The organism is Kistimonas asteriae, from assembly GCF_018263925.1.
GTDB lineage: Bacteria > Pseudomonadota > Gammaproteobacteria > Pseudomonadales > Endozoicomonadaceae > Kistimonas > Kistimonas asteriae.
This window is the reverse complement of sequence record NZ_JAEVHF010000006.1, coordinates 115,343-230,685: the sequence shown is the minus strand read 5'-3', so window position 1 is coordinate 230,685 and position 115,343 is coordinate 115,343. Positions and strand designations below refer to the sequence as shown.

The 115,343-nt window shown below is 51.4% G+C and carries 112 protein-coding genes (2 of these 112 running past the window's edge); 72 read left to right on the top strand and 40 right to left on the bottom strand.

Features of this window, described 5'->3' with window-relative positions:
* Positions 1–646, bottom strand: partial view of an alanine racemase gene (gene alr / locus KHS78_RS09325; protein WP_211827610.1) — the 5' portion only. 479 nt of this gene lie to the left of the window's left edge; 646 of the gene's 1,125 nt are visible here — the first part of the coding sequence; its start codon is at positions 644–646; the stop codon falls past the left edge of the window.
* Positions 647–1,025: 379 nt separating this feature from the next.
* Here alr and lrp point away from each other — a divergent pair, with 379 nt between their 5' ends.
* Positions 1,026–1,514 carry a leucine-responsive transcriptional regulator Lrp gene (gene lrp, locus KHS78_RS09320; RefSeq protein WP_211827608.1) on the top strand — a complete coding sequence of 163 codons (489 nt, stop codon included), beginning with the start codon at positions 1,026–1,028 and terminating at the stop codon, positions 1,512–1,514.
* A gap of 60 nt (positions 1,515–1,574) precedes the next feature.
* Here the strand turns inward: lrp and KHS78_RS09315 are convergent, their stop codons facing one another.
* Positions 1,575–2,057, bottom strand: a complete 483-nt coding sequence (locus tag KHS78_RS09315) for an ester cyclase (protein WP_211827606.1) — start codon at positions 2,055–2,057, stop codon at positions 1,575–1,577.
* Positions 2,058–2,135: 78 nt separating this feature from the next.
* Positions 2,136–2,480 (bottom strand): PilZ domain-containing protein, encoded by a 345-nt coding sequence (locus tag KHS78_RS09310; protein ID WP_211827604.1) that lies wholly within the window; start codon positions 2,478–2,480, stop codon positions 2,136–2,138.
* 346 nt (positions 2,481–2,826) lie between these two features.
* Here KHS78_RS09310 and KHS78_RS09305 point away from each other — a divergent pair, with 346 nt between their 5' ends.
* The 17 genes from KHS78_RS09305 (at position 2,827) to KHS78_RS09225 (ending at position 23,961) form a co-directional block, all read left to right on the top strand.
* Positions 2,827–3,873 carry a Leu/Phe/Val dehydrogenase gene (locus KHS78_RS09305; RefSeq protein WP_211827597.1) on the top strand — a complete coding sequence of 349 codons (1,047 nt, stop codon included), beginning with the start codon at positions 2,827–2,829 and terminating at the stop codon, positions 3,871–3,873.
* 29 nt (positions 3,874–3,902) lie between these two features.
* Positions 3,903–4,979: a pyruvate dehydrogenase (acetyl-transferring) E1 component subunit alpha gene (gene pdhA / locus KHS78_RS09300; protein WP_211827595.1), complete on the top strand. Its 1,077-nt coding sequence runs from the start codon at positions 3,903–3,905 to the stop codon at positions 4,977–4,979.
* A complete protein-coding gene (locus KHS78_RS09295) occupies positions 4,972–5,952 on the top strand; it encodes an alpha-ketoacid dehydrogenase subunit beta (RefSeq protein WP_211827593.1) in 981 nt (326 codons plus the stop codon). Before pdhA ends, KHS78_RS09295 begins: the two co-directional genes overlap by 8 nt.
* A gap of 75 nt (positions 5,953–6,027) precedes the next feature.
* Positions 6,028–7,140 carry a dihydrolipoamide acetyltransferase family protein gene (locus KHS78_RS09290; protein WP_211827591.1) on the top strand — a complete coding sequence of 371 codons (1,113 nt, stop codon included), beginning with the start codon at positions 6,028–6,030 and terminating at the stop codon, positions 7,138–7,140.
* 236 nt (positions 7,141–7,376) lie between these two features.
* Positions 7,377–9,299: a PrkA family serine protein kinase gene (locus KHS78_RS09285; RefSeq protein ID WP_211827589.1), complete on the top strand. Its 1,923-nt coding sequence runs from the start codon at positions 7,377–7,379 to the stop codon at positions 9,297–9,299.
* Between the two features lie 132 nt (positions 9,300–9,431).
* Positions 9,432–10,706, top strand: a complete 1,275-nt coding sequence (locus tag KHS78_RS09280) for a YeaH/YhbH family protein (RefSeq protein WP_211827587.1) — start codon at positions 9,432–9,434, stop codon at positions 10,704–10,706.
* Positions 10,706–12,244 (top strand): SpoVR family protein, encoded by a 1,539-nt coding sequence (locus KHS78_RS09275; protein ID WP_211827585.1) that lies wholly within the window; start codon positions 10,706–10,708, stop codon positions 12,242–12,244. The genes KHS78_RS09280 and KHS78_RS09275 overlap by 1 nt, the downstream gene beginning before the upstream one ends.
* Positions 12,245–12,439: 195 nt before the next feature.
* A complete protein-coding gene (locus tag KHS78_RS09270) occupies positions 12,440–13,633 on the top strand; it encodes a DesA family fatty acid desaturase (protein WP_211827583.1) in 1,194 nt (397 codons plus the stop codon).
* Positions 13,634–13,813: 180 nt separating this feature from the next.
* On the top strand, positions 13,814–14,332 hold the full coding sequence (locus KHS78_RS09265; RefSeq protein WP_211827580.1) for a sigma-70 family RNA polymerase sigma factor: 519 nt from the start codon (positions 13,814–13,816) through the stop codon (positions 14,330–14,332).
* An 82-nt stretch (positions 14,333–14,414) separates the two neighbouring features.
* Positions 14,415–15,398: a permease gene (locus KHS78_RS09260; RefSeq protein WP_211827578.1), complete on the top strand. Its 984-nt coding sequence runs from the start codon at positions 14,415–14,417 to the stop codon at positions 15,396–15,398.
* Between the two features lie 38 nt (positions 15,399–15,436).
* The gene (locus KHS78_RS09255; protein ID WP_211827576.1) at positions 15,437–15,673 is read left to right on the top strand and encodes a thioredoxin family protein; all 237 of its coding nucleotides are present in this window, start codon (positions 15,437–15,439) and stop codon (positions 15,671–15,673) included.
* 110 nt (positions 15,674–15,783) lie between these two features.
* Complete coding sequence (locus KHS78_RS09250; protein ID WP_211827574.1) at positions 15,784–17,247, top strand: aminoacyl-histidine dipeptidase; 1,464 nt, start codon at positions 15,784–15,786, stop codon at positions 17,245–17,247.
* Positions 17,248–17,413: 166 nt separating this feature from the next.
* Positions 17,414–18,484 carry an extracellular solute-binding protein gene (locus tag KHS78_RS09245; protein ID WP_211827572.1) on the top strand — a complete coding sequence of 357 codons (1,071 nt, stop codon included), beginning with the start codon at positions 17,414–17,416 and terminating at the stop codon, positions 18,482–18,484.
* 80 nt (positions 18,485–18,564) lie between these two features.
* Positions 18,565–19,722 (top strand): ABC transporter ATP-binding protein, encoded by a 1,158-nt coding sequence (locus KHS78_RS09240; RefSeq protein ID WP_211827570.1) that lies wholly within the window; start codon positions 18,565–18,567, stop codon positions 19,720–19,722.
* A complete protein-coding gene (locus KHS78_RS09235; protein ID WP_211827568.1) occupies positions 19,719–20,585 on the top strand; it encodes an ABC transporter permease in 867 nt (288 codons plus the stop codon). Before KHS78_RS09240 ends, KHS78_RS09235 begins: the two co-directional genes overlap by 4 nt.
* A gap of 10 nt (positions 20,586–20,595) precedes the next feature.
* The gene (locus KHS78_RS09230; protein ID WP_211827566.1) at positions 20,596–21,456 is read left to right on the top strand and encodes an ABC transporter permease; all 861 of its coding nucleotides are present in this window, start codon (positions 20,596–20,598) and stop codon (positions 21,454–21,456) included.
* A gap of 270 nt (positions 21,457–21,726) precedes the next feature.
* The gene (locus tag KHS78_RS09225; protein WP_211827564.1) at positions 21,727–23,961 is read left to right on the top strand and encodes an autotransporter outer membrane beta-barrel domain-containing protein; all 2,235 of its coding nucleotides are present in this window, start codon (positions 21,727–21,729) and stop codon (positions 23,959–23,961) included.
* 33 nt (positions 23,962–23,994) lie between these two features.
* Here KHS78_RS09225 and KHS78_RS09220 read toward each other — a convergent pair whose 3' ends face one another.
* Both KHS78_RS09220 and KHS78_RS09215 read right to left on the bottom strand, forming a co-directional pair.
* Entirely contained in the window at positions 23,995–24,228 is a 234-nt protein-coding gene (locus tag KHS78_RS09220; protein ID WP_211827562.1) for a hypothetical protein, read from the bottom strand.
* Positions 24,229–24,302: 74 nt separating this feature from the next.
* Positions 24,303–24,521 (bottom strand): hypothetical protein, encoded by a 219-nt coding sequence (locus tag KHS78_RS09215; protein WP_211827560.1) that lies wholly within the window; start codon positions 24,519–24,521, stop codon positions 24,303–24,305.
* Positions 24,522–24,822: 301 nt separating this feature from the next.
* Here KHS78_RS09215 and KHS78_RS09210 point away from each other — a divergent pair, with 301 nt between their 5' ends.
* The 10 genes from KHS78_RS09210 to KHS78_RS09165 all read left to right on the top strand — a co-directional run bounded on the left by KHS78_RS09210 (position 24,823) and on the right by KHS78_RS09165 (position 35,798).
* Positions 24,823–26,745, top strand: coding sequence for a PrkA family serine protein kinase (locus tag KHS78_RS09210; protein ID WP_211827558.1), 1,923 nt, complete (start codon positions 24,823–24,825; stop codon positions 26,743–26,745).
* 81 nt (positions 26,746–26,826) lie between these two features.
* Positions 26,827–28,110 carry a YeaH/YhbH family protein gene (locus KHS78_RS09205; protein ID WP_211827556.1) on the top strand — a complete coding sequence of 428 codons (1,284 nt, stop codon included), beginning with the start codon at positions 26,827–26,829 and terminating at the stop codon, positions 28,108–28,110.
* The gene (locus KHS78_RS09200) at positions 28,107–29,621 is read left to right on the top strand and encodes a SpoVR family protein (protein ID WP_211827554.1); all 1,515 of its coding nucleotides are present in this window, start codon (positions 28,107–28,109) and stop codon (positions 29,619–29,621) included. Before KHS78_RS09205 ends, KHS78_RS09200 begins: the two co-directional genes overlap by 4 nt.
* 140 nt (positions 29,622–29,761) lie before the next feature.
* Entirely contained in the window at positions 29,762–30,355 is a 594-nt protein-coding gene (locus KHS78_RS09195; RefSeq protein ID WP_211827552.1) for a glutamine amidotransferase-related protein, read from the top strand.
* Between the two features lie 52 nt (positions 30,356–30,407).
* Positions 30,408–31,166 (top strand): hypothetical protein, encoded by a 759-nt coding sequence (locus tag KHS78_RS09190; protein WP_211827549.1) that lies wholly within the window; start codon positions 30,408–30,410, stop codon positions 31,164–31,166.
* A 188-nt stretch (positions 31,167–31,354) separates the two neighbouring features.
* Positions 31,355–32,281, top strand: coding sequence for a hypothetical protein (locus KHS78_RS09185; RefSeq protein ID WP_211827547.1), 927 nt, complete (start codon positions 31,355–31,357; stop codon positions 32,279–32,281).
* Between the two features lie 176 nt (positions 32,282–32,457).
* The gene (locus KHS78_RS09180; protein WP_211827545.1) at positions 32,458–33,138 is read left to right on the top strand and encodes an outer membrane beta-barrel protein; all 681 of its coding nucleotides are present in this window, start codon (positions 32,458–32,460) and stop codon (positions 33,136–33,138) included.
* A 176-nt stretch (positions 33,139–33,314) separates the two neighbouring features.
* Complete coding sequence (locus KHS78_RS09175) at positions 33,315–33,692, top strand: hypothetical protein (RefSeq protein WP_211827543.1); 378 nt, start codon at positions 33,315–33,317, stop codon at positions 33,690–33,692.
* Between the two features lie 52 nt (positions 33,693–33,744).
* Positions 33,745–34,422: a response regulator transcription factor gene (locus KHS78_RS09170; protein ID WP_211827541.1), complete on the top strand. Its 678-nt coding sequence runs from the start codon at positions 33,745–33,747 to the stop codon at positions 34,420–34,422.
* Positions 34,413–35,798: an ATP-binding protein gene (locus KHS78_RS09165; protein ID WP_211827539.1), complete on the top strand. Its 1,386-nt coding sequence runs from the start codon at positions 34,413–34,415 to the stop codon at positions 35,796–35,798. The genes KHS78_RS09170 and KHS78_RS09165 overlap by 10 nt, the downstream gene beginning before the upstream one ends.
* Before the next feature lie 52 nt (positions 35,799–35,850).
* Here KHS78_RS09165 and KHS78_RS09160 read toward each other — a convergent pair whose 3' ends face one another.
* Positions 35,851–36,375 (bottom strand): general stress protein, encoded by a 525-nt coding sequence (locus tag KHS78_RS09160; protein WP_211827537.1) that lies wholly within the window; start codon positions 36,373–36,375, stop codon positions 35,851–35,853.
* Between the two features lie 169 nt (positions 36,376–36,544).
* Positions 36,545–37,258: a hypothetical protein gene (locus KHS78_RS22580; RefSeq protein ID WP_211827535.1), complete on the bottom strand. Its 714-nt coding sequence runs from the start codon at positions 37,256–37,258 to the stop codon at positions 36,545–36,547.
* A 554-nt stretch (positions 37,259–37,812) separates the two neighbouring features.
* On the opposite strand from KHS78_RS22580, the gene KHS78_RS09150 reads away from it, so the two are divergent.
* The 3 genes from KHS78_RS09150 to KHS78_RS09140 all read left to right on the top strand — a co-directional run bounded on the left by KHS78_RS09150 (position 37,813) and on the right by KHS78_RS09140 (position 42,585).
* A complete protein-coding gene (locus tag KHS78_RS09150) occupies positions 37,813–38,712 on the top strand; it encodes a hypothetical protein (RefSeq protein WP_211827533.1) in 900 nt (299 codons plus the stop codon).
* Positions 38,713–39,038: 326 nt separating this feature from the next.
* Positions 39,039–41,453, top strand: coding sequence for a DNA topoisomerase (locus tag KHS78_RS09145; RefSeq protein ID WP_211827531.1), 2,415 nt, complete (start codon positions 39,039–39,041; stop codon positions 41,451–41,453).
* Positions 41,454–41,457: 4 nt separating this feature from the next.
* Positions 41,458–42,585, top strand: coding sequence for an FAD-dependent oxidoreductase (locus tag KHS78_RS09140; protein ID WP_211827529.1), 1,128 nt, complete (start codon positions 41,458–41,460; stop codon positions 42,583–42,585).
* A gap of 1 nt (position 42,586) precedes the next feature.
* Here the strand turns inward: KHS78_RS09140 and KHS78_RS09135 are convergent, their stop codons facing one another.
* The gene (locus KHS78_RS09135; RefSeq protein ID WP_211827527.1) at positions 42,587–43,534 is read right to left on the bottom strand and encodes a universal stress protein; all 948 of its coding nucleotides are present in this window, start codon (positions 43,532–43,534) and stop codon (positions 42,587–42,589) included.
* Positions 43,535–43,707: 173 nt separating this feature from the next.
* On the opposite strand from KHS78_RS09135, the gene KHS78_RS09130 reads away from it, so the two are divergent.
* The 6 genes from KHS78_RS09130 (at position 43,708) to KHS78_RS09105 (ending at position 48,755) form a co-directional block, all read left to right on the top strand.
* Positions 43,708–44,001, top strand: coding sequence for a DUF167 family protein (locus tag KHS78_RS09130; RefSeq protein ID WP_211827524.1), 294 nt, complete (start codon positions 43,708–43,710; stop codon positions 43,999–44,001).
* A 90-nt stretch (positions 44,002–44,091) separates the two neighbouring features.
* Positions 44,092–44,793, top strand: coding sequence for a DUF2726 domain-containing protein (locus KHS78_RS09125; RefSeq protein ID WP_211827522.1), 702 nt, complete (start codon positions 44,092–44,094; stop codon positions 44,791–44,793).
* Between the two features lie 211 nt (positions 44,794–45,004).
* Positions 45,005–45,367: a hypothetical protein gene (locus KHS78_RS09120; protein WP_211827520.1), complete on the top strand. Its 363-nt coding sequence runs from the start codon at positions 45,005–45,007 to the stop codon at positions 45,365–45,367.
* A gap of 76 nt (positions 45,368–45,443) precedes the next feature.
* Positions 45,444–47,540, top strand: a complete 2,097-nt coding sequence (locus KHS78_RS09115) for a protein-disulfide reductase DsbD family protein (protein WP_211827518.1) — start codon at positions 45,444–45,446, stop codon at positions 47,538–47,540.
* Positions 47,537–48,277 (top strand): DsbA family protein, encoded by a 741-nt coding sequence (locus tag KHS78_RS09110; RefSeq protein WP_211827516.1) that lies wholly within the window; start codon positions 47,537–47,539, stop codon positions 48,275–48,277. Before KHS78_RS09115 ends, KHS78_RS09110 begins: the two co-directional genes overlap by 4 nt.
* Positions 48,258–48,755: a protein disulfide oxidoreductase gene (locus KHS78_RS09105; protein WP_211827514.1), complete on the top strand. Its 498-nt coding sequence runs from the start codon at positions 48,258–48,260 to the stop codon at positions 48,753–48,755. Before KHS78_RS09110 ends, KHS78_RS09105 begins: the two co-directional genes overlap by 20 nt.
* Positions 48,756–48,853: 98 nt before the next feature.
* On the opposite strand, the gene KHS78_RS09100 is transcribed toward KHS78_RS09105, so the two are convergent.
* Complete coding sequence (locus tag KHS78_RS09100; protein WP_211827512.1) at positions 48,854–49,588, bottom strand: endonuclease; 735 nt, start codon at positions 49,586–49,588, stop codon at positions 48,854–48,856.
* A 286-nt stretch (positions 49,589–49,874) separates the two neighbouring features.
* Between KHS78_RS09100 and KHS78_RS09095 the strand changes: the two genes are divergently transcribed.
* The 4 genes from KHS78_RS09095 to KHS78_RS09080 all read left to right on the top strand — a co-directional run bounded on the left by KHS78_RS09095 (position 49,875) and on the right by KHS78_RS09080 (position 54,606).
* Positions 49,875–50,441, top strand: a complete 567-nt coding sequence (locus KHS78_RS09095; protein ID WP_211827511.1) for a DUF6515 family protein — start codon at positions 49,875–49,877, stop codon at positions 50,439–50,441.
* 179 nt (positions 50,442–50,620) lie between these two features.
* The gene (locus KHS78_RS09090; protein ID WP_211827509.1) at positions 50,621–51,304 is read left to right on the top strand and encodes an OmpA family protein; all 684 of its coding nucleotides are present in this window, start codon (positions 50,621–50,623) and stop codon (positions 51,302–51,304) included.
* Between the two features lie 201 nt (positions 51,305–51,505).
* Positions 51,506–53,755 (top strand): hypothetical protein, encoded by a 2,250-nt coding sequence (locus KHS78_RS09085; RefSeq protein ID WP_211827507.1) that lies wholly within the window; start codon positions 51,506–51,508, stop codon positions 53,753–53,755.
* Positions 53,756–53,886: 131 nt separating this feature from the next.
* Complete coding sequence (locus KHS78_RS09080) at positions 53,887–54,606, top strand: VOC family protein (protein ID WP_211827505.1); 720 nt, start codon at positions 53,887–53,889, stop codon at positions 54,604–54,606.
* Between the two features lie 94 nt (positions 54,607–54,700).
* Here KHS78_RS09080 and KHS78_RS09075 read toward each other — a convergent pair whose 3' ends face one another.
* The gene (locus KHS78_RS09075; RefSeq protein WP_211827503.1) at positions 54,701–55,294 is read right to left on the bottom strand and encodes a phosphatase PAP2 family protein; all 594 of its coding nucleotides are present in this window, start codon (positions 55,292–55,294) and stop codon (positions 54,701–54,703) included.
* On the bottom strand, positions 55,291–55,626 hold the full coding sequence (locus tag KHS78_RS09070; protein WP_211827501.1) for a hypothetical protein: 336 nt from the start codon (positions 55,624–55,626) through the stop codon (positions 55,291–55,293). Before KHS78_RS09070 ends, KHS78_RS09075 begins: the two co-directional genes overlap by 4 nt.
* Positions 55,627–56,016: 390 nt before the next feature.
* On the opposite strand from KHS78_RS09070, the gene ovoA reads away from it, so the two are divergent.
* The 5 genes from ovoA (at position 56,017) to KHS78_RS22575 (ending at position 64,002) form a co-directional block, all read left to right on the top strand.
* Positions 56,017–58,164, top strand: coding sequence for a 5-histidylcysteine sulfoxide synthase (gene ovoA, locus KHS78_RS09065; RefSeq protein WP_211827499.1), 2,148 nt, complete (start codon positions 56,017–56,019; stop codon positions 58,162–58,164).
* Positions 58,165–58,379: 215 nt separating this feature from the next.
* Positions 58,380–59,294, top strand: a complete 915-nt coding sequence (locus KHS78_RS09060; RefSeq protein ID WP_211827496.1) for a DMT family transporter — start codon at positions 58,380–58,382, stop codon at positions 59,292–59,294.
* Positions 59,295–59,602: 308 nt separating this feature from the next.
* On the top strand, positions 59,603–60,808 hold the full coding sequence (locus KHS78_RS09055; protein WP_211827495.1) for an ankyrin repeat domain-containing protein: 1,206 nt from the start codon (positions 59,603–59,605) through the stop codon (positions 60,806–60,808).
* A gap of 347 nt (positions 60,809–61,155) precedes the next feature.
* A complete protein-coding gene (pdsR, locus tag KHS78_RS09050; protein ID WP_211827492.1) occupies positions 61,156–61,848 on the top strand; it encodes a proteobacterial dedicated sortase system response regulator in 693 nt (230 codons plus the stop codon).
* 33 nt (positions 61,849–61,881) lie between these two features.
* The gene (locus tag KHS78_RS22575) at positions 61,882–64,002 is read left to right on the top strand and encodes an ATP-binding protein (RefSeq protein WP_211827491.1); all 2,121 of its coding nucleotides are present in this window, start codon (positions 61,882–61,884) and stop codon (positions 64,000–64,002) included.
* Here the strand turns inward: KHS78_RS22575 and KHS78_RS09040 are convergent.
* Both KHS78_RS09040 and KHS78_RS09035 read right to left on the bottom strand, forming a co-directional pair.
* Positions 63,999–65,960 (bottom strand): ankyrin repeat domain-containing protein, encoded by a 1,962-nt coding sequence (locus KHS78_RS09040; RefSeq protein ID WP_211827489.1) that lies wholly within the window; start codon positions 65,958–65,960, stop codon positions 63,999–64,001. The genes KHS78_RS22575 and KHS78_RS09040 overlap by 4 nt on opposite strands.
* 185 nt (positions 65,961–66,145) lie before the next feature.
* Positions 66,146–66,529 (bottom strand): DUF2628 domain-containing protein, encoded by a 384-nt coding sequence (locus KHS78_RS09035; RefSeq protein ID WP_211827487.1) that lies wholly within the window; start codon positions 66,527–66,529, stop codon positions 66,146–66,148.
* A 158-nt stretch (positions 66,530–66,687) separates the two neighbouring features.
* On the opposite strand from KHS78_RS09035, the gene KHS78_RS09030 reads away from it, so the two are divergent.
* Positions 66,688–66,978 carry a GIY-YIG nuclease family protein gene (locus tag KHS78_RS09030; protein WP_211827485.1) on the top strand — a complete coding sequence of 97 codons (291 nt, stop codon included), beginning with the start codon at positions 66,688–66,690 and terminating at the stop codon, positions 66,976–66,978.
* 206 nt (positions 66,979–67,184) lie between these two features.
* The gene (locus KHS78_RS09025) at positions 67,185–68,015 is read left to right on the top strand and encodes a S1 family peptidase (protein WP_343216895.1); all 831 of its coding nucleotides are present in this window, start codon (positions 67,185–67,187) and stop codon (positions 68,013–68,015) included.
* 17 nt (positions 68,016–68,032) lie between these two features.
* Here the strand turns inward: KHS78_RS09025 and KHS78_RS09020 are convergent, their stop codons facing one another.
* The 4 genes from KHS78_RS09020 to KHS78_RS09005 all read right to left on the bottom strand — a co-directional run bounded on the left by KHS78_RS09020 (position 68,033) and on the right by KHS78_RS09005 (position 72,976).
* On the bottom strand, positions 68,033–69,163 hold the full coding sequence (locus KHS78_RS09020; RefSeq protein ID WP_211827481.1) for an ankyrin repeat domain-containing protein: 1,131 nt from the start codon (positions 69,161–69,163) through the stop codon (positions 68,033–68,035).
* A gap of 153 nt (positions 69,164–69,316) precedes the next feature.
* Positions 69,317–70,591, bottom strand: coding sequence for an L-methionine/branched-chain amino acid transporter (gene yjeH / locus KHS78_RS09015; RefSeq protein WP_211827479.1), 1,275 nt, complete (start codon positions 70,589–70,591; stop codon positions 69,317–69,319).
* A 107-nt stretch (positions 70,592–70,698) separates the two neighbouring features.
* Entirely contained in the window at positions 70,699–71,604 is a 906-nt protein-coding gene (locus tag KHS78_RS09010) for a patatin-like phospholipase family protein (RefSeq protein WP_211827477.1), read from the bottom strand.
* Positions 71,605–72,148: 544 nt separating this feature from the next.
* Positions 72,149–72,976: a S1 family peptidase gene (locus tag KHS78_RS09005; RefSeq protein WP_211827475.1), complete on the bottom strand. Its 828-nt coding sequence runs from the start codon at positions 72,974–72,976 to the stop codon at positions 72,149–72,151.
* Between the two features lie 220 nt (positions 72,977–73,196).
* Here KHS78_RS09005 and KHS78_RS09000 point away from each other — a divergent pair, with 220 nt between their 5' ends.
* The 11 genes from KHS78_RS09000 to arsB all read left to right on the top strand — a co-directional run bounded on the left by KHS78_RS09000 (position 73,197) and on the right by arsB (position 80,988).
* Positions 73,197–73,727, top strand: a complete 531-nt coding sequence (locus KHS78_RS09000) for a chorismate--pyruvate lyase family protein (RefSeq protein ID WP_211827472.1) — start codon at positions 73,197–73,199, stop codon at positions 73,725–73,727.
* A 66-nt stretch (positions 73,728–73,793) separates the two neighbouring features.
* Positions 73,794–74,675, top strand: coding sequence for a 4-hydroxybenzoate octaprenyltransferase (gene ubiA / locus KHS78_RS08995; RefSeq protein WP_211827470.1), 882 nt, complete (start codon positions 73,794–73,796; stop codon positions 74,673–74,675).
* A 127-nt stretch (positions 74,676–74,802) separates the two neighbouring features.
* A complete protein-coding gene (gene phoB, locus KHS78_RS08990) occupies positions 74,803–75,489 on the top strand; it encodes a phosphate regulon transcriptional regulator PhoB (protein ID WP_211827468.1) in 687 nt (228 codons plus the stop codon).
* Positions 75,490–75,570: 81 nt separating this feature from the next.
* Positions 75,571–76,884 carry a phosphate regulon sensor histidine kinase PhoR gene (gene phoR, locus KHS78_RS08985; RefSeq protein ID WP_211827466.1) on the top strand — a complete coding sequence of 438 codons (1,314 nt, stop codon included), beginning with the start codon at positions 75,571–75,573 and terminating at the stop codon, positions 76,882–76,884.
* Between the two features lie 186 nt (positions 76,885–77,070).
* Positions 77,071–77,646 carry a YbhB/YbcL family Raf kinase inhibitor-like protein gene (locus KHS78_RS08980; RefSeq protein WP_211827464.1) on the top strand — a complete coding sequence of 192 codons (576 nt, stop codon included), beginning with the start codon at positions 77,071–77,073 and terminating at the stop codon, positions 77,644–77,646.
* A 21-nt stretch (positions 77,647–77,667) separates the two neighbouring features.
* Positions 77,668–77,877, top strand: coding sequence for a rubredoxin (locus KHS78_RS08975; RefSeq protein ID WP_211827462.1), 210 nt, complete (start codon positions 77,668–77,670; stop codon positions 77,875–77,877).
* Between the two features lie 158 nt (positions 77,878–78,035).
* The gene (locus KHS78_RS08970) at positions 78,036–78,422 is read left to right on the top strand and encodes an HU family DNA-binding protein (RefSeq protein ID WP_281417030.1); all 387 of its coding nucleotides are present in this window, start codon (positions 78,036–78,038) and stop codon (positions 78,420–78,422) included.
* Positions 78,423–78,577: 155 nt separating this feature from the next.
* The gene (locus KHS78_RS08965) at positions 78,578–78,982 is read left to right on the top strand and encodes an SCP2 sterol-binding domain-containing protein (RefSeq protein WP_211827458.1); all 405 of its coding nucleotides are present in this window, start codon (positions 78,578–78,580) and stop codon (positions 78,980–78,982) included.
* Between the two features lie 92 nt (positions 78,983–79,074).
* A complete protein-coding gene (locus KHS78_RS08960; RefSeq protein WP_211827456.1) occupies positions 79,075–79,389 on the top strand; it encodes an ArsR/SmtB family transcription factor in 315 nt (104 codons plus the stop codon).
* A gap of 95 nt (positions 79,390–79,484) precedes the next feature.
* Positions 79,485–79,961, top strand: coding sequence for an arsenate reductase ArsC (locus KHS78_RS08955; RefSeq protein ID WP_211827455.1), 477 nt, complete (start codon positions 79,485–79,487; stop codon positions 79,959–79,961).
* Between the two features lie 10 nt (positions 79,962–79,971).
* A complete protein-coding gene (gene arsB, locus KHS78_RS08950) occupies positions 79,972–80,988 on the top strand; it encodes an ACR3 family arsenite efflux transporter (protein ID WP_211827453.1) in 1,017 nt (338 codons plus the stop codon).
* Positions 80,989–81,054: 66 nt separating this feature from the next.
* Here arsB and KHS78_RS08945 read toward each other — a convergent pair whose 3' ends face one another.
* The 3 genes from KHS78_RS08945 to KHS78_RS08935 form a co-directional block, all read right to left on the bottom strand.
* Entirely contained in the window at positions 81,055–82,533 is a 1,479-nt protein-coding gene (locus KHS78_RS08945; RefSeq protein ID WP_211827452.1) for a calpain family cysteine peptidase, read from the bottom strand.
* 70 nt (positions 82,534–82,603) lie between these two features.
* The gene (recG, locus tag KHS78_RS08940) at positions 82,604–84,682 is read right to left on the bottom strand and encodes an ATP-dependent DNA helicase RecG (RefSeq protein ID WP_211827450.1); all 2,079 of its coding nucleotides are present in this window, start codon (positions 84,680–84,682) and stop codon (positions 82,604–82,606) included.
* Between the two features lie 8 nt (positions 84,683–84,690).
* Positions 84,691–85,632 (bottom strand): hydrogen peroxide-inducible genes activator, encoded by a 942-nt coding sequence (locus KHS78_RS08935; protein ID WP_211827448.1) that lies wholly within the window; start codon positions 85,630–85,632, stop codon positions 84,691–84,693.
* Positions 85,633–85,743: 111 nt separating this feature from the next.
* Here KHS78_RS08935 and KHS78_RS08930 point away from each other — a divergent pair, with 111 nt between their 5' ends.
* Positions 85,744–86,601, top strand: a complete 858-nt coding sequence (locus KHS78_RS08930) for an NAD-dependent epimerase/dehydratase family protein (protein ID WP_211827446.1) — start codon at positions 85,744–85,746, stop codon at positions 86,599–86,601.
* Here KHS78_RS08930 and KHS78_RS08925 read toward each other — a convergent pair.
* Positions 86,594–86,980: a RidA family protein gene (locus KHS78_RS08925; RefSeq protein WP_211827444.1), complete on the bottom strand. Its 387-nt coding sequence runs from the start codon at positions 86,978–86,980 to the stop codon at positions 86,594–86,596. The genes KHS78_RS08930 and KHS78_RS08925 overlap by 8 nt on opposite strands.
* A 210-nt stretch (positions 86,981–87,190) precedes the next feature.
* On the opposite strand from KHS78_RS08925, the gene KHS78_RS08920 reads away from it, so the two are divergent.
* Entirely contained in the window at positions 87,191–88,192 is a 1,002-nt protein-coding gene (locus KHS78_RS08920; protein WP_211827437.1) for a type II secretion system protein, read from the top strand.
* 126 nt (positions 88,193–88,318) lie between these two features.
* Here KHS78_RS08920 and KHS78_RS08915 read toward each other — a convergent pair whose 3' ends face one another.
* The 6 genes from KHS78_RS08915 to KHS78_RS08890 all read right to left on the bottom strand — a co-directional run bounded on the left by KHS78_RS08915 (position 88,319) and on the right by KHS78_RS08890 (position 93,520).
* Positions 88,319–88,678: a NirD/YgiW/YdeI family stress tolerance protein gene (locus KHS78_RS08915; RefSeq protein ID WP_211827435.1), complete on the bottom strand. Its 360-nt coding sequence runs from the start codon at positions 88,676–88,678 to the stop codon at positions 88,319–88,321.
* Positions 88,679–88,801: 123 nt separating this feature from the next.
* Entirely contained in the window at positions 88,802–89,020 is a 219-nt protein-coding gene (locus tag KHS78_RS08910) for a hypothetical protein (protein ID WP_211827430.1), read from the bottom strand.
* Between the two features lie 103 nt (positions 89,021–89,123).
* The gene (spoT, locus tag KHS78_RS08905) at positions 89,124–91,247 is read right to left on the bottom strand and encodes a bifunctional GTP diphosphokinase/guanosine-3',5'-bis pyrophosphate 3'-pyrophosphohydrolase (RefSeq protein WP_211827426.1); all 2,124 of its coding nucleotides are present in this window, start codon (positions 91,245–91,247) and stop codon (positions 89,124–89,126) included.
* Between the two features lie 239 nt (positions 91,248–91,486).
* Positions 91,487–91,732: a DNA-directed RNA polymerase subunit omega gene (rpoZ, locus tag KHS78_RS08900; protein ID WP_211827424.1), complete on the bottom strand. Its 246-nt coding sequence runs from the start codon at positions 91,730–91,732 to the stop codon at positions 91,487–91,489.
* 82 nt (positions 91,733–91,814) lie between these two features.
* Complete coding sequence (gene gmk / locus KHS78_RS08895; protein WP_211827422.1) at positions 91,815–92,429, bottom strand: guanylate kinase; 615 nt, start codon at positions 92,427–92,429, stop codon at positions 91,815–91,817.
* 224 nt (positions 92,430–92,653) lie between these two features.
* On the bottom strand, positions 92,654–93,520 hold the full coding sequence (locus KHS78_RS08890; protein ID WP_211827420.1) for a YicC/YloC family endoribonuclease: 867 nt from the start codon (positions 93,518–93,520) through the stop codon (positions 92,654–92,656).
* A gap of 261 nt (positions 93,521–93,781) precedes the next feature.
* Here KHS78_RS08890 and rph point away from each other — a divergent pair, with 261 nt between their 5' ends.
* A complete protein-coding gene (gene rph, locus KHS78_RS08885; protein WP_211827419.1) occupies positions 93,782–94,501 on the top strand; it encodes a ribonuclease PH in 720 nt (239 codons plus the stop codon).
* Positions 94,502–94,559: 58 nt separating this feature from the next.
* Here rph and KHS78_RS08880 read toward each other — a convergent pair whose 3' ends face one another.
* Positions 94,560–95,342, bottom strand: a complete 783-nt coding sequence (locus tag KHS78_RS08880) for an exodeoxyribonuclease III (RefSeq protein ID WP_211827418.1) — start codon at positions 95,340–95,342, stop codon at positions 94,560–94,562.
* Positions 95,343–95,510: 168 nt separating this feature from the next.
* Positions 95,511–97,031 (bottom strand): hypothetical protein, encoded by a 1,521-nt coding sequence (locus KHS78_RS08875; RefSeq protein WP_211827416.1) that lies wholly within the window; start codon positions 97,029–97,031, stop codon positions 95,511–95,513.
* A 278-nt stretch (positions 97,032–97,309) separates the two neighbouring features.
* On the opposite strand from KHS78_RS08875, the gene pyrE reads away from it, so the two are divergent.
* Together pyrE and KHS78_RS08865 are read left to right on the top strand one after the other, a co-directional pair.
* Entirely contained in the window at positions 97,310–97,957 is a 648-nt protein-coding gene (gene pyrE / locus KHS78_RS08870; protein ID WP_211827414.1) for an orotate phosphoribosyltransferase, read from the top strand.
* 110 nt (positions 97,958–98,067) lie between these two features.
* Positions 98,068–98,997, top strand: coding sequence for a hypothetical protein (locus KHS78_RS08865; protein WP_211827412.1), 930 nt, complete (start codon positions 98,068–98,070; stop codon positions 98,995–98,997).
* A gap of 61 nt (positions 98,998–99,058) precedes the next feature.
* On the opposite strand, the gene slmA is transcribed toward KHS78_RS08865, so the two are convergent.
* From slmA to KHS78_RS08820, 9 genes are all read right to left on the bottom strand, one after another.
* A complete protein-coding gene (gene slmA / locus KHS78_RS08860; protein WP_211827410.1) occupies positions 99,059–99,673 on the bottom strand; it encodes a nucleoid occlusion factor SlmA in 615 nt (204 codons plus the stop codon).
* Between the two features lie 20 nt (positions 99,674–99,693).
* Entirely contained in the window at positions 99,694–100,647 is a 954-nt protein-coding gene (gene argB / locus KHS78_RS08855) for an acetylglutamate kinase (RefSeq protein ID WP_211827407.1), read from the bottom strand.
* A gap of 193 nt (positions 100,648–100,840) precedes the next feature.
* Positions 100,841–103,570 carry a phosphomannomutase/phosphoglucomutase gene (locus KHS78_RS22475; RefSeq protein WP_343216893.1) on the bottom strand — a complete coding sequence of 910 codons (2,730 nt, stop codon included), beginning with the start codon at positions 103,568–103,570 and terminating at the stop codon, positions 100,841–100,843.
* A gap of 75 nt (positions 103,571–103,645) precedes the next feature.
* A complete protein-coding gene (dut, locus tag KHS78_RS08845) occupies positions 103,646–104,101 on the bottom strand; it encodes a dUTP diphosphatase (protein ID WP_211827405.1) in 456 nt (151 codons plus the stop codon).
* The gene (coaBC, locus tag KHS78_RS08840) at positions 104,073–105,338 is read right to left on the bottom strand and encodes a bifunctional phosphopantothenoylcysteine decarboxylase/phosphopantothenate--cysteine ligase CoaBC (RefSeq protein WP_211827403.1); all 1,266 of its coding nucleotides are present in this window, start codon (positions 105,336–105,338) and stop codon (positions 104,073–104,075) included. The genes dut and coaBC overlap by 29 nt, the downstream gene beginning before the upstream one ends.
* 157 nt (positions 105,339–105,495) lie before the next feature.
* Positions 105,496–105,816, bottom strand: a complete 321-nt coding sequence (locus KHS78_RS08835; protein WP_211827401.1) for a GYD domain-containing protein — start codon at positions 105,814–105,816, stop codon at positions 105,496–105,498.
* Between the two features lie 366 nt (positions 105,817–106,182).
* On the bottom strand, positions 106,183–106,308 hold the full coding sequence (locus KHS78_RS08830) for a type IV pilus modification PilV family protein (protein ID WP_211827399.1): 126 nt from the start codon (positions 106,306–106,308) through the stop codon (positions 106,183–106,185).
* Positions 106,309–106,328: 20 nt separating this feature from the next.
* Positions 106,329–106,754: a GspH/FimT family pseudopilin gene (locus tag KHS78_RS08825; protein ID WP_211827397.1), complete on the bottom strand. Its 426-nt coding sequence runs from the start codon at positions 106,752–106,754 to the stop codon at positions 106,329–106,331.
* A 392-nt stretch (positions 106,755–107,146) separates the two neighbouring features.
* Entirely contained in the window at positions 107,147–107,524 is a 378-nt protein-coding gene (locus KHS78_RS08820; RefSeq protein WP_211827395.1) for a hypothetical protein, read from the bottom strand.
* Positions 107,525–108,028: 504 nt separating this feature from the next.
* Here KHS78_RS08820 and rpmB point away from each other — a divergent pair.
* From rpmB to trhP, 3 genes are all read left to right on the top strand, one after another.
* Complete coding sequence (gene rpmB / locus KHS78_RS08815; RefSeq protein ID WP_211827392.1) at positions 108,029–108,265, top strand: 50S ribosomal protein L28; 237 nt, start codon at positions 108,029–108,031, stop codon at positions 108,263–108,265.
* A 25-nt stretch (positions 108,266–108,290) separates the two neighbouring features.
* A complete protein-coding gene (rpmG, locus tag KHS78_RS08810) occupies positions 108,291–108,458 on the top strand; it encodes a 50S ribosomal protein L33 (RefSeq protein WP_211827389.1) in 168 nt (55 codons plus the stop codon).
* Between the two features lie 151 nt (positions 108,459–108,609).
* Entirely contained in the window at positions 108,610–109,959 is a 1,350-nt protein-coding gene (trhP, locus tag KHS78_RS08805; protein ID WP_211827387.1) for a prephenate-dependent tRNA uridine(34) hydroxylase TrhP, read from the top strand.
* Between the two features lie 111 nt (positions 109,960–110,070).
* Here the strand turns inward: trhP and KHS78_RS08800 are convergent, their stop codons facing one another.
* Positions 110,071–110,490 (bottom strand): H-NS histone family protein, encoded by a 420-nt coding sequence (locus tag KHS78_RS08800; RefSeq protein ID WP_211827385.1) that lies wholly within the window; start codon positions 110,488–110,490, stop codon positions 110,071–110,073.
* 381 nt (positions 110,491–110,871) lie between these two features.
* Positions 110,872–111,063, bottom strand: a complete 192-nt coding sequence (locus tag KHS78_RS08795; protein WP_211827383.1) for a hypothetical protein — start codon at positions 111,061–111,063, stop codon at positions 110,872–110,874.
* 745 nt (positions 111,064–111,808) lie between these two features.
* On the opposite strand from KHS78_RS08795, the gene KHS78_RS08790 reads away from it, so the two are divergent.
* The 5 genes in view from KHS78_RS08790 to KHS78_RS08770 are tightly spaced (at most 33 nt apart) and all read left to right on the top strand, a layout consistent with a single transcriptional unit that may run on beyond the window.
* Positions 111,809–112,408 carry a DedA family protein gene (locus KHS78_RS08790; RefSeq protein WP_211827381.1) on the top strand — a complete coding sequence of 200 codons (600 nt, stop codon included), beginning with the start codon at positions 111,809–111,811 and terminating at the stop codon, positions 112,406–112,408.
* Positions 112,386–113,531 carry an ATP-grasp domain-containing protein gene (locus tag KHS78_RS08785; protein ID WP_211827379.1) on the top strand — a complete coding sequence of 382 codons (1,146 nt, stop codon included), beginning with the start codon at positions 112,386–112,388 and terminating at the stop codon, positions 113,529–113,531. Before KHS78_RS08790 ends, KHS78_RS08785 begins: the two co-directional genes overlap by 23 nt.
* Positions 113,532–113,558: 27 nt before the next feature.
* Positions 113,559–114,014 carry a YHS domain-containing (seleno)protein gene (locus tag KHS78_RS08780; protein ID WP_211827377.1) on the top strand — a complete coding sequence of 152 codons (456 nt, stop codon included), beginning with the start codon at positions 113,559–113,561 and terminating at the stop codon, positions 114,012–114,014.
* A gap of 16 nt (positions 114,015–114,030) precedes the next feature.
* The gene (locus tag KHS78_RS08775) at positions 114,031–114,507 is read left to right on the top strand and encodes a DoxX family protein (protein WP_211827375.1); all 477 of its coding nucleotides are present in this window, start codon (positions 114,031–114,033) and stop codon (positions 114,505–114,507) included.
* 33 nt (positions 114,508–114,540) lie between these two features.
* On the top strand, positions 114,541–115,343 hold the 5' end (the start) of the coding sequence (locus KHS78_RS08770) for a bifunctional lysophospholipid acyltransferase family protein/GNAT family N-acetyltransferase (RefSeq protein ID WP_211827373.1). 970 nt of this gene lie beyond the right edge of the window; the window shows 803 of its 1,773 coding nt (coding positions 1–803); the start codon lies at positions 114,541–114,543; the stop codon falls past the right edge of the window.

Sequence of the window (115,343 nt, the reverse complement as noted above, 5' to 3'; positions counted from 1 at the left end):
AAAGCATCAGGCCAGGACGAATCCAGTGGCCATGCGCCTCTGGCCAGCCGAGTACACCGGGGGAGTTACACAGGCTGGTCTCACCCTCCAGTCCTGCCGTGATTCGCCGGAACGTAGAAAGTTGTCGACGGGTGTAGTCACTGTCCAGATCATCGGCGCAGGAAAAATGGGTCATGAAGACAATATCCCGAACCTTGCCGCTTTGGGTCAGTGCCTGGTAGGCCTGTGGGAAATCCTGTGGCAGAAAGCCAATGCGATGCATGCCGGAATCCAGTTTCAGCCAGATATTCAGCGGTTGTTTGACAGGATACGCCAGCAGCATGTCGATTTGATCCTGCTGTTGGATAACCGTCGTCAGTTGGTACGCTTCAATCAGCGGTAACTCATCCGCGGAGTAGAATCCTTCGAGCAGCAGGATAGGCGACTGTATGCCGTTATGTCGCAGTTCAAGGGCTTCCTCAATACAGGCAACGGCGAGGCAGTCTATTTGCTCTGATTCCAGTACCCGGGCGATCGTCAGGGCACCATGTCCGTAAGCGTTGGCTTTGATGACGCCAACCACTTTGCTGCCGCTGAGTTGGCGGGCAAACGCAAGGTTATCTCTCAGTGCCTGGAGGTTGATGGTGGCCTGGGCTGGACGGCTCATCGAAAAGCAGGGCTCCGTTCCATAGTGGCTGCGTACAGCATGAATACGTTGACGACAGCAGGGAATAACTGATCTATCGGGCGGACAGGGCATAAAATCATGGCCTGAGTCATTGTTTTACCATGATATTCACCGGAAATGGAATCACTTCTCTGCAGACGTGATAGTATTCACCCTACGATAGGCTCGCTGTTCCGACGGATGATGGGAGAGCTTCGCAAGTTGGAATCCCTGTGTCGTGGACAGATCCGTACAGAGCCTAGTATCTCCTGCAGGTTCGGTGTCATTGTTCAGTTAACGTATTCACACTATGCCTTATTAACCAGGGCGACGCTTTCTGTCGATGACTTCTCAGTGCTCCAGAGTATCGATTCGTATCATGAGAAACAGGAAAGAAATTACACGACAGCTAGACAGGATTGACCGGAATATCTTGAGGGTTCTGCAAGAAAACGGCCGTATATCCTATGTGGACCTGGCTGACAAGGTGGGGCTTAGTACAACGCCCTGCATGGAACGTGTGAAGCGACTGGAAAGGGAAAATGTTATTCAGGGGTACAGCGCACGTCTGAATCCGAATTTTTTGGAAGCTGGACTACTGGTGTTTGTAGAGATCAGCCTGTATTCCAAGTCGGCTGATATCTTTGATGAGTTTCGGCAGGCAGTGGGCAGCCTGCCGAATGTGCAGGAGTGCCATCTGGTGTCGGGTAACTTTGACTACCTGATCAAGGCTCGGATCTCGGAGATGGCGTCATACCGCAAGCTGCTCGGTGATATCCTGCTGAAACTGCCGGGCGTCAGAGAATCAAAGAGTTATATCGTCATGGAAGAAGTGAAGGAGACTCTGAGCCTGCCGATCGAATGCTGATCCATGGCATACAGTGAAGGAGCAACGGGCGGTTTTTGCCCTTGTTGCTCCAGCCTGTGTTCAGGAAACAGCTGACAGTACGGGGGCTAATTGACTTTTCAATGTGGTGAGTCCGGTCTGTTCCAGTAATTCTTCCATGTTAAAGAGTGTTGTCAGACTGCGTATTCTGCCTGATTGCAGATACCACACCGAGATAGCGGAGAGTGTAATCACCCGGTCTGAGGGTTCTACTCCGGGCAGCGGTTTTTTCAGGGTGCCGTAAAAGGTGGAGGTTGTCGCCAGTTTGTTGTGGTCAACAATGATGTCGTCGGTCAGGACTTCCAGGTCTGGCATGTAGTGCCTGACCAGTTGAATCGTCTGACTGAAGCCCTGGAAATCAGTTTTCCGTCCTATCAATGAATTGAAGTAAAAAAAATCCCGGGTATGGCAATGAGCCAAGAGTCTCTCTTTACCGCGGTTCCATGACCATTCAATGTGACGGCGGACCAGTTGCTCGCCGGTTAAGCGCTCCTGTTCGACAGAGACAAACGGTTTTGGATTCATGTTTCCATCCGTGGTGCGTGACATGATTGCTGGTTTCGGGGCACTGACCGTACCGTGCGCGAACTGTCGGGAGCTGGCTTAAAAGTCCCGGATAAAATACTGTAGCGCGACGTTATCCTGTTCTGAAATGGTCTTGACCCGGAAGCCTGCGCCAAAGTCCTCACTAAAACTGGAGGGCTGGCACCAGACACATTCCGCTGACAGTTCGATGTTATGTTGGCCAGAGATGGTGTTGGGTAATTCCATGGTGAGATTCAACTGTTGTTGTGCAGACAGTTCCCGTGTCGTGAGCAACATGAACCCTTCCTTTGAAATGTCGAACAGACGGCCCAGCTTTTCACCCGTGATGGTGTCGAAGACAAACGCTGTACAATCAAGCCGTTTGCGAACATGTCTGCGTTGTTCAGTAAATGTTTCGTTCATGCAGTGACAAATATTATTTCTATTATTCGGCCATCCAGAATACCTGTTCTCTCATATGATCACAAAATTTCTGTAACAAGTAGAATGGGCTTTTGACTGTCAGGGCTTGACTGAAAGTGTTGTAGGAAAATGATCACAAGCGGTGACCGTCATTCACTATTTAAAAGACATTGGTCTTACATTTTTGTCATGGCTCTGAAATCCTGTACTAAGCTGAATGCAATAATATCGAACTAACAGCCATAAGCAGGATCAATGCGATTTTCGTCCTTTCTGAATGTGACGAAACGTATAGTCGGAGCAAGTGATTGCGTAGCGCTTGTGGCACGAAGGGAGGGATTCCGCTGTGTTCAGGACGATCACCGATACCAGGCTCAATGATCTTCATTTCAAGCATGATGAATCATCTGGTCTGAAGGCCATTATTGCCATACACGATACCTCTCGGGGGCCTGCGCTCGGCGGGTGCCGTTTTATTTCCTACCAAACCACTGATGAAGCCATTCAGGATGCCGTGCGCCTGGCGAAAGCCATGAGCTATAAAGCGGCATTGGCGGGGCTGGCTCAGGGCGGCGGTAAATCCGTCATTATGGCGCCTGAAGGTGACTTTGACCGGGAAGCGCTGTTTAAGGCTTTTGGACGCTTTGTCGATGAGTTGGGCGGGCGGTATATCACTGCGATGGATTGCGGCACATTCACGGAGGATATGGATACCATCGCGACAGAAACTCCGCATGTTACCTGCACGACAGCGATGGGTGATCCGGCACCTTACACCGCACAGGGCGTGTTTGGCAGCATCAAGGCCTGTGTTGCGGCTTGTAAGGAGCTGCCGGACTCACTGGATGGCGTCACGGTGGCGGTTCAGGGCTTGGGGCATGTGGGTTACGCATTATGTCAGCTGCTGCATCAATCCAAGGCTCGTCTCATCGTGGCAGACATTGCCCAGGACAAGGTCGACCAATGCTGTAAAGCCTTCAATGCCGAAGCGGTGTCACCCGAGGATATCCACAAGGTTAACTGTGATGTGTTCAGCCCCTGCGGACTGGGTGGCATTCTGGACCATAAAACGATCCAGGCGCTGAAATGCCGTGTTGTAGCCGGTTCGGCAAATAATCAATTCGCAAATCCGGACTCCGGTCTATCTTTACACCGTCAGGCAATCCTGTATGCACCGGATTACCTGGTCAATGCAGGTGGGCTGATCTTTGCGTCGCTGCGTCATTTGGGCGAATCCGACAAGGTGATCAGGAAACGGATTGACGGCATTGGTGAGACGCTGGCACGACTGTTCAAGCGGCAGGTGCAAAGTGGTGAGCCCATATCGCTGATTGCAGACCGAATGGCCGAAACAATGCTTTATGGAAATGATCAGGGACGTATGACAGCCTGAAACAGTAACCGGATAAGACTGGGGGGTATATGACGAAAGCTCATGAGACCATTCCCTGGGTTCAGTACCTGGATGAAAACGCCGAACTGACACAGCCATTGCCGGGCTGGGCAGAACAATCTGAAACCTTGATCGATTATTACGAAGCCATGGTGTTTGCCCGGCAGGCAGACCAGAAAGCGATTGCTCTACAACGGACCGGCAAGATGGGAACTTATCCCTCCTGCCAGGGGCAGGAAGCCCAGGGAGTTGTTTATGGGAAACTGCTTGAAAGCAGCGATGTACTGGTTCCCTATTACCGCGACCATCCGGCGATGGTGGCCCGCGGTGTTCGTTATGCCGACATTTACCGCTATTGGGGGGGGGATGAAATCGGCAGCGCATCCGTAGATGGATATGGTCAGGATTTTCCCAATTGCGTACCGATTGCAACCCAGGCGCCTCATGCCGCAGGGATTGCCAGCGCGTTCAAGCTGCGGGGGGAGGACCGGGTTGTCCTGACGACCTGCGGTGATGGTGCGACCTCCAAGGGTGACTTTCTGGAAGCCTTGAACCTTGCCGGTGCCTGGCAGTTACCAGTGGTCTTTTTCATCAACAATAATCAGTGGGCGATCTCCGTACCGCGTTCCATTCAGTGTGGTGCCCCGACATTGGCTCAGAAAGGGGTTGGTGCTGGTTTGCACTGTGTGCAGGTCGACGGCAATGATGTTATTGCCTTGCATGAGGTCGTCAGTGCTGCGCTGGATCGCGCCCGTCACAAGCGTGGGGCAACGGTCATTGAGGCGATCAGCTATCGGTTGTCTGACCACACCACGGCCGATGATGCGGGTCGCTACCGCCCTTCTGAAGAACTCCGGGAAGCCTGGGATAAAGAACCGGTCAAACGCCTTCGGGACTATTTGCATGCCAGAGGACTCTGGGGTCCCGAGAAGGAAACGGCATTGCAGGAACGTGTGGCCCAGCAGATTCAGGAAGAAGTCGACGCTTACCTGTCCACTCCCTTGCCAACCATCGATGACCTCTTTGATTACCACTACGCCAATACACCCAAGGGATTGGCCGAGCAGAAAGAGGAAATGAAGTTGGGAGGTCTCGGTCATGACTAAGGTCACGATGGTAGAAGCGGTCAACAAGGCGTTGGACGACGCGATGGCTGCGGATGAAGAGGTTGTGGTGCTGGGAGAAGATGTCGGCACCAACGGCGGGGTTTTCAGGGCAACGATTGGTCTCAAGGAAAAATATGGCTTCAAGCGGGTCATGGATACACCGCTGGCAGAAGCACTGATTACCGGTGTCACCATCGGGATGGCGACCCAGGGCCTCAAGCCGGTGGCGGAAATCCAGTTCATGGGATTTATTTTCCCCTGTATGGAGCAGCTTTGCTGCCATGCCGCACGCATGCGTAACCGAACCCGGGGCCGGTTGACGTGTCCGATGGTCTTACGCGCTCCGTATGGTGGTGGCATTCATGCCCCCGAACATCATTCCGAAAGTACCGAAGCCCTGTTTGCTCACATTCCAGGGCTGCGAGTGGTGATCCCTTCTTCACCGGTGCGGGCCTATAGCCTGCTCCTGGCTGCCATTGCTGATCCTGACCCGGTGATCTTTCTGGAACCCAAGCGTATTTATCGCTTACAGAAGCAAGAGTTGCCCGAAGCTGGAACGACCTTGCCGCTGGATACCTGTTTTACCCTGCGTGAAGGGCAGGATATCACCCTGGTCAGTTGGGGCGCTTCCATCAAAGAAAGCCTGGAAGCGGCTAAAGCGCTGGGTGAAGACGGTATCAGCGTGGAAGTTATTGATGTGGCAACCATCAAACCACTGGATATGGACACGATTCTGGCGTCTGTACGCAAGACGGGGCGCTGTGTGATTGTTCATGAAGCAGCCAGAAGTTTCGGCGTTGGTGCTGAAATCGCCGCGCAGGTATCAGCCGAGGCCATCTTTGAACTTCAGGCACCCGTTAAGCGCGTGACCGGGTACGACATCACCATGCCTTACTACCGCATGGAAGATCATTATTTGCCGGATACGGAACGTATCGTTCGGGCGATCAAGGAAACCGTGATGTTTCAATAGCCTGCGGCGACAGAGAGACCTGGGACCGTAGCGGAATAGTCAGATTTTGCTGTCACCTTTCAAAGGGGGTGTGCAATGCGTTTTTTCAAGTTACCTGATCTGGGAGAGGGCATTCCCGAAGCGGATATCGTCAAGTGGCATGTCAAACCTGGTGACCACGTTGAGGAAGACCAGCTGCTGGTATCTGTGGAAACCGCCAAGGCGGTAGTGGATGTGCCTTCTCCACAAACTGGCGTGATTGGAAAATTGTTTGGCGAGCCAGGGGATACACTGCATACCGGTGAGCCGCTGGTGGAATTTGCCGGCGTTGAAGAAGAGGATACCGGAACCGTTGTCGGCAAGCTGGAGGAAGCACCGGAATCGGCAGATGATGAGCAGTTTTTTGTTGGCGTTTCACCCTCAACCGCAGAAAGCCAGCGAGTAAGGGCAACACCGGCAGTAAGGGCGTTAGCGCAGAGGCTGGGTGTTGATATCAATACAGTGCAGGCATCGTTACCGACAGGAAATATTACCACTGAAGACGTAGAAAAAGCGGCCTATACTAGTCCGCTGGGTGATGAAACAGAAACCCTGCGCGGCGTACGTAAACATATGGCCAGAAATATGGCGGCTTCCGGTGAGTCCGTCGTACCGGTCACACTGTTTGATGATGCCGATATTGGACACTGGGAAAAGGGCACGGACATCACAGTCAGGGTTATGCTGGCCATTGCTGAGGCTTGCAGGGCAGAACCGTCGTTAAATGCCTGGTTTGATGGCCGAACGTTCAGCCGCCGCCTGTTTGATCAGGTGCACCTTGGCGTGGCTGTCGATTCTGAGCAGGGATTGTTTGTGCCGGTGATGCAGGATATCGGTAACCGGTCAGCACAGCATATTCGTAAAGGATTGGATGCGATGTGCCGGGATGTGGAAAACCGTTCAGTCCCGCAGGATGAACTGAAAGGTGCCACCATCACCTTGAGCAATTTTGGCACCATGGCAGGACGCTATGCGACGCCAATTGTGGTGCCGCCAATGGTCTGCATTTTAGGAACCGGCGTGATCAGGAAGGAAGCTGTCGTTGTCGATGACAAGGTTGAAGTGCACCGGATTATGCCGCTTTCTCTCAGCTTTGATCACCGCGCTGTTACTGGCGGAGAAGCCGCACGATTCCTCGCAACGGTGATCAAGCAGTTGCAGAGTGCATAAATTCGTTTTAAAACCTAAAGAAGGCTAGATTAAAAAAGAGAGATATAAAATCAAGCTGGCAAGGTAGTAACCGATAGATACCGGGAGCGGCTGTGTCGTTCCCGCTTATAACAAAAGTTCAGCTTGGATAAGGAACCGGAACGACCGGGCAAATCGCAGGGCATTGATGCCTGTTGTTGCATCAGCAGTGGTACTGGCGGTTGCAATATTATTCAGACAGGGCAGGTGAGCGAGAAATGGAAATTTTCAATAAGTACCAGGCGCGTTATCAGTCAACCAAGCAGGAAGAGATGTCTCTGCAGGAATACCTGGCGCTCTGTAAGGACGACCCGATAACCTATGCCAATGCCTCAGAGCGGATGCTGATGGCCATCGGTGAACCGGAAGTGATTGATACCTCCAGAGATCCGATTCTCAGCCGCATATTTTCCAATAAGTTGATCAAGCGCTATAAAGCGTTTGAGGAATTCTATGGCATGGAAGATGCCATTCAGCAGATTGTCTCCTATTTCCGGCACGCTGCGCAGGGACTGGAAGAAAAGAAACAGATCATTTATCTCCTGGGACCCGTCGGGGGCGGTAAGTCTTCACTGGCAGAACGCCTGAAGGCGCTGATCCAGGATGTGCCCTTTTATGCCATCAAGGGGTCTCCCGTGTTCGAATCGCCGTTGGGACTCTTTAATCCACAGGAAGATGGCAAGATTCTGGAAGAAGAGTACGGCATCCCCCAGCGTTACCTGCGGGGTATTATTTCTCCCTGGGCGGTAAAACGCCTGCATGAGTATGGCGGTGACATCACCAAGTTCAAGGTGGTCAAGTTGTATCCCAGTATTCTTGACCAGATTGCGGTCGCCAAGACTGAACCCGGTGATGAGAATAACCAGGATATCTCCAGCCTCGTCGGTAAGGTGGATATCCGTCAGTTGGAAGAATATTCACAGAACGATCCCGATGCGTACAGTTTCTCCGGTGCCCTGTGCCGCGCCAACCAGGGGATGATGGAATTTGTTGAAATGTTCAAGGCGCCTATCAAGGTGCTGCATCCACTGCTGACCGCGACCCAGGAAGGAAACTACAACAGTACCGAGGGCATGAGTGCGATTCCGTTTGACGGCATCATTCTGGCACACTCGAATGAATCCGAGTGGCAGAGCTTCAGAAACAACAAAACCAATGAAGCGTTCATTGACCGGGTCAATATTGTCAAGGTGCCTTACTGCACCCGTGTTTCGGAAGAGATCAAGATTTACGAGAAACTGTTGATCAACAGCTCGCTGCGTGAAGCACCCTGTGCACCGGATACGCTGCGGATGCTGGCCCAGTTCACGACGCTGTCTCGTATCAAGGAACCTGATAACTCCAACGTATTCTCAAAGATGCGGGTGTACGATGGCGAAAACCTGAAGGATACCGATCCACAGGCGAAGCCGCTGCAGGAATACAAGGATGCCGCCGGTGTTGATGAAGGTATGGACGGCCTTTCAACCCGTTTTGCCTTCAAGATCCTGTCCAAGGTTTTCAATTTCGATCCGTCGGAAGTGGCGGCCAACCCGGTGCATCTGCTTTATGTGCTGGAGCGTGAAATTGAGCAGCAACAGTTCCCTCAGGAAATCCAGGAGCGCTACCTCCGCTACCTGAAGGAATTCCTGGCGCCGAAGTACATTGAGTTCCTGGGTAAAGAGATTCAGACCGCTTACCTGGAATCCTACTCAGAATACGGCCAGAACATCTTCGACCGTTACATCACGTATGCGGATTTCTGGATTCAGGATCAGGAATACCGTGATCCGGAAACCGGCGATATTCTTGATCGTTCTGCTATCAACGATGAACTGGAAAAGATCGAGAAAGCTGCCAGTATCGCCAATCCGAAGGATTTCCGGAACGAAGTGGTGAACTTCGTACTGCGTGCCCGGGCTGGTAATAACGGCAAAAATCCCAGCTGGCTCAGCTACGAGAAGATGCGCTCGGTTATTGAGAAGAAGATGTTCTCCAATACCGAAGACCTGTTGCCGGTTATCTCCTTCAATGCGAAGGGCAGCAATGATGAGCAACGCAAGCACAACGAGTTTGTGAAGCGCTTGGTTGAACGGGGTTATACCGAGAAGCAGGTCAGGTTGCTGGCCGAATGGTATATCCGCGTCCGGAAGTCACAGTAGTGTAGTCACCGCCATGCCAATGCCGGCGCCCAATGGAAACCGCAGGGACTGCGGTTTCGGCGTCGGAGCATGGCAGAGGGCTACGCTGTTTCCTCGTATCAACGAGTCTCTGCTTGCCACACGGAGTGTGTAATGAGCATCATTATTGACCGCCGCCTCAACGGCAAGAACAAGAGCACGGTAAACCGTCAGCGGTTTATGCGGCGGTATAAAAAGCATATCAAGAAAGCGGTGTCGGATGCGGTGAACAAGCGCAGCATTACCGACGTCGAAAGCGGCAGCGACATCTCCATTTCCCAGAAGGATCTGTCGGAACCCATCTTTCATCATGGTCAGGGCGGCATGCACCGCGGTATTCACCCTGGCAACAAGGATTTCATCAAAGGCGACCGGATCAAGCGCCCCAATGGCGGTAGCGGCCGTGGCGGTGGCGCGGGTCAGGCCAGCAATCAGGGCGATGGTATGGATGAGTTCACCTTCCATATCAACCATGATGAATTCCTGGAATTCATGTTTGATGACCTGGAACTGCCTAATCTGTCTGAAAAACAGCTGCATGACATGGTGGAATTCAAAACCCGCCAGGCAGGTTTTGTAACGGCAGGGCCGCCGGACCGACTCAATATCGTCCGCTCACTGCGCAGTGCCCATGCGCGCAGGATTGCACTGTCCGGCGGTACTCGTCGGGATATCCGCCAGATGAAACGTGAATTGCGGGAAATGGAAGTTCAGCCTGATGATTACGATGAAGAAAGGGCCAACTTTCTCCGTGAAGAAATCAAGCGGCTGAACGGCAAGCTCAAGCGGGTGCCCTTCATTGATGACATTGACCTTCGGTACAACAATTTCGTCAAGGTGCCCCAGCCGTCAAGCAAGGCGGTGATGTTCTGTGTCATGGATGTTTCTGGTTCCATGACGCAGGAAATCAAGGATATGGCCAAACGTTTCTTTATCCTGCTCTACCTGTTCCTGCAGCGGAACTACAAGCGGATTGAGGTAGTGTTTATCCGGCATCACACGGCTGCCAAGGAAGTGGACGAAGAAGATTTCTTCTATTCCCGTGAAACCGGTGGAACCATTGTTTCCAGTGCTCTGGAACTGACCCGGGATACCATCATTAAGCGTTACTCGCCGACTGACTGGAATATCTACGTCGCCCAGGCTTCGGATGGGGATAACTGGGAAGGGGATTCCTCGGTCTGCACCAAAATCCTGGCGAATGAGCTGATGCCTCTGGTGCAGTATTTCTCCTATGTGGAAATCACTGACCGTCAGCATCAGAACCTGTGGCGTGAATACGAAACTATCCAGGACCAGTTCCAGGATGCCTTTGCGATGCAGCAGATCAAGTCCGCCAGCGATATTTATCCGGTATTCCGGCGCCTGTTCGAGAAGAAGGAAGCGTAATGAGCAAGAAAAAAAAACCGCTGTCCACAGAGTCTGAATGGACGTTTGAGCTGATCGAACAGTATGACCGCGAGATTTCACGCATCGCGGAGAAATTTCGGCTGGATACGTATCCCAACCAGGTTGAAATCATCAGTTCGGAACAGATGCTGGACGCTTATGCGTCCGTGGGCATGCCGTTGATGTATAACCACTGGTCATTTGGTAAACATTTCCTCAGTAACCAGCAGGGGTATGAACGAGGCCGGATGGGATTGGCCTATGAAATCGTCATTAATTCTAATCCCTGTATTGCCTACCTGATGGAAGAAAACACCATCACCATGCAGGCGCTGGTGATTGCCCATGCCTGCTACGGGCATAATTCTTTCTTCAAGGGAAATTACCTGTTCCAGACCTGGACCGATGCGGAGTCGATCATTGATTACCTCCTGTTTGCCAAAAACTACGTCAACCAGTGTGAAGAGAAATACGGTATCGATGCGGTTGAAGATGTTTTGGACGCGTGCCATGCCCTGATGAATCAAGGGGTTAACCGGTATAAGCGACCAAGGCCGATTTCGGCGGAAGAGGAAAAGTCTCGCCAGGAAGAGCGGGCTGAATACATCCAACGCACACTGAACGATATCTGGTCCACGATTCCGCAGCAGGAAACGGAAGTGGAAGAGAAAGAAACACGTTTTCCGGAACATCCCGAAGAAAACATTCTCTATTTCCTGGAAAAGAACGCGCCATTACTGGAAACCTGGCAGCGTGAACTCCTGAGGATCGTTCGCAAGATGGCGCAATATTATTATCCACAGCGCCAGACCCAGGTGATGAATGAAGGTTGGGCGACTTTCTGGCACTACACCATCATGCATGAACTGTATAACGAGGGCCTGGTAACGGATGGCTTTATCATGGAGTTCCTGCATTCTCACACCAGCGTGATTTTCCAGCCGGATTTTGATGATCCCCGCTATTCTGGCATTAACCCGTATACATTGGGTTTCAAGATGTTCGTGGATATCCGTCGTATCTGTGAAGATCCCACCGATGAAGACCGGGAATGGTTCCCGGATATTGCTGGCTCTGACTGGCTGGAAACCCTCCATTTCGCCATGCGTAACTTCAAGGATGAAAGCTTCATCCAACAGTATCTGTCGCCAAAGGTGATCCGGGAATTACGGCTGTTCTCCATTATGGATAATGAGAAAAAGGCCTACATGGAAGTGGATGCCATCCACGATGAACCTGGCTACCGCGAAATCCGGGAAGCGTTGGCAGCCCAGTACAACCTGGGGAACCGCGAGCCCAACATTCAGGTCTATAACGTCAATGTCAAAGGTGATCGTGCCTTGACCATGCGCCACTACATGCATCAGGGGCGACCGCTGGGAGAAACCACGGAAGAAATCCTGCGGCATGTGCATAAACTGTGGGGGTTTGATGTCCGACTGGAGTCGGTGGATGAAGAGGATCAGGTCAAGCGGACCGCCAGCTGTCCCCGGAAGTCGAGCAAAGACAGCTCGAATGCGATGATAGAGCTTGCCTGACATCCATACTGTCCATGTTATACAGCAATAAACACCGCCATATTCAATCGGGCGGTGTTTTTTTATGTGATATGTACTATGGTTTGGTAATTTTTACGGATGATGGAGTCGTAATGTTGATTTTTAGCTCCTATCCGACCATTGCCTGAATACTGATCACATCACGATAAAAACAGATCGGGAGAGCACACGACTATGGGTATCGATCCCTCTTGGTATAAAGGTCTTTTACAGCTGTCAGCCTGGGAAGTGGTGGGCGCCACGCTGATTCTCACGCATATTACGATCCTCAGCGTAACACTCTATCTGCATCGATTCAGTGCACATAACGCGATTGATCTTCATCCCGTTATTCAGCATTTCTTCCGTTTCTGGCTGTGGTTAACTACCGGCATGAATACCAGGGAATGGACGGCTATCCACCGTAAGCACCATGCGGTCTGTGAGACGGCTGATGATCCACACAGCCCGGTTGTCAGAGGGTTGAATGAAGTGCTGTGGCGTGGCTCAGAACTGTATCGTGCCGAGGCCAAAAATGAAGAAACCCTGCGTCGTTTTGGGCAGCGTTGCCCGGAAGACTGGGTTGAGCGAAATGTTTACAGCCGTTTCTCAGGCCTTGGCATTACCCTGATGTTTCTTGCTGACGTAACCCTGTTCGGCGTGATTGGTATTACGGTCTGGGCGGTTCAGATGATCTGGAGTCCGGTCTTTGCAGCGGGTGTTATCAACGGTATTGGCCATTATTTTGGTTATCGTAACTTTGAGTGTAAGGACAATGCTCGCAATATTGTGCCCTGGGGCATACTCATTGGGGGTGAGGAACTGCATAACAACCACCATACCTATCCTAACTCCGCCAAGTTTTCTGTCCGGTTTTGGGAGTTTGATATCGGTTGGGTATGGATTCGTGCCTTTAAGCTGCTCGGTTTGGCCAAGGTGAAATTTACCCGTCCGCTGGTTTACCGGGATATCACCAAAAAGGATATTGACCACGATACGATTCTGGCAGTGATCAATAACCGGTTCCAGATTATGGACAACTACCGTCGTACGGTCATCGGTCCGCTGGTCAAAAATGAACTGGCCAGGGCTGAAGGCAAGAAAAGGCAGATTCTGCGTCGGGCGAAAAAACTGTTGTCCCGGGAAGATGCTTTGCTCAAGCCTGACCATGTTGAGCGCCTCAATTCCATTGTTGAATCCAGCCATGCCTTGAAAGTGATTTATGAGAAGCGCCTGGCGCTGCAGGCTATCTGGCAAACATTCAAAGACAAGAATGATCGTCTGGAAGCGCTCCGTGAATGGTGCCGTCAGGCGGAAGCCAGTGGTATCCGTTCATTGCAGGATTTTGCTGTGCAGCTACGCACCTATACCTTGCCTCGGATGGCTTGATAATGCGGCAGTCTCTATGATCGCCATAGAGACTGTTCTTTCCTTAAGTCTTCCTTAAAGAATCATCGAAATTGATGATCTGTTGATGTCTATCAAATTCCCATCCTGACCGACCACTTACCCTGCCTGTTATTTTTGGCCGTGGTATTGGTGTGGAGGATCGTCGGTGTGGATTGTCTGATGAAAGCCTGGAGTGACAATGAAAAGGCTTTACAGGGCTGGTTGCTGAAACAGACGGGCGATATTGAACAGACGCAGGATTTACTTCAGGAGGTATTTCTGAAGTCTCTCAAAAACAAGGAACGCTTTTGTACACTGGCGCATGCCAGAAGCTGGTTTTTTACGATCACCCGGAATACGTTGATTGATGCGGTCAGAAAACCTCATCCTGAAACCACGCCTTTCTTCGATCAAATTCAGCAGGTTTCCGAGACACCACTGCTCCTTGAACTGCAGTCTTGCATGATGCGGGTACTGAGCGAACTGGATGATAACGACCGGGAGGTGATTGAATGTTGTGATATCCAGAAGATGTCACAGGATGCCTATGCCCGTTCTGTTGGGTTGTCCCTCCCCGCAGTCAAATCACGATTGCAGCGTGCTCGACAAAAGCTCCGGACACAGATGGTCAACAAGTGCCGGATTCAATTTGATGACACAGGTGTCTGTGATTTTACGCCCAGGCACCGTATCGGATAGTTGAAAAAATCTTAAAAAAAGATGCATCTTTTTGCTGCTGGTGTCGTGTTTAAAAGAAACAAGACTCTAGCGGAGACCTTCCATGCTGCATTGGTTTACCCGGCTGGCGGACTGGGTGACATATTCGTTGCTTCAGCTATCACCAGACACACCGCTGGCCAACGGTGTTCATTTCTTTGTCGAAGATACGACCAAAATACTGGTTCTGTTGACGACGCTGATCTATGTGATTGCGATTGTCCGGGCAGGACTGAATCCGGAACGGGTTCGTTACTATCTGCAAGGACGCCGACGTTTTCCCGGTTATCTCATGGGCTCGGTCTTTGGTGCGGTGACGCCCTTCTGTTCCTGCAGTTCCATTCCCCTGTTCATGGGGTTTGTCTCGGCTCGTATTCCACTGGGTGTCACGATGGCGTTTCTGTTGACCTCCCCGATGATTAATGAAATCGCGGTCGTGCTGCTGACGTCGTTACTGGGGATTCGTTTTACCGTCATATACGTTGTGATTGGTATGACGTTGGGCATCGTGGGTGGTTTCCTGATGGACCGTATCAGGGCTGAACGCTGGTTAGTGCCATTTCTGGCGCAGCAGTATCAATCCCGGGAAACCACCGAAGCAATTGATTACCAGCCTCAGGCAATGACCCTGAAGGATCGCCATCAGTTTGCTTTAGAGGAAACCCGTACGGTTGTCGGCAGAATCTGGAAATGGGTGTTCATTGGGGTTGGGATCGGCGCTTTTATCCATGGGTTTATTCCTGAAACCTGGTTCCAGACGTATCTGGGGGCTGGCCAATGGTGGACAGTGCCTCTGGCATCCCTGGCCGGTATACCGCTGTACGTGAATGCAACGTCTGTGATTCCGGTTATGGGGAGCTTGCTGGCGAAAAGTGTGCCGCTGGGCACCACGCTGGCGTTCTGTATGAGTGCGGTTGCTGTCAGCCTGCCGGAATTCATGATGCTGAAACAGGTGATGCAGTATCGATTACTACTGATGATCGCGGCGTATCTGCTGGTGGCTTTCTGTCTGGTGGGTTGGCTGTTTAACGCCGTGAATTTTTTGTAGCAAATGCGATTTAAATCAATGCAAAAAGAGGTAGTGTGATGAAGGAAATCAATGTCTATGGTTCCGGTTGCAGGAACTGTGTTATCACGGCTGAACGGGTCGAGCAGGTGGCACAACAGCTGAATCAGGCAATCCGGTTAACCAAGGTGTCTGATCTGGAAGCCATCATGAAAGCGGGTGTGGTCAGCACGCCTGCAGTTGCCATTGATGGTCAGCTGGTGCACACCGGTTCTGTGCCGACCCTCGAAAAACTCGAAGAACTCCTGGGCGGATAACCGCATTCTGACCAGGAATACCATCAAGACGACAGCTACCTGACAGAGCGTATTGCATGCGACAACCTTCAGGTAGTATGTCCGTCCATTTACTCTGGAAGATGCCTGATATGGAACACTTGCGCGACCTGTCTCCTAACGGCCTGTGGCAATGGTTTGAAACGATCTGCTCAATCCCGCATCCCTCCGGACACGAGATTGCCCTGCGTGACCATATTGAGCACTGGGCAAAGTCGCAGGGATTGGAAACTCTGGTGGATACTGTGGGTAACCTGATCATTCGAAAATCTGCGACAGCGGGTATGGAAGATCGTCAGGGCGTCATCCTTCAGGCGCACCTGGATATGGTGCCGCAGTGTAATGCGGACAAGCAGCATGTGTTTGAACAGGATCCGATTATCACGATCATTGATGGTGAATGGGTGCGTGCTGATGGCACCACCCTGGGTGCTGACAACGGCATTGGCATGGCGTCTGCCCTGGCGGTGCTGTCGTCCAGTGACATGGCTCACGGCCCGCTGGAAGTACTGCTGACGATTAATGAAGAGGCAGGCATGACCGGTGCCTTTGGTTTGCAGCCGGGCTTGCTACAGGGTGACATCCTGATCAATACCGACTCGGAAGAGGAAGGTGACGTCTACATGGGATGTGCCGGTGGTGTGGATGTGCAGTTGACCCGCACCATAGACCGTAAGCCGTTGCCTGCAGGCTATCAGTCTTTTGACCTGACACTGTCAGGATTAAAAGGCGGCCATTCCGGTTGCGATATTCACCTGGGACGCGGTAACGCGAACAAGTTGCTGGCCCGGTTCCTGTTTGGTCATGCCGAAGAGCTGGGACTGTGTGTGGCAGATATTCGTGGCGGCAGCCTACGCAACGCGATCCCCCGTGAAGCAGGAGCAACCATTGCTGTGGCTGCAGAGCACGTCGATGCGCTGAAAGCCCTGGTGGATCGCTATCGTGGGATTTTGTCGTCTGAATTGGCGGCTACTGAGCCGACGCTCAAGCTTGAGCTGTCACCGGCAGACGTCCCGACTCAGGTGTTCGCCACGGAAGATCAGCGGATACTGTTGGCCATGATGCATGCTGCGCCCAATGGCGTGATCCGGATGAGTGATGCCTTCCCCGGTGTCGTGGAAACCTCGACTAATATGGGTGTAGTGACGACGACTGACGGTCAGGTGGACATCCTGTTCCTGGTACGGTCCACCATCGACTCCGGACGCAACATGGTGGAAAACATGCTGCGGGCGCTGGCATTCACGGCGGGTGCGGACATGGAGGCCTCCGGTGCTTATCCGGGCTGGAAGCCAGACGCTACCTCTCCGGTGATGCAGCTGGTGCGGGATATTTACCAGGAAAAATTCGGAAAACTGCCGTCTGTCCAGGTCATTCATGCAGGGCTTGAGTGTGGATTGTTCAAGGAACCCTACCCGTCACTGGATATGGTGTCGATCGGCCCGACCATCCGCTTCCCGCATTCTCCGGATGAGAAAGTAGATATCGCTTCTGTTGGTCGCTATTGGGAATTGCTGGTAGCGGTACTGGGTGCGATTCCTGCCAGAAATGCCTGAAACTGACCTTCGTTTCAACACAGCGGCAGAGGTTCCTCTGCCGCACTCACACCAGGAAATTACCTTTTTATTGATCATTATCGGGGTATGGTGAAACAATTCTGTCACACAATAGAAAAATAATGTTCGAACCAGAACGAATGTAAACATGATCCCGGGGGATTCAATGCGTAAACCAGCCCGTAAATTTTTGGCCGCAGCCGGTCTGCTTGCCTGCAGTATGACGGCTGCCGTACAGGCCGAGGAGTTACGACTCCTGACGTGGGGAGGTTATGCGCCTCAGGAAGTGATTGATCTGTTTGAGAAAGAAACCGGTATCGACGTCAAAGTCACAGTATCAAACAACGAGGATATGATCTCCAAGTTGCGTGCGACCCGTGGTGCGGGTTTTGACCTGGCGCAGCCGAGTCAGGACCGTATTCTTGGCGCACAGAAAAATTATCGTATCTACAAGCCAATAGATATGAGCAAGATTGATGCGAGCCGCTTTATTCCTTCCATGTTGAAAGCCTCTGAAGCCAGTTCAAAGATTGGTGATGATGTGTATGCCGTGCCGCATATCTGGGGGACCAGTGGTTTGATTGTCAACCAAACCGCAGGCAAGCAGGAATACAGTTTTAATGATCTGTGCTCGGATGATTACGCGGGCAAAGTCTCCTATCGCCTGAAGCGTCCGACCCTGATCGGTTTTGCCTTCGCCATGGGCGAAGACCCCTTTGCAGCGTATAACGACCGGAAGCAGTACGAAGCGATTCTTGGCAAAGTCCAGGACAAGCTGATTGAGTGTAAGGGCAATGTGAAAGCCTACTGGTCCGGTGGTGATGCCCTGATCAACCTGTTGCGCAGTGGTGAAGTAACCATGGCGATGGGATGGGATGCTGGCGGCTGGAAGCTCAACCAGGAAAACGACAAGATTAACTTTGTCGCTCCATCTTCTGGTGCTTTGGGCTGGATCGATACGTTCGTTCTGCCTGCCAAGGGGCGTAATGACGCAGCCGCCTACCAATGGATTAACTTCGTTATGCGTCCTGATATTGCGGCGAAAATCACGACATCTGCCGGTAACTTCACTGCGGCCATTGGCGCGGAAGCGTATGTGGATGCGGGACTGAGAAGCAGTTATCAGCAGAGCTTTGACCAGGCTGCACTGGATAATATCAAGTGGTATCCACCGGTACCGGCCGGCCTTGAAACCATTGAAGGGAAAGTACTGGATCGCGTAAAAGCGGCGCAGTAATTCTGATCGGGAAGCGGGTTTCTCTGCCTGCTTCCCACATGCTTCTGGCTCTAACTCATCAGTAATAACAGGATCTACCCATGCCCCCAGAGTTCGATCTCGAATGTCGGGATGTCTGTAAATCATTCGGTGATTTTCAGGCTGTCAGGGACGTGTCGTTTGCGATTCCCCGTGGTTCTTTCTTTTCCATTCTTGGTCCTTCCGGTTGCGGTAAAACGACACTGTTAAGAATGCTGGCGGGTTTTCTGGAGCCCGGTGGCGGAGACATTGATATCAAGGGGCGCTCCATGCTGGGTGTCCCCCCCAACAAACGACCTGTTAACATGGTGTTCCAGCATCTGGCGCTGTTCCCGATGATGAACGTATACGAGAACATCGCCTACGGTCTCAGACGTCGTAAAACCCCAAAAGATGAGATTCAGCGACGGGTAGACGATGCACTGGTCCGTATCGGACTGCCGGGTATTGGTAGTAAGGCCATCAGTCAGTTGTCCGGTGGTCAGAAACAGCGTATTGCCATTGCCCGCTGTCTGGTTCTGGAACCTGATGTACTGCTGCTGGATGAGCCGCTGGGCGCGTTGGACCTTAAGCTGCGTGAACATATGAAAGTGGAGCTTAAGAAACTACAGCAGGCGTTTGGCACCACCTTTGTCTACATCACCCATGATCAGTCGGAAGCCATGGTGATGTCTGACCAGGTGGCGGTGATGAATCAGGGCCGCTTTGAACAGGTCGGTACGCCACAGGAACTTTACTACCATCCGAAAACCGCGTTTGTCGCCGGGTTTGTGGGTGAAAGTAATCGTTTTCAGGGCTCTGTAGAGGCGATTTCTGGGGAGGCTATCAAGGTCAGGACGGATTGTGGCCAGAGGTTTCAGGCACTGGCAGCAAACGGTGTACCTATGGACGTCGGTAGTCCAGTGTCTGTCTTTGTACGACCTGAGATCATTCATCTTGGCAAAACCCCTGAACAGGCAGCCGATAATCAGGTGTCGGGTGTCGTAGAAAATATTTTGTTTGATGGTGGTAACAGTCGGCTGCTGGTGCGTGATGCGGACACCGGTTCAGAACTACAGGTTGTGTTACCCCAGACGCACGAATTCACGGGTGTTCAGCGAGGTGACACGTTATACCTGAGCTGGAATACCGGGCAGTGTCACTGTTTTTCCGATATCAGGGACAAGGCGGTTTCAGTATCGGAGCCTGCTCAGACTAAAGTGACTGAGGCGGCAGTATGATGAGAATGACAGGAAGCCGGCTGACCCTGTACCTGCTGATGACGCCGTTATTGTTAACACTTGGGTTGCTGATTCTTTTTCCCCACCTGGACATGATCGGTATCTCTCTGCGGGAGCAGATCAGCTACGGTGAATACCGTTTTACCACCGACCATTATATGGAGTTCTTCACTGAACCCCTGTATTGGCGCACGTTCCTCCGTACTGCCGTCATGTCGATCATGGCAACGGCGATCACACTGGTGATTGCGTTTCCCATTGCCTGGTATATCGCCAAGCTGGCCCGGGGGCGCTCCCGAAGCCTGATGTTTCTGGCCTGCCTGATTCCCTTCTGGGTCAGTGAGCTGGTGCGCACCTATGGCTGGATGATCCTGTTACGGGAAACCGGTGTCGTCAGTAATGTATTGCAATGGCTGGGCTGGGTCGATGGTCCGGTGGAGCTGTTGTACAACGATGTGACCGTGATGATGGGACTGGTCTACAGCTCCATGCTGTTTATGGTGGTTCCATTGATCACTACGCTGGACGGACTGGATGACAGCCTGGTGGAAGCCGCCTATGACCTCGGTGGCAACAGTTTTCACGCACTGAAAGAAGTCATCATTCCTTATGCCATGCCGGGCATTGTCTCGGGCTGTATCGTGGTGTTCATGTTGACGTTGGGTAATTACCTGACGCCAACCTTGCTGGGGGGTAAGGATAGCCTGTGGTTTACCGACCAGATCTTCACGCAGTTTATCACCCGTTTTAACTGGGAACAGGGCTCGGCGTTCGGCGTCCTGCTGCTAGTGCTTTCCTCACTGATTGTCTGGCTCGGACTGAAACTCAGTGGGCAGTCATTCCGGGATACCATGGGTAAGTGAGGAGCCAACCATGATTGCATCTATTCCCCAGAGCCAGGCATTTCGCAAGACGTATGCGGCTTATGTCAGCCTCTTCTTTATATTTCTGATCGCACCCCTGGTAGTTGTGGCGGTCTTTTCATTTAATGACAGTCTCTTTCCCTCGCTGCCCTGGCAGGGATTTACGCTGGACTGGTTCCTGTCAGACGGAGGTGGACGAACAGGGCTTTTCCATGATGATAAGTTACTGGGCAGTATCGGCATCAGTATGGTCGTTGCCGTTTTTGTGGCGCTGTTATCGGTGCTGGTGGCATTGTCCAATGCCTTTCTGTTTGAACGAAATGAATTTCCGGGCAAGCAGTTTCTCTATACCTTGATGTTGATTCCGCTGGTGATTCCCGGCGTTATTCTGGGGATTTCAGTGCTGATATTCAGCAGCAATATTGCCAATGGTGCAGAGGACCTTTGGGGCTGGGATTTAAACTTCCTGCGTCCCGGGTTGCTGCTGATTGTATTGGGGCAGTTCTCGTTTATTTCGACGATTTGCACGTTGATTATCTCTGCCCGCTTGCGCAAGTTTGACCAGGCGTTAGAGGAGGCGGCACTGAATCTTGGCGCCAGCCGTTTTGATGTGTTGTGGACTATCACCTTGCCCTGGTTGCGGCCGGCGTTGATTGGTGCAGCTATCGTTGCTTTCCTGATGTCGTTTGAAAACTTCAATACGACGCTGGTTTTGGTTGGCAGCGATGCACCGCTCACCATCACCATGTTTGACCGGATGCGGGAAGGTTCCACGCCGGTATTGAATGCAGTATCCCTGTTGCTGATGGTGGCTTCCGGCGGACTGGCATTATTAAGTGTCTTTGTGCAGCGAAAAGAATCTGACGGATAAAGAGGGAATGCGGTAAAAAGCTGCCTATTGGCACGATAAACTACACTCTTCGAACGCCGTCGTCAGAGCGTTCGAAGCGTAATGTATAAAGGTCTTCTATTAAGGATGGGGAGTTATTCCCCGATCCCCTTCTTAACACCTGTACTTTTATTCCTATCAAACGCTTTAGCCGTTAATGGCCACTGCGCATCTTATGCATCGGGTACATACACCGACGGTATTGTTGCGCAGGGTGCCGGTAATAATGTGGCGTTATCCGGCAGTATTACGATGAACTACGCGTCGGATGATCGTGGCTCTGCAGCATTCTTTGCGGATGATAATGGCAGTATTACCGGTACGCTGGATGACCTGGTGATTAACCTGTCTAAACCTGCGCTGGCGGGTATGCGTGCCCGTGACGGAGGAGAGGTGGTACTCACAGGCCCATTAACGGTATCAGGGCAGGGTGATCAGGTAGAAGGGCTGTCTTCATTGATTGGCAAGGGTATCCACATCACGGGACCTGTGGATATCAATACGAAGGGCGCGTTTTCCCTGGCCCTCAGCTCTGAGCCCGGTGCAGTAACGATTGATGGGCCTTTAACCATTGTTGCAGAGGGCAGTCATGCCCAGGGGGTGTTTGTCAGGCACATTACTACGCCAGGTGTCGTGACGCTCAACGGTAAAACGGATATTCAGGTGTCAGGGTCCGATGCGGCGGGTATCAGTGGATGGAACAGCATCGTTTATATCCATAATGCGCTCACCATTACTGCCAGTGATGACGCCTATGCAATACAGACCATGGGATCATCCCAGTACATGTTTACCCCTTCGCCAACCACCCTGGTAGCTGATGATCCCGATGTGGCCATGGCGTTGACAACGCGAAGCAGTATTGGTGCAACACAACCGAATCCGCAGGTCATTAACATTGATGGCAGGATCATCATCCAGGGTCAATATAACCAGCTGATTCTGGATCTGGATAGTGGGTCGCACATTAACAGTCAGCTTGTGGAGGCCTCTGACAAGGGAACCTTTCGGTTGCATTTCCATAAGCCGGATGCGAAGTGGACAACCAGTATCGGTTCCGTCATTGGAAGTGGCGGGACAATGGTGTTGGATTTCGTCAATGGCGGTGTATGGGCGTTACCGCTGTCGGAGGCGAATCGGGTCGGTAATGGCTTGTCGGTGGCGCCACTGACAATTGGGCGTGAGGGACATTTTGTTATTCAGGGGCATGGCACCCTGTTAGGTCATGTTGAGACCCTGATGGAGGAAGGTGAACAGGCTACCTACCTGTTAGTAAAAAAAGATATTACGGACAGCCCTTTGTCGCTGGATCTTTCCAGTCTTACCGCCATGACGGATCAGGACAGCTACTCGCTCACGTTACGTCAACAGAAAGAGGGGAGCCAGGAGTATCTCTATGGCACATTAACCCATGAAATACTGTTGCCAGAACCTGAGCCATTGCCGCTACCACCCCCGCCCCCACTGATGTGGACGTTGCCTGAGAACGCCGCGCTCACGCGATTACTGCCGGTAGCGATGGTTGACCAGAGCCTGGCATCCCGGTTGCTCACAGAGATGCCAGCGGCAGCGGATTGTCATGAAGCGCTGGAGAGCTTGCCTATGGGCAATGTGAGAGGAAGCAGCCAGGAGATAACCAAACCCAGGTTTTACCCTTGGGCATTGCCTCTTTATGAGCACATTCGCGCCAGGAATCTGGACCTTGATGCTGGACATGTGGGTTACAAGGCCAATCTACGGGGGCTTGCGCTTGGGCTGGTTCACGCAATGGAAAGCAGTCGCTGGGGAATCGGTATTTTTGCGGGTAACGGCGATATTGATTCACGAGGTGATGTGCCGTCAACCCTCAGTCACGCGGATTATCGAGGGGGGGCGCTGTTTGGCAGTGTCTCATTAAATCCCGTGCTGGTGACAGCGGCACTGGTCTATTTGCATTCGGATCACCGTTTACGCCAGAACACGGACGTGTCCCGGCTGGCATCGGACAGTGAGCTGGACACCTGGGGCGGGCAGATGGCATTGGCGATGCCTGTACCTTTGGGTTCATGGACAGTCATGCCCGGCGCCGGCTTGTCTTACTGGCATACTCGCCAGCGTCGTGGTGAGGTGCTGGATCAGTCATCGGGGCAGGTATACGGTAATGGTCGTAGCACCGAAACCTACTGGGCGCTTCCACTCAGCCTGGCGGCGAGAGGCAATGACCTTTTTTCGACAGGTGAACGGCATATTGCAGCGATACCGGAAGTGAGTGTCCGTTTCATACCGTCATGGGGGGACCTGGACTTGCCGGTAACCGTATGGAGTAATGATCAGCCGGCCTTGAAACTCAGGCAGTCAGGCGCTCGCAGGGATGCATACCGCACGGAAGCGAATATTGGCATGCAAGTAGTTGGAAAAACCATTAACAGTACGGTGCGTTATGGGGTGGGCAAATCCCGGCATACCCTCTCACAACAGTTAAGTGGTGAGTTCACCTGGGTGTTCTGATGTATAGCCCTACCTTATCAGCATTCAGTGTCATCAGGTTGGTTCCGGCGTTTCGCAGTGATTCGATTGGCTTTTATGCTCTGAGGGATGTTTTTCTGTGTTTTGATCTTCGTTGTTGTCTTCGTATTCGGTAAGTTCGGTCATGGTGGTTAGGTAGTCAGTGGCAGCCTCAAGCAAACTAATGCGGATGTCTGACACTTCCTTCTTCATTTTTGCAATCAGAGTTGATCCACTGATAGGGTCACTCTCAGGGTCGTTCGTACTCACAATACGCTCCGTTCAGCTGTTTGAGAGAGCGTAAATAGTCCACGATCCATAGGGTTAATTCCATGACCAGCGTGTCAGTAGTATTGACCAATCCTGAGGCGTTTCTGTTGCATTCCTGTTGTGCTTTCAATACGGATTTTTAATAACGGATGGACGCAATAAAACTCTGTTGCAGAGAATGAGTTTGTTGCTCCTGTTACTGGAATAACTTGGCAGGAAAGTACTAAAAAAAGATGATTTTCAGGATGCAGCAATGAAAAAGATATGCTTTGTGCTGCTGTGACAGCGGTCACAATTTCACCAGTATCCCACAGAAAATCCTGAAGAAACAGACTGTTTTTCCGAGGGCGTTTTCCCTAACCTTGAAAGTGACATCGAATAAAAACGACAAGCGATGTCGCTGAAAAAACAAAACGGTATGCCATGGAAGAGGGGACGGTGAAGCCCAACCATGGCGTGAAACAGACTGTCGGGTTACAGCGCGCAGATAGGATGGATAACAGGTTTGGAGAGGGGTTAGACGCACGCTCGGCACGTCGTACATATCCGGTTTAATAAAAACCAGAGATTCATTCAGGAAAGACGGTGGTGAGTATGTCAATATTCCAACATTTCCAGGATCGTTATGACTCCACGGCTCAGGAAGAGATGAGCCTGCAGGAGTATCTGGAACTCTGTAAGAACGACCCCGGAGCTTACGCCAGCGCGCCAGAACGCATGCTGATGGCCATCGGTGAACCGGAACTGGTTGATACGTCCCGCGATTCACGCATGAGCCGTATTTTTTCAAACAAGGTGATTAAACGTTACAAGGCGTTTGAAGAATTCTATGGCATGGAAGAGGGCATTGAGCAAATCGTGTCCTACTTCCGCCATGCCGCACAGGGCCTGGAAGAGAAAAAGCAGATTCTTTATCTTCTGGGGCCGGTTGGTGGTGGTAAATCTTCCCTGGCAGAACGCCTGAAGCAACTCATGCAACAGGTGCCGTTCTATGCCATCAAGGGATCTCCAGTCTTTGAATCGCCGCTGGGTCTGTTTGACTCCGATGAAGACGGCAGCATTCTGAAGGACGAGTATGGTATCCCCGGGCGCTACCTGCGCCACATCATGTCGCCTTGGGCGGTGAAACGTCTGCACGAGTACGGTGGCGATATCACCAAGTTCCGTGTCGTTAAACTGTATCCGAGCATCCTGAACCAGGTGGCGGTGGCCAAGACCGAGCCAGGTGATGAGAACAACCAGGATATCTCCAGCCTGGTCGGTAAAGTGGATATCCGTCAGCTGGAAGAGTACTCCCAGGACGATCCGGATGCCTACAGCTTCTCCGGCGCACTGTGTCGTGCCAACCAGGGCATGATGGAATTCGTCGAGATGTTCAAGGCACCGATCAAGGTACTCCACCCGCTGCTGACGGCGACTCAGGAAGGTAACTACAACAGTACCGAAGGTCTGGGTGCGATTCCGTTCGAAGGTATCCTGCTGGCTCACTCCAACGAGTCAGAATGGCAGACCTTCCGCAACAACAAGACCAACGAAGCGTTCATTGACCGTGTCAACATCGTCAAGGTGCCTTACTGCCTGCGGGTCGATGAAGAAATTCGTATCTATGAAAAACTGCTGGAGCACAGTTCACTCCGTAATGCCCCATGCGCACCGGATACCCTGCGCATGCTGGCCCAGTTTATCGTTCTGTCCCGTATCAAGGAGCCTGATAATTCTAACATCTTCTCCAAGATGCGGATTTACGACGGTGAGAGTTTGAAGGACACTGATCCTAACGCCAAGTCCATGCAAGAGTACAAGGATGTGGCGGGTGTTGATGAAGGTATGGATGGTCTTTCCACCCGTTTTGCTTTCAAGATCCTGTCCAAGGTGTTCAACTTTGACCCGAGTGAAGTGGCAGCCAACCCGGTTCATCTGCTCTATGTTGTTGAGCAGCAGATCGAACAGGCTCAGTTCCCGCAGGAAGCCTCCGAGCGTTATGTCCGCTTCCTGAAGGAATTCATTGCACCTAAGTACATCGAATTCCTGGGCAAGGAAATCCAGACCGCGTACCTGGAGTCCTACTCCGAGTATGGTCAGAACATCTTTGACCGTTACATCACCTATGCGGACTTCTGGATCCAGGATCAGGAATACCGTGATCCGGATACCGGCCATATCCTCGATCGCTCTTCCCTCAACGATGAGCTGGAGAAGATCGAGAAGCCGGCTGGCATCGCCAATCCGAAAGACTTCCGTAACGAGGTAGTGAACTTCGTGTTGCGCGCCCGCGCCAACCATGAAGGCAAGAACCCCAGCTGGCTCAGCTACGAGAAGATGCGTTCGGTGATCGAGAAGAAGATGTTCTCCAACACCGAAGATCTTCTGCCGGTGATCTCCTTCAATGCGAAGGGCAGCCAGGACGAGCAGCGTAAACACAATGACTTCGTGTCACGGATGATGGAACACGGATATACCGAGAAGCAGGTCCGACTGCTCTGTGAATGGTATATCCGCGTGCGCAAGTCCCAGTAATGCCTGACACGTGACGTGGGACGACCAGCGTCTCACGTCACCGTGTTACCGCATTCTCTCTACTTCGCACGGGGCCGTATTATGACCAGTATCGTTATCGACCGGCGCCTGAACAGCAAAGGCAAAAGCACGGTGAACCGTGAGCGTTTCATGCGTCGCTATCGCCGCCATATACGCCGCGCTGTGAATGACGCCGTTAATAACCGCTCTATCACTGATACCGAGAGCGGCGAAAAAATCAGTATTTCCAACAAGGATCTGTCGGAACCGTTTTTTCATCATGGCCAGGGTGGACACCGTGAACAGGTGCACCCGGGTAACAAGGAATTTGATACCGGCGACCGCTTCAAGCGGCCGGACAAGCAGGGTGGTTCTGCCTCCGGCGACGGCGAAGCCAGCGATGGCGGCGGTGGTATGGATGACTTCGAATTCCAGATCAACCGGGATGAATTCCTTGAATTCCTGTTTGATGACCTGGAATTGCCCAACATGGTCCGCAAGGACCTGAAAGACAGTAATGAATTCCAGACCCGTCGGGCGGGTTTCACCAGCGCCGGGTCGCCAGACCGGCTGAATGTTGTGCGTTCACTGCGCAGCGCCCATGCCCGTCGGATTGCCCTTGGTGGCAAGGATCGTCGTGAGGTTCGCGCCCTCAAGCGTGAGCTGCGCGAGATGGAGGTCAGTCCGGAGAGTACGGATCAAACCCGCGCGCAGGCACTGCGTGATCGTATTGCCGAACTGAATGGCAAACTAAAGCGTTTGCCGTTTATTGATGACTTTGACCTGAAGTTCAACAACCTGATCCGGGTGCCCATGCCGTCGAGCAAGGCGGTGATGTTCTGTGTGATGGACGTCTCTGGCTCCATGACCCGGGACATCAAGGATATGGCGAAGAAGTTTTTCTTCCTGCTGTATATGTTCCTGCAGAAGAACTATAAGGCAGTGGATGTCGTTTTCATTCGTCACCATGCCGAAGCCCGGGAATGTGATGAGCATGATTTCTTCTATGCCCGTGAAACCGGCGGTACCGTTGTGTCATCCGCGTTATCATTGACCAGCGAGATCATAGAAGAGCGTTACAATCCGAAAGACTGGAACATCTACGTGGCCCAGGCCTCCGACGGTGATAACTGGGAAGCCGATACGCCCAAGTGCACCAAGCTGATTCGGGAGAGCCTGTTGCCGCTGGTTCAGTATTTCGCCTATATCGAAATCACGGATCGTCACCACCAGAACCTGTGGCATGAATACCGGTCGTTGGAAAACGATTATGAAGGCCAGTTTGCCATGTCGCATATCCGGTCAGCCAAGGACATCTACCCGGTGTTCCGTGAGTTGTTCGAGAAGCGGGAGGCCGCAGTATGAGAAAAGAACCTCTCTCAACGGGTCCCGAGTGGACCTTTGAGTTACTCGACAAATACAACAAGGAAATTGCCCGTATTGCCGAAGGCTACAAGCTGGACACCTATCCGAACCAGATCGAGGTGATCCGCTCCGAGCAGATGCTGGACGCGTATGCATCCACCGGCATGCCGCTGATGTACAGCCACTGGTCTTACGGAAAACATTTCCTCAGCAACCAGGCCAACTACCAGCGTGGTCAGATGGGTCTGGCGTATGAGATTGTCATTAACTCCAATCCCTGTATCTCTTACCTGATGGAAGAGAATACTATGACCATGCAGGCACTGGTCATTGCCCACGCCTGTTATGGCCACAACTCGTTCTTCAAGGGGAACTACCTGTTCAAGACCTGGACGGATGCGGACTCCATCATCGACTACCTGCTGTTTGCCAAGCGCTATATTGCCGAGTGTGAGGAGCGTCATGGTATCGATGCCGTTGAAGACCTGCTCGACGCCTGCCATGCACTACAGAGCCAGGGTGTTAACCGATACAAGCGGCCACGTCCGTTGTCTGCAGCAGAGGAAAAGAACCGTCAAAAGGATCGGGAAGTCTATATTCAGCAGACACTGAACGACATCTGGTCCACCATCCCGAAAACCTTCCGGGAGGAGAAGACGCAAGAGAAACGGTTCCCGGAGCATCCGGAAGAGAACATTCTCTACTTTATAGAGAAACACTCGCCACTGCTGGAGACCTGGCAGCGGGAGATCATTCGAATCGTGCGCAAGTTGGGGCAGTACTTCTATCCCCAGAAGCAGACCAAGGTCATGAATGAGGGCTGGGCGACGTTCTGGCACTACAACATCATGAATGACCTGTATAACGAGGGGCTGATCACGGAAGGTGCGATCATGGAGTTCCTGAAGTCGCACACCAATGTGGTGTACCAGCCCGGGTATGACAGCCCTCACTACAGTGGCATCAACCCGTATGCGCTGGGTTTTGCGATGTTCCAGGATATCCGTCGTATCTGTCAGAACCCGACTGAGGAAGATCGTCAGTGGTTCCCGGACTTTGCCGGCTGTGACAACTGGCTGGAAATCGTCCACTACGCGATGGAGAACTTCAAGGATGAGAGTTTCATCCTTCAGTACCTGTCTCCCAAGGTGATGCGGGATTTACATTTGTTCTCCATTACCGATGACGATCACAATCCCTACCTAGAGGTCGGTGCGATCCATAATGAACCAGGTTACCGGCAGCTGCGTGAAACCCTGGCTGCGCAATATAACCTGGGCAACATTGAGCCCAACATTCAGGTTTATGACGTGGATGTGAAGGGTGACCGTTCCATGCAGTTACGGCATTTCATGCACAATCGCCAACCGCTGGACCAGCGCAGCACCCAGAACGTGGTAAAACACGTGCAGTTTCTCTGGGGGTTTGATGTGAAGCTGGAGTCCGTCGATGGTGACGAAATCCTCGCCACCTACCCGCAACCAGAGTCAGATTCGCATAAAGCGGCCTGATTCAGTCGGGATTTGAGGTTTTTGCCGGGCTTGTCCCGGCTTTTTTGTGGGTGATTTTCGGGAACCTGCAGGGATCTTGGCGGTCTAGACTGTTATAGAACGGAAAAAAATCGAATATTGGCAGGGGGAACAGTAAGGCAATGCGCGCATGGACTGTCATCGACTGCAATAGTCAGAAAGTACCGAACATTGTACAGACCCTTGCAACACTGGGGATCACGGCAGAAAGCATCCTGCTTGAACAGGCTAATGATCACGATTTCAAATGCCAGTCAGAGGCGGTCGTCATATCCGGTGGTGCGCGTCTGTTTACCGACCCAGCGATTCATCAGACACTTCTGGAGCAATTTGCCTTTATTGATCACCTTACGATTCCAGTGCTGGGCATTTGTCTGGGTCATCAGGCAATAGCTCTGCGCCATGGTGCGGATGTGTACCTTGGAAAGGAGCGCCGTGAGCGTGAAATGGTGGATTTGCTTGATAAGCAGCATCCGCTCTTGGCTGATTTTGATAGTAGTGTCAATGTTGCCACCGATCATTGTGAGGGCGTGACCTTGCCGGAAAACTTCCGTTTGCTGGGGCGGTCTGCTCACTATGGCGTTGAGATCATGGCCTGCCCGGCCGACAGACAGTTTGGGGTGCAGTTTCATCCGGAGATATCCGGAGCACTGGGTGATCGGCTGTTCCAAAACTTTGCCAGGATTGCTTCTGCCTTCCATCGCTTGCCACATTGAGCGGGAAGGCGGATTGCTATGCTGAAAAGAGACGTATGTTCTGGAAAACGGGGTGAAAATGAGTGTAAAAGGTGTTGGAACCAGTAGTTCGTCCAGTTATAAAGACTCGACAATGCCAGCCAAACCGTCCGTAGAGGAAGGCAGCAAGAAAGGTTATGCCGTTAAATCATCGGATGGCGGCACCAGCCAGCTGGGGGATAAAGGTGGAAAATCCTCCGGTCAGGACTTGGGTTTGAGTGGTCGACAAATCAAGCAATTATTGAGCACCTTATTTAAATCCAGGGGCAAGGAAGCTGACGCACAATTTTATAAAAGTATTCAGACGATCCTTCCCGGTGCAGATAAAAAGACCATCAACCTGTTTCTGGTGAGTCATAAATTAGCCAGTAAAAGTAATAAGGATGATTCTGTCATTCTCAAAAGCCTGTCGAATCGTCAGGTGAAAACCAATATCAAACTGACCAAAATGGAGATGGGGCAATACGATCTGAAGGCAGCATCCAGCGCCATGTCCAAGTATATTTCCCAGATTGAAGAGAAGGAACTGGGTCATAAGAAACATAAGAAAGCTGTAACGGATAAAGTCGAAAAAGCCAAGGCTAAAATGCAGAAGGAGCGGACAGGCCGCGCCGCACCGGGTTCTTTTCATGCAGCTGCGAAAAAGCGTGCATCCACCGCTACCACTGCCATTGCCAGCAAAGATTGCCTGCTAACCATCGATAGCTATCGTATGAGTGGTAAGAGTTCAAAGAAAAAGAAAAAAAATCAACAGCGTTCAGAAAAAGACGAAGATAGAGAGAATGACGCATGAATAAACATATCGATATATGGGAAAACACCGTTCATATGAAATAGTATGAATTCGCTATTCACTTTTTCTTTTTAAATCAGTGCTTTTATTTCAGCAACTTTCTGAACTCACCTTGATGAATGCTGTCCAACGTCTTGTCGTTGTTTGATACGGCGAGTGCTTTGGTCTGTATTATTGAGGTTAATTCAATGAAGTTAAACAAGATTTATTCTGTTCTTTTGCTCTTTTTATCTGTTTCAATCGCTCATGCTACTGTGCTGGTCACCGATGATGTAGTGTTTGAATCCAATCATTCCACTATTGCTGATACGTTAAATACCAGTCTGCAATGGGTCGATAATATGATGGTTGATCGTCAGGGGAATCAGCCTGATTCCAATATGACCGCTTTGGGATTACACCAAAATGTAAAGAATACAGCGTGTTATACGGTGTTTCCTACGTCTGGATTAACGGAAGCTGCATGTACAGAAGATTCGATCAATCTGGAAGACTATGTCGCAGCTAACAGCGTCAATGTGGATGCGCCACGCCATGTAGAAGTGACTGCTGACTGGATTAACGATCAGGCCGATATCGGTGGTAACGAAAATATCCTGGGAGATAATGTCGTTCTTGCCGTTGATAGCGCTGATACAACGGTCACTGTGCCTGTTGTAGAGGCTGAGGATAATGCCCTGCTGTATTATGGGGCAACCTTGGTGGATGCTGGCAGTCGTGTAGCGTTTCCTAACGACAGTTATCCTATCTGGAAGATGCAGCTGGGACGCTATTATGTGGACAACTTTCTCATGACGGATAAGGGCAAAGGCTTTTATCTGGAATACCATCGTGATCGTCCACACTGGCACCAGCCCTTGTCGGAAGATGCCGGTGGTTTCTATCTGCTGGCTAAAGCTGCTGGCGTCAATGCATCGGGTAAGACTATCTATCATCTGACCGGATTCAGAATTCCTTATGGCAAGGCCGTCTATTCCCGAATGGGCGCCATTCACGCCGATCCCGCATTGACGGGCAGTGTATGGGCTGTGGGTTACAGTGATTCTGATGACTTCTCTACCGCACTGGTGCGTAACCGTGATGGGCAGATGATTCGATTTGTGCCTGCGCAATAATGTGGTTTTAGCGGGTTACATGGTCACAAAGGAACCTTATTTCAGGGAACATTCGTTCCCTGTTTTCCTTACAAATTATGCGTTTTTTTCGTTAAGGAACCGTTAAGGTTTCACTCAACATACTGCGCCCGTTTTTCAATATATACCAAATAGATCGTAATCCGGGGCCAGGAAACATGTTTAAACCGTTTACAGTAAGTGTTCTAGCTGCAGCCTGTATAGCAGCCTCTTCCTCTGCGATGGCCGGTGACTGGTTTGCCGGTGCCGCCATCGGTACCGTCAAGCAAGATATCTCCGTCAAGCAGGATGGTGAAAAAGCTACGTACCCAAGTGATCGAAATGTTGCCGGCAAACTGGAGGATCCTGGTTTTGGCGCGCTGAGACTGGGTCAATATTTAAATGATAATGTCCGTGTTTATGCGACTCTCGGGGCTGGGGGCGTAGAAGCGAGTGAAAGTGGGTCATTTATGGGTGTGAACTATAAGGAAACCTACAGCACTAAAAACCGTGAATTAAGCTTCTCTGCAGATTATGTGGACAATCTGTTTGGTCTACAGACAACCCAATATTTTGTCGGCGGAACGCTGGGCATGAACCAGATGGAAGCGGAGTTTAAGGGCACTTACCAAGGCACGGGTGTTACGCCTTTGGAAAAGAAATCCAAGAAAGACAATGCCCTGATGTATGGTGTTCAACTGGGTCTGATTCAAGAGCTCGGTGATCATTTTTCGGCAGAGTTGGGTTACCGCTATACCAAGATGAACAACTCAGTGTCATTTAACATCGACGGTGATCAGTACAAATTCAAGCTGAAAGACCAGAAACTCACTTATCTGGCCATTAACTACCACTTCTGATCTGTGGGTTGTTGTTTTGGATCAGGCCGTTTGACGGCCTGATATCGGACGACAGGTTTATAATGGAGATGAGTCGCGGTCGTTGATTCAATGGGCCGCCATAGAGTGCCGGACGCCGGTTCTGATTTATCTCCTTTTGCGTTCCCCAATATGGGTAGTATTTCCAGGGTTACACCATGAAAAAATTATTCGTTGTACTGTCGGTGACGTTGCTGTTTGTCGGCTGCGCTAAACTGACGACGCAAACCCGTTATACCGAAACGGGCCGTGAAATTTTGATCGGCCAGTTTCCTCCTGAGCCCGTTTCAGAGTGTCGTATGGTGCACAATGAAACGCTTGAACAGAGCTTGCTTCAGCGTTATACCGATACCGGTGCTCTCCTCGGCTTTTATGCGGATTCCGAGCAGACGCTGTCGATCGCCGAAGCCAGAGGCGCTAATTATGTCCATATCTATATTCCACCCAAGAAGCTGCTGTTTGGCGTTATCGACCTGAACTACAACGATAAGCCCAGGGCGACTTACTACGTCTGCAAGCAGATGCCGTTCCGTTAAACCCGGTGTTTACCCCGATCGTTATTGCGCTGTTGATCGCCGGAGCCGGATCATGAATGTACTTGTTGTCGAAGATGAAGAACTGTTGCTGCACCATTTACGCTATCAGCTGGAAAATGATGGACACTGCACGCTCGGTGCAACGGATGGTGAAGCTGCCCGCCATTACCTGATGGATTATCATCCGGACGTTGCCATCGTGGATCTTGGCCTGCCGGGTATCAGTGGCCTGGATTTGATCCGTCAGGTGCGGTCTGAGGGGAATGCCATGCCGATCCTGATCCTGACGGCAAGGAGTAACTGGCGTGACAAGGTCGATGGCCTCAATGCCGGAGCTGATGACTACCTGGTTAAACCGTTTGAACTGGAGGAGTTGAAGGCCCGTTTGAATGCGCTGGTTCGGCGTTCAGCCGGTTTCTCCCAACCGATGATTGAGGTCGGGCCGTTCAGTATTAACAGTCTGACCAAGACATTTTTTGTTAGCAATGAACCGGTGTCATTGACGGCCTATGAATATGTTCTGATGGAATACCTGATGCGCAATCACCAGAAGGTGTTATCGCGCACGATTCTGGAAGATCAGATATACGGTAATAACCATGGGGCGGACAGTAACGTACTGGAAGTGTTGATCAACCGGCTGCGCAAGAAGCTTGAAAAGTTCTCGGGGGTAAACCCGATTGTGACTGTGCGCGGTCAGGGTTATCGGTTTGATCTGCCATGCCATTGATTGAATCCCTCAAGGGGCGCATGACACTGGCTGTAGCTTCTTTGCTGCTGCTGTTCCTGGGTCTGGTTCTGGCCGGTGTACTCAGTTCCTTCAATCGCACCCTGGACAAGGCTGCCCGGGAACAGCTGGCCGCCAATGCCAACGCAATGCTGGCTGCAGCGGCGCGGGAAGAAAACGGTCAGCTGATCATGCCGGAGAGGTTGATCGATAATCGCTTTAATACACCCGGTGAAAAACTGCATGGTTATATTTACGACGAAAATGGCAGGCTGGTCTGGCAATCCATCTCTACCATGGGTAAAGACATACCGTATGTGCCGGATTTCAATCTGGAAAAACGGGTAACCTTCAGCATCATGGATCTGGAAGGGGAAGAATTCCTGGTCTACGAAATTGATGTGCCGGTCGGTCAGGATTCCCTGGGATACAGCTTCGTCACGGTTGTACCGGCCCAGCGCTATTTCGCTATTATCAGTGTCTTTGAAAACCACCTGATGCTCTGGATGAGCATGGTATCGCTGGTCATTCTTGCTACGTTCTGGCTGGCGCTCTGGTGGTCGCTGAAGCCGTTTCGCCGGGTCATTCAGCAGATCCGGGAGATTGAAATGGGTTCCCGAGAGCAGCTGGATGGGTATTTCCCATCAGAAGTTCGCTGCCTGACCAGTAGTATTAACACCCTGCTGTTATCAGAAAAAACACAAAGGGAACGCTACCGCACCACCATGGATGATCTTGCCCATAGTCTGAAAACGCCTTTGGTGGTGCTACAGAGCGTCGGCAATACCCTTGGGATTCAGGATGGGCCTGATCGGCAGTCGATGCCCGAGCTGCGTCAAACGATGATGGAGCAGATCAATCGTATGAACCAGATCATCGGGTATCACCTGCACCGGGCCGTGACTGGCCGCAAGGGGCTGATGCGTCAGGCCGTGCAGGTGGGCCCTCTGGTGCATGATCTTTGTCGTACGCTGGACAAAGTTTACAGGGACAAGCAGGTATCGGTGCAGGTGAACCTGGATGCTGCCTGCCTGTTCCATGGCGATGAAAACGATTTGCTGGAAATACTGGGCAACCTGCTGGAGAACGCCTTCAAGTTTTGTCAGCAGGGGGTGCGTATCGGTGGCTATGTGCAGCCAGCGGATAACAATGGAAGGGAATCTGGCAGCCTGGTACTGGTGATTGAGGATGATGGCGCCGGACTGGCGGATGATCAGCGTGAACAGGTGCTTCAGCGTGGTGTTCGTGCTGACTGCCTGAGCCCGGGACAGGGCATCGGTCTGGCCGTGGTGCTGGATCTTGTAGAAAGTTATGACGGTAAACTGGTGATTAATACCTCGACGATGGGGGGCGCGTTGTTTCGCCTGATTTTACCCTGATCAACAATGCTGCGGCTGAGCATTGACTGTTCCAGCCGCAGCGATTCTTGTTTTACTCGTCTCTCTCATGAATATCGACGGCTTCATTGTCTGTCACTTCCATGAGCAGTTTTGAACCTTTAGCGACCTCTTCCTCGGTACCATGCAGCAGTACCAGAAAGCTGCCGGCTGAGAGGGATTGTTCATAGCGGACGATGCTGTCCTTGGGAATACCGAAGCTGGCGAGACCTGCCCCTAGTGCTGACAGACCGCCCACCACTGCAGCGCCTTCCAGACCACCGATAATAGCTGACACTAATGGGCCGGCAATCACCATGGGGCCGACACCAGGTATTACAAAAAAGGCAGCACCAAACAGAATGCCCCAGATACTGCCCCAGAAGGCGCCCATTTTTCCCCAGGCTTTCATCCGGTCACCGGTGTTGTAGTAACCGACGACATGTTCTTCCGTATGGTAGTCATTGCCGACTACTGAGATTTTTTTCATGTCAAAGCCGGCTTTCGACAGTCGTTTGACGGCGTCATCGGCGGCATGGTGGGTTTTGTAAACCGCGACACAGGTTTTGGGCAGTTGCATGGTGTTGTACCGCTGATAGAGAGGATGGTCTCCCGGCGATAGCAAGAAAGGTTCTGCCGGAGAGCCGTTGGAGTGTCATGAAAAACAGTTAAAAAATAGATGATTTCGTAGATGAGTCAAACGTTCAAATAATGCCTTGCTGTGTTTGCTTACCGTTTACGTTGCTAGCCTATTGACGACACTTAACCGGTATTTCAAGCAGCTCCGGCCAGGATTGTTCCCAGCCCGTGTTGTGCCGTGCAGCGGGCTTCACATAACGTGACAGGCAATGCTGCTTGCTGAAGGATGACTGGTAGTGATCATAGACTGCCGGTGTAATAACCGTATCCTTTCCACCAATAAAATGTAATTGCGGTATCGAGGCCAGTTTACTGGAGAAATCGATGGGATTAAGACTGTCAGGCATTGGACTCACATTGTGAAACTGATTGACGAACACCGGATCCAGATTGCCTGCGACAGTCCTGATGGAAATGACATCATTGCGACTCGCTGCCATCAGCAGCGCTAGCGTTCCACCACCGGAAAAACCTATCAGTTCAATGTCGTTATACGGTCCTTTTGCTTTTAGTTGATCAAGGGCTTCATTAAGGGTATCCACCATGGGTTGGCTGTAGCGCAGGCTGGTCCAGACCGGAATTTTGCAGTGTTCACTCGATACAAACTGGCAGGGACGGGCTAAGTAGACACGGTCTGGAAAGTTATCCCGACGCATCAGGTCGATAAGCATCAGGTTATGGGGTGTTGGATCCAGTGAAGGGCGTCGCCGACTGGCCCAAGCATGGCCGTCTCCCTCGATGTAAACCCGCAGTGTTTTCTGCTCTCCTGCGAGGTTTTGGAGAGTTTGAAGGTGAAAATGGCGAGTCTCCCTTATCTCTGCCACAGCATTCAGTGATATGGCAAGGCGGTTAACGATCGCCGTGCTATCGCGAGTATATGTGCAGCCTTCTAACAGGGTTATTATCAGGAGAGTAACTAATCGCAACTGTGACATATGTATTTTTTATGATTTATAAAAGCATATTATATGGCACATTTGCATATGAATGGATACATCGAAATAGCTGTTGATTGGTATGCTGAGAAATGAGATGAATGATGCATACTCTGGTTGTCATGGGTGAATATGGGCGTATGGAGAAAAGTGGCTCTAATTTTGAAAGTATTATTGTGTTTTTATCTGGATTAAGACTAGGCCATGTGAAGCTGTTATTTGGGATTGCCTATATATGTGCTCTTTTCAAGTGGATTGGATAATGAGCATGGTAAAGGTTTAATGGTTGTGTAACTTAAGTGATTGATTTGTTATTTTTTCTAAGATTTTCTTTACTTAATACTTATGTCTAATTTTATTTTTTTGCAGATATTTTTAATATTAATGATTAGACGTTAATTCAATATTATTCAGGGAGAATGAGGATGATATCGGGAAATCAAATGCGTACTAAATCAACAGGTTTGGTAAATGTTTCGCCAAAAAAAGGTGAATCTAAAGGTGTAAGAGTGACTGGTGGAGAAAGTAAGCTTGTAGAGAAAATATTAGCTGTACGTCATAGAATAATGGAAGTTCGGAATAGAAGCATTATCCTATCGGATGAGATCGCATTTCTAAATGGTGAAATATCAGAACTTCCTGAAAGGCCATTTAAAATGGATGCAAAGAAAGAAGAAATATATAGAGAAAAGCTTAAACTATGTTCTGATGCAATTCTTGCAGCTAAGCTGGAACATTGGGGGTTAATGAAACAAACTGAACTTGATGGAACTCTGGATTTAATGGATGAAAGGAATCATAGAGCTTCTATTGGTTATCTTCCTGAACCCAAAGAAGAAAAGTTAAAGGATAATGATGCAGAATTTGAAGGCCACCTTAAAGATTTTGCAGATAAAACTAGAACAGTTCGTTTTTCTGAAACTGTAACTACTGTTGATGGTTTGCTATATGCCGATGAAATAAGAATTCTTTTCCAGCAGAAGAAGCCGGGAGCGGGGAATTCTTATAATAGTTATAATCAATGTCGTAGAAAAAAAGAAGTCGATATGAATCTTGATTTAATAAAGGAGAAGAATGAAAAGTTTGAGTCACCTTGTCATCAACGTGCAGAAGAGTTATTCAAGCTAAAAGCTAAAAGGTTCAGCGATAAGGACTTGCATCAAAAGGTGTTAGGTGATGCAGAGGTAGAGAATGTTCGTTGGAAACTTCAAGGATTTAATCGGCGCCGTGGTATAAAGGAAAACGATGTGGCTGAGCTTCCTGGTTATTATGATGCTATTAGAGAAATGGAAGATGAAAAAGCAAGAAAGTATAAGTTGAGTCAGCAGCCTGTGGATGAATAATAGCTGTGCTTTTCTGGAGAAGTACGGGGCAAGTCAAGCTTCAGTGTTTCTCCAGATTGCCGCTATATTATTAAATAATTATCTTCAAAAGTTACGATAGAAATCACTTCTAAGAAGTCACATTCCGATACGACTTATGACATAACTTAAATGTGTTAGGGAACTCTGTCATAAAACGGTGCAGACAAGCGCATTTATTTCAAAAACCTAATTGCTGATGGCGATGATAACTGCTTACCGGCACATGCATAGTTTGCTACACAACATCCCTCACAGAGATAATATACCCTGTTATGTTTTAAGACTCAGTGCTTGTAAGGAATCCCGTGACAATCACCATCATCGCGGAAAAGCGCGACCAGGCGCAGCAGATTGCGACGGCCATGGGCTGGCGGATGCAGAAGGATCTGGCGACCGGTACGCTGGAAGGGCAGCCGGTGGCGCTGGTCTGGGCGTCTGGCCATCTGTTGGAAATCCGTGAGCCCCAGGAATTGAAGCCGGATGCCTCCTGGAACAATCCTGCCACCCTGTTGCCGATTCCCCGCCAGTTTGATCTGCGGCTGACACGCCGCAGCGGGGGGGGGAAAACACCAGCACAGTACTACAAAGTCATTCGGGATCAGCTCCGGCAGGCCAGTGAAGTGATTGTCAGCACTGACCCGGATCGTGAAGGTACTGCCATTGCCTGGCATCTTCTGGAAGCCTGCCGCTATCGAGGCCCGGTGCGCCATGCCTGGCTGGTGGACGGGCTGGACAGGCAGGCTGTCCGTAACACCTTTGCACGTCTGAAAGGCGGCGATGAAATGAAGTCCTGGTTCCGGGCTTCAGAGGCTCGGGCAAGGGCTGACTGGAGCTATCAGTTCGCCGTACGTGCGCTGACCTATTATGCCCGGGGCGGCGCCATGGGGCCGAACCTGGGGCAGGGCGGAGGACGTGAATCTGTCGTTTCGGTCGGACGGGTGCAGACGCCCACGCTGGCACTGGTGGTGGAACGTTGTCGTGAGATTCGTCATTTTGTACCGACCGATCATTTTCTGATTAATGGCCATTTTTCGGTTTCTGACCCGTCGATAGAGGCTCGTTACCATCCCCCCGTGACGACGGAAATTATTGATGCTGCACCAGCCGGTGTTACCTGGGAGCCCAGTCGACGTATCGCCAAAGAAGGTGACCCGGAACCATTGGATACGCCATTATTCACTGGTGAGCAGGAAATGCAGGCGTTCAGGCAGCGTCTGCTGCAGGCGGGCGATCAGGCGACAGTTATCCAGAACAAGGAGCGCAACAGCCAGCGTAATCCGCCATTGCCGTGTGATCTGGCCGAGTTCCAGGCAGAGATGCACAAGGCGTGCGGTATGACGGCTGCGGCTGCGCAGAAAGTGCTGGAAAAACTCTATAATGATGGTCTGGTCACCTATCCCAGAACCGAGCATGCGGAGTTGCCGGATTCACTGTATGCGCCCAATGAGCGTAATCCCGTACTTGAACACCTGACGCAGATAGCGGAATTTGTCCAGCAGGCACAGATGGCCCGTGATATACACGACGGAAGCCATCAACACTATCCCGCCAGAAAGCCTGCCTGTTTCACCAGTAAGCCGATGGAGCACTATGGCATTATTCCTACCCGCAAATCAGCTAACCTGTCGTCTATGAACCGTGAAGCGCAGATGGCGTATTGTATTGTGGCAAGGCGTTATATTCAGGCCCTTTGGCCTGCGGCCAGTCTGCGGGAGCAAAAACTGGCATTTCAGGTGCCGGTAACGGATCTGCTGGGCCATCCGGCAAGCCGTTTTACGACTTCTCGTACCGAAGTAGTTGACCCAGGCTGGATGCAGGCCTTTCCCCGTCGGAAGGATGAGCAGGCTGAGGTGTCTTATCAGGCGATTGTTCCGGCGCAGCAGGGCATGCTGGCACCGCTGAGGCAGGTCGATATGGTGACCCGAACCACACGTCCATCGGCGTATTACACGGATCGCACACTGATCAAGGCAATGAAAACGGTGGGGCGCTTTGTCAAAGATCCGAAACTGCGGCGTATCCTGCGGGAAAGTGCCGGCATTGGTACGCCAGCGACCCGAAGCACCATCCTTGAGACGTTACTGGCTCGTAAGTTCATTGTGCGCAAGGGCAGTCGTCTTGAGTCAACCGCCAGTGGTGAATCGCTGGTGGACGGGTTGCCGGCTTGGATGACCAGTGCTGAGACGACAGCCGTATGGGAGGATTATCTGACCCGGGTTTGCGAACTGCGCAATGATGATAATCTGGCGTGTGAAAAGCGGGATCGTTTCGTTTACCGGCAAATTGACCGGCTAGAGAGTTGGCTGCAGGAATTGCAGGGTTCCCTCTCGGATAAAGTCAGTGCTCAGGGACGCCATCGTTTCACCGGTGGTGGTGCGCCAACACCGAAGATGGCCGCCTATGCCCGAAGTATCAGTCGTCAGGTCGGTATACCGCTGCCAGACAATGCCCTGACAGATCGTCAGGCCTGCAGCACCTTTATTGATACTTATCAGGCTCAGGCGTCACAGAACCGTATGCCCACACCAAAAATGCTCGGACTTGCTCGAAAATTAGCGCAGGAGAGACAGTTGGGATTACCAGATGAGATAGTATCCAGCTTTGATGCCTGTCGGGCCTTTATCGATGGCCAGCTGGGTAGCTCTCAGTCGCAGACTAAAGGCAATACACGACAGAAGGGGACCCGTAAACGACAGAGCACAAGACGACAGGGTGGTTAGCACGGTGACGAATAAAACGATTGTGCTGGCGGGAGGTGGCCACGCTCACGCCTTACTGTTACATCAGCTGATACGGAAACCCTTGCCTGGTGCACAGGTGGTGATGGTGTCGCCAGATCGATATACCCCCTATTCCGGCATGCTGCCGGGATTGATTGCCGGTCACTACCAGCCGAATGAAATGCATATTAACTTGGCCGAACTGTGTCGTCTTGCAGGGTGTGAGTTTGTTCAGGGGCATGCCGTTAAACTTGATGCCGACAATGCCATTCTCAGTATCAATGGGGGCCGCGGTTTTCATTATGACTTGTTATCCATTAATACCGGTTCATTACCACAGAGTCCTCCGGGTTCTGGTCAGTCTGACCGGGGTATGACGGTGATAGGGGTAAAGCCCGTTAAGCAATTCCTGTCATGGTTGGACGATCTTGAAGTACAGCTGCCGGTTTTACCGTCTTTTGCACTTGGGGTTCTTGGGTTGGGGGCAGCAGGTACAGAAGTGGCGTTGGCGCTTGAACACCGTCTCTGCCAGCGTTTTTCCGGCGTTTCCCTCCACCTTGTGGGAGCCGGCGGATTATTGTCCGGGCATCCTCTCACTGTGCAACAGTATGTGCGTGAACAGCTTGGCGCTCGACATATACGGCTGCATGAAAATGTCCAGGCATCGCTGGTGCCGGGTGGTTTGCAAAGCGGGCAGAGTAAAACGATATTCCTGAATGCCGTCGTTCTGTGTACGTCGGCGCGGCCTGATGGCTGGTTGCGGGGCAGTGGTCTTACACTTGATGAACAGGGGTTTGTTTCGGTGGACAACGCCCTGCGATCACTCAGTCATCCGAATGTATTTGCTGCCGGTGATATGGCGACGCTGGCATCACAACCGCATCCGAAATCAGGCGTCTACGCGGTTCGCCATGCCACTGTGCTTGACGTCAATCTTCGTCACCTGCTGATGGGTAAACGTGTCATCGACTATAAGCCACAACGTCAGTCACTGGCACTCCTTAACATGGCGGATGGTCGCGCCATAGGATCACGGGGAGCTGTCACGGTAGCAGGGCGCTGGGTCTGGCACTGGAAGCACTGGCTTGACCAGCGCTTTATGAAACAGTTTCCCCGTGGTTTTGAACGATAACCTAGTTATTGACGTCTGTTTCGCCACTGACAGCCTGGTGGTTTTTTTCATCAGGCTTAATGGCCAGAATCGAACAATCGACACCAGCAAAGACGTTCTCTGCCGTATTGCCCACCACAAAGGCGGCTAGCCCGACTCTGCCCGCCGTGCCCATGATAACCAGATCGGCCTTAATGGACGCCGCCAGTTTCTGAATTTCATGGGACGCACGGCCTCGCATCAGGTGGCACTGTGCTGCATCACCGATACCATTGGTGGTGACCAGGGCGTTGAGGCGTTCACGGTTGGTGGTTTCCGTTTCCTTCAGTAGTTCATTGACCTGTTCGCGGGACATATTGATGAAAGGTCCCTGAAGGCGGTCTTCGCCATAAAGATCCCAGACATGAAGCACATGCAGGTTGGCTTTTTCCTGCAGGGCCAGATGGTCAGCGCTGGCTAGCAGTTTTCGGTTGAGGGCGATTTGTTCCGGTGTATCGGTGCTGGTGTCGAGGGCGACGAGAATGACTGGTGTCTGTGCCACTTGTTCCGCGTCTTTATCCTGCATCATCCAGACCGGGCAGGGGCAGCGGCGCAACAGATTCAGGTCATTACCTGTCAGTTGACGTCTGTTGAAGACGCCGCTGGGCTCTGCCAGTTTGACGACCAGGTCATACCCTTCCGTTTCCACCAGGCGGATCACTTCGTGGAATGGATGGCCACAGATCTGCCGGGTTGTCACGGAGATCCCCGCATCCATAGCTGGCTGGGCAATGGCCAGTAGATGCTCATCCCAGAAGGATTGAAAGTCATCGCGTGACAGTAGCGGATTTTCAAACCAGGCCGGTTGAACAATGCTCACGAAGGTCAGTTCCGCCTGGTTGTCGGCGGCCAAGGTAATGGCCTGCACCAGTTCCGCCTTGCTGGTATGCGCGTTGGTGATGGCGACCAGGATTTTTCTGAATTCCTGCATTCGGTTCTCCTCCCCGTTTATTCTCATAGTAGTGATTGAATCACTGTTTCGGGTTGACGGACATCAATGACCGGAATACTGGCTTGGTGCCAGTTTCTTTCTGGTAGTATTCAGTGATCGGGTTGTGTACCGATACTACAGGGAACGGGGATGTTCGTCAGTGGAGAAGTTGTATGTCGTTTTATCGCTGGCAGGGTAAAGACCTTGTGATTGCCTGCCATTTACAACCCCGGGCCAGTAAAGATGAATTTGCCGGACTGCATGGCGATAGCCTGAAAGTTCGTATCAAGGCGCCACCGGTCGAAGGCAAGGCCAATGCCTACCTGATGAAATTCCTGGCTAAATGTTTTGGTGTGCCACGTCGGAATGTTGAGATTATTGGGGGGGAATTAAGCCGGGAAAAGCGCATACGGATTATTGCACCCGCTATCCTGCCTGACATGCTGGGTATTGAGACTGGCGAATAAAGTCAGAAACTGTTGTACTATTTATGAACAGTGCGGTTTTATGGATAACGCATCGAGAGATTGGGAAACGACGCTGAAATGGATAGCACGATGATTGAAACCCAAATCCCCTATATCGCTATTGTCGTTTGCATCGCGCTGTTGGCGACCCTTACCGTGGCGATCGTCTCGCGCATACGCAGGGACACCGGCGTACATATTCGCAAACCTTTCTTTGATGGTTCGGAACGCTCATTCTATGGCCTGCTGGATGTGGCGGTCAGGGAGCATTTCTGCCTGTTTCGAAATCCTGTGTTGGGCGAGGTGCTCTTTACTGATGAGCAGCAGCGTCCGATGTCTGCACGTTTCCGAAAAGCCCGGTTTGACATCCTGTTGTGTGAACGCCGTTCGCTGGCGCCACGTTGCGCGATTTTGCTGGCGGATCGCAGCACCAAGAAAGGGCGTCGTCGCATTGATCAGATGCGGGGCTGGTTTGACAAGGCTGGCCTTCCGCTGCTGGTCTATGAGACAGGTGGTTTGCTGGACGTACGGACGCTGCGGGAAGATGTGTATATCGCGACGGGGATTGAACACGGTAATCAGGGCAGCGAAGTGATCGGTTCTGCTTCCGTACGCAAGGCTGTCAGTGAGCAACCGAAGCGGCCGGAAACGCGGATTTGCGGCAAGTGTGGCGGTGGCATGGCGCGTCATACCCTGAAGCAGGGTAAGCATGCCGGACGGGAAGCCTGGATTTGCAGCAGTTATCCCGAATGCCGCACGGCGGTTATGATTCCCGGTAAAATATCCAGCTAGTGCCATCAGGCAGTTTCTGTGTGATCGGAAACTGCCTTCCTGCTCTCTCTGTATCATCGTACACTTTCATGACCTGCATTAGCGTTAATCGCCTTACGACGCATACGGCTCTATTGTGTTGGTCAAATCCGCCTCCCAGTTTTGTCAGACAGATGAACCAATGCCCGCTTGCGATTTGCAGTACGCCGCCATAAGCTTGCCGGCTATGAACATGTCATTACTTCAATCACAACGTCGAAAAGATCAGGGGCTTTATCTGGCCTGCCTGGCGTTGCTGGTTGTTATGACAATCTGCCTGGTGCAACGCGCCGGGCTGGTAATGGCCTGTCCGACAACGGTGACTGTGAGTGACCTGGCTCATCAGGATTCAGCGGTTACTGCCGATGCTGATGACTGTGAACTGACCGACCAACTGTTACGTGGTGGTGAAATCGTCGAGCTGCCCATGCTGTTGTCACTGTTTACCGTTATTCTGCTTGTTACCCTTCTTCAGCGTATCGGCTGGCATGTCCTCTCTTCGCCTGATCCACCGTTGCTCAGGCGTCATGTGCTGTTCTGCACGTTCAGGGAATAGATAGCAATACAACCTGCAGGGCGGGTGACTTTTGATAGTCGCCCGGATAATTGCTATCTATGGATTTTGTAGAACGATGAAAAAACAGTTTTATGTGGGGCTGGTCACGCTATGCCTGCTCCTGATGTCGCGGGTCGGTTTTGCGCTCAGCACCGAATGGCTGGTGAGTCCGCAACAGCCGAATGCCAAAGTACGGTTGCTGCTCACGGGTGAAACGGATCCGGTTGCAGGCACTGTGACCGGTGGTCTGGAAGTTCAGCTGAATGATGACTGGAAAACCTATTGGCGATCGCCCGGTGAAGGCGGGATTGCACCTGAAGCGAAATGGCTGGATTCCGGTAACCTGAAGCAGGTTGAATGGCTCTGGCCATTACCTGAGCGTTTTGAATTACTGGGAATACATGCGCTCGGCTATAAGAAGACCGTCGTGTTTCCCCTGGTGTTTCAGGTTGAGGATTTCGACCAGCCCGTCAGGCTATTGGGTGACTTCCGTCTTTCATCCTGCACAACCATCTGTGTCCTCACCGATTATCAGCTGGATCTTTCCTTTATCCCGTCAGCGTTAACGCCTGACCCGGCAGCGGCTTTCGCGGTTGATAAGGCATTGTCCCGCGTGCCGACATTAATGCCTGACAGTGGTATTGGTGAAGTAACGGCTGTCTGGGATGCCAGTCAGCAGATCGTGCGTGTGACGGCAGTGCGCAGTGATGGTTGGAAGACACCGGATGTGATCATTGATGGCATGGAGGATGTGATCTTCGGTGTGCCAGACATTCGTTATCAGGGCGAACAACTGAAGGCGACTGTTTCTGTCAGTAGCTGGTTGGGTGATGTCGATCTCAATAATCAGACACTGGCCGTTACCGTCATCAGTGGCGACTACGCGAAAGAGATACCGGTGGTTGTCCGGAGCGGAACGGTTGCTGATGATACCAATGACAATAGCCTTTTATATCTTATCGGCCTTGCATTCCTCGGGGGGCTGATACTGAATTTGATGCCTTGTGTTCTGCCGGTATTGGGCATGAAGCTCTCTTCACTGGTGATGGCATCAGGGCAATCCCAGGGACAGGTCCGTCGGCAGTTCCTGAGTGTCGCGGCGGGTATTCTTTTTTCATTCTGGCTGCTGGCGGCAGGGCTGTTAGCTCTCAAAACGTTCGGTGCCCAGATTGGCTGGGGTATCCAGTTTCAGAATCCCTGGTTCATTGGCTTCATGGTGCTGGTGACCACGGCTTTTGCAGCGAACCTGTTGTCCTGTTTCGACATTCGGTTGCCGGTCGCCTGGTCGTCAAGGATTGCCCAGACGGGTGATGATGGCCTCGCTGGTCACTTTATACAGGGGATGTTTGCAACCCTGCTGGCGACACCCTGCTCTGCACCTTTCCTGGGGACAGCGGTGGCCTTCGCGCTGGTGTCAGATCCTCTCACCTTGTGGATGATCTTTACATCGTTGGGTATCGGCATGGCGGCCCCCTATCTGTTGGTCTCTCTCCGCCCGAGTCTGGTTCGTCTGTTACCGAAGCCCGGTCCCTGGATGAATGTTCTTCGTCGTGTATTGGCGCTGTTGTTGTTGGGTACCACATTCTGGCTGATCAGCCTATTGCACAGTCACATGTCGATGATCTGGGTGCTGCTGGTAGCGGCGGGGCCTGTATTGCTGCTGGCTTTCTCGATGATTCGCAGCAGACAGCCGGCTGTCGGGCGGGGGTTGGCTTTTGTTGCCGCATTGTGCCTGTCACTCGGACTGGTCATGTCTGGCGGCTGGATTCTGGGCGCGTTTGAAAAAGGCACACAACAGGAATCGGTGCTGAACTGGACGCCGTTTGATGAAAGCAAAATAGAATCCCACGTGATGACCGGCAAGGTGGTATTTGTTGATGTCACGGCTGACTGGTGCATCACCTGCAAGGCTAACAAGGCCAGCGTATTGAACCGGGGCGCCGTGGCTGAAGCCCTCAATGCGCCCGGTGTCGTGTTGATGCAGGGAGACTGGACCCGGCCTTCCGATGTCATCAGCCAGTTTCTCAATAAACACAACCGCTATGGCGTGCCGTTCAATATCGTCTACGGACCCGGTGCAAAAGCAGGCATTGCCCTGCCGGTACTGCTGACCCGTGATGGTGTCCTGAATGCTCTGAACCAGGCTGCAGGTACACAGGAGATTGGCAAATGAAACAATGGTTGAAAGTAATAGCGAGCTTCTTCCTGTCATCTCTGGTGTTGATGGCAGGAACAGTGACGGCTCAGGTGAACCCTGCCGAGGCTACGGTTCAGATCAACATGTCAGACAATCTGGAAACCGGTGACTCACTCAATCATTGGATGAAAGCCCGTCGTCTCATGGAGCAGCGAGCTATCAAAGCACACCATCAGGCATTGTTTGAAAACCCTCATGATCCGTTTCAGGGAAAGCAGGGTGGCCAGCTGACCATTGCCTACTTTTTTGATTACAACTGCGCCTTCTGTAAACGACAGGATGCGATATTGCAGGAAATAACCCGGCAATTCCCGCAGGTGCGTGTTGTCTACAAGGATATGCCCATTCTGACAGCCTCTTCATTTGAAGCGGCGGAACTGGCGCTGGCGGTTTATCGCCAGACGCCGGAGCAGTACAGCGATTTCCATCGACGTCTTATGGCCAAACCCGGTGCGCATACTCATCGTTCAATTCAGGCAACGCTGGATGCGGAAGGGCTGGACCCCAAAGCGCTGAAAAAGGCAATGGGACCTGATGTGACGATGCACCTGTACCAGAATCTTGGGCTTGCTGAAGCGCTGGGTATTGGTGGTACACCCTCGCTGGTTTTTCCCGACCAGATCGTTGTTGGATTCAAAGATGAGCAGGCATTGACGAACCTGATTCGCACCCATCTGCAAGGACAAGCGCGCCATGAAAAAACGTCTGAGTAAGTTCATACGGGAAGGCGTGCTGACCCTGTTGATTGCAGTGGGTGTCATGACCGCATACAACCTCTACCTGCAGCGAAATATGCCCTCAGGAGACGTGCCGGTTTTAATGGGAACAACATTAGATGGTAGTCGTTTTAATCTTGGGGAAGCATCCAAAGATGAGACTGTACTAGTGTATTTCTGGGCCAGCTGGTGCTCGGTCTGCCGGGTTGTCAGCCCTGCGGTCAGTGATATTGCCAGTGATTATCCGGTGATATCCGTTGCCATGGCATCCGGTAATGATGATCGTGTCAGCCGTTATCTTGCTGCGCATACATTGGACTTTGCCACCATCAATGATGAGGGTGGCATGATGGTCAGAGAGTGGGGTGTGCAGGCAACACCGGCATTTGCCATTGTTAAAAATGGGGAGATTCGCTCGGTGACAACGGGCTATACCACCGAGCTGGGTCTCAGGTTACGAATGATGTTGCTTTAGCGGAAAGCAGCTGCCGGGAGCCATCCGCTCCCAGCAGCTGCCATAAGATCAGAAGACTGGACGTCGTGGTAACTGACAGGTTGTGACTATGTCTGTTCTCAACGGTTTGAGAGCATTGTGTTTTCGTTGATACGTCGGTCGACGTAAGGATTACGCTTGCCGGTAATCTGACCAATCCGCTTGTCCCGTTCCTCTTCCCACGCAGATACCGGCCAGGAGCGATCCCAGGCTTCATACAGCTTGCGATCCTGCTGGCTCAGTCTCAGTTTGTATTCATCGGCCATGTACAGGTAAATCCTGGCGATCATGCCGCGTGTGACCGGCGGTGGTTCTGCTTTTCTCGCTTTGAAATCGACCTTGAAGGCGCACTGACCATATTGCCCCTGGGTTTGTGGCAACAGGCTGAAGCGGTAATTCGAGCGATCGCCGTTGATTTCACCAACGGCTGGCACCAGATTGTGCAGATCCGCTTCCATAATCCGGAATTGCTGGCTTTTCTTTGAACAATTCTTGCGTCCTCCCTGTTGCCAGCATTGCAGCTGGTGGCCGAAGCTCCACGCGGGAACCACATGTTCCCATTCCACGCGTGACGCGCGTCTTTCCTGCTTTCGGACCTGGTAGCCGCAGGCGTTAAGATCTGGTATCAGCTTTTTGCCCTGCTGGTATTGCGGGCAGCCACAGTAGAAGGTGAAGGGGTTGTCTTCGTATAACCTGGCAGCCACCCTCTTGGCCTGACTAAAGCTCTGGGGGGGCTTGATGGTATTGCTTACGTAGGCATAGGCGGAGTGCGTCAGTAGTGTCAGCAACACGACTGCGAATAAGGAACGTCTCATTATTTAACGTCTTATGTCTTATATGTCGGGCGGTATTTTTTCATTACTTCCTTGTTAATAAAAGACATTTGACGTTATTTGCAGGGGCGATGGACAGGATTTATCAGAATAAAAACAGGACGCATTTCTTCAAGGGGATTGGTCAGGCAATACACCGAAGCTGTTTGATACAACCTGATACAGTTATGACAACTTACCCATGCATTCATTGATCATGATGACTATAGAGTATGCATTGTTCTGAAAAACGGGATTTGTCATAGAGGTTTCGAAGAGGGATCAAAGAATGAGTCTTCATCGTTTGTCGCTGTCTGTGATGTCGCTATTGCTTTTGGGGCTCGCCGGCATTGCGCATGCCGCACCAATGCACGGTGTGGGGCCTGGACATCGACACCCTGCTTATCGTCCCGGTCCCCCGGTGGTCAGACCCGCAATCGGTGTGAGGGTGGCAGTGCTTCCCGTAGGCTGGCGGTCACTGGTTGTTGCCGGTGCCACCTACTACGTGGTCGACAATGTGTATTACCAGCGCCAGGGGGGTACGTATATTGTGGTCGAGCCACCGGTCACCGTTGTGGTTCCCGTTGCGTCTCCCGGTCCTAATGTGCACGTTGCGTCGTATACAAGCCTGTATGTCAAAGGCAAGCTTTACTATTACCGCGATGGTGTTTTTTATGACAGGACATCGTCAGGGCAATATCGCAGCGTCCCCGCACCGGCGGGAGCGGTCATCGACAAGCTGCCTGCCGGCGCCGTGGAAGTACGGGAAAATAACAGGATTTACTGGAAAGCCAGTGATACCTGGTATGAACCGATAGGTAGCAGTGGGGAAACGGTTTACCGGGTAGTGCGCTAAGTTATAGCGTTTGCATGGTTTGTTTGTCGCGCGATCTGTCAGTAGTGATATAACCGGTTTTTGCCTTGCCATAATTCATCATAATTCAGCACGAATTGATCGCTTTTGAACCATCGGAATGCCTCCTTCATGGCGTTAAATCATGGACAGACACAACGCACATGATAAGGAGCACAACGATGAAGAAGATGATGGCCGCCTCAGTCCTGGGATTGATCTGCACACTGACGTTTGCTCAGGCCCAGGCGGCTGAGTGGACCTGGAAGAAAGGGGCAACGGTCGGCAGTGCAGCCATTGCCGGTGCAGCGCTTGGTGGGCCCGTTGGTCTTGTGGTTGGTGTGGCTGCCGGTGATTATCTCGGTAACCAGGTGAACCAGGCCGACCAGTTGGATGCCGTGCAGTCAGATCTGACCGTCGCACAGCAGGAAGCTGAACAGTTGCGGATTGCCTTACACAATGCCCAGGTTGCCATCCATCAGTATGAAACGTTGGCGCTGGATACCTTGCAGCAGGATGTCCTGTTTCGCACAGCCGGTGACGCCCCCGATGAGAGAGCGACTCAGCGACTGAAGGCGCTGGTCAGCTACCTGTCAGTCAATCCATCGGTTAAGGTTCGGCTGGATGGCTATGCTGATCCCCGCGGCGCTGATGCGTATAACCTGGCGCTTTCCCAGCGACGCGTCGATTCAGTCCGCCGTTTCCTCCAGGATGCCGGTATTCACGAAGACCGCATCAGTCTGAATGCGTATGGTGATCGACTGTCTAAAGCCGAAAAAGGGGATGCGGATGCTTATGCACTTGAACGGGTAGTCACGATTGAGCTGACCGGTGGAAGTGACTATGAGGCGGTTGCTGTTTATTAATAAAATCCGCTGAAATCACCTTCTGAGGCTAAGATCGGCGTGTGAGTCAATCTTAGCCTTTAGTCTAAGTCCTTTCGGTATCCCGACTATGGTCTAGCCGGCGGCACTGAACTTGCTGCTTTTCTATCCCTCTAAATCTTAAATCATGCGTATTTGCCCGGTTAAAGGGCTTGTTGAATTTAAGGGATAGAGGTACTCAGGATGTCGTTACACAGGGAGAAAGATAACCATAAAAATAGCGTCCGACTGCAGTGGGATAGCGTATGGCTGGGGGACTACCAGCTGCGTTCCGTAGCGGCTCAAGTCTCGTACGGTGCAACCGGAGAGCTGTGCATAGAGACCTTTGAGTGTGACATACACCGCTCCCTGGCCAGTGACAATGAATCTGTCGTTCGTCTGTCTGCTGCGAATATCAGGCTTGTGACACGTGATAACACGGTTCATCTACAGGAGCGTGTCCGTGTATTGGACATAGGCCATCTACGGATTCAGCCACTGACGGTTTTATCCGGTGCGCGTGATTCCCGCCCTTTGCATGTGACAGATTGCCGTCTGGACATCATTTCTCACCATTATTGCGCTAGCGCTTTTTCCGAGATATTGATTTCACCAGATACGCTACAACAGCAGCAACATGGCGCAAGGTGTGGTGTGTCCCACCTGCAAGTGCTGATGGAGAACGTGTTGCAGATACCGGTCAACAGCCGGAATCGTGACTATGAGAGCCATCTGAATGCGGTGAAACAGCAGCTGACTCACATCGTTGATAATGCCGGTGAAGCTCATGCCCGTGAGCATAAAATTGCGCGGCAGATGACCGTAAATTTGATCAAAGACATCCGTCTTATGGAGCAGCGGGGGCAACTGGCATTGTCCGCCTCCCTTCTACGACGCATGCCGCTGATGGCATTACGGTTATTGTTGCCTTCGTCGGTGGTTCGTAAAGCGGATGAATCGCAGTTGGTTGAACTGTTGTTGATGTTGCACCGTACGCTGCCTGAAAAAGCCATCGCGCTGCTCATGACGCATATGAATGCGGGTACGCTTAACTGGCACAATGTCATGGACTCACCCTTGATCAAGTTGTTATCAAAACACTATCTGTCTCCCCTAGGGGGTGAGGTCGCAGTGCAAAAGCAGAGGCAGCAGGAGATCGCAGCGCTACTGCTTGCCCTGTCAAACCAGTTGCTGATGGAAACGTATGTTCAGTCCCATCATTCCATGGCGCCGTTTAACCGTAAGACTGAAAGCGGCGATGGATTAGCAGACTTGTTCTCTTTGTTACAGGTGCTGTATCCAGAGGTGAAGGCGCAACATCCTGCTGCAAAAGACGTTGAACAGATGATTTGCCCACTTGAACATCGAGAGATGCCTGACGCTATCCAGCATTATGAGCGGCTGTATCGACTCACTGAGTCACCTGATGTCCTGACAGTGCTGGCTGCACTCTATCGGGCCGGTGGATACCCTACCCAGCGGCTGGAGGGGATGGTGCTCAATGTACCAGAAGATGCTGATCAGGCATTGCTGGCCCGCTGCCAGCGTGCCTTGTCAAAGACCGATTCAGAAACAGCATTCGGTCTGCTGTTACAGCTCTCGGAAGCGACGCGTTGCACGATGATTGCCGGGTATTTCCGTTCTATCAAAGGTCAACTGCCATTAAAAATGCGAGTCCTGGAGGCTTTCTCACGACCCTATTCACAGAAGGAACAGCGGCGTTTGCTCCAGCTGTTACCCGATGACGTTTTGACCCGCATGGTGGAGCATTATCTCTTCAACACAGAGCTGGCCTGTATTGATCGACTGTTGGCACGCTCCGCGAAAGTCGCAGTGGCGAAGCGTTTGCTCATTGCTACGGTATTGCCGATTGAGCACTTGCATGAACAGATTGCTGCATTGCGACAACAACAGCCAACGAATAGCCAGGCAAAGACATTACTGGCAGAGCAGATCAAAGGCGCGGAGAAACGGTTGGAACGTATGCTGGATATGGCCAGTGAGTTTGACCCTGATATTGTGGCTCGGCTCTGTGATCAGGAGGAAACGGCTCTCAAGGTCAGCATAGAATCCCGTACACGCAATGGTGATGTCGTGGCTGCCCGGCAGTTGACCCAGCGTGTACTGACACAGTTGTTGGCAAAAGGCTACCGCATTGCCGCAGACAGTCGTGCAACCGGCGCTTTCAAAGAGTATCTGGCAGGTTTGAAACAGCTCTACATTCGTTATCGATTCTGGTCATATGAGATATTTTCGCGATTGTTACATGGGCGAGGTGCTGTCTCGGGTCTGCGTTGTTCCAAGGCACACTATCCGTTACATGAATTACCCGAGAGGGATGCCGGATTGTTCCAGTTGCTTCAGCTTGCTGCCAAATACTGTGACCAGGGCATGATGTTGCTGAATGTGATTGAGCGTCTCCGTCTGGAAGTGGTGATGGCGAAAAAGGTTTGAACTTATCAAACATAATTGCCTTTATTGTTCGTAGTGTTACTTCCTATTTGATCATTCACTAATTAGTGATACCGACTATGCTTCTTGGCTGTTAGCATCCGTATAGTAATTAGTAGTTACATAATTATATTATGTCTAAGAGCAAAATTTCAGGAGCTTTATTGTTAGTGCTCATTGGTATTTTATCTATGTCTCATAATAGTAGTTCCGATCAAATCACAATAATGACCAATGGAATCGACCACATTATTTATGCCAGCACAACGCTTGAGCAAGGGATTGAAGATATTGAATGCATACTGGGTATTAGACCTGTTCCTGGAGGGCATCATCCCCAGTATGGGACACACAATGCTCTCCTGTCTCTAGGGTCGGGAATCTATCTAGAAGTAATAGCTCGAGATCCGCAACTGCCTACGCCTCTGCGCGGTGCTCTTATTGATATTCCACCTACAGGCAGGTCGGGATTAGTGACTTGGGTATATAGGACAAATAACATCATAGATTTATCAGAGAAGGCAAAGCATACTGAGCTCGGACTTGGTTCGATTGAATCAGGGAGCAGGACAATGCCGGATGGTAATGAAATTAGATGGCAATTAACCGATCCATATGCGATGCCGATGAATGGTGCCATTCCATTTCTTATTGACTGGGGCGACACAAGTCACCCATCGGTATCCATACCTTATGGTGGTAAGCTGGTAGAGTTTGTGATCAAACATCCTGAAGCTGATCGAGTACGAAATGCGTTATTCTTGCTTGGAAGCAATGTCAGTGTAATAAATAGCGATCAATCTGGCTTTATAGCAAAAATTTTCACGATGACTGGGCTAGTTATATTAGAGTAGGACAGTGAAAAGTATACATATTGATTTAGAGATCTAATATTAAAAATACTGCTGCTTTTCTGTGAACCTTGCCTGTTGGTAGCGATTTTCCGGCTCATGTCAATTTAACGGTCGATACTAACCGGTCTTGTTGGTCAGATGGCTGGTGTTTCACCCATTGCGCGATCAGAACCGCCCACAGGAACCCTGCGATGACATCGGCACCGTAGTGATATCGCAGGTACAGGGTGGAAAAAGTAATAGATAACGCCATAAACAACAGGATGCTTTTAATGGGCCATGGATGACGGGACCAGGTTACGATCAGGGTCAGCCAGGGAATGGCGGTATGCAGACTGGGAAAACAGTCATAGAGGTAACGGAAACTGTTAACGGCGTCATACAGTATTTCATGGTTGGCCGGTAGTGGCACAACGAACTGATCCGGTATGTACGTCACAGGTCCAACAACGGGCAGTATGAAGTAAAAGCAAAAACCACCGGTCAGTGCATAAATGAGTGCTTTGCGAAGATGGAGAAATGTCCGGTGTTGTCCCTGCCAGTAAAAATAGAACAGCGAACCAATGGGCAACAGATAATAAAAATGCAGGTAGGCGAACTCCATCCATAACGTCAGGCCCGGTGTAATCCATTGCTGGAGGTACAGAGGTACTGGCTGGCCAAATAACAGGATATCGAGCTGGATCATCCAAGGGGTATCTGAAAGAAATCAACGGCCAGTTCCAGGCGGAAAACACGCATGGTGAGATAGCCTAACAATATCGCGGGCACCGGCCAGAATTCCCGCAGGAACCACGCTGTATTTGAGGACACAATATGCCGCTGCAGCAATGGCGGTATGACCAGAATGAGCAATAAAAATAAAAGGCCCGCAAAAAGTGCTGCTTTGTTTTCCATAGGTTCTATGGCCAGAATGGAGCCCGATAGCAGGGCAATGGCCAACACAATGATGGGGAATAACAGCGTGAGCTGTTTGTCTAAAGGCCAGTGTCGTAGCGTCTGTAACAGGTCTTGCATCATAAATAATCTGGGTGTTTTTATTGTTATTGTTCACAGGCATTTGGTCGCCTGTGCAAGATGCAGTGATCGACGGGTCAATCGCGATTATAAGAAAGTGATCGTATAGAGGCAAAAGCTTGCAAGGTCTTGATCTGTTTTGTGAACCGACCGCCTATGAGCGAATCCGTCGTTGCACGACGAACTATGATTACTGCACAGAAATAAGCAGTAAAGCCATGCCATAAGGCCGCCTTGTCACGCTGATTTCATGATTGCTGAACAATCTTGCTATCAGTGTACCGGCTTTGTGGTTTGCACCGGCCAATACCATCTGATAGCAATAAGCGATGGATGACCGTGTCCGGGCAGTACAGGACAACCCGCTAACCCGTACTCTCAGGAGCGTGATACATGCCTGAAAATACCGCGAAAGATGTGAATTACAGTGATTATCCCGACAGGGTGACGCGTACACTGGTGTTGAACAGTGGCGATCCCGAAAGTAAACGACAAGAGTTGTTAGATTATTTTCAGCAGACATTTGATCAATATGAAACGCTGTTTGAAACACTGGCCTGTGACGAAGCCTGGTATGAAAAAGCCATTCCACTCCGCCATCCCCTGATTTTTTATTTTGGCCATACGGCGTCTTTTTTTATTAACAAGCTGATGACCGCCAAACTCATCTCGGAACGCGTTGATCCTGATATTGAGGCCATTGTCGCTATCGGGGTTGATGAAATGTCCTGGGATGACCTGGATGACAGTCATTACCAATGGCCTTCCGTGTCTGCGATGAAAGATTACCGTCGTAAGGTGCGGGCGCTGGTCTCTGACTTCATTGCAACCATGCCATTGGATATCCCGATTACCTGGGAAAGCCCAGCCTGGATCATCATGATGGGGATCGAACATGAGCGGATACATCTGGAAACGTCTTCCGTATTAATCCGCCAGTTGCCTCTGTCGTATGTGAAGCCGGATCCCTACTGGGAGCCCTGTCGAGAGACGGGGGATGCACCGGAAAACCGGCTGGTGGCAATTCCGGGACGCCACTTGCGACTGGGTAAGGCGTACGATGATGCACTCTACGGCTGGGATAATGAATACGGCCGTTATGATGTAGAAGTCCCTGCATTCAGTGCCAGTGAGTACCTGGTCAGCAATGATGAGTTCAAGCCGTTCATGGATGCCGGTGGTTACGATACTGAACGCTGGTGGACGGATGAAGGCTGGGCCTGGGCGACATTCAGTGAAGCACGCCATCCTGAATTCTGGGTACCAGAAGGTGACGGTTATCGTTATCGCACCATGCTTGAAGAGATTGCCATGCCCTGGAACTGGCCGGTAGACGTCAATTGTCATGAGGCGCAGGCCTTTTGCCGTTGGAAGTCGGAAGTGACGGGGCGTCAGATTCAGTTGCCGAGTGAGGCGGAGTGGTATTGTCTTCGGGACGTGGTTGATACTGATCAGCCCTGGTGGGACAAAGCGCCAGGTAATATCAATCTTGAATATTGGGCATCCGCCTGTCCTGTGGATGAATTCCGCACCGGTGAGTTGTGCGATGTCATCGGGAATGTCTGGCAATGGACGACAACGCCCATCGATGGCTTTGATGGTTTCCGTGTGCACCCCTGTTACGATGATTTCTCCACCCCGACGTTTGATGGCCGGCATAACCTGATCAAGGGCGGCTGCTGGATGTCCACCGGCAATTATGCGATTCGGGATTCCCGCTATGCTTTTCGTCGGCACTTCTTCCAGCATGCGGGCTTCCGTTACGTGGAGTCGACTGCCGTAGAAAACACGTCTGCGAACCCTTATGAGACAGATGCCCTGGTCGCCCAGTATCTGGCTTTCCATTACGGCGAGACCTTTTTTGATGTCCCCAACTACCCTGTAGCCTGTGCACAAATCTGTCGTGACGTGAGCCAGGAAAGCCCCCGAACCCGCGCCCTTGACCTGGGGTGTTCCGTCGGGCGTACCAGCTTTGAACTGGCCCGCTGGTTCCAGCATGTGGACGGTATTGATTTCTCAGCACGGTTTATTTCAGCCGCTTCCGAGTTGCAGCAGCGAGGCAAAATTCGCTATTTCGTACCGACGGAAGGGGAGCTGGGGGATTATTGTGTGGCAGATATGGCGGAACTGGGGCTGGACGACATCGACGTCAACCGTATCCGGTTTACCCAGGGAGACGCCTGCAACCTCAAGCCAATATACGACAACTATGATTTGGTATTCGCCGGCAACCTGATCGACCGGTTGAATCATCCGGCGCAGTTCCTTGGCATGATCCATGAGCGGATTCGTCCGGGTGGGCTGCTGGTGCTGACATCGCCGTATACCTGGCTGGAAGACTATACGCCCAGAGACAAATGGTTGGGAGGTGTCCGGGAAAACGGTGAGGTGCTGGATACGTATACCGGCCTGCGCCGTGTACTGGATGCCCATTTCGAGGAGGTCCAACCACCGGTTGATGTGCAATTTGTCATTCGGGAAACGGCCAGAAAATTCCAGCATACGCTGGCGCAGTGCACGGTCTGGCGCAGGAAGGTTTGAGGGAAAACGCGTTTCTACATAATCAATAGAGCGACTAAAAACCGGCCCTTGTCTTCATGCGGTTTACAAGGGCTTTTTCTGTAAAAGTGTTTTGTCAGTTATTCTGATCGGTTCGTTATAAAATCCTGCACCACCTAGCCTGCTTTTCAGCCAGACTCTTACCACTCTGCTGGCTTTCTGGCCACTACCACGAATTATTGTTGAGTTGTTTCTTTATGCAGCGTATCGCTTACATTGCTTTTGCCGCCCTTGGGATTATCTGGGGCAGTAACTTCCTGTTTGTAAAATGGGCTTCAGCGTTTATATCGCCCGCACAGATTGTTTTTCTGCGTATCTTTTTTGGCTTCCTGCCACTGCTGGGTTATGCCGTGTACCGGAAAGAAATCAGGTTATCCCATCTTTGCTATTGGCCGCATTTCCTGATGATGTCACTGCTTGCAGCGGTACTGTATTACTACGCCTTTGCCTTGGGGATTTCGCTCCTGCTGTCCAGTGTGGCCGGGATGCTGAGTGGTTCCATCCCCTTGTTTGCCTTTGTGATGACATTGATTTTTCTGCGTGATGAGGCGGTCAGTGCCCAGAAGGGCGTGGGTGTGGCGCTGGGTTTTCTGGGGGTATTCATAATCGCACGTCCCTGGGTTGGCGGAATCAATGGCGTGAATCTTGAGGGAGTCTTGTATATGGCGCTGGGGTCACTGAGTATTGGGGGATCGTTTGTCTATGCCAGGAAATTCCTGTCGGACCTGAACATATCTGCAGTGGCGCTTTCCACGTATCAGGTCGCATTTGCCTTGCTGGTTTCTGCGGCTGTCACGGATTTTGAAGGGATCACCCGGATTGCGGAGGATACCAAAACCCTCGTGGGTGTTGCCGCAGGCTTGGGTATGTTGGGAACGGGTGGCGCATTTATCCTTTATTACTTCATTGTGAGTCAGTTAGGCGCGGTAACGGCGTCTGCTGCGACGTATATTCCTCCGGTGGTTGCACTGGTTATTGGATACTTTGTGGTGCATGAACCTGTCGCTCCCTTGGATCTGGTGGCAATGGGACTCATCTTATGTGGTGTTTACTTTCTTCAGAGTGAGAAACAGTGGTTTTCCTGGGCGAGATTGGGTAAGAGCCATTTATGAGTTTTGCTTTGCTACTCTCACTCGTGGGCTGCCAAAACAAGTTTCTGTTATAGATCTATAGAAAAACGGTAGGCGGTTAATTTACGGCTAATCACGATATTCGTTAAATAGCGATCGTGTGAAGTTGTTTGTCTAGTGATTAGCTAAACCTCCACACTACTTTCTAACCAATATTGATACTTTTAACACTTTTGTTAACAGTAGTGACATTACTTAGTAAAATCATGGAATTTTTGTGTGATTTTCTGGTCGGAATAATTAAGAGTTCAAGACTCTTACATCAGATTGTTTTAATAGAGGAGATCATTATGAAATCTGTTACTCAACCTTCCACGCCAACGACTTCCACCCCAACAACTTCCACAGCCACAACTTCCACAGCCACAACTTCCACCTCAACAACTTCCACTGCTACGATAGCGACTCGTCCTCGAGTTGCGGCAAAATTTTCTAGAATACCAACTGGGCATGCGCAACAACCCTCCGTATCGGGAGCTCAGCGTCAGGTCTCGATTCCGGTCAAAGATTCAACGATTCATAATATTATTTCCAATAGTGCACTCAAAGATGAAGAGCGCACTGCAAAGATTGAGGTTGCGCTATTAACAGGAAATATTAACGTAAATTCAGTGAATGAGTACGATCAAACAGCATTGTGGGAAGCTCTCCAATATAAGAACTATGAGTGCGCGAAGCTTCTTTTAGAGAATGGAGCAAACCCTGATTGTCGAGGTGCCTATAATATCAGCGAATTTGATGCTACGCCGTTGCACCTTGCTGCAGCTATTAATGATGGCGGTAAGATGACAAACTTGTTGTTGAGCAAGGGCGGAAGGCCTAATGCACAAACGACGCAAAGAGGGAGTAAAACACTAAAAGAGCATGTAGAAAAGATGCACTACTCTAGTGAATCAGGTATGGCAAGACTGGCCACTAACGCAACACCGTTGCGGGAAAGTATGGGAGGCAATTTCCATAGTCGAGTATTAGCTACAGCAAAAGATATTGCTATTAAGTCTGCTGTAGCAAAGGGCATGAGAGAGGACCAGGCTATAGAGAAGTTTGCTATATATGACTTGGAAAGATTTAGTGAAGAAGAGAAAAAACAGGCGCGTTCCATTGTACTTGGCGTAAAAGAAACTCCAGTGCAAACAGAGCTGGCTGCGTATGTGGATGGCAGGCTTGGACGGATATTCACAATAGAAGATGTCAATAAACGAATAGGCAGAACACCGTGCCACATAGCAGCTAAGGTTGGGATCGGAGCAAACGTTGAAGCGCTGTTGAATAGCGATGGCTTGGCATCCATGGTAGCGTGTGATGTTGAATTTAAAACACCGTTGCACTCAGCCATTGAATGGGGTCATTCAAATGTTGTTAAGAAAATGCTTGAACTAGCTCCTGATCAATGTCGAATTGTTGTTAATATGAAAGATCACGGTGGTAGAACGCCGATTCAGATGGCTCAACCTAGAGATAAAAATCTAATGAGTGAAATATTAGAACAGCTCTAACCTTCTGATTAATTCAAAAATAAATATCTCTATTAAAAGGGTAAGAACGCTACACTCGTTTAATGTTCTTTTTCTTTGAATAGGAGCCTTCTCATAATGAAACCATCTTTTTCATTACAGGAGTGGATGATAACGGTGGTTTCTCTTCTTGGTTGGTGCTTGATACATCGGCTGTATATGATGGTTCTGTTCTACAGCTCGGTCACGCTGATTATAGAGACGATCTTAAGTTTTCTTGGCATCTTTAGAGTGTGCGTCCTTACATAGATTTATATTTTCAGGCTTTATGACTTTGAGCTAATAGCTGATACTTGGCCTTCGGAATTTTTGGGAGCCAGGAATAGTGTATGGTCCGCCACATAGCCATTGTCGAAGATGAACCTGCGATTGCCGAGAACTATCGGGATGCCTTCCAGCGGCAGGGGTTTCAGGTCAGCCTCTATGATAACCGGCCTGCGGCGATGGCGGCCTTTTGCCAGACGCTGCCGGATCTGGCCGTCATTGATGTGGGCCTGGGCGACGATGTGGAAGGGGGCTTTGCGCTTTGCCGGGAGCTGCGCAGCCTGGCGCCGACGTTGCCCATTGTTTTCCTGACGGCCCGGGATGATGAGCTGGACGTGATTTCCGGCCTGCGCCTGGGTGCCGATGATTACCTGACCAAGGACATCAGCATTGCCCATGTACTGGCCCGGGTGAATGCCCTTTTCCGTCGGGTCGATGCCTTACAGCAGCCGCACCGCGAGCCGGATAAACTGGAGCGGGGCAAGCTGGCGCTGGATATGGATTGCCTTACGGCCAGCTGGGCTGATGCCGAGATTCCTCTCACCGTGACGGAATTCTGGATGGTGCATGCCCTGGCCCAGCATCCCGGTCATGTCAAAAACCGTCAGCAATTGATGGATGCTGCCCGGGTGGTGCTGGACGACAATACCATCACCTCCCATGTCAAACGGATTCGCAAGAAATTCCAGTCAGTGGATACCGGGTTTACGGCCATTGAAACGGCGTATGGCATGGGCTATCGCTGGAAGGTGGCCTGATCGGATGCTGCCGTCAGCAGGGTTGGATTGCCGGTGAAACTCAGTCGTCAGCTGATGCTGGTCAGCCTGCTGGTGCTGGTATTGCCCTGGGCGGGTGTCCAGTCTGTGCGGGATATGGAAGCCAGCCTGCGGGATGCGCAGGCGCAGGTGCTTGAAGCGTCACTGCAGACGATCGCGACCAGCCTTGAAGTCCGCCAGCAGATACCAGAGCTGGTGACGGCACCGATTGACCATCACGTCTATGCCTGGCGGCTGGAGAGTCCGCTAATGCTGGATGGTTATGATGAAGATTGGCTGGCGCAGGGAATAACGGGGCAACGGGTTGAGAGTCCTTCTGAGAGGAATACCTCCTTCGGTCCTGAGGTCAACTTCAAAGCTGCTACGAATGATGAAACCCTCTATCTGTTCTGGAAAGTGACAGATGAAAATATTGTCTATCACAACCCGTCCCTGCCTTCCCTGAATAACGGCGATCGTCTCCTGCTGAAACTGCATGATGAAAACGGTCAGGTTGTCACTTATACCATCGCAACGGAAGCACCCGGTCCGGTACTGGCGCGTTATGTTCGGAGAGTGAATGGACGTGACCGAGTGCAGCGGGAAAACCTGATCCGTGGCGTCTGGCGTGATACACCGACCGGTTATCAGCTGGAGCTGGCAATGCCATTGCTCATGGCCAGGGCTGGGCTGGGCTTTTCTGTGATTGATGCCGCGCAAACAGCTGATGGCAGCGTGTCGGAACAATGGACAGGCACGGTCGCACCGGCTGTTCAATGGACTGGCCCGCTGATTACACCGGACCTGCAACTGCGTGAGGCGTTGTCTGCGTTTCTGAAACCGGGTGTCAGGCTGGGTGTTATCAACAATGCCGGATGGCTGCTGGCCGGTGTGGAAGAAAGCGCGCAACAGGATGACGCGCAGCATGAACCGGAGATGTTCTGGCTGCTCGAATGGCTTTATAACCTTATCCTGAGCCATGGTGGCCTACCACAGTATCATTCTCACTGGAGTGAGGGGCGCTGGGTTAATGCAGTGGTGAACGATGCACTGGCCGGACGCCCCGCCAGCCAATGGGTACGGGATGATGGCGTGCTCAGGCTGGTGGTAGCATGGCCGTTGTACCGGGATGGTGTCATTGGCGGTGCACTGGTGGCCGAACAGGGCAGCGAAAAAGCCATGTTACTCGCCGGACGTGCGTTCAACCGGCTCTTTTCCCTCAGTTTTCTGACGATGCTGGTGACGGTTGTCGGGCTTTTGGGTTATGCGGGCTGGCTCTCGCTGCGTATTCAGCGTTTGAACCGAGCAGCTGAGCAGGCTTTTGGCGTTGATGGGCGGGTGCGGGATGATTTTCCTGCCAGCCATATGTCGGATGAAATAGGTCAGTTGTCGCGTAGTTTTGAGCGACTGCTGGGACGTTTGCGGGAACATACCGATTATTTGCGTTCGCTGGGAAGCAAACTTTCCCATGAATTGCGTACACCACTGGCTGTGCTGCGTTCATCGCTGGATAACCTGTCCCATGAACCGTTGGGTGAGCAGGCTGGTGTCTATCTGCGTCGGGCTGAGCAGGGCGCCGCGCGCCTCAGTGCGATACTGACGGCCATCAATGAGGCGACCCGGCTAGAAGCTGGCATCAGCAATGCCGAGAAAGAAACCGTTGATATACGGCAGATGCTGGAAGAATTGAGTGAGGCATACCGCGGCATTTATCCTGATGCAATATTGCAGATTGAATTGCCAGACACTGTCGTTTATTGCGAGGTGGCGCCTGAACTGGTGGTTCAGGCGCTGGACAAACTGGTCAGCAATGCGGTGGATTTCTGCCACTCAGATGGCACTATCCTGATTCGGCTGCGCCATGAACGCAATACTGTGTGCATCGATGTAGAAAATGATGGACCGCTGTTACCTGAAGCGATGGCGGGGCGGTTGTTTGATTCCATGGTGTCTGTTCGTGATGGATCAAACACTCATAGAGATAATCGACAGCAGCAAGATAGAAGTGAACGCCTCTCCTTACATTTAGGGCTAGGACTCTATATTGTTCGGTTGGTCATGGAATTTCATAAAGGAAATGCATCAGGGCATAACCGTCCAGATGCATCGGGTGTGTTGTTTACTATGACTTTTAGGCAAAAATACTCCAGAAATTAGCTGATCGATGAAGGTCTGATCTCATTGCTCATGTTTTGAATGTAATGTTCCAGAGATCTCCTATGTTGAGGATTTGTCAGGCGATTTTGGTACTGTCTCAACTCAACAAAAGCATTACCTATTTCGGCGCCAGATCTGATAAGTAATTCAATTTGTTCGAAACTAGTCCTTTGACGGCACGCTTCTTGTAGAACAGTTTTATCCTCAGTATTTCTTCTGACAGTTTCATGTATTGGACGATTTACATCTGCACCATGCTCAATAAGCAAACGTATCATATCAACATTGTCTCTTTGAGAAGCGTACATCAATGGTATGGTGTTATCATGCATGGTATTAACCAAATGTGAAAGCCCGTTATCTAATAATGCTCTTAACATTCTTGGGTTACCTGATTTTATAAAGGGAGTAAGTGGGTTTTGGGTATTTATATAAGGCTGAGCTGTTGTTGGATTGAGTAACATCGCCGACTCAAGCTTTTCAAGTTCGCTCTCTGGTAACAAAAGATAATGAGAGATTGGTAATCTAGCATGTCTTATGCCTGTTTGCCTGCAGAGTAGGGTGTATAAAATGATTGCTAACTCTCTATTTCCTGAAGGGAATGGCTGTAATGATAAAATGCTACCTGTTGTCTTTATAACGAGTCTTCTTAATTGCTCAGGGTTTCTTTTGTTACGCATTGCCGCTTTATTAAACTCTTCAAGTATTGTTTGGAGTCTTTCGAGTATATTGTTCACTGGTATCATACGCTTTAGTGTCAGCTCAGTTGTCTTGTCAGAAAACTTAAAGCTTGCCTGGCAGTTGATTTCAGGTTGAGCTTCCAGATAAGACGCATTATCTGAAGAGGCTAATATCGCAACTTCAGTTGTTATATTGTTTCTTATAAAATTAATGCATTTTTCAGTATGAGCCCGGGTATTGGTGACGAATACTGCTCTATTCAATAAGGTACTAAGAGATTGTGTTGAAAAATGTCCTTCTCTCAGAACAAAAGTTTCTGTGGAGGGTTTGGTAAAGTCTGCAGAAAAACCTAATTTAACCATAATATCACGCAGATGATGTACCTGTAGCCCGGAAGATAAATCAGCTTTTAACGCATACTCAAAGGCGTTCGCCATTTTTATTAGATGATAAGGTGAATTGTCATTTGCATGGCGACTGAATATTGTATGTTGGTCATCAACAAGTAGAGGACAAAATTCATCATGATGATGTTCGACTACGGCAGTAGCTTGAGGGAAACAGGAAAGGTTGAAAAGCACTCTGTCAGTTTGATCGGCATTTGAAATTAACTCATTTAATATGTCTTTTTGTTGTTGTGTTAAATTTGATTTGTGTATTTCATTCTGCAGTAGATTGAAAAATTGTTCACGATCATCATGTCGGGGGATTTTCTTGTATACATGCTCTTCAAGCAGATTTGAAAGTGCAGCTAAAAAGCAGGTAACGATTGGGCTTGAATAACGAGGAGCTTCCTCTGGGCCTTCTTTGTCAGTATGCCACATCATAAAGCTACTACTGGTATTACTGGTATGTATAGTGTGAAGACCTTGGTCGAGAATAGTAGTGGTGAGTTCTTCAAAAAGATGGAATACCTTATGGGCTTGCTCAATAATGTTTCCAAGACGATGGTTAGGAGACACTTCCGGTGTTAAAAGAGATTGTTGCCTGTTAGCAGGGTTAAGCTTGCTGAGTGCATGTGTTGTTTGATGAAATAGTAATGTTGAGGATGTTTCTTTTGAATCTGTTTCTATTGAGTCTTCTTGAAATGTCACATGGGCTGTTCTTTGAAATAAACATTCTTTAGGTGTTGGGTTGTTTCTGCTGAGAACATACCCTTTAACAAACTTATCGGTTTCTATGCAGCCTAAGTTTGGATGGGTTTTTTCCGCTTCTGGCTTTCCTTTCATCAGGATTCGGGAGGCCGTGTGTGGTTTGATAATTGGAAATGAATCCATGATAAATCTACTCCAGTCAATAAAATGTGAACAATAATCCTCTATTGAGATTCGACAACGGAGATCAAATAAATATTTTGGGTCTTACATGTATGTCAGGCTATCTTGCTAACAAGATAGCTATTTTTCATGGCGACGCTTATACAGAACACGTCGCGCTTTGGACGTGTTGTTATTGTTTGAAACTACACAATCATTTGCCCATGATAATCCTGATCACAACGCATAATCGCCTCACGGGCGGATGGTGCGTCCAGTTCGCTGACCAGGCTGTAGCCTTTTCGTTGCAGCGTTTTTTCCCGCCAGTGATTACCTTTGAAAGCCGGTAATAACCACACGGTAAGAGAACCCGCCAGAATCAGGAGGGCCATCGGTAGGCTCCCAGAGTGCTGAACCTGGAGATCCAGCATGTGCAGGATCAGCTGTATGGCGAACAGTATTGCGGCCACATTCCAGAGTCGTTTGAACAGGGTCCAGAAGACACCAAAGAACAGCGCCGGCCAGGAGAACCCCTGTTTAACCGCTTCGTGGCCATGGGCGGGGTGGTAGTAAACACGGAATCTCTTCATGGTTTTCTCCAGGTTCCGGTAGTCACTGTTAGCCTGACGATGATACAGTTCTCACACCGACGCATGGCCGGAGGTGTGGCTCAAGCATATCAGTCGCAGGTTCCGGGTCATGTTGGTAATTGACGCAATCGTTTGTGGTGAGAAGGGACTGCACCTCCATGGCTGAATGGCATCTCTATATGATTCGCTGTGCAAAAGGCACACTTTATACAGGGATAACAACAGACGTAGCGCGCCGTTTTCGTGAGCATTCGGCGGGTAAAGGTGCCCGTTATCTTCGAGGCCGTGGGCCGCTTGAGCTGGTGTATCAGTATCCAGTGCAGGGTCGACACGAGGCACTGAAGCTTGAAATAAGGGTCAAGAAGTTATCACGTCAGCGGAAAGAAGCGTTGATTATGAGTCAGTATTCAATGGATGAAATACTGAATTCGACCATAACTATGGAATGAAACGAAATATTGCATTTGAAAAAAATAAAATAGAGTATTTGCAGGTTTCAACGACAGTAGTTGTTATTTGTTTTTTCTGATGTGTAACTGAGTGTTTCCGTTTCTTGGGGAAATGGTTTTCATTAGCTCATTAATTGCTCTGATTTGTCTATAAGAGGTTGCTTTGTTGTTAATCTGATTTATCTTTCTTGTTACGTCATTTCCTGATGCTTTTTCTACGGTTGAGTATGAGATATATGCAGTCCTTTGGCGTTTCAGTGTGTTTTTCTGTGTTTTTATTATTGGTGTTTTCAAAGTTTTCCATTGCCAGTTTTCCAAAAGATACATCATATTTAAGGATTATCGGTGGGCGGGATGTTGCTCATGGCAAACAGCCTTGGCAGGTGTCTTTTCAGGATGGCAGAGAGCACTTCTGTGGTGGTTCCCTCATTGCTCCCCAGTGGATTCTGACTGCTGCACATTGTCTCGATAATTATACCCAGGAATCTCTGGGAGAGATCGATATTCGGGTGAATACGGTAAAAATTTATGGTAAGGGCAATGGGAAGTCTGCTCGCGCCATGAGTGTGCATTTCCCTGATGATGATAAAGCGGATATCGCATTGGTCAGACTGGAAAAGCCCGTTTTAAATGTACCGTACCTGGCGCTTGCAGACGATGCGGCGATGGAAGAATCGGGATACCCCGGTGTTTTAGCGACTGTTTCTGGCTGGGGTATGACAAGAGAGGGGGATTACAACATGCCGGATACGCTGAAAACCATTGAAGTACCACTGGTGCCCCAAGCTTACTGCAAGCTCTCATATGATAATGATATTGCCGATTATGAATTTTGTGCGGGTTATGTAGACGGGGGGAGGGATGCTTGTCAGGGGGATAGTGGTGCACCGCTGATAGTGAAACATGAGGATAATTTTGTGCAGGCCGGGATTGTTTCCTGGGGTTCAGGTTGTGCCAGACCTTTTATGTTTGGTGTCTATACCCGGGTAGCCTCATTTACAGACTGGATTGGGCGTGTGATTGCGGGTGAGAATTAGTTGTACCCTCATAGGCATCACATGATTTCTTCTTGAGCGCTGGCAGGCGAACAGTTGTTCGCGTTATACGTTACTGACGCCTCAGTGCTGTGTATTGACCCGCCGACGCCGAGCATTGAGGCCGAGGGGCCAATAGAGGGGGGGGCGGGAACGTCCCTGTCGGAAGTCAAAACATGTTCTTCGTGACGTGGTATAGACCATTCACTGATGTTTGTATTCAGTCTGGCAATTGGATCCAGCATATTGATAGTAGGCATGTTTGCTTGGTTTTTTGGATCGCGTTGATAGTCTAGCAATGATTCCCTGATGGATGGGGAGTGCGTGGCTAATGTTAATGCAGTCTCATTTTTCGGATTCACCTGCTGAAACAGCGTGAGTGTAAATGCAGGGCTCGCGAGAATCAGATTAACGATATCCATTTGGCCGAGTGTAACGGCAAGCATTAATGCCGTAAATCCATCCTGATTGAAGTCTTGAAATAATTGCGCTCCGTAGTTCGCCTTTTCAAGTATTTGTATAATAATGGCGATGTCTCCTCGCTTTATTGCAAGCATTAATGGCGTATCGTTATTGTCATCAGGAATTTCCAGTTGTGCTAGGAAGTTGGTAGCGAGTAATGTTCCTATGCTTTCTTCACAACCATGGCGAAAGTTTTTTAGTGCCAATGTCAGAGCAGTATCATTCTGTATATTGCTCTGTATTAATGCACTGTAGTTTAGTGTTTCCGTCCATTTTCTTGAGATTAGAGTATTTATTAAAGTCATAGCGGCCGAATGATTTCCGCACTCTATAAACTCCATAATTAAATTATTGTTTCTATGATTAGTCAGTAAGTTTAAATCTTTATTCTTGGATAAGAGATCACTGATTTTTGCGGCGATCGCTTCTGTGTTATGACCGCATTCATCTATTTCCTGAAAACAGGCAGAAAAGTTGCTTGCCCCATCAGGTATCATTTGCGGAGTTTCAGTGGACGAGGGAGAGTTGAGAAAGCAGCTGCAACAAAGGGTTGTGAACCGATGAAATAGGCTGATATTGGCAGGTCTATCCTCACAGGCATTGGCATTGGCATTGGCATTGGCATTGGTAGTGCTACTGAGCTCATATTCATCGCCCCTTTCCGGCAAATTTACAGGTGGATTGTCCAAGGGGTGAGAGCCTGTCGTAAATCTGTTTGTACAACAATGCATTAAGATACTCTCTGTCAAACGGCGGTTAATGATGAGTGCGTTTGACAAAAAAACGATTGCAAGGTTTTCTTACTCCCGAACAGGTCGGTTATTGTTATGGCTGATCTTTGATCAGGGTTTTCCAGTGATTTTTCTCTTGAACCGACTTTCTCTGTGGACAATATGGTGAAAGAAAACCAGCAGCCAGTAGGCGCATGAAATAGCCAATACATACCAGCAGTCAGTGCCCAGCATACTGAGCAGAATCAGACTCAGGATCACTGAGAAACCTGCCAGCCAGCGTGCAAACCCTCGGAACACCTTCCAGCCAGCCGCCATGCTGAGCACATAGACCATGATGAAATTGCCGTTGGTGAATCGGATCAGGTCATCAAGAGGAAGCGCGAAAACGGCTGCAGCCACCGTGCTGATCACACTGACGCTGATAACGGTGATCAGGGCATTGGCGGGCACGTCCCTTCCGGATGTCCGGTGCAGCAGGGCGGGTAGTCGTTCTTGCCGAGCCTGGGCCCAGACCAGTCGGGCAAAGCCCTGCTGGTAGATATTGATCGAGGCGAAAGAGGCCAGGTAACCCGCCACGCCGGCAATATAACGAGCATTGTCACCAAATAGCTGGTAGAGGATGGTGGGCATGGAGGTCACTTCCTGCTCAGGCGAACCATAAGCGCCGAACTTCAGAACTGCAGCGGAATAGGCCCAGTAGACAATGCCGGACAACACAAAGCCGATGACCATGGCCCGGGGGAAATCCCGTTCCGGGCATTTGAATTCTTCACCCATGTGGGCAAAGGCTTCGAGCCCGATAAAACACCAGAAGATGACACCTATGGCCTCGCCGACGGCCATCAGTTCAAAGTCACCGGGAACACTGTCCTTTACTGTCAGTTCGCCGAAGTACCAGATTGCCACCACCAGTGCCGCAATAATCAGGGCGATGGCAATTTGTACATTGCCGGAGATTCTGGCGCCCAGCAGCCCAAGGAAAAGAATCAGCATCAGGGTAAGTAGTTGTATTAACAGCTCGCCCATGGGCGTCAGGTCAAACATGGCGTACCAGAAGCCGGAAGCAATATGCAGCCCTGCAGGAATAGCAACCGGAATGACGCTGAGAAACAAGACCGCAGTCAGTTTATCCCAGGTCGGACCATAAGCTCTGCCCACAAAATAGGCTGCTCCACCGGCGTTCGGAAACTGCTGCCCAAGGCGGGCAAACGTGAGTGCAACAGGAATGATCAGCAGAATCAGAATTGGCCAGGCCCACAGAGAGGTTTCGCCGGAGAGTGTGGCCGCTACAGACGGTACAACAAAAATACCCATACCCAATAACGAGGTCGACATCAGACCGATGCCCTGTAGCAGGCCAATCTCTTTGCGGAGCTCATTCATGTCAGCAGGCGCTTTTGGCAATCACGTAGAGCAAGGGTAGCCATGATTTACCGAGGCGTATGGCTAAATGTTAGCCGTGAGCAAAGTCCTGGATGGGCTGGATACGATCAGGCGGCCAGACAGTGCTGGCAAATGCCCTGCTGATACAGAAAGTGCATACCGGCTTCACAACCCGCATGATAATCCTGAGCCAGTGTTGTCTGGTTACGGCTCAGCATAGGGGTTGCCAATTCAGTGGTTGGTGCGATTTCGATCACTTCAATACCCTGCGGCGGATGCTCAATAAATTCACAGGCCAGGTTATAGCGTTGCTCCAGCTTCATGATCATGTCTGCGACGGCGGGTTGGTGTCGCAACAACAGCAGTGCCATATGATCACGCCAGCTGCGGTGCTCTCGATAAGTGTGACTGTGGGTGCGAATGACAATGATACGGCGAGCGCCCCGTAACCAGGCTTCACGAACGGGGATCGGGTCCGCAACACCGCCATCGACATAGGGTTGCCCGTGAAGCATGACCGGTGTCCGGTATAGCCCCGGAATGGCGCAAGATGCCTTCAGCAGTTGCTGCCAGCTGGAGGGAACCGCGTGATGGTAGGTCGCTTCACCTGCTCTGGCATGGCTGGCGCCAATCAGAAATTCCCGATTGCCGAGCTGGCGGGCGGCAGTGTCGATCCGTAAGGGGTTCTCCCGGTCAGTGGCTTCCCAGAGCCAGTCCAGGTCAATGGCATGACCGCCCCGGAGAAAACGACTCCAGTTGTAAAACTCCGGACGCGTCGTGAAATCAGCAATCGTGTGGTAGCCGTGACGGTATTGCCCGGCAATATAGGACGAGAGGTTCAGTGCACCGGCTGAGCAGCCAATATACAGGTTAAACGGATTGTAGTTATTCACCAGGAATGCATCCAGTACACCTGCCGTAAAAACACCACGCATACCGCCGCCCTCGGCGACCAGTGCGGTTTTTCCCGCCATGCTGAAACGTGAATGTGTAATGGTTTGTGGTGGCATCATGCAATCCTCCGCAAAAACGAGCCAGATCCAGAATCCCAGTTGCCTCCAGTCGTAGTCGGGAGATCAGCGTTGATTTCTGAGTAGGGGTATTTTTAATAAGTTTTTACCGGAGAGACAAAGCAATAATCTCAATCATGGTCATAAATAACAGTTATCAGAAAAATGGCTGTTGAGCGGAGGCGATAAGCGATCAGGCGGAGAGCTCTGCTATGGAAGGTTGCTTTGGAGAACAGGGTGATAGGGCTTATTGAATATAAACCTTTCATTATCCGGATATTGGCAAGCCAGTGCTTTGAGGTGTGTCAGTTATGTGTATTCGGAAAATACGTAAAATAAGCTCAAGCCTGTGAGGGGGAAGCCAGAAGGGGAGACTCTCTGATGCTTGAAAGACATCAGATCCTGAGTGAGCCCACTTAGCGAATAACAAGCAGGCGCTAACAGAAATAACAACAATAAGTGAGCCTGGAACCTCGCCCTGTGCGGGGTATTTCTTTGTCTGTCAGGTAGCCAGGGCTCTCGTTGTATCCAGTGATATCGTTTCGCTTTAATCGCTGTTCGTGCGGATGGTGCTCCGTAGCCAGTCAGAGAACGACGCCACCCTGGAATAGACACCGTACTTGTAAGGCTGTCCACACCCACTGCCCCAGGAAACGATACCTGCCTGAACCGCGCGACCGCGATGTTTGATGATCAACGGACCGCCGCTGTCGCCATAGCAGGCATCCTTGCCGCCATCGATATAGCCCGCACAGATTTCGTTCTCGGAAAGATCACCATTCTCACTGTTAAACATGGCGCAAAAGTACCAGGGGGCAATGGGCACGTTCACTGTATGCATCACATTGGGTAGGCCCGCGCTTTCCTCATCCGTGACGCCCCAGCCGGAAACGGTGGCCATTGCGCCATCGTAGCCGGATTCCCGCATGGTGCGTTCGTCAGCGGGCGGCAGGTAAGGAATATCCGTGATGGGTTCTTTCAATTTGATCAGGGCGATGTCCCCTTCACCTTCCCACCAGGTTGGCACAAAGATGGCGACAGCTTCTGCATAAACGCCCTGTGAGGTATCAGATAAATCCGTGACGCCAACCCGTATGTCCAGGCTTTCCAGGGTAGCCGGGTCGTTATCATAATCTTCCATGCAGTGGGCTGCTGTCATTACCCACTGGGGCGCGACCAGGGAACCACCACAGAAGTGCTGTCCCATGTCCTGCAGAGAGACTTGCCAGGGCTGGCTGTCATCGGCAACCGGCTGTCCTCCTATGACCTGAAGTGCCTGAGCATCATCGATGCTTTGGGCGGCAACAAACGAGGAAATTAGCAGGCTAAGTGACAGCAGGATTGATAATGAATAGCGGTGAAATAGTGTGTCCATTGAGGTTTTAATCTCCATCCTGGGAAATATCTGGCTGGCGTCCCAAAGGGACTGATTACAGCCGTCTGTCTTAGTAAGACCACAAAATGTGTACGTGGTTCCCTCGGATTTGACTGGCAGGGTGTACCGTTTTTATTCAATGTATTCTGGCTCGTTTCTGGGTTGCATCAGGCCGGGTGATAGCGCATGCTCCGCGCTAACTCTAGGAACGATAAATACCATGTCTTCATGTTGTCTCTCAGGTCAGGACTGGCGACCGGCGCAGGCACTGACCACGCCGGAGGAATGGCGTCCCTGGCTGCTGCACAGGGGGTCGTTGACCCTGAAGCTTCAACAGGATTTTCCCGGTACTTTCCGGGTTGAGGTGCTGCGGCATGACTGGGGGATTCCAAAGCTGGACGAGCGTCAGGTCCTGGAGCTCCATGACCGTACCCGTGCCAGTATTCGGGAAGTACTGTTGATCTGTAACGACCAGCCCAAGGTATTTGCCCGTAGTATTCTGCCTGTGACGTCACTGCAGGGACGTAACCGGTGTCTGCTCCAGTTGAAAGACCGGCCGTTGGGTGAGGTCTTGTTTGCCGACCCTAATCTCAAGCGTGGTGAGATCGAAGTTTCCGCATTGGCTGCCCGGACGTTTAATAGCTGTCTGCCCTTCGATTATGCTGATCAGGTGGCCTGGGGACGGCGCTCGGTCTTTTACCTGTCGAACCAACCCCTGCTGGTCAGCGAGTTTTTCCTGCCGGATTCCTAAACGGTTGCAGCCCGCCGTGAGGGCTTTTAGACTGCGGCGGAAATAATGTACAAATTCAGGGGACCCATGAAGGCGACGCTTACCCGCTATTTTCCTCGCCTCGAAGACTTTATCCGTCTCATGCGCCTGGACAAGCCCATAGGCACGTTACTGTTGCTGTGGCCGACGCTCTGGTCGCTCTGGCTATCGGCAGAAGGTGTGCCGAATCTCGGTGTGCTGGCGATTTTTGTTATGGGCGTTGTGCTTATGCGCAGTGCCGGTTGTGTCATCAATGATTATGCCGATCGTCGGTTTGATGGTCATGTGAAGCGCACCTGCATGCGACCGATCGTCACCGGGAAAATCGCCGAGAAAGAGGTGCTGGCCCTGTTTGCCGGGCTGGTGCTGGTCTCCTTTATCCTAGTGCTGTTTACCAATCCGCTGACGATCGGCTTATCGTTTGGCGCATTGGGACTGGCAGTGATCTATCCCTTCATGAAGCGGCATACACACCTTCCCCAGGTGGTGTTGGGTGCGGCCTTTGGCTGGTCGATCCCGATGGCGTGGGCGGCCCAGACCGATGAGCTGACGGCGATTACCTGGTTGCTGTTTACGGCCAATTTACTCTGGACGGTGGCCTACGATACCCAGTATGCCATGGTGGATCGAGATGATGATCTGCGCATCGGCATTAAATCAACGGCCATTCTTTTCGGTGAGCTGGATACGCTGATTAATGCTGTACTGCAGACACTGGCATTAGTGGGGCTACTCTTTGTCGGAGCGAAGCTGTCACTGGGTTGGTTCTACTACCTGGGTCTGATGGGTGCCGCCGGGTTGTTTTTGTATCAGTACCGGCTGACGTGCACCCGTGATCGGGACGGCTGCTTCAAGGCATTTCTGAGCAATCACTGGGTGGGTATGACAATCTTTGCCGGTATTTTCGGTAACTACCTGATCAGTGGGTAGAAATGCACCGTTTAGTCTGATGACTACGTTTTCAGCTGGCTGTCATTTGTCTGTAACATTCAGCCGGTGTAATCCCTACTAAATATCTGGCGATTCAGAGCCAGCGACAGGGAGACGGGACAGGGTAATGACAGGCAACAATATTCTGATCGTGGACGACGAAGCACCTATTCGCGAAATGATCATGGTGGCGCTGGAGATGGCTGGTTACCATTGTCTGGAAGCGGAAAACTGCACCGATGCTCATGGCATTATTGTTGACCAGCGGCCTGACCTCATCCTGCTCGACTGGATGCTGCCCGGTGGCAGTGGTATCGAATTTGCCCGCCGCCTGAAACGGGATGAGCTGACCGCCGATATCCCCGTTATCATGCTGACCGCCAAGTGTGAGGAAGACAACAAGATCCAGGGGTTAGAGACGGCAGATGATTACATCACCAAGCCTTTCTCTCCCCGTGAACTGGTGGCGCGCCTGAAAGCGGTTCTTCGCCGCGCCGGTACCGCTGACCAGAATGAGCCGATCGTGGTGGAAGGGGTGACGATGGATCCTGTCAGTCACCGGGTGACCATTGACGGCAATCCCTCAGAGATGGGTCCGACCGAATACCGTCTGCTCCAGTTCTTCATGACCCACCAGGAACGCGCCTATACCCGGGGCCAGTTGCTTGATCATGTCTGGGGCGGTAATGTCTACGTGGAAGAACGCACGGTTGACGTTCACATCCGCCGGCTGCGTAAGGCGCTGGGCAATGAGTATGAGCGTCTGGTGCAGACTGTCAGGGGAACCGGGTACCGTTTTTCTACACGGGCCTGATCGTCTGAGTCATAAGCCGAATGCCTGCATCCCGACAGGGGATAATCGGCAGGGATTGTTATCGTAAAGGGTTGATCCAACGTGAATCGTAACTGGCAGTCTGCTGTTGTCCGGCGGCTGGTGCTATTGCTGGGTGCCTGCCTGTTGCTGGGCCTGGTCACTGACCAGGTTACCCTGTGTTTGTTGCTGGGAATATCCGGCTACTTGGTCTGGACCCTGATCCAGATGTTTCGCCTTGGTCACTGGCTTGAAGCCAGTGAGTTTTCCGAGCAGGAGCCTCCTGGCAGTCACGGCCTCTGGGGCGCAATCTTCGATAACATTTATCGCCTTCAGCGTCGGCAGCAGAAATCCCGGCGACGGTTGCAGGCGGTGATTGACCGCGTGCAGGCATCCACCGGTGCGCTCAGTGACGCAATTGTCATGGTCAACAGCCATGGCTGCATTGAGTGGTGGAACCCGGCTACGGAACAGTTACTGGGTTTTCGTTCCCCTGACGACCAAGGGCAACATATTACCAACCTGATTCGTGATCCTCGGTTTATCCGCTATTTCGAGCAGAAATCCTACGGCGAACCGCTGGAGCTACCTTCGCCGGTGATTGAAAACATCCGTCTGCAATACTCCATTACGCTTTACGGGACGAACAACCGACTGGTGGTTGTGCGTAATATCACCCGGTTGCATCAGCTTGAGGTGATGCGGAAAGATTTCGTTGCCAACGTATCCCATGAGTTGCGTACACCGCTGACGGTGATCACGGGTTACCTGGAAACCATGCAGGATGGTCTGGCGTTAATGCCGGACAAAGCGCCCCCGGTCTGGAAGCGCGCGCTGACGCAGATGCTGACCCAGGCTGAGCGGATGCAGAATATCATCAGTGATCTGCTGACCCTTTCACGGCTTGAAACCTCTGACAACCAGGTTGATCAGGGCGCTGTGAATGTTCATGAACTGCTGGGTACCGTTGTGAATGACGCCATGGCATACAGTGACGGCAAACACCGTGTAAAGCTTGAGTGTCCTGACAGTGCCTGTTTGACCGGAAACCGGGATGAGTTACGCAGCGCCTTTTCTAACCTGGTCTACAACGCCGTGAAATATACCCCTGAAGGGGGAGATATCAAGGTTCGCTGGCTGGAGAACAGTTATGGCGCCACGCTTCAGGTGAAGGATAACGGCATCGGCATCGACCCGCAGCACCTGCCCAGGTTGACGGAGCGTTTTTATCGGGTGGACAAGGGGCGTCATTCACAAACCGGTGGAACGGGGCTGGGGCTGGCCATCGTCAAGCATGTCTTACTGCGTCACAATGCCGTGCTGGATGTCAGCAGTAAACCAGGTAAGGGCAGCACGTTCTCCTGTCGTTTTCCTGCCGTGAGACGGGAGTGTTGCTGAGGACAGTTATTTAGCGTTGACCTTTTCTTAACCGGCCGACTTGCCATATGGCGATTATGTGCCATCTTCTTTTGGCAAATGTCGTTTATCTTGGCAGTACTTCGTTGCCAGCTGTTTCCATTCCTGTAAGGCCTGTCTGGCAACGGGGTCTTTCCCTGTAATACCCCCATCTTGATGAGTATCACCATGAGAACGGAATGTTTAACAGGTCTCCTGTTAGGTGCGGTCGCGCTGTCATTACCGGCCTGTGCATCGACACCCCAGGAAAAAAAATTTCAGCTTAGCAGTCAGGATATTTCGCCGCTACGCATGATGGCCAAGAAGCAGGAATACAACAGCTTTGGCTGTAATGGCAGCAATGTGTCGCCTGCAATAAGCTGGACGGGAGCGCCTCCGGGTACAAAAAGTTTTGCGCTGATGATGTATGACCCGAATGCCCCAACGGGCAGTGGTTTCTGGCAGTGGCAAATGATCAATATTCCCGCCAGCGAGACGGCGTTAAAAGAAGGAGCGGGAGACGTTAACAGAAAGGTCGCGCCTAAAGGCGCCGTACAGATGCGAAACGACTATGGCTTTTACGGCTATGGTGGCCCCTGCCCACCGCAAGGCAGTGTCCATCTGTATGAGTTCGTGTTGCATGCCCTTGATGTGGATAAAGTCAGTGTACCCAAGGATGCGTCTGGTGCGCTTACCGGTTACGTAGTCAATGCCCATACCATCGATACCGCCACGTTGACCGCCCCTTTTGCCCGTGGCCTGTAATACATTGATTCGTGGTTTGTCATGTCACCGGGCTTGCAGACCGGCAGCACGCCACAGGAAGGATGGCGAAAGTGGCAATGCGTTGTCTGTGGATTTATTTACGATGAGGCCGAGGGATGGCCGGAAGACGGTATCGCGCCGGGTACCCGCTGGGAGGATGTACCGGAGGACTGGTTGTGCCCGGATTGCGGTACCGGCAAACAGGATTTTGAGATGAAGCTGATTTTGTAAAGAAAAAATCAAAATCCCATATATCGAGTCACGGGTTTCACTGACAGACTATCTGTTGTGTTTTTTCTGGCAACGCTTCGATAAATTGACAGTTTTTCCAGAGAGTAGAGGGCTTCAGGGTATTGCCCTGCAGTAGCGGACTGTTTTAAGGTTGAGTTCTGCACCACAACACACGGTGTCAGGCAGCTTTCTCTCCGGGTACAGGAATTGGCCCGGTATGGAAAAACCAAAAGAAGAAAAAATACTCCAAGGAGTCGAGAGGGAAGAATATGCGCAAACCAGACCTTGTTGATGCTATCGCTGACCGTACTGAACTCACCAAAGACAAAGCCACTGATGCTCTGAACGTTCTCCTTGATGAAATTACCAAGGCGCTTGAGCGTAAGGAATCAGTAAACCTGATCGGCTTTGGTTCTTTCGAATCCCGTGAGCGTGGTGCTCGCATGGGCAAAAATCCCCAGACCGGTGAACCGATCCAGATCAAGGCCAGCACCACTGTTGGCTTCAAGCCCGGTAAGGCACTCAAGGAAGCGGTAAACGACTGATTCCTGTTATCTGGCCGGCCATAAGCCGGCCAGTATGTCGTCTTGTCACTGACCCTTGATGTTGACCCTCATACCATCCCTGCCACTGTACATATCGTTGCCACCCGCTAGAATGCCTCGGCTGAATCAGGAAACACCCACGGGGGAGTCTTAGAATGAAATTTCGCTTGCTGCTTTGGGCGCTGGGCTTGTTAATGGCACGCGCCAGCCGCACTAACCCGGATTTCCGGAAAAAGCTGGAAGACAAAGACCTGGTATTTCAGATTACCAGTGATGATGGCGTTGCCCGCCATTACGTTGTGAAGGATGAGCGTGTCCGTGCACGCAGGGGGGCTGTGGATTCCCCAGCGTTTGCCATTAACTTTACCTCTGCCGAGAAAGGGCTCAAGGCGCTGACAGCCAAGAATGCCCAGGTCGCTTTCATGCAGGGTATTCAGGACAGGGATATCGTTATCCAGGGTAACCCTGCGCTGGTCATGTGGTTCCAGTCACTGACCAAGTACCTGAAGCCCGGGAAAAAGAAAAAATCGAAAAGCGCCGAACCCAAAAAAGCGGCTTGATGGGTTGTTGTCTGCTGCGGTGAAAACCGATTGACAGACAAACGTGGGTTTTATACCTTCATCGTCGATTGACGATGAAGGGTTTGATAGCCATGACACAACAATGTCTGAGTAGCCTTAACGATATTGCCGTGGATGAAGCACGGGAACAGGCATTGGCCACCTGCGCGAAGGCCTTGGCACATCCTGCCAGGATCCGGCTGCTGCGGATTCTGACAGTCAGTGACAGCTGTCTTGGCAGTGACCTCGTGGAACAGCTGGGGCTGGCTCAGTCAACGGTGTCTGAGCATTTGCGCATCTTGCGGGAAGCCGGTTTTATCCATGCGGAAGTGCAGCATCCGCGGACCTGCTTTTCATTGAACACTGAAGCAGTGGCGCAGTTCCGGACATTGCTTGATTACCTGTAAATCTGATGACCCTGTACCTGGACCGACCATGTTCCGGGTATTTTTTAGCATTCTTTAATCGTTATTCGTCGATTAACGTAAAAAGGGTTCAAGTTATGAAGAATATTCTGGTTTTATGTACAGGCAACTCTTGCCGTAGTGTCATCGGTGAAGCATTAATTAACCATCTCGGTGGGACGCGGTTCACTGGCTACAGTGCGGGCAGCCAACCAGCCGGTCAGGTGAATTCTGGTGCGTTATCGGTTTTACAGCAGCATGACGTAGACACCTCCGGGCTTGGTAGTAAGGGACTTGAGTCATTTACTGAAACGCCCATTGATCTGGTTATCACAGTCTGTGACAACGCAGCGGCAGAGGCCTGCCCGATATTTCCCGGCAAAGCACAGAAAGTGCACTGGGGATTACCCGATCCGGCAGAGGTGACAGGTGACCAGAAAACCGTCAATGCTGCGTTTGAACAGACTTTCCAGCAATTGGAGCAACGGATCAGCGCATTAATCGCATTACCGGACGCCCTGTCTGACAGCGAATGGCTGAGTGCTCTCGCACAGATTCACGAACAGTCCATATAGGAGACATGATATGGGTATTTTTGAGCGTTACCTGAGTGTCTGGGTTGGCCTTGGCATGCTGGCCGGTATTGTGGGTGGGTTAATCTTTCAGGCGCAGTTCGCCTGGTTGGGCGAGCTGGAATACGCCAGCATCAATTTTCCTATCGCTGTGCTGATCTGGCTGATGATCTACCCGATGATGATGCAGGTGGACTTTACCTCGGTGAAAAATGTCCATCGTCGTCCTAAAGGGTTGGTGGTTACCCTGACGGTGAACTGGTTGATCAAACCCTTCACCATGGCGTTATTGGCTGTTCTGTTCATGCGACACATTTTCTCTGCCTGGATTCCGGCAGAACTGGGTGAACAATATATTGCTGGTATGATCCTGCTGGGCGTGGCGCCGTGCACGGCGATGGTGTTTGTCTGGAGTCAAATGACCAAAGGCGATCCGAACTATACCCTGGTACAGGTGGCTGTGAATGATCTGGTGATGATTATCGCTTTTGCACCTATTGCCGCATTCCTTCTGGGCGTGACGGATGTCTTTGTGCCATGGGATACACTGTTGCTGTCCGTTTCACTGTTTGTTGTTATCCCGCTGCTGGCCGGTTGGTTGACGCGTAAGGTTATGCGCTCTGAGTCAGCCCTGCAGACGCTGGGTGCGAAACTGAAACCGCTGTCTATCGTCGGGTTAGTAGGCACAGTAATACTGCTGTTTGGTTTCCAGGCAGAAAAAATCCTCAGCAATCCGCTGGATATTGTGATGATCGCGATTCCGCTGTTGCTGCAGACGTACCTGATTTTTGCCATTGCCTATGTCTGGATGAGAAAGTGGAAACAGCCTCATTGCATTGCAGCACCTGGTGGGATGATTGGCGCATCCAATTTCTTTGAGTTGGCGGTAGCTGTAGCGATCAGTCTGTTTGGTTTGAGTTCAGGGGCTGCTTTGGCAACTGTTGTGGGTGTTCTGGTTGAAGTGCCGGTGATGCTCTCTCTGGTGGCATACGCTAATCGGACACGCTCTCAATTTAGCCAGTATCTGTGACATCAAAATATGGAAAATTAATGAGGTAATAACGTTCTAGATGTATTACCTCATGCATTTTATTGGTCAATAGAGAGTGGCCTTATAAAATCGTTGAGCAAGTGTGTCATAGGGTTCGAACAAGATGGCCCCTTTGCTGAAGTCGGCAGTTACCTGATTGTTGCCATCAATTTTCAAGTCTCGAATTTCTGTTTGTTGTTCACCATAAGGATCATAGATAAATACGCCTGCTCGTCCCGGTTTCCCATCCACCATTTCATGACCTTCACCCAGAACGGCATAGATATGACCTGGCTTAAGGCCTGTCACCGGCATTGTGAGTGCACCGGTGATGCAGAAATCGGTGGCCAGTACGGCAGGTTTTCGATCGTTGATGTGACGGCGCAGACTCTTTATTTGGTCATCGTCCAGCTCTTTTAACGGTTTCAGATATTGATTGTTATTAGTGTCAGGGTGATAGGGCAGGACTTTATAGGTAATGTTGGCATCGCCATGGTCGAATATCGTTTTTTTGTCGCCTTTTAAATCATCCGTATCAGAGTAGGGTGAGGCATCTGCTTGCAGTGATTGTAGGGAAAGAAGTACGCCATCGGGATCGTCAGACATATCGTGTTCACGTGTATTGGGATCTTGATTTGGAGGGCGTGTCTCGATCTGGTTACATTTTGCGATGAGGTAAGCATGTATGGCTTTTTCAATGATTGTTACCCATAAATCATGATGGTTGTTGGAATAGATATTGTGTCCACGTTCACTCACGAGTGGATCACAGGTGACTGTCACGGGAACGGTTTCTTGCGTTTCATGATCTTTTAATAAAACCGTTGCTGTTGTGTAGGTTTCGTTATTGTTTTGATCATTCAGATGAGTATGAGTCTGAATAGAAATAATGGACTGAATATGGTTTTGAGCCATGGGTGAAATGAGCATTGCAGCCAATGGTGCAAGCACATAGCAATTACTGCGTAGTTTTGATTGGCGAATATGGAATCTGCTGATGTCGTCGATAGTCACCGGTGCCATAATACTTTGGCAGTGTTCCGGATCGTGGCCGAGTGACTGCAGTAGTGCATTATCGGTGGCATATATACTCGGTAATGTTCTGCAATCATGGCATTGAAATACACTTTCTGTTGAATTATTCATGCCCGCAGGGGGCTCATCAATCCAGACAAATTCACCATCATCGGTCATTTCTGCTTGTACTTCTTTCTGGTATTGCTTGATTTCCTCGGCAAGGTGCTCAGGCATAACGACTGTTTTTTGAGAACTGGGCATCCAACGGCGAGCGGTCTCTCCTATTCCACTCCATGAAATAGGCTTGTTCAGCGCATTGGGAATATAGCGGTGAGCACAGAACATATCTGCAATCGGCCTGCTATTAGTGGAACACGGGATGTTTTGAGTAAAGGTTTCCATTAACCCATGTTTTTCAGAAACCTGGCGTTTAGAAAGCCATGCAAAATAGCCACTCTCAGCGGGCTTCTTATCTGAAGGTTTTACAATTAACCTGCTACTTTGGTCGTAAGCACTCGTCGCTTCCATGCTGGTTTACCCACGGTCTGCAATAAATCCAAGGTGTTAGTTATTTGGACAATAGATTGCGCGACTAGTTTCATGCTTCAGCGTAACGGTCGCCCTGTGGCAGCCAGCGGCGAATCAGGGGTTCTATGCTTTCCGCGTGTTCAGCCATTAACAGGCTGGCGGCTTGTTTGACGGTGTCGAGGAGCTGTTCATCGCGCTGTAGGTCTGCGACCCGGAAATCAATCATACCGGTCTGGCGGGTGCCGAGTACTTCGCCGGGGCCGCGTAATTCCAGGTCCTTTTCAGCAATAACAAAGCCGTCTGTGGAATCACGCATGACCTGCAGGCGCTCTTTTCCCTGCTGGGATAGCGGACCGTGGTACATCAGGACGCAGTGACTGGCGACTTTCCCTCGTCCGACCCGGCCGCGAAGCTGATGGAGCTGGGCAAGTCCCAGGCGCTCTGGGTTTTCGATAATCATCAAACTGGCATTGGGAACATCTACGCCGACCTCAATGACCGTCGTGGCTATCAGAAGGTGTAGGTGGCCTTCCTTGAATGCTTCCATGACCTCAGCCTTTTCGGCCGCTTTCATACGACCATGGATCAACCCGATGGACAGTTCAGGTAACAGTTCTCGTAGTTGCTCCGCAGTGACTTCAGCCGCCTGGCATTGCAATGCTTCGGATTCTTCAATCAATGTGCAGACCCAGTAGGCCTGGCGACCTTCCAGACAGGCGCTGCGAACCCGCTCAATAATCTGGTCGCGACGGTCATCGCTGATCACAATCGTGTTGACCGGTGTTCGTCCGGGGGGAAGCTCATCAATGACGGAACAGTCCAAGTCTGAATAGACGCTCATGGCCAGCGTACGCGGAATGGGTGTCGCTGTCATGATCAATTGATGTGGCGTGGCGCCATGGCCTTTTTCTTTCAGGGCGAGCCGCTGATGGACACCAAAGCGGTGTTGCTCATCAATAATGGCCAGACCAAGACGGTTAAAGGTGACGTCTTCCTGGAACAGGGCATGGGTGCCAATAATGACAGCCGCTTCACCGGTGCGGATCAACTCCAGCTGCTGTTCGCGTTTTTTGCCTTTGGTTTTACCGGTCAGCCAGGCGACAGTGATACCCAATGGTCGCAGCCATTGGCTGAAATTCGTGTAATGCTGTTCCGCCAGGATTTCGGTAGGCGCCATTAAGGCCGCCTGGAAATCATTCTCGACAGCCTGCAACGCGGCCAATGCAGCGACAACCGTTTTGCCTGAGCCGACATCCCCCTGAACCAGGCGAAGCATGGGGGCAGACTGGCTGAGATCCTGACCGATCTCCTTTGCGACACGTTGCTGCGCACCGGTCGGCTTGAACGGCAACTGTTCAAGGAATTGTGTCGTCAATCGTTGCCGGGCAGGCATGGGATGCCCTTCTTGCCGACGAATACGGAGACGTATTTTCTGCAGGCTGAGGTGATGGGCCAGCAGCTCTTCAAAGGCCAGGCGTTGCTGGGCAGGATGCTGTCCTTCCAGCATGGTCTCTATGTCAGCATCCGGCGGTGGGTTGTGAAGGTAGCGTATGGCTTCAACCAGGGGCCACTGGTGATAGGCGCTGAGCAGGGTGGTGGGAAGCCATTCCTGCAATGCATCTACATGACGCATAAACCCCAGCGCCTGAGTACAGAGTGCACGCAAACGTTGTTGGGTCAGGCCTTCTGTACTGGGGTAGACAGGCGTCAGGGTATCTTCAACGCTTGTCGTTTGATCGTCAGAGACAATGCGGTATTCCGGATGGTACATCTCCAGGCCGCTGGCGCCCCGGCGGGGTTCGCCAAAGCAACGTATGATGGCGCCCCGTTTCATCGTATTACGCTGGGCTCCACTGAAGTGATAAAACCGGAGGCTGATGGAGCCGGTACCATCCTGAACCCGACAGAGCAGGCTGCGTCGACGACCATTGACGATATCGGCGGCCACAACCGTGCCCTGGATAACCGCGTCCATCCCAAACTGCAGGGCGCCTAGCGGTGTGATCCGGGTACGATCCTGGTAGCGCAGAGGCAGATGAAAGAGCAGATCCTGCAGGGTATGAATCCCGATCTTTGCGAGTTTGTCTGCCAGCGCTGCGCCTACGCCTTTCAGACTGGTGACCGGGATTTCATGCAGTTTATCCGCCATGGCCGGGACTACCTTTTAACAGGTTTGCCTTTAATGGGCTGGGTGGAACATAGGCGGATGGCTTGTTCCAGCACGTCGATGGCTTTGGTGCGCGGGAAGCTGGCTCGCCAGGCAAGCGCCACCGTTCTTGATGGTGCAGGCGACTTGAAGGGGCGGGTGGTCAGCAATCCTTCAGCATAGTGTCGGTCATCGGCAGCGGACATCGGCAGGACCGTGATACCCATCCCCGATGCGACCATGTGGCGGATCGTTTCCAGCGAACTGGCTTCGATATCCATATGGCCATTATTGTTCTGGGTATTATCTTTCTTATTGGTCAGCGCAGGACAGGCGGCCAGCACCTGATCACGGAAACAGTGGCCTTCACCCAGCATCAGCACATCCTCTACCTGAAGGCTGAGAGGATCGATGGTTTTTTGCTTTGCCCAAGGATGACTGCCGGGCATCAGTACGGTAAACGGCTCATCGTAAAGGGGTTTGGTCACGACGTCCGGTTCTGTAAACGGCAGGGCAATGATAATGGCATCCAGTTCACCCATGCGCAGTTTCTGTCGTAAGACCGCGGTGAAATTTTCCTCAATATACAGCGGCATTGTTGGCGCCGTTTTTGTCAGTTGAGGAATCAGGTGTGGGAACAGGTAAGGGCCGATCGTGTAAATGGCACCGACACGCAGCGGGCTGGACAATTGATCCTTGCCCATGCTGGCGATTTCCTTGATAGCGCTGGTTTCTTCGAGCACCTTCTGTGCCTGTTCGATGACCTTTTCACCCAGCGGTGTAACGCGAACCGCCGTTTTGCTGCGCTCAAAGATAGCAATGCCCAGTTCATCTTCCAGTTTTTTTACGCCAACACTGAGCGTCGGTTGACTGACAAAGCAGCGCTCGGCGGCTTTGCCAAAATGCCGCTCCTGGGCGAGGGCTACGATGTATCGAAGTTCTGTCAGTGTCATGGTCGCTATTGTACTGTAAAAATAAACAGTATTGCTACGGGGCCGGCTGCAGCCCATTGAAAATTTCTATTACAATGTCCTGCCATGGTAAACGACTTTGGCAACAGTGCAATGGCAGAAAAGATAAGGGTTTTCATCGCGGGTTGTGGTGATGTGGGAAGTCGCCTGGCAGAGCGCCTTCTGGCAACCGGTCAGTTTGACGTCTGGGGGCTTCGTCGTAACCCTGATCTGCTGCCAGCAGGTGTTAAGGGGGTGGCAGGTGATTTGACAGCCGGTGACATTCATCTGGGTGAGTGGCCGGACACGGTGGATTACCTGGTGTATTGCGCCGCGGCAGGCAGCCGTGATGAGTCCGTTTACCGCGCGGTTTATCTGCAGGGTTTACGACATGTTCTGGCTAAAGCCGCTTCGATAAAGGCATTGCCCAAGCGTATTTTCTTTACCTCCAGTACGGCGGTTTATCACCAGAATAAGGGTGAATGGGTCGATGAGACGTCAGACACATCACCGACATCTTTTTCGGGACAGGTCATGCTGGAGGCTGAAGCGCTGCTTCAGCAGGCTGCTGCTCCCGCTACCAGTATTCGTTTTGGCGGGATTTATGGTCCTGGACGAGATTATCTTTTACGGCGCGTAAAAAGCGGACAGGGATATCCCAAGACACCGGTTGTTTATGGCAACCGTATTCATGCGGATGACTGCGCCGGGATGCTGCACTATTTAATTGAAAAGGATCGCCAGGGAGACGATGTGGAAACATTGTACCTGGGCATTGATGATGATCCGGCACCTATGTATGAAGTGACTGACTGGCTGGGGAAGCAACTGGGGATCACAGTGAAACCTGGAGATGATGTCCCTGCCCGTGGCTGCAAGCGTTGTTCCAATGCCCGGATAAAGGAAGCGGGTTATCGCTTCCTTTATCCATCCTTCAGGGACGGTTATCGAGCGCTGTTGGAACTCAGTTGAGTTCCAGAATGGCTTCCACTTCCACGGGAACCCCTTTGGGTAATTCTTTGACGCCGACGGCGGCCCGTGCCGGATAAGGTTGTTCGAAGTACTGTGCCATGACTTCGTTGACCAGCTGGAAGTTGCCAAGGTCTGTCAGATAGATGGTGATCTTGGCGGCATCCTGCAGGTTGCCGCCGGCGGCTTCGGCAACGGCCTGCAGGTTGCGGAATACCTGATGGGTTTGGGTTGTGAAATCCCCTTCAACCACCTCCATGGTTTCCGGCACCAGTGGGATCTGACCGGACAGGTAGACTGTTGTGCCCACCTTGACGGCCTGGGAGTAAGTGCCGATGGCAGCGGGCGCTTTGTCGGTGTGGATAATCTGCTTGTTGCTCATAAGTAGAATCCTGGTTCACTGGTCGCTGTTTCTTGTTCGTAGAAAGACTATACCAAAGTTGGAGGAAGCATGGGGTTGCTCTACTCAAGCCGGCTTGAATCGATTTCTACCGATTCTCAATCGGATGTGTGGTTGAGTGGGCAACTGCTTAACTTAGGGAGTGATAGGAAGAGCTGATTGCGCGTGTTCCACGGAAGAGGCAAGGCGCTAGTGAAACTGAATAAAAATACGGTCCAAGGCTATAGCCTGATTGAGGTCATGTTCGTGGTATTGATTTTGGCCATTATCATTCTCTATGCCTCGTTCACTTATAAGGGATTTTCAGACAAGGCCAAGATCGAAGAGGCGGCCCGTCTTGCTTATGAGATCAGACAGAGCGTTGATGCGCACATCATCTCGAATAGAACCTTTCCTCCGCTGATTAATCGAACATACAGTGACCTGAAGTATGTAGAGCGGGCAGACACACAGCTGGATAGTTCTGACCAATATCGCATTAATGTTTATTTCAAGCGAGAAGCTTTCCCCGAGAGTTCTATACAAAAGATTTTCACGCTTTATGGTCAATTGATTAACCATCAAATGGATTGGCATGAATGCGGTGATGCGTGTGTGAAGCATCCTGTTGATATCCCTCCGGCACAACCAATGCCTCCTGCGCCTGATCCTGTGACGATTGTAGTGGCTCCTCCTGTATCGCCGCCCCCAAATCCCACGGTTATTCCACAGCCCAAACCACCGGTGAATCCGCCGATATTGCCTAATCCACCAGTATTGCCGCCGGTTGCGCCCCCCTCGCTTCCTGAAGAACCATTAGATTGGAAGGTGACCAATATTAATGTGTTAAATGTTGGTAAACGATACGGAAAAATTGTTTTTATTACGCATTTTCGAGATGGCGTCAGTACAAAGGATGAGCGCATACAATACTGGAATGAGGAACGTATTCTGAATCAGTCATCTTCCAAAGGTGTTGAAAATCCAGTAAAAGAAATTATTGTCAAAGCCTATCTGCTAACTGATAAATGTGCGCTTTTTGGCAGTGGCCCGGAGTGTTGGTATGAAGTAGGCGCGCGAACGGTCGAGCCTGCTGGCGCAGACAGAGATAAGTATGTGTGCTTTGACTACGGAGAGGTTGAATCGCCTATTGGTTGGTTGAGTATTATGGGACACGAGAAGACACGTTGTGATGGCAGAAAGTGGCGCTATTAAGTGAGTTCGGGTACTCGCTTGTTCGAAGGCAATAGAGCATGCTGGCGGTTGTCAGGTTGCTTTCAGTCTGTGGAGGGATTGAGGCAAGTCCCTTTGCTATTCAACCGTCACAGTGGGTAGTGTTTGTCATGGTTTAATGACACGGATTTCCTTCACATCAATTTCCGGGGTTTCCATAACACCAGCATCCACTTCACCTCGAATTTCCACCACACTGTTTTCGTTGATGTTTTGTGCCGGCATCAGCCGGTCATCAATTTCGACGGGAATCTCTCCGGTGCCGTCACTGAAGATATAGGTTTCGTGTTTCTTTTTTTTCAGCAACTTTCCTTCCAGAACCACATACATATCATCTTTGGGCGTTTTGTTGATGGCGGCGACACTGGTTGGTTCTCCGCTGGCACCAGGGCCCGTGTAGTCGGCAAAGGTGATGCTGGACAGGCAGATAGCCCCTGCAATCAGCAGGGAATGGATAATGGTTTTCATGATCATTCTCCAACGGCATAAAGGCGCTGGAGACAGCCTAGGTCAGTTTGTGAGGTTGGTCATCCCGGGCGTTGCGGTAATATCGCCAAAGGAAAGCGTGAAGCACGTTATAACCTGCGAGTGTCAGGTGTTGTGCTGCTGCTCACGCTCTTTCAGGATTTGCCAGTGCCGGTACAGACCGTCGGCGTCCAGGAAATCGGGCATATCAATACTGTAGAGAGAGGTTTGCGGGGTCAGCTGGAGTGTCTGCCAGCCGCCTTCTGTAGGCAAGGCAAACCCATTGTTCAGGATAAAGCAGTCGATGACCGCCGCAGTAAGCCGATCCATTGAATCCATGTTCATGTCACTCTCCTCTCAGTCAGTTATTACTGTATTGGAGCGCCCGGAACCGCGAAGGTTCCGGAGAGTGACCATTTAGTTGGAGACAAATCGTCAATGAGGGAGATTACGTCTCTCGACGGCGCGAGATGGAAGTAACCCCACGAATCGTGCGTAGTCGCTTGATCACCAGGGCCAGGTGTACCCGGTCTTTCACCTTGATCAGCAGCTGCGCCTGGCTCAGGCGGGCGTCTTTTTCCTCGACACTGATCTTCTCAATGCTGGCTTCAGCGGCTGTCACCGTGGTGGCAAGCGAGGCAATCATGCCCTGCAGCTGTTCGAAGGCCACTTCCAGATCCACATAGAATTCGCCGTGGACATTCTTGTCCCAGTCCACTTCCAGTACTTTTTCCGGATTATGGCGAATTTCAGTGATATTCCGGCAGGACTCTGTATGAATGACCAGCCCCCGTCCGGAGCTGACATGGCCAACGACCGGGTCGCCAGGAATAGGATGGCAGCACTTGGCAAAGCTGATCACCATGCCTTCTGTCCCGCGGATCGTCAGGGGTTTCTCCGGGTTGGAGAGATCCATTTGATGCGCCATGGATTCGTGGGTATCAGCCAGATGGCGAGCAACCAGATAGGCCATACGGTTGCCCAGACCAATGTCTTCCAGCAGGTCATCCAGTTTGTCGAAGCCGGTATGTTTCAGGGTACGGCTAATATCAGCTTTTTCCAGTTCCTCAAGCCGTATACCCATGGGGGTAAGCACCTTGCTGAGCAGGCGGCGACCCAGGGCGATGGACTCCGTCCGTTTCTGGTTTTTCAGGTAGTGGCGGATGTTGGAGCGTGCCTTACTGGTGGTAACAAAGTTCAGCCAGGCCGCATTGGGCCGCGCGCCTGGAGCCGTGATGATCTCGACGGTCTGACCGCTATCCAGGGGCTGACTCAGTGAGGCCAGTTTGCGGTCGATCCGGCAGGCTACACAGCTGCTGCCAATATCTGTGTGGACGGCATAAGCAAAATCGACAGGGGTTGCGCCCCGGGGAAGTTCGAGGATGTCACCTTGTGGAGAGAACACATAGGTGTCATCCGGGAACAGGTCGACCTTGACGTTTTCGATGAATTCCAGGGAGTCACCGGCTTTCTGCTGCAGCTCCAACAGATTCTGTAGCCATACACGGGTACGGTCGCGGGAGCCCAGCAGCGCCTCATCACCGGATTTGTAGAGCCAGTGCGCCGCAATGCCGTTGTTGGCCATGTCTTCCATTTCCTGCGTGCGGATCTGCACTTCGACCGGAATGCCGTGCAATCCAAACAGTGTGGTATGGAGCGACTGGTAACCATTGGCTTTGGGGATAGCGATGTAGTCTTTGAACCGGCCCGGGATCGGTTTGAACAGGTTGTGAACCAGTCCCAGGCAGCGATAACAGCTGTCGATACTGTCCACGATAATGCGGATACCGAAGACATCCATGATCTCGCTGAAGGATTTGCGCTGTACTTTCATCTTTTTGTAGATGCTGTACAGGTGCTTTTCCCGGCCCATGACACGGCCATTCAATCCCTGTTTTTCGAGTCTGTTTGTTATTGAGTCTACGACTTTCGTGACAATTTCAGAGCGATTTCCCCGCGCGTTGCGTACCGCATGGGTAAGCATGTTGGAGCGCATGGGGTGCATGGCGGCGAAGCCGAGGTCCTCGAACTCAATACGCATCTGATGCATGCCGAGGCGCTGCGAGATCGGCGCGTAGATATCGAGGGTTTCCTTGGCGATGCGGCGACGCTTTTCAGGTCGAAGAACACCCAGGGTGCGCATGTTGTGCAGGCGGTCTGCCAGCTTAACGAGGATAACGCGGATGTCCCGGGCCATGGCGAGTGCCATTTTCTGGAAGTTTTCCGCTTGCGCCAGTGTCTTGTCTTCAAACTGCATGTGGGTCAGTTTGCTGACACCGTCGACGATCTCGGCGACTACATCGCCGAACTGATCGCGAATGGCGTCTTTTCCTATGCCTGTGTCTTCAATGACATCGTGCAGCATGGCGGCCATGAGGCTCTGATGATCCATGTGCATGTCAGCCAGAATGCCGGCCACTTCCAGCGGATGGGTGACATAAGGTTCACCGGAACGGCGCTTTTGACCATCGTGGGCCTGTTCCGCGTAATAATAGGCACGTTTGACCAGATTGATCTGATCAGTGTTCAGATAGGCTTTGAGACGATGGGCAAGACTGTCAATGGTCGGCAATGCCCGCCTCCTTTGGCTACAGGCTTCTGGGTCGCTGAACGGTATGCACGGTACCGGTTAACGGTTGCAGCAGTTATTGCATCTGTTGGGTACGGCTACAGAGGTCTGCTGATTGGAGCCGTCCGCTCCCTGGTATCGCGGTTACTGCATGCTCAGCTGCTGACGGCACTACAGGCCGCCGTCAGTTTGGTTCAGTAGAAGCCTGACCAGGAAGCGGTCATCACCACCGGTCGGAGCGTTTACTCAAGACCGAGGAACAGTGCTGCTTCGTCGTCGTCCTGCTCTTCCTTATCGAGGGCCTTGGGATCGATGACACCTTCTGCAATTTCGCGCAGGGCGACGACGGTGGGCTTGTCGTTTTCCCAATCTACCTTGGGATCCTTGCCGCCGATGGTCAGCTGGCGGGCGCGCTTGGAAGCGGCCATAACAAGCTCAAAGCGGTTATCGACGTTTTCTAGGCAGTCTTCTACGGTTACTCGGGCCACGTTATGCTCCGGTCTATGATCAGGCTGGAACTAACCAGCATTAATGAGTGTGTAAAGAGTGATTTTACTGGTTCACAGCAGATTATGACAATAGCTCACGCAGTAGTGCTTGCCGATACGCCTGCTGGAAGGGCATGGCCAGGCGCTGGGCCCGGATGATTGCCTTCAGGTCGAACAGTGCATCGTCGAACTGGTCGTTGATGATCAGGTAATCAAATTCACCGTAATGTGACATTTCGTTGACGGCCAGGTTCATTCTTTTTTCGATGACGCTGGTGTCATCCGTTTTGCGTCCGAGCAGACGCTCGTGCAGGGCCTGCTTTGAGGGAGGGATGATAAACAGGCTGACGGCGTCAGGCATCAGGCGGCGAACCTGCTGGGCGCCCTGCCAGTCAATTTCCAGGATGACATCCTTGCCCTGGTTCAGCTGTTCCTCTACCCAGACCTGAGAGGTGCCGTAATAGTTGCCAAATACTTCGGCGTGTTCGAGAAAGGCATTTTGCTCAATCATCGCCTTGAATGCGTCGGCAGACGTGAAATGGTAGTTAACACCATCCACTTCGCCGGGACGCATAGACCGGGTTGTATGGGAAACGGATACGCCGATATGCGAGGTCGATTCCACCAGTGCCGCCACCAGGCTGGTTTTTCCCGCGCCGGAGGGGGCTGCGATAATGTAAAGCGTGCCTTTGCTCATGCCTGTACAAAAAACCTGTTTACTATCTGTTTAAGGTTAGCTCCGTGAAGCTGGCTCTGCCTGCATCACGGGATATTTCTGTGTCTGGTCTGCCCTGTTGATAACATGTTTGTACATTAGCCTGAATTCCGGTAGTTAGCGGTTTCAGGCCTGTTGATAAGTTATTGGCAAACCTGTGAGTAATATATTGATAACTCTTTTGTGTTTTTTATAACAAATTGATTTTATTCAATATTTTGCACCTGTTCACGCATCTGTTCGATGAGCACCTTCAGGTTGACTGCAGACTGCGTCGTGCCAGCGTCAATCGCCTTGGATGACAGAGTATTGGCTTCCCGGTTCAGTTCCTGCATCAGGAAGTCCAGTCGACGGCCAATAGCGCCACTGTCGCTGTTGAGAACCCGGCGAACTTCAGTGACATGGGTGGTCAGGCGATCCAGTTCTTCATCGACATCCGCTTTTTGAGCCAGGAAGACCAATTCCTGCTCCAGTCGATTCGGGTCGGTCTCCACCCGGGCATCTTCAAGGCGCTGAATGATTTTGTCGCGCTGAGCCTGGAGCAACGTCGGCATCTGCTGGCGGACTTTGCCGGCTTCTTCTTCCACGCTGTCGATTCGCTGCAGAATGAATTGCTTGAGTTCAGCCCCTTCGCGAGCGCGGGTTTCGCGGATCTGGTCCAATGCCTGCTCAAAGGCCTGCAGTGCGTTCAGCTGGATTTCCTTGATATCGGTTTCGTCCTGCTTGAGAACGCCGGGCCAGCGCAGGACATCCAGGGGACTGGTTTTGGCGACGCGGTCAATATGCTGCTTGATCTGCTCCAGGGCTGTGTTCAGGTCAGCCAGTACGGCGGTGTTCAGGCTCAGTGACTGGGCGTTATCCAGTGGCATGATCCGGAGGCTGCATTCGACCTTGCCGCGATTCAGATTGCGACGCAGCATTTCCCTGAGACGTGACTCAATTTCCCGCAGGGTTTCCGGAAGTCGAAAATGGGGCTCCAGATAACGATGATTCACGGAGCGAATTTCCCATACGAGACTGCCCCATTCATGGCTGGTTTCAACCCGGGCGAAGGCGGTCATGCTTGCGGTCATTGGCCTGTATCTCATGTTATCCAGACGGAAGTACCTGCTGGCGCCGGTGAAACCGGTCAGTCTTCAGCCCCTTTTAAGTGGGGGAAGCAGCAGACGAATGCCTGGCGGTGAATAAAACCATTCATTCTAAACCGGATGGCGAAGCGGTGATAGTTGGGACATGCCGTGGCTGCGCGATTCACAGATTCTGCTTAGCGGTGGATGTTCGTTATAATCCGTCCACTGTATTTTTCATACGCTGTTTAAACAGGTAGATAAGTTATGCGTCCAAGTGGAAGAGCGGCAGATCAGTTGCGTGAAATCCGGATCACCCGCGGCTTTACCAAGCACGCCGAGGGTTCCGTACTGGTGGAGTTTGGTGATACCAAGGTGATCTGCACCGCCAGCCTTGAACGCAGTGTGCCGCGCTGGCTGAAAGGCATGGGGCAGGGATGGGTCACGGCCGAGTATGGCATGCTGCCGCGGGCAACCGGTGACCGGACCGGGCGTGAAGCGGCCCGTGGCCGGCAGGGCGGTCGCACCCTGGAAATCCAGCGCCTGATTGGTCGCTCACTGCGAGCCGCCGTTGACCTGAAGATGCTGGGCGATAATACCATCACAATCGATTGTGATGTGATTCAGGCGGACGGTGGCACGCGTACGGCATCCATTACCGGAGGTTGTGTGGCGCTGGTAGACTGCATTCGCCATATGCAGCGCAACAAGCTGATCCGTAATGATCCCTTCAAGCAGCTGATTGGCTCCATTTCTGTGGGTATGTACAACGGCAACCCGGTGCTGGATCTGGATTATCCGGAAGATTCCAATGCTGAGACTGACATGAATGTGGTCATGACAGAAAAAGGTGGTTTTATTGAAATTCAGGGAACCGCAGAAGGTGAGCCATTCGATCAGGCACAGATGGATGCCATGATGCAGCTGGCGAAGCAGGGAATTGATGAGATTCTGACAGTCCAGCGTCAGGTGCTGGAAGCGCCCTGATTTGATGGGAATATCCCAACGATAAAAAAGCCCGGTTTAACCGGGCTTTTTTATCGTGTCAGAAAGAGAGTTCCCACTCATAGTCCATGATGACGGGCGCATGTCGGGAGAAGGTCTCACCGGTATAAATGCCGCCATTCAGCACTCGATGGCGCATGCCGCCGGTAGCCATCTGATAGTCAAGCCGCCAGCCCATATCCTTGCTGCGCAGCATGTCATTTTCCCACCAGGTGAACTTGCCGCTTTCACGGTCAACTTCACGGTAAGTATCCACATAGCCCAGTGAACCTGTGATCTCATCCATCCAGGCCTGTTCCGGGGGAAGGAAGCCAGATGTGAACTGGAAATCACGCCAGTTGGCGACATCCATTTTGCGATGGGCCACCTGCCAGGTGCCACAGATCAGGAACTCCCGGCGCTTGCGTTGCTGCTTATCGAGATAATGGAGGTAATCCTCCATGAACTTGAACTTTACATTCTGGGAGTCGTCATCCGCATTGCCTTCCGGTACCAGCAGGCTGGTAATGCTGATCTTGTCGAAATCTGCCTGAATGCAGAGCCCTTGGCTGTCGGCAACCGGGAAGCCAAGACCTGTGATGATTGCCTTGGGCGGAACGCGGCTGTATAGCGCTACACCGCCTTTTTCTTTGTCAGGGTCATAACCATCGAAGAAATAGCTGAAATATTCATCGGGTGTATAGATGGGATCTGCCAGTTCGGACTCGCTTGCCCTGATATCCTGAAGGCAGATGACATCTGCATCTTGGGCGAGTGCCCAGTCAAAAAAACCGTTCTCAGTCGCGCTTTTAATACCTTCACAATTGAAGCTGATAATTCTCATACCGGGCCCTTAATGCTAGCGCCCATATGATACCGTGTTCTGTTACCGTTACACCACCTTGTAACGTAAGGTAACCAATGGTTTTGCGGTTTTTGGTGTCACGCAATTGTTAGTGAGAGGTGAAAATACCTGACTCTATCGTTAGGGATAGAGTCAGGAGAAAGACAATTACAAATATGTTGTTTGTACGGACTCTGCAGATTCTCTTTGGGATTGTTGTCTTGCTTCAATCGCACGCGAGGCTAGAACCTGATCAGATGCTGATGAATGTTGACGGCAACAGGGGCTGTAAGAAAATGCCCCGGCGACTTTTCGCATGCCGGATAGTGCATTATCAAGGGCTAGCAATACCATAAAAATATTTGAGAAGAGAAAAATTTGATTTGCTAAACCATCAAATGCTGCCCATCGTTTGCATGTTGCATAGTAGGTATCATTTTTTCCCAATGCTGGTTCAAAGTTCTTAGCGTCTTCCCCAAGGGTGTATTGGTAATTACCAACACCGTAAATTGCGAGTATCCCAACTAAAAAGACAAAGAAACCAATAAGAAAGTTTTTGGTTAGTCCACATATGTCGGTACATCTTTTTGTTATGGAGCCGCCAGGTTGTTTGTTTTTACAGGATTTGGAAAGCGATATTGCCTGAGTTGCTTTATCGAGCATGCCTTCTGCTTCACATGCTGTTTGTGTCACTATGTGCGCTGACATGGCGGCCATTTTTATCACATGGTCAACAACGCAGTTAGGCTGGTACCAGGGAAGGTTGTTTGTCCATTGTTCTGCACCGCCGGCGAAAAAAATACCAGATGGGATAGTTATAATGAGGGGGGCTGATCTGGCGAGCTTTTGTAGCAGGCTGGGTGCGGCTTTTATGCTACGAACAAGTTTTTTTGCACTAAGCAAACCGGCATAGCCCAATATTCCTACAGAAATAAATTCCAGTGCGCCCAAAGCGGCAAAAGGCTTTCCGAGAGTTAAAGAGGCCTCGTAACCAGTTCTTACTCCATCGCTAGTCGCTGCTGCAAGAAGTAATAGAATGCCAAATATGCCTTGGCAAATTTCTGAGGGTGATGCGTTTCGTATAAAGCTAAAGCTGGTGGGGAGTTCTGCTATGGCATTGATTGATAAAGTGGAAAAAGCAAGGCCACTTGCAGCTGTTATGAGACCGCTAGTGATTCGTGTTAGAAGAGGTGCGCTAACATCCCATGTGTATGCCAGAAACTTGATCGATGGAGCAAGGAAGGCTGCAATTGTAAGGATGCGGTGAAGGAGTGTTGCAGGTGGTTCCGGTGTAAGAGAAAAGTGATGGTCTTTGAGTTGATTGGTAAAAGCCTCTCGTATTTGTTGAAAATCTTCATCATTAGGATCATCGTTGCTATTTTCAAAGATAGCGTTAAATTTCCTTATTATGGTGTCCTGCTCAGAATCGGGAAGGTTTGAGATAAAGTGATTGATGGCGTGAATTAACTCTTTTGTTTTTTCTATCTTGGTTTCACTGGTATTAATGTCTCTTTCATTTAAATGTTTTGCAATAGCCGGGATTGAGTTTGCAAGAGTGCTAAGTTGTTCATTTAATAGTCTAGTGTTTTGTGTGGATAATGGATTTATTTCAAGTTCAACATGTTCAGGTACCATTTGTGGTTTTCTTTCAGCAGCTGTTTGCTGATGCGAGCGAGTAGATGTCAGCATTTTTGATTCCTCTAATTAATGTGGTTGAGTCTTGCGTTACAGGGTTATGGCAATTTAGTGATTTTTTTGTTCATTTAAATGAATAACAAATTTGTTTTTTTTTGGGTTTGTTATTTGAGTTATTTATTTTGGGAGAGTTTTGTTGTTTCTGTCTTTTGTTTATTGTTATTTGTTTCATGCTCTTAGCCCTTTAATGAGGGTGTCAAGTTGTGTTGATGTAAAGGGCACGGTTGGGTGTTAGAATGCCGGCTTTGTTTAAAGTACTGTCTGGAAAGGTTATGAAAGACTATCAGCGTGAATTTATTCGCTTTGCCATTGAGCATGATGTGTTACGTTTTGGCGAGTTCACCCTGAAATCCGGCCGCAAGTCTCCCTATTTCTTCAATGCTGGCTTGTTCAAGACCGGTCTTGCGCTGGCTAAGCTGGGTCGTTTTTATGCCCAAGCATTAGTGGATGCCGGTGTTGAATTTGATGTCCTGTTTGGGCCGGCTTACAAGGGCATACCCCTTGCATCGACGACGGCGGTAGCTCTGGCGGATCATCATGGCATGGATGTGCCCTGGTGCTTCAACCGTAAAGAGACCAAGGATCATGGTGAAGGCGGCAATCTGGTCGGGGCGCCTCTGGAAGGCCGTATTGCCATTATTGATGATGTCATTACGGCGGGTACGGCTATTCGCGAAGTCATGGGTATTATTGGTCAGGCGGGCGCCAAGCCGGGTGTGGTATTGATTGCGCTGGATCGCCAGGAGCGCGGGCAGGGTGAACTGTCAGCCATCCAGCAGGTAGAGCAGGATTTCAATGTGCCGGTGGCCAGTATTGTGACCTTGCGCCAGGTGCTGGAGTTTATTAAGGAAGACGATAAATTGCAGCAATATGCGGGCGCGATCGAAATGTATCGCAGCCAGTATGGTATTGATGACTGAGTAAAAGACTGACTATGAACGCAGGCAGGCCAGCAGTACGTAAAATGGGAGCAGGCTCTTTGTCCAGTGGTTGCCGGACTTTGGGTATGGGATGCCTTTTGAGTCTGTTCGTGTCTGCTGGTTGGTCTGCGGATATCCGGTTGTATCGCTATAACGACGAAAATGGTCAGCTAGTGATATCGACGCAGGTGCCATTGCGCTATGCCCGTTCAGGGTATGAGGTTATTGATAGCAAGGGAAAAGTGCTTGAGGTCATTGAGCCTGAGTTGGCCGGTGATGCGCTGCTTGCAAGGGAGCGGCAGCAGTCCCAGGAGCAGCAGGCGAGGACCGCCCGTGAGCACAGGGAGCGGGAAGGGCGCGAATTGCTCAAAATGTATGGCAGTGTTGACGGTGTCGATCGCGCCGAGACGCGCCAGTTGGCTGAGATGGATGCCCAGATTGCCATTGAGCAGGGCAGTATTCAGCGCCTGCGTGTTCAGCGGGAAGGTAAGGAAGCCCGTGCGGCGGCCATTGAGCGATCAGGCCGAAACGTGCCGGAAGGTTTGCTGCAGGAGTTTGCGGGAATTGATGTGCAGGTGGTACATCATCTGGACAAAATAGCTAAGCTTGAACAGGAAAAGCGCTTGCTGGCTGGGCGTTACGGCGAAAAGCGTGAGCTTGTCCGGCAGATGCTGGGAGAAATGACTGGCATCGAACGGAACCGTGAATTGATCCTGGCTTCACAGGATCTGGTTGGTCGCTGGCAGCCGGTAAACACGGGTGAGACAGGTGTTAGCTACTGGCATGTCAGGGATGATGGCGCCTTCTTGTTGATGAAAGAGCAGCTGGATCAGGAAGAGCAGTTGCTGGGGCGCTGGTCGCTGGACCGTAGGAATCGTATCGTGGTGGTTTACCATCGCCGGGAACAGCGGTTGGGTGACGGCTCCCTGCAGTCATCCCCGGTCGGGCGTGAAGAGCGTTACCAGGTGTTGGATCGACTGGAGAATGATGATCTGCTGGTCAGTCTGGACGATCAGGTTGTTCAGTTAAGTCGTCAATAATTTTATGGTTTAACGAGAAGGGGCAGTCAAACGTCTACAGTTTGGCTGCCCCTTTTCTGTATTAGCGAAAAATCACCAGACTCAGACACTCCCACTGATCATTCCAGCTGTCTGTTGGCTTGCGCTTGAAGCCGCTGCGTACATACTGGCTGATACGACCTTCGGCGGTTGCCAGCAGTAGGTTGGCTGTCTCCTGCTGAGTCATGCGGGTGCGGAGACCCTCGTGAATTTCTGCATCGCGTAGCACTTGCCGGAGCTGGGTTTCCAGGCGGTCGAACAATTGAATCACGCGTACTCGCAACCGCTCGGTTTCACCCGCCAGTGCGTCGCCGTTGAGGATGCGGGTCAGGCCCGGATTCTTTTCGCAGAACGCCAGCAACAGGGTCAGGAACTTCCGGCAGCAATCCAGTGCCGATTGCTCTTCCTTGATGATCAGCGTAATGCGAGTGAATATCGCTTCCTCGATAAACTCAATCAAGCCCTCGAACATCTTGGCTTTGCTGGGAAAGTGTCGGTAAAGCGCGGCTTCCGAGACGCCGACTTCCTGTGCCAGGCGAGACGTAGTGATGCGCTCCCCCGGACTGATTTCCAGCATATGGGCAAGGGCCTGAAGGATCTGTTCCTTGCGGGATTCCTTGCGAGGCTCTTTACGGGAGGTGTTGCGTGCCTTTTCCATTGGGTATGCGATCTTGAACGTTATTCGACAGACACACAGCACTCATCAGCAAGCCGTGATGATTGCGGTATCTCTTCGGGGTGGTTGGTAATCAGGCTGCCGACGCCTCGTTCGGTAAAAATTTCCAGCAAAACGGCATGTTTGACACGGCCATCAATGATATGTGCACTGCGGGCGCCATGGTTGACGGCATCCAGGGCGCAGCGAATCTTGGGCAGCATGCCGCCATATATAGTGCCATCGGTAATCAGGCTGTTGACCCGGTCTACCGTCAATCCGGTGAGCAGTTCGCCCTGTTGGTCCAGCACGCCCGGGGTGTTGGTCAGCAGAATCAGCTTTTCTGCATTCAGGACTTCGGCCACTTTGCCAGCAACTAGATCGGCGTTGATGTTGTAGGATTTGCCCTGATGATCAGCGCCAATCGGTGCAATAACGGGTATAAAGTCGGATTTTTTCAGCATCTGGATGATATCGGTATTGATGGCTTCCACTTCGCCAACCAGACCGATATCAATGATTTCCCGCGCCTGCATTTCCGGCGTGTGCCGGTGAATTTTCAGCTGTCTTGCGCGGATGAAATTTCCGTCTTTGCCGGTCAGGCCGATAGCCTTGCCACCATTACGGTTGATCAGGCTGACGATCTCCTTGTTAACCAAGCCACCGAGCACCATCTGGACGACATCCATGGTTTCGCTGTCAGTCACGCGCATGCCATCCACAAAGCGGGACTGGATGTTGAGTCGCTTGAGCAGATCACCGATCTGAGGCCCGCCGCCATGCACGACGACCGGATTAATGCCAATAGCTTTCAGGAGGACGATATCCCGGGCGAAGCCATTTTGCAGGGCTTCGCTCTCCATGGCGTTGCCGCCATATTTGATCACAAAGGTTTTGCCGGCAAAGCGCTGCAGGTACGGCAGGGCTTCCGTCAGTACGCTGGCAATCTGGATGGTGCTGTCCTCGGTGTGGCTCATAGCTCTTCCCGGTGGTCATGGCTGTTGGTCGCGCGTTCAATGCTACGGATGGCCGCGGCTGCCTGAACTATAGCGCTTGTTGTATATGCATCCCTGCCAGGTGCATCAGAAAACAGACCATGCCTGCAATCGGCTATTTATAGCCTTTTTTGGTCCTGCTTCCGATACGGGATTATCGCTCCGGCAGCGCCGGTCAGAAATTGACCGGCAGGGTATTATCCACGGCTTTCAGCTGTTCTCGGAACAGGTTTTTGATCTTGTCCAGGTGCTGGTTGTCATCGGCTTCGAAGCGCAATACCAGCACAGGCGTGGTATTGGAGGCGCGCACCAGGCCCCAACCCCAGGGGAACTCAACCCGAACGCCGTCGATTGTGATGACATTGCCTTCCTTGAACTGTCCCTGGCTGGCGAACTGGTCAATCAGGGCGAACTTGTTCTCGTCGGTGACCTGGATGTTGATCTCGGGAGTATTGACGCTGTCCGGGAAACTGTTGAATACCTCGTCAGCACTCTGAGCCTGGGCCGACAGAATTTCTATCAGGCGTGCTGCACTGTAGATACCGTCATCAAAACCGTACCAGCGTTCTTTCAGGAAAATATGGCCGCTCATTTCTCCGGCCAGCAGGGCACCGGTTTCTTTCATCTTGGCCTTGATCAGAGAGTGACCGGTTTTCCACATTACAGGACGGCCGCCGTAGTTGCTGATCAGGCTGTTCAGTCGGCGGGTGCATTTGACGTCGTAGATCACATCGCAGCCGGGGTTGCGGGTCACAATATCCTTGGCCAGCAGCATCAGGAGGCGATCCGGGAAAATGATACGGCCCTGGTTGGTGACCAGACCGACCCGATCACCGTCGCCATCGAAAGCGAGGCCGAGATCGGCGCCTGTTTCGGCGATCTTGGCGACAATATCCTGCAGGTTTTCTGGATTTCCCGGATCCGGGTGATGGTTGGGGAAGTTTCCGTCAACATCGCAGTAGAGTGGGATGACTTCGCAACCCAGTGCTTCAAAGAGCTCTGGTGCTATAACACCGGCCACACCGTTGCCACAGTCAATCACGACCTTCAGTGGCCGTTGGATAATAATGTCATCCAGAATGCGCTGGTGATAGTTGCCCAGTATGTTGTGTTCAGTGACTTGTCCTTCACCGGTGTTCAGCGCCTGATTGGTGATGCGCTGATATAGTCCCTGAATCGCTTCATTTGCCAGGGTTTCCCCGGCCAGAACAATCTTGAAACCATTGTATTGCGGTGGGTTGTGACTGCCGGTAATCATAACGCCAGAGCGGGCGCCCAGTTCGTGGGTAGCGTAATACAGGGCTGGTGTTGGAACGGTACCAATCGTGATGACATCACAGCCGCTGCCTGTGATACCGGCAACCAGCTGATCACGCAGCGCCGGGCTGGACAGGCGGCCGTCCATGCCCACGATGATAGTGGTTTCCCCCCGGGCCTGGGCTTCCGTGCCAATGGCGCAGCCCAGTAGTTCCACCGTTTCCGGTGTCAGATCCTTGCCAACTACACCGCGAATGTCATAGGCGCGGAAAATGGATGCAGGAACCGTCGGAGTGGATCGTGAGGTCGAAGCGGTCACGGTGCAAGGTTGCTCAGTGTTGGTGATGGGAGAGGGGTCTTCATCAATTGTCGTGTCATCTTCAGGAAGCGTCAGTGTATCCGGTAATTCAATGTCTGCAAGGCTCAGTTCCAGCAAGTCGTTGTCCTGAAACAGTGGGGCTTCAAACGGATCGTCAGATACATCAGCGATGTCCTCTTTTGGCGGCAATGGCTGCGTATTGGCCGGTTGCTCGACAGCCACCGTTGTCTGAAGTGCCTGAGGTTCTGCCAGCGGGTCATAGTAGACTTCAGGAGTGGGGGGCGATGCAAGCGATGTCGTGGATGCCTGCCGGTTTGGATCGATTTTGGATGCTTTAGCCGTATTCAGTATGTTTTGTGCAATTTCGCGGAATATCGCGACTTTATATCCGCCAATTTGCGGATTTCTGCCGTCACTGATATCGCTGAGCAGGGTTTTCAGAAGATGGTTGTCCCCCATCAGACGGTGATTCTGGCTACGCCAGAAGCGATCCAGCAGCACGGGTACTACGATAATGGCGCCTAACGCGATCAGCAGGAAAACCAGGGAGGGCTGGAGCGATGTCATCCAGTGCGGTGATGGCTGGAAGGTCAGCTTCCAGCCCGTTTGCGCCAGTGTGTACTCAAGCATTGGCGAATCCGGCGCCGGTGTGGTGCCGGAGCGGAGTAACTCCCGTGCCGGCCCGTCAATGGTTTGCAGTAGTTGCCACTGTCCCCAGGTTGCATCGTTAATCGTCAGAACGTTTTGCAGGCGCTGTAAATCATAGGCAACCAGCAGGGTGCCAAGTCTTTCATTGTTGACGGTAACCGGGCTCACGGTATTGATGACCCACTGTTGGTTAGTGCGGGCAGCTTCTGGTGTCACGGTTTGCCCTCGCAGGGAACGGCGAATCATCTCGCGGGCAGCAAAGCTGGTGTCTTGTTCGATGGGTTGACTGGCTGGCGTCAGTTGCAGGTTAATGGTATCGGGCAGGCTGTTGCGCAGCAGATTGCCGAGCGTGACTAACTGATTTGGATCCTGTGACAGAAGAGCCTCTGCTACGGGCAGTAATGTGGCTAGACGGTCTGTGTTGTCTTGCATCAACCGAAGTTCCCGGCTAAGGACATTGGCGGTATGTTGTCCAAACTGGTTTGCCTGCTGTTCTGCTGTGGCGCGTGCCTCAGCGTGCGTCTGCCAGACGTAAAGGGTTGAAAACAATCCAAGCAAGAGCAGGATGCCGGTCGCTATCAGCGTGGAGGGATAGCTGAGCGGATGGGGATCCGGTGTGTCGGAGGCTGCTGAGTGAGAACGTCGATTGCTGGCGCGAGCTTTCCCAAAGAGGCCTTTCACTGCGTTATCCCGGTATCTGTTTTTTATTATTGAAAATGCGCGACCCCGCCCCTTGAAAGGCAGGGTCGGTTGGCATCAGTGGCGACCGGAGTGGCCGAAGCCGCCTTCGCCGCGATCACTTTCCTCGAAGGAGTCCACGATTTCGAAATCCGCCTGAACGACCGGTACCAGCACCAGCTGGGCAATCCGCTCGCCGGGTTGCACGGTGAAGGTGGTGTTGCCACGGTTCCAGCAGGAGACCATCAACTGGCCCTGGTAGTCGGAATCAATCAGGCCGACCAGGTTGCCCAGGACAATGCCGTGCTTATGGCCGAGGCCGGAGCGGGGCAGGATCATGGCCGCCAGAGAGGGATCGCCTATATGAATGGCCAGGCCGGTCGGCAGCAGCTCAGTCTGTCCGGGCTCCAGCGTCAGGGGCTCGTCCAGGCAGGCGCGCAGGTCGATGCCGGCGGAGCCATCGGTCGCATAGGCCGGCAGCGGAAACTCACTGCCGAGGCGGGAATCAAGAATTCGGGCTTTCAGTCTGTGCATGGTGCTCTCGTGTGCTGTTGTTCTCTGACCAGTCGTGATAGTGCTGGGCCAGGATGTCCAGAAGCTGCCGGGCTACCTGGCGCTTGGAGGTCCGTGGCAGCGTATCCTCAAAGTCCGGACCGATGACGGTGACGGCGTTGTCATCGCTGTTAAAGCCAATGCTGGTGTCGCTGACATCATTGGCGACGATCAGGTCCAGTTTTTTCCGGTGAAGTTTGTCGGTAGCGTAACTGATCACGTCACAGGTTTCTGCGGCAAAGCCCACAACAAAGGGTTTCTGTTCCAGGGCGGCAACAGAGGCGACGATGTCAGGATTGCGAACCAGTGTCAGCTGCAGGGTTTCGTCTGCGGCGTCGGGGTCTTTCTTGATCTTGCTGTTGGCTTCGGTGTCAGGCCGATAATCAGCGACAGCCGCGGTACTGATGAATATATCGCAATCAGCGATGGTTTCATGGACTGCGCGGTGCATATCGCGGGCGCTGGTGACATCAACCCGGGTGACGCGATCCGGTGTTTCCCGGTTCACGGGACCGCTGATCAGCGTGACATCCGCGCCGGCTTCCACGGCGGCTTCAGCCAGGGCATACCCCATTTTTCCGGAACTGTGGTTGGAAATGTAGCGAACAGGGTCGATCGCTTCACGGGTTGGGCCGGCGGTGATGATGACGCGACGGCCGGTCAGTGTTTCCTGTTTGAACATCCTGGCAAGATGCTCAATCAACTCCATGGGTTCCAGCATCCGGCCGGGACCGGTTTCGCCGCAGGCCTGTGACCCTTCGGCGGGACCGAACTGGATAATGCCGCGGTCTTCCAGGATCTGACGATTATTGCGGGTGGCGTTGTCGTTCCACATGCCCTGGTTCATGGCTGGTGCAAGGCATAGAGGTGCGCTGGTGGCCAGGCAGAGGGTGGTGAGCAGATCGTCACCATGACCATTGGCGAGACGCGCCATGAAATCGGCGGTAGCCGGTGCCACCAGGATGACATCCGCCCAACGGGCCAGCTCGATATGACCCATGCCGGCTTCTGCTTTCGGATCCAGCAGGTCGGTATGCACCGCATTGCTGGACAACGCCTGCAATGTCAGGGGAGTGATGAATTCACAGGCCGCGCGGGTCATGACCACGTGGACCTCGGCACCCAGCTTGCGCAGGTGTCTGACCAGTTCCGCCGTCTTGTAGGCGGCGATGCCGCCGGTGATACCGACGAGGATTCGCTTCTTGTTCAGCCGCTGCATTCGTGTAACTGCTTGGTTTGAGTCAAACGGCCATTATAAGCATGCTGGCTGCGTTAAACCATGTGCTAAGCCTTAGAGGGCGACGAGAGTTGGACTGATATCTATCTGGAGAGCGTTGTTGCCTGTTAGCAATGCCATGCCTTGGTCAGGACAGCCTTTACTGGCCTGGAGCTATATAAACGGGGCTTTTTTTCGCCGCCTCATCCAGTTCCTCAGGTGAAAGTAATACCGTTGTCTTGCTCTCACACATGCCTGTAGCGTTAACTGATAAAACGGCAGCGGTTAGGGATGTGTTGTCCGGGAATTCACCAATGACAAACAAATCAGTAGCGCCAAATGAATAGTAGAAGGATTCGATTTTACCTGACAGCGACTCTATAAGGTTTTCAACAGCCGCTTTCCGTTTTGATCCACCGTCTTTCAGCAGGCCTTTTACACCCTCACCGACATAATTAGCTTGAATGAGGTATTTGGGCATGACCATACCCTCCTGTTGCCTATTTGATTGTGAGTTGTCTACTTATTGATGCACCGACAAGGAATAGTGAACCTTTAGTCAGGGGCGACTATCCAGTCAAGGCCATCGGGGATTGCATCTTTTTTTTGGGAAAAAACAATAAAAATTAATGTGCTTTTAGGAATCCAGATACGAATGCTGGAGATGTACCCACTATTACTTGGCATTATGATGACCTGTTCCGAGTGACGCGCACTGTCGGGAGTCTGGTCAAAAGTGGGTTCAGTTCCAGTTGCCTGTTCGGGTGCCGTTGCGGTCAGTCTGACGCAAGCCGTGATGGCTGCACTGCCGGGACAGGCGCCGGCCGTTGCAATGTAGAAGCCATTCTCACTGGCTTGCTGGGCGGCTAGTTGATGCGCTGAGTTGCAGGGAGACCAAACCCACAATCCCGAAAGCCGTGATCAGGACGGTGATCAATACTTCAGCCAGGGTAATGCCTTGTTGCCGTTTCATTGGTCACCCCAGACTCACCGCTACAAAACCTGGCCGGCCAGACTGACACTGACTTGCCGGGCTTCACCGTCGGATGTAATGGTGAAGGTTTCACCGTTGAGGGTGGAGCCGTCGGGCAGGAAGAAGATGAACTGGGTAGCGGCATTATTGGTAGCCAGCTGGGTGTTGTTGTCAGGCGCAAACTGTTTCAGCGCCTGTCCACCTGACAGAACCGCCCAGTCATTGTTCCAGTCGTTGTCGACCCGAGCGACAGATATCAGTGCATTACGCTTGATGGCTTCACTGCGGGCATACTGCAATGAATGCTGGAGCGCTGTGGAATGCGTGCGTACCCGGTTTTCCGCCATAAAATCCTGAAAGCTGGGAATACCGATACCCAGCAGGATGCCTGCGATTGCCGGGGTGATCATCAGTTCAACGAGGGTGAAGCCTTTATTGTGTGACATAGCGGCATTTTTATTATTCTTGTGTTGTACTATCGTGCAAGCTTAATCGGTTTTGGTTTCAGAGTATTGGCTGGAATGTCATGGGTTTCCGGTATTGAGGGTCAATCAAGGGCTGGTGTTTAAGCCAGGTATGCGTCGACATTGTTCCTCAGACCTTTGGTTTAGCGCGTGTTCGTCCATTATCAATGGGCGTTTACGATCAAGGGTATCTGTCTTTGTGCAGGGAGCATTCCGGCTCCCCTGTGGTTCACTGGATTACTGGGATGAATCAATAAATAGCGAGTACTGAAAGCCACTTACAGAAAGGCTTCATGTAGAGACATCTCTACAGAGATTCTCAAAAATACCTGCTGTGTCAGATTCACAACGTTTCAGTAATGGTCAGTCATGGGTTATTGGGTTTGGTGGGTTGCGGCTGTGACAGGCTCGCTTTCTATTTTAATGGCGGGCGGTTTGCCATCGAAGACAGGATCACCTTGTCCCCTGGCTTTGCAATAGGAAGACATGGTGTCCTGGGTGACAAATTTACCGTCATTGTCCCAGATGTGCGTATTCACACCACAATTTGAGCGCTGCTGATAAGTACAATGCCAGCCTGATCCTGGCGCGGAAGCCCAGATGGAATTCTCTGATGCGCCTGGTTGGGAACAGCAGAGATGATGGGAAGGCCAGTCATCGGCACTGCCGCAGTTGGCATTCATATAAGCGGAGACACCGGTAGACGCACCGGCGACTAGTACAGACAAGCCAAACAGTCGGTAAAACTTCATGCTGGAAACCTCTCTGCATCTACGGTTGAATGATGCAGGGGCAGTATAGATAGGAAATTTGCAGTGCGAGTGGGAGCTGCCAATCCGGCAGCATGGCAAGGTGATGAGTCCTTATTTGCCTTGTCATTGACGTTTACCTGGCTCTCAGCAGTATCAGAATACTGTTCACAGGCTTAAGATGACTGGAATGCCGTATTGTCATTACCCTGAGAGTCCATTAAAGTTCACCGCCAAAATGGGTGGCCTATTGCTGCCGTAACCCACTGCCTGAAACCCGAAACAGCGGGCGTTTTGTTCACGTTGTTCATCGTTCAGCGTTTGTGCAAGAAGTAATCAATTATTGCCAGCAGGATTACTTTCTGGTATAAAGCCCGGTCTTTGAGTACCGGCTCTCGGCTGAACGCATTTGGGCGGGCCGGCTACTGCCTGACCGGGTAGTTCCGGTATGTATGAATAAAGAATCCAGCTTTCGGGTTGGGTAAACGCTTAGAGAGAGGCTCAAATATGTCCAGAGTTTGCCAGGTTACCGGCAAGCGTCCCGCTGTCGGTAACAACGTATCACACGCTAACAACAAGACTCGTCGTCGTTTTCTGCCGAACCTGCACCATCACCGTTTCTGGGTTGAGTCCGAGAAGCGTTTTGTGAGACTGCGTGTTTCTGCCAAAGGCATGCGCATCATCGACAAGAAGGGTATCGATACCGTTCTGGCTGAGCTCCGCGCCCGCGGCGAGCGTTTCTAAGGTTCGATAACAGAGGATTACGACGATGGCTAAGGCTGTTCGCGAGAAAGTCAAACTGGTATCCACTGCCGGTACCGGTTACTTCTACACCACCACCAAGAACAAGCGTAACACCCCGGACAAGTTCGTCTTCAAGAAGTACGATCCCAAAGTCCGCAAGCACGTTGAGTTCAAGGAAGCCAAGATCAAGTAAGATCGGCTTTCCGCAGCCCTGTTATCGGGGACTGTGGTGGACGTGTTAAAGAAACCCGCACTTTGCGGGTTTTTTTATAGCTGTAAGTGACTATTTTCTGAACAATTATAAAGCGTCTACAATGCGCCTTCGCCTGAGTCAGTGAGATGTTATGAGCAAACCGGAACTCCTGTCGCCCGCCGGCACCCTGAGAAACATGCGTTATGCCTTCGCCTACGGTGCGGATGCGGTCTATGCCGGCCAGCCCCGCTACAGCCTGCGAGTGCGCAATAACGACTTCAAGTTGGAAAACCTCGAAAACGGCATCAATGAAGCGCATGCCCAGGGCAAGCAGTTCTACCTGGCGAGTAACATTGCGCCCCATAACGCGAAGGTGAAAACCTATCTGCGGGATATGGAGCCGGTCATTGCCATGAAGCCTGATGCCCTGATCATGTCTGATCCCGGTCTGATCATGATGGTGCGTGACCGTTGGCCCGATATGCCGGTGCATATGTCGGTACAGGCAAACGTTGTTAACTTTTCCACGGTGAAGTTCTGGGCCCGTCAGGGCGTGAGCCGGATTATTCTCTCCCGCGAGCTGTCGCTGGATGAGATCGCAGAGATCCGTGAAGAATGCCCGGATACGGAGCTGGAAGTGTTTGTGCACGGTTCGCTCTGCATTGCTTATTCCGGTCGTTGCCTGCTGTCAGGGTATATCAATCACCGTGATCCGAACCAGGGCACCTGCACCAATGCCTGCCGCTGGAAGTACCAGGCCCATGAGGCCACGGAAACGGCCAGTGGTGATGTCATCGCGACCACCTTTGATCCCGCAGAGGTTGCGAATGAACCGACGCTGGGCAGTGGTGAGCCAACGGATAAGATGTATCTGCTGCAGGAAGAGAACCGCCCAGGTCAATACATGCCCGCTTATGAAGATGAGCATGGCACTTACATCATGAATTCCCGTGATCTCCGTGCGATTCAGCATGTCCATCGTCTGCATGGTATGGGGGTTCATTCATTGAAGATCGAGGGGCGGACCAAGTCCCACTACTATGTGGCGCGTACTGCCCAGGTGTATCGTCAGGCCATTGATGACGCAGCCGCTGGCAAATCATTCGATATGTCACTGATGGATACGCTGGAGAATCTGGCCAGCCGTGGGTATACCGAAGGCTTCTACCGTCGCCATGTCCATGACGAATACCAGAATTACGAGCAGGGTGCTTCCAAAGGGAGCCTGCAACAGTTTGTGGGCGAGATTCTGGATGCCGGCACGGAATTCATCACCATAGACGTCAAAAACCGGTTTGAGCAGGGGGATACGCTGGAGCTGCTGACGCCTTCCGGTAACCATACGTTCCGCCTGGATCATATGGAAAACCAGCGTGGAGAGAAAGTCGCTGTGGCACCGGGTTCCGGGCACAAGGTCCGACTGCCGATACCTGAAGGCATGAAAGTTGATGAGTTCTCATTGCTGGTGAGGAATCTGCCTCAGGCAGAGGCTCCTGCATGATTGCAGGCTAGCCATAGTTCAGACAATAAAAAGGGAGGCTTGGCCTCCCTTTTCTTTTCGATTTATTGCCGATAGTCGGATTAGCCGATTATCGGATCAAATCTGAGCAGCTCAGTCTTCGATAACGCAATCAAGGCGCTTCTTGCCGGTGCGATCCAGGTAAGTCTGGAAATCTTTTGGCAGACGACCGGTGGTGGAACCGTGCCAGGTTACAGTGTCGCCACTGTTGGTTTCATACTGGAAAGTGAACTTCTGAACATTGCGACGCTTTTTGGGCGCAGCTTCTTCGGAAGGATCCAGGTCGTCCAGGGACAGACCGCGCTCCTCGAGCAGGCGACGCACTTCATCAATGTTTTCCTGCTTGGCCTGACGTTTGGCTTCATCAGCGGCTACAGCGTCTTTCTTTTCGGCCAGGATGCCTTCAAGACGGCTGATGATGCGCTCGATATCCTCAACATGGACATCTTTGAACAGGGCGCGGATACGAGTCTTGCTTGCCAGACGATGTTGAATTTCGTCAAAAATATTCATTTAAATTAACCCCTAGGTTGCATGCGGAACGATTTTAAGTGAATAAAAAGCAATCAGCAATATTTAACGTTGATAATGCCTCGTGAAATTAACGGGCAGGTCTTAATTATTAACGCGATTTCGCTTTATTAATACCTGAAATGGCTTGTTGTTTCCAGAAGAATTCTATTTTGTCTTTCAACGGGAAAAGACCGTACTGTTTGGATATAAGCGTTGGGTTAACAGAAAATGGCGATACTTCTGGTGTAAGGGGCGGCTTGTTTGATTTGAGAATCACAAGGAAATGAGGGGCCGTATCAATTAGCGTTGAGGTTGCCCGCTGGTTTCGGCCTGTTATGGTTTTGCACCATCAACAGGCCGGTATTCCTATTATGCTGACAATCAGTGCAGCCTTATCTCTTCAGCGGCTGGTACAGTTTGTTGTAATTCCATATATGGAATCAGGTCTTTTTGCTGGTACTCACGGATTTCTCCCCAGGCCATTTCGACCCGAATCCAGCCGTTACTGAGGTATTCCTTGATGCATCCTTCCTCGTACGTAATACGATCCTTGACGCGTGTAACGTGTTCCATTGTGCGCTCCTTCCCTAAGTCATGCACTGCTTTTCTACGGTTACCATAGTGAGTCGTCCGGTGCCTGTGATGGCTGTGAGTGCGTGACGCAGGCACAAATCCCTGTGATTGCTCAGACTCTCTTCTCCTGATCATGCAGGTTATATACCACCTTAAACAGTTGGCCTGCAGGAATGAGGACTTGTTTCTGTGATGGCCGGGCGTATCGACGCCCTTGTACCACAGACTGCAGCCATTGTTGTGAGTCTGGCCGAACGTTCAGAAACAGTGTAGAAGAAATTCTGTTAAGTTACGTTGACAGTCTTGTTTCATTTTATCGTTACCTTGATTGTTTAAAGCGATGATGCATCACAATCAAAAACGCGGCGATGAGATTATGCATCAATGCCCTGTAAGGACGGGGCTGACCGGCAGGCGCTTTACTCCAATAAACTGCTTTGTTTATATAGATGAATGCATTTTAGAAACGTGGTGGATGGGGTTCTCCCGTTGAGAGACGAGGTATTCTCACTTGGCATAGCATCCATTTGATAGATTGTGATTCAGCAGGTTTGAGTGTCCGAGAGGATACGCTGTAGTGAAGCATGATGATCGAATGGATACTGATTAAGTCAGAAACCGTTGAATCTGATCGTTGGCTGAATGCGTAATAACAAGAAAACAGGGGCCCGCTGTTGAGGATGTTGTGAGGTGGTCCCGATTGCCTGGAAGAGTGCCTTCACAGGCGACACAGGAAGCGAAACCGATGATGGACCCGCTGATGCTATTGCTCTCCGATCATCCGCTAGGGGTGCTGGTCTCGATCGTCATTGCTACCTACATCCTGGAAGATGCCGCCATTGTGGGAGCGGCTGTGCTCGCAGCCGAAGGGGTGGTCGCCCCGTTTAGCGCGTTTGCCGCACTGTTTTTAGGGATTTTCACCGGGGATTTATGGCTCTATGGGATGGGAAGCCTGATCCGGCGCTTTCGTCGGTTTCAGCGGCTGACAGCGAAACCCGCGTTGGAAAGAGCAAGGGGCTGGTTAGCGCGCAATATGGTGATGACGGTTTTCCTGGTCAGGCTGATACCGGGCATGCGGTTACCCTGCTACCTGGCCTGCGGGTTGTTTGCCCTGTCACTGCGACTCTTTTTCGGTACCGTCTTAGTGGCGTCGTTACTGTGGACCGGAGCACTGTTTAGCGGGCTGTATCTGCTGGGCGAGCACTTCTGGATGACGTTGGGTGAATGGAAGTGGTTGCTGCTTCCGGGGGTAGTTGTGCTGTTTTACCTGGGGCATGGATGGATCAGTCGGTCACTGGGCCGTTATATGGATATTCAGAACAATGACAGAGAATACGTTAATTGAGCAGGCCGTTTTACCGACATTTTCAGACAAACAAGCCCATGTTGGCATGCCGCCGCTGACACGGACCCGGCGAGCCATTGCTTTTTTTGAGTTCTGGCCGACGCCTTTGGTCTATTTCCCTGTGGCAATTCTTTGGCTGTTTCGGGCGATTCAGCATCGCAGCCTGACACTTCCCCTGTGTGCGAATCCCGGGTTTTACCTGGGCGGGATGGTCGGGGAGTCCAAAGCGGCGAATTTCGGCCGTGCCGGTGAGTATGCCCGTCAACATATTGCTGACTGGTGTCGGGTGCAGAATGACAAAGCCCAGGCAGAAAAAACACTGAATACGGCATTAGAGGCCATTACGGCGTCAGACCTGCATTTTCCCTTGATTGCGAAGCCGGATATGGGCTGTCGTGGGCAAGGCGTCCGTATTGTGCGTGATGCGGTTGAAGTGGCTGCCTATCTACAGGATTTTCCGGATGGTGGCCATATCCTGTTTCAACAACTCGTTCCTTATGAGGCGGAAGCCGGCATTTTTTATATCCGGATCCCGGGCGCGGATAAAGGACAGCTATTTTCCATCACCCTGAAATACCAGCCTTACGTCTACGGCAATGGTATCGATACCTTGAGAACCCTGATTCAAGAGGATCCAAGGGCCGGGCAGTTGACGCATTTGTATTTCAAGCGCCATGAAGCATTTCTGGATCAGGTGATTCCAGAAGGGCAGCCGTTTCGGCTGGCCTTTGCCGGCAGCCATAGCCGGGGTGCGATCTTCCGGGATGGGCGCCCTCTTATAACGGAGGCGTTGACGACAGCTTTGGACCAGATTTGTCAGGATATTGATGGGTTTTACTACGGGCGCTTTGATGTGCGCTTTCGGGATACCCATTCCCTGCAAGAAGGAAAGGATTTCACTATTCTGGAAATTAATGGCGTCAGCAGTGAAGCGGCGCATATCTGGGATGCCGATTCTTCCCTGCGAGAGGTGTATAAGACCCTGTTCCATCAGTACAACACGTTGTTTCGTATTGGAGCCATCAATCGACGCAGGGGAGCCAGGTCGGATGGACTTCTGGCTCTTATAAAGGGTTGGCAGAGGGAAAAACGGCTTGGACGATCCTATCCGGATACCGAATAAGACGCGTCATGGAATGAGGACATAAAAATGCAACGAATCCTGTTTAATCTGGCTGTGGTGATGCCTTTGTTGCTATGGGGGGCTGGTATTGCTTCAGCAGACACTATCTATACCGGTTACTTCAGTAACAAGGCGGTGGGTGGTTACGACACCGTCGCTTATTTTACCGAGGGGAGGCCCGTCGAAGGCAGCAGTAATTTCAAGCATCGCTGGCAGGGCGCAGACTGGTATTTCAGTAGTGCTGAGAACCTGAAAACGTTCAAGGAATTGCCGGAACGCTATGCGCCACAATACGGCGGACACTGTGCCTGGGCGGTCGCGGCAAGGAACGATCTTTATAAAGGTGACCCCGAATACTGGAAAATTGTGGATGGAAAGCTTTATCTTAATTATGACAAGTCAGTGCAGGATCGCTGGTTGAAGGATATTCCCGGGTTCATTACCCAGGGCGATAAGCACTGGCCGGCATTGAACAATAACTAAACGCCAGGGAGGCACCATGTCCCGGAAGATAACGTGGATCCTGTCCGCCTATATTGCATTCATCTTTATCCAGTCGCTGTTTTTCAAGTTTTCGGGTGCACCTGAAACCCGGTTCATTTTCGGGACACTGGGCGAATGGTCAGGGTTTGACTGGTTTGGGCAGTATGGCGCCTATGGTGTGGGAATTGCGGAGCTGATTGCCGCAATCCTGTTGTTTACACCGTTACGGTTATATGGCGCAGCCATGGCATCGTGCATTATGATTGGCGCGATCTTTTTTCACCTGTTTACCCCGCTGGGTATTTTTATGCCTGAGTTTAATGAGGCGGGTGAAATCATCGGTGATGATGGCGGACTACTGTTTGTTAATGCCTGTATTGTATGCGCCAGTGCTATCGCGGTTACGGTGATGGATCTGATTCAGACCAATCATCTGCTTAAGCGCGTGTTTGCAAGGCGTAGCATTTTCCGGGAAGACGATATTCCGGACTGAATAAGAACATAAAAAAACTGTCAGGAAGACGCCATGCTTGCGATGTCGCCATTTCGGCTGCCGGTACCCTCCCGGCTGAAATTCCTGCAACCGTTACTGGAACGACTGCTGGGGCTCAGCTACCTGGATCGTCTTTACCGGCAGCGGGTGCATACAGAAACGCCCAAGGATTTTGTCCGGGTTGTCTTGAGATTGCTTGGGCTTCGCTATACCTCCACCCGTGACATTGTCGACAGTGTGCCTGCTGAGGGGCCGCTGGTAGTGGTGGCCAATCATCCTTTTGGGGGCGCTGAAGGACTGGCCATCATTGATTTGCTGCTTAAAGTTCGACCGGACACGCGGGTATTGGCGAATCAGGTATTGAATGGCATCCCTGAACTGCGTGAGCTTTTTATTGGTGTGGATATCCTGGGAACACAGAATCGTCGCCGAGCTAATCGTGAGGCGATTGAACGTGCCCGTGAATGGGTTCAGGGTGGCGGTGTTCTGCTGGTTTTTCCGGCGGGTGAAGTCGCTAGCTGGAACTGGAAGAAACGCAGGGTAACAGAGGCGCCATGGCGAACCACGGCCGCTACCATTATCCGGGAAACTGGTGCCAGCGTCTTGCCGGTTTTTGTTGCAGGAAACAATAGTCGCCTGTTTCATCTGCTGGGTATTGTGCATCCGGCCTTGCGGACGCTGCGTCTGGTCAGAGAGCTGATTAACAAACGTGGACAGGTTATTCAGCTGTCGCCCGGCAAGTTGATTACACCATCTGACCGGCGACAGCTGGATAACGACAAGGCGCTGACCAACTTTCTCCGACTCAATACCTTGCTGTTGCGAGAGCATGCTTC

Coding starts and splice junctions, on each gene's coding strand:
- lrp (WP_211827608.1), top strand. CDS start 1,026: ATGAGAAACAGGAAAGAAATTACACGACAGCTAGACAGGATTGACCGG.
- KHS78_RS09315 (WP_211827606.1), bottom strand. CDS start 2,057: ATGAATCCAAAACCGTTTGTCTCTGTCGAACAGGAGCGCTTAACCGGC.
- KHS78_RS09310 (WP_211827604.1), bottom strand. CDS start 2,480: ATGAACGAAACATTTACTGAACAACGCAGACATGTTCGCAAACGGCTT.
- pdhA (WP_211827595.1), top strand. CDS start 3,903: ATGACGAAAGCTCATGAGACCATTCCCTGGGTTCAGTACCTGGATGAA.
- KHS78_RS09295 (WP_211827593.1), top strand. CDS start 4,972: ATGACTAAGGTCACGATGGTAGAAGCGGTCAACAAGGCGTTGGACGAC.
- KHS78_RS09290 (WP_211827591.1), top strand. CDS start 6,028: ATGCGTTTTTTCAAGTTACCTGATCTGGGAGAGGGCATTCCCGAAGCG.
- KHS78_RS09285 (WP_211827589.1), top strand. CDS start 7,377: ATGGAAATTTTCAATAAGTACCAGGCGCGTTATCAGTCAACCAAGCAG.
- KHS78_RS09280 (WP_211827587.1), top strand. CDS start 9,432: ATGAGCATCATTATTGACCGCCGCCTCAACGGCAAGAACAAGAGCACG.
- KHS78_RS09275 (WP_211827585.1), top strand. CDS start 10,706: ATGAGCAAGAAAAAAAAACCGCTGTCCACAGAGTCTGAATGGACGTTT.
- KHS78_RS09270 (WP_211827583.1), top strand. CDS start 12,440: ATGGGTATCGATCCCTCTTGGTATAAAGGTCTTTTACAGCTGTCAGCC.
- KHS78_RS09265 (WP_211827580.1), top strand. CDS start 13,814: ATGAAAGCCTGGAGTGACAATGAAAAGGCTTTACAGGGCTGGTTGCTG.
- KHS78_RS09260 (WP_211827578.1), top strand. CDS start 14,415: ATGCTGCATTGGTTTACCCGGCTGGCGGACTGGGTGACATATTCGTTG.
- KHS78_RS09255 (WP_211827576.1), top strand. CDS start 15,437: ATGAAGGAAATCAATGTCTATGGTTCCGGTTGCAGGAACTGTGTTATC.
- KHS78_RS09250 (WP_211827574.1), top strand. CDS start 15,784: ATGGAACACTTGCGCGACCTGTCTCCTAACGGCCTGTGGCAATGGTTT.
- KHS78_RS09245 (WP_211827572.1), top strand. CDS start 17,414: ATGCGTAAACCAGCCCGTAAATTTTTGGCCGCAGCCGGTCTGCTTGCC.
- KHS78_RS09240 (WP_211827570.1), top strand. CDS start 18,565: ATGCCCCCAGAGTTCGATCTCGAATGTCGGGATGTCTGTAAATCATTC.
- KHS78_RS09235 (WP_211827568.1), top strand. CDS start 19,719: ATGATGAGAATGACAGGAAGCCGGCTGACCCTGTACCTGCTGATGACG.
- KHS78_RS09230 (WP_211827566.1), top strand. CDS start 20,596: ATGATTGCATCTATTCCCCAGAGCCAGGCATTTCGCAAGACGTATGCG.
- KHS78_RS09225 (WP_211827564.1), top strand. CDS start 21,727: ATGAACTACGCGTCGGATGATCGTGGCTCTGCAGCATTCTTTGCGGAT.
- KHS78_RS09210 (WP_211827558.1), top strand. CDS start 24,823: ATGTCAATATTCCAACATTTCCAGGATCGTTATGACTCCACGGCTCAG.
- KHS78_RS09205 (WP_211827556.1), top strand. CDS start 26,827: ATGACCAGTATCGTTATCGACCGGCGCCTGAACAGCAAAGGCAAAAGC.
- KHS78_RS09200 (WP_211827554.1), top strand. CDS start 28,107: ATGAGAAAAGAACCTCTCTCAACGGGTCCCGAGTGGACCTTTGAGTTA.
- KHS78_RS09195 (WP_211827552.1), top strand. CDS start 29,762: ATGCGCGCATGGACTGTCATCGACTGCAATAGTCAGAAAGTACCGAAC.
- KHS78_RS09185 (WP_211827547.1), top strand. CDS start 31,355: ATGAAGTTAAACAAGATTTATTCTGTTCTTTTGCTCTTTTTATCTGTT.
- KHS78_RS09180 (WP_211827545.1), top strand. CDS start 32,458: ATGTTTAAACCGTTTACAGTAAGTGTTCTAGCTGCAGCCTGTATAGCA.
- KHS78_RS09175 (WP_211827543.1), top strand. CDS start 33,315: ATGAAAAAATTATTCGTTGTACTGTCGGTGACGTTGCTGTTTGTCGGC.
- KHS78_RS09170 (WP_211827541.1), top strand. CDS start 33,745: ATGAATGTACTTGTTGTCGAAGATGAAGAACTGTTGCTGCACCATTTA.
- KHS78_RS09165 (WP_211827539.1), top strand. CDS start 34,413: ATGCCATTGATTGAATCCCTCAAGGGGCGCATGACACTGGCTGTAGCT.
- KHS78_RS09160 (WP_211827537.1), bottom strand. CDS start 36,375: ATGCAACTGCCCAAAACCTGTGTCGCGGTTTACAAAACCCACCATGCC.
- KHS78_RS09150 (WP_211827533.1), top strand. CDS start 37,813: ATGCGTACTAAATCAACAGGTTTGGTAAATGTTTCGCCAAAAAAAGGT.
- KHS78_RS09135 (WP_211827527.1), bottom strand. CDS start 43,534: ATGCAGGAATTCAGAAAAATCCTGGTCGCCATCACCAACGCGCATACC.
- KHS78_RS09130 (WP_211827524.1), top strand. CDS start 43,708: ATGTCGTTTTATCGCTGGCAGGGTAAAGACCTTGTGATTGCCTGCCAT.
- KHS78_RS09125 (WP_211827522.1), top strand. CDS start 44,092: ATGATTGAAACCCAAATCCCCTATATCGCTATTGTCGTTTGCATCGCG.
- KHS78_RS09120 (WP_211827520.1), top strand. CDS start 45,005: ATGTCATTACTTCAATCACAACGTCGAAAAGATCAGGGGCTTTATCTG.
- KHS78_RS09115 (WP_211827518.1), top strand. CDS start 45,444: ATGAAAAAACAGTTTTATGTGGGGCTGGTCACGCTATGCCTGCTCCTG.
- KHS78_RS09110 (WP_211827516.1), top strand. CDS start 47,537: ATGAAACAATGGTTGAAAGTAATAGCGAGCTTCTTCCTGTCATCTCTG.
- KHS78_RS09105 (WP_211827514.1), top strand. CDS start 48,258: ATGAAAAAACGTCTGAGTAAGTTCATACGGGAAGGCGTGCTGACCCTG.
- KHS78_RS09100 (WP_211827512.1), bottom strand. CDS start 49,588: ATGAGACGTTCCTTATTCGCAGTCGTGTTGCTGACACTACTGACGCAC.
- KHS78_RS09095 (WP_211827511.1), top strand. CDS start 49,875: ATGAGTCTTCATCGTTTGTCGCTGTCTGTGATGTCGCTATTGCTTTTG.
- KHS78_RS09090 (WP_211827509.1), top strand. CDS start 50,621: ATGAAGAAGATGATGGCCGCCTCAGTCCTGGGATTGATCTGCACACTG.
- KHS78_RS09085 (WP_211827507.1), top strand. CDS start 51,506: ATGTCGTTACACAGGGAGAAAGATAACCATAAAAATAGCGTCCGACTG.
- KHS78_RS09080 (WP_211827505.1), top strand. CDS start 53,887: ATGTCTAAGAGCAAAATTTCAGGAGCTTTATTGTTAGTGCTCATTGGT.
- KHS78_RS09075 (WP_211827503.1), bottom strand. CDS start 55,294: ATGATCCAGCTCGATATCCTGTTATTTGGCCAGCCAGTACCTCTGTAC.
- KHS78_RS09070 (WP_211827501.1), bottom strand. CDS start 55,626: ATGATGCAAGACCTGTTACAGACGCTACGACACTGGCCTTTAGACAAA.
- ovoA (WP_211827499.1), top strand. CDS start 56,017: ATGCCTGAAAATACCGCGAAAGATGTGAATTACAGTGATTATCCCGAC.
- KHS78_RS09060 (WP_211827496.1), top strand. CDS start 58,380: ATGCAGCGTATCGCTTACATTGCTTTTGCCGCCCTTGGGATTATCTGG.
- KHS78_RS09055 (WP_211827495.1), top strand. CDS start 59,603: ATGAAATCTGTTACTCAACCTTCCACGCCAACGACTTCCACCCCAACA.
- pdsR (WP_211827492.1), top strand. CDS start 61,156: ATGGTCCGCCACATAGCCATTGTCGAAGATGAACCTGCGATTGCCGAG.
- KHS78_RS09040 (WP_211827489.1), bottom strand. CDS start 65,960: ATGGATTCATTTCCAATTATCAAACCACACACGGCCTCCCGAATCCTG.
- KHS78_RS09035 (WP_211827487.1), bottom strand. CDS start 66,529: ATGAAGAGATTCCGTGTTTACTACCACCCCGCCCATGGCCACGAAGCG.
- KHS78_RS09030 (WP_211827485.1), top strand. CDS start 66,688: ATGGCTGAATGGCATCTCTATATGATTCGCTGTGCAAAAGGCACACTT.
- KHS78_RS09025 (WP_343216895.1), top strand. CDS start 67,185: ATGCTTTTTCTACGGTTGAGTATGAGATATATGCAGTCCTTTGGCGTT.
- yjeH (WP_211827479.1), bottom strand. CDS start 70,591: ATGAATGAGCTCCGCAAAGAGATTGGCCTGCTACAGGGCATCGGTCTG.
- KHS78_RS09010 (WP_211827477.1), bottom strand. CDS start 71,604: ATGATGCCACCACAAACCATTACACATTCACGTTTCAGCATGGCGGGA.
- KHS78_RS09005 (WP_211827475.1), bottom strand. CDS start 72,976: ATGGACACACTATTTCACCGCTATTCATTATCAATCCTGCTGTCACTT.
- KHS78_RS09000 (WP_211827472.1), top strand. CDS start 73,197: ATGTCTTCATGTTGTCTCTCAGGTCAGGACTGGCGACCGGCGCAGGCA.
- ubiA (WP_211827470.1), top strand. CDS start 73,794: ATGAAGGCGACGCTTACCCGCTATTTTCCTCGCCTCGAAGACTTTATC.
- phoB (WP_211827468.1), top strand. CDS start 74,803: ATGACAGGCAACAATATTCTGATCGTGGACGACGAAGCACCTATTCGC.
- KHS78_RS08980 (WP_211827464.1), top strand. CDS start 77,071: ATGAGAACGGAATGTTTAACAGGTCTCCTGTTAGGTGCGGTCGCGCTG.
- KHS78_RS08975 (WP_211827462.1), top strand. CDS start 77,668: ATGTCACCGGGCTTGCAGACCGGCAGCACGCCACAGGAAGGATGGCGA.
- KHS78_RS08965 (WP_211827458.1), top strand. CDS start 78,578: ATGAAATTTCGCTTGCTGCTTTGGGCGCTGGGCTTGTTAATGGCACGC.
- KHS78_RS08960 (WP_211827456.1), top strand. CDS start 79,075: ATGACACAACAATGTCTGAGTAGCCTTAACGATATTGCCGTGGATGAA.
- KHS78_RS08955 (WP_211827455.1), top strand. CDS start 79,485: ATGAAGAATATTCTGGTTTTATGTACAGGCAACTCTTGCCGTAGTGTC.
- arsB (WP_211827453.1), top strand. CDS start 79,972: ATGGGTATTTTTGAGCGTTACCTGAGTGTCTGGGTTGGCCTTGGCATG.
- KHS78_RS08945 (WP_211827452.1), bottom strand. CDS start 82,533: ATGGAAGCGACGAGTGCTTACGACCAAAGTAGCAGGTTAATTGTAAAA.
- recG (WP_211827450.1), bottom strand. CDS start 84,682: ATGGCGGATAAACTGCATGAAATCCCGGTCACCAGTCTGAAAGGCGTA.
- KHS78_RS08935 (WP_211827448.1), bottom strand. CDS start 85,632: ATGACACTGACAGAACTTCGATACATCGTAGCCCTCGCCCAGGAGCGG.
- KHS78_RS08930 (WP_211827446.1), top strand. CDS start 85,744: ATGGCAGAAAAGATAAGGGTTTTCATCGCGGGTTGTGGTGATGTGGGA.
- KHS78_RS08925 (WP_211827444.1), bottom strand. CDS start 86,980: ATGAGCAACAAGCAGATTATCCACACCGACAAAGCGCCCGCTGCCATC.
- KHS78_RS08915 (WP_211827435.1), bottom strand. CDS start 88,678: ATGAAAACCATTATCCATTCCCTGCTGATTGCAGGGGCTATCTGCCTG.
- KHS78_RS08910 (WP_211827430.1), bottom strand. CDS start 89,020: ATGAACATGGATTCAATGGATCGGCTTACTGCGGCGGTCATCGACTGC.
- gmk (WP_211827422.1), bottom strand. CDS start 92,429: ATGAGCAAAGGCACGCTTTACATTATCGCAGCCCCCTCCGGCGCGGGA.
- KHS78_RS08890 (WP_211827420.1), bottom strand. CDS start 93,520: ATGACCGCAAGCATGACCGCCTTCGCCCGGGTTGAAACCAGCCATGAA.
- rph (WP_211827419.1), top strand. CDS start 93,782: ATGCGTCCAAGTGGAAGAGCGGCAGATCAGTTGCGTGAAATCCGGATC.
- KHS78_RS08880 (WP_211827418.1), bottom strand. CDS start 95,342: ATGAGAATTATCAGCTTCAATTGTGAAGGTATTAAAAGCGCGACTGAG.
- KHS78_RS08875 (WP_211827416.1), bottom strand. CDS start 97,031: ATGCTGACATCTACTCGCTCGCATCAGCAAACAGCTGCTGAAAGAAAA.
- pyrE (WP_211827414.1), top strand. CDS start 97,310: ATGAAAGACTATCAGCGTGAATTTATTCGCTTTGCCATTGAGCATGAT.
- slmA (WP_211827410.1), bottom strand. CDS start 99,673: ATGGAAAAGGCACGCAACACCTCCCGTAAAGAGCCTCGCAAGGAATCC.
- argB (WP_211827407.1), bottom strand. CDS start 100,647: ATGAGCCACACCGAGGACAGCACCATCCAGATTGCCAGCGTACTGACG.
- dut (WP_211827405.1), bottom strand. CDS start 104,101: ATGCACAGACTGAAAGCCCGAATTCTTGATTCCCGCCTCGGCAGTGAG.
- coaBC (WP_211827403.1), bottom strand. CDS start 105,338: ATGCAGCGGCTGAACAAGAAGCGAATCCTCGTCGGTATCACCGGCGGC.
- KHS78_RS08835 (WP_211827401.1), bottom strand. CDS start 105,816: ATGCCCAAATACCTCATTCAAGCTAATTATGTCGGTGAGGGTGTAAAA.
- KHS78_RS08830 (WP_211827399.1), bottom strand. CDS start 106,308: ATGAAACGGCAACAAGGCATTACCCTGGCTGAAGTATTGATCACCGTC.
- KHS78_RS08825 (WP_211827397.1), bottom strand. CDS start 106,754: ATGTCACACAATAAAGGCTTCACCCTCGTTGAACTGATGATCACCCCG.
- KHS78_RS08820 (WP_211827395.1), bottom strand. CDS start 107,524: ATGAAGTTTTACCGACTGTTTGGCTTGTCTGTACTAGTCGCCGGTGCG.
- rpmB (WP_211827392.1), top strand. CDS start 108,029: ATGTCCAGAGTTTGCCAGGTTACCGGCAAGCGTCCCGCTGTCGGTAAC.
- rpmG (WP_211827389.1), top strand. CDS start 108,291: ATGGCTAAGGCTGTTCGCGAGAAAGTCAAACTGGTATCCACTGCCGGT.
- trhP (WP_211827387.1), top strand. CDS start 108,610: ATGAGCAAACCGGAACTCCTGTCGCCCGCCGGCACCCTGAGAAACATG.
- KHS78_RS08800 (WP_211827385.1), bottom strand. CDS start 110,490: ATGAATATTTTTGACGAAATTCAACATCGTCTGGCAAGCAAGACTCGT.
- KHS78_RS08795 (WP_211827383.1), bottom strand. CDS start 111,063: ATGGAACACGTTACACGCGTCAAGGATCGTATTACGTACGAGGAAGGA.
- KHS78_RS08790 (WP_211827381.1), top strand. CDS start 111,809: ATGATGGACCCGCTGATGCTATTGCTCTCCGATCATCCGCTAGGGGTG.
- KHS78_RS08785 (WP_211827379.1), top strand. CDS start 112,386: ATGACAGAGAATACGTTAATTGAGCAGGCCGTTTTACCGACATTTTCA.
- KHS78_RS08780 (WP_211827377.1), top strand. CDS start 113,559: ATGCAACGAATCCTGTTTAATCTGGCTGTGGTGATGCCTTTGTTGCTA.
- KHS78_RS08775 (WP_211827375.1), top strand. CDS start 114,031: ATGTCCCGGAAGATAACGTGGATCCTGTCCGCCTATATTGCATTCATC.